Source organism: Microbacterium sp. NPDC060117, from assembly GCF_042729315.1.
Lineage (GTDB): Bacteria > Actinomycetota > Actinomycetes > Actinomycetales > Microbacteriaceae > Microbacterium.
The window spans coordinates 114082-228069 of sequence record NZ_JBHWXR010000001.1; the positions used below are offsets into that span (position 1 = coordinate 114082).

Annotated in this window: 103 protein-coding genes and 1 tRNA gene (2 of these 104 cut by a window edge); 57 read left to right on the forward strand and 47 right to left on the reverse strand. The window is 70.0% G+C overall.

Annotated elements, in window-relative coordinates; all coding sequences use genetic code 11:
- Positions 1–503: the 5' portion of a carbohydrate ABC transporter permease gene (locus ACFWCK_RS00490; RefSeq protein ID WP_233310517.1), read on the reverse strand. The gene continues 358 nt to the left of window position 1, outside the view; the window shows 503 of its 861 coding nt (coding positions 1–503); its start codon is at positions 501–503; the stop codon falls past the left edge of the window.
- On the reverse strand, positions 500–1435 hold the full coding sequence (locus tag ACFWCK_RS00495; protein WP_378804059.1) for a carbohydrate ABC transporter permease: 936 nt from the start codon (positions 1433–1435) through the stop codon (positions 500–502). Before ACFWCK_RS00495 ends, ACFWCK_RS00490 begins: the two co-directional genes overlap by 4 nt.
- 213 nt (positions 1436–1648) lie before the next feature.
- Here ACFWCK_RS00495 and ACFWCK_RS00500 point away from each other — a divergent pair, with 213 nt between their 5' ends.
- Positions 1649–2452, forward strand: coding sequence for an IclR family transcriptional regulator (locus ACFWCK_RS00500; RefSeq protein ID WP_233310515.1), 804 nt, complete (start codon positions 1649–1651; stop codon positions 2450–2452).
- 94 nt (positions 2453–2546) lie between these two features.
- On the forward strand, positions 2547–3707 hold the full coding sequence (locus tag ACFWCK_RS00505; RefSeq protein ID WP_378804061.1) for a mandelate racemase/muconate lactonizing enzyme family protein: 1161 nt from the start codon (positions 2547–2549) through the stop codon (positions 3705–3707).
- Positions 3708–3767: 60 nt separating this feature from the next.
- Here the strand turns inward: ACFWCK_RS00505 and ACFWCK_RS00510 are convergent, their stop codons facing one another.
- Complete coding sequence (locus tag ACFWCK_RS00510) at positions 3768–7784, reverse strand: hypothetical protein (protein ID WP_378804062.1); 4017 nt, start codon at positions 7782–7784, stop codon at positions 3768–3770.
- A 113-nt stretch (positions 7785–7897) separates the two neighbouring features.
- Here ACFWCK_RS00510 and ACFWCK_RS00515 point away from each other — a divergent pair, with 113 nt between their 5' ends.
- Positions 7898–8887, forward strand: a complete 990-nt coding sequence (locus ACFWCK_RS00515) for an acetylxylan esterase (RefSeq protein WP_378804063.1) — start codon at positions 7898–7900, stop codon at positions 8885–8887.
- Between the two features lie 93 nt (positions 8888–8980).
- Here the strand turns inward: ACFWCK_RS00515 and ACFWCK_RS00520 are convergent, their stop codons facing one another.
- Entirely contained in the window at positions 8981–9676 is a 696-nt protein-coding gene (locus ACFWCK_RS00520; RefSeq protein WP_378804064.1) for an ABC transporter ATP-binding protein, read from the reverse strand.
- Between the two features lie 30 nt (positions 9677–9706).
- Complete coding sequence (locus ACFWCK_RS00525; protein ID WP_378804066.1) at positions 9707–11227, reverse strand: ABC transporter permease; 1521 nt, start codon at positions 11225–11227, stop codon at positions 9707–9709.
- Positions 11228–11430: 203 nt separating this feature from the next.
- Between ACFWCK_RS00525 and ACFWCK_RS00530 the strand changes: the two genes are divergently transcribed.
- Complete coding sequence (locus tag ACFWCK_RS00530) at positions 11431–12165, forward strand: response regulator transcription factor (RefSeq protein ID WP_045270808.1); 735 nt, start codon at positions 11431–11433, stop codon at positions 12163–12165.
- Between the two features lie 36 nt (positions 12166–12201).
- Entirely contained in the window at positions 12202–13854 is a 1653-nt protein-coding gene (locus tag ACFWCK_RS00535) for an ATP-binding protein (RefSeq protein ID WP_378804067.1), read from the forward strand.
- Positions 13855–14027: 173 nt separating this feature from the next.
- Here the strand turns inward: ACFWCK_RS00535 and ACFWCK_RS00540 are convergent, their stop codons facing one another.
- The 6 genes from ACFWCK_RS00540 to ACFWCK_RS00565 form a co-directional block, all read right to left on the reverse strand.
- Complete coding sequence (locus ACFWCK_RS00540; protein WP_378804068.1) at positions 14028–15554, reverse strand: ferredoxin--NADP reductase; 1527 nt, start codon at positions 15552–15554, stop codon at positions 14028–14030.
- A complete protein-coding gene (locus tag ACFWCK_RS00545; protein ID WP_378804069.1) occupies positions 15551–16414 on the reverse strand; it encodes an FAD:protein FMN transferase in 864 nt (287 codons plus the stop codon). The genes ACFWCK_RS00540 and ACFWCK_RS00545 overlap by 4 nt, the downstream gene beginning before the upstream one ends.
- 78 nt (positions 16415–16492) lie before the next feature.
- Entirely contained in the window at positions 16493–16975 is a 483-nt protein-coding gene (locus tag ACFWCK_RS00550) for an FMN-binding protein (RefSeq protein ID WP_378804070.1), read from the reverse strand.
- Positions 16976–17130: 155 nt separating this feature from the next.
- Positions 17131–18168 (reverse strand): ribose-phosphate diphosphokinase, encoded by a 1038-nt coding sequence (locus ACFWCK_RS00555; RefSeq protein WP_233310505.1) that lies wholly within the window; start codon positions 18166–18168, stop codon positions 17131–17133.
- A 9-nt stretch (positions 18169–18177) separates the two neighbouring features.
- Positions 18178–19608 (reverse strand): bifunctional UDP-N-acetylglucosamine diphosphorylase/glucosamine-1-phosphate N-acetyltransferase GlmU, encoded by a 1431-nt coding sequence (gene glmU / locus ACFWCK_RS00560; protein ID WP_233310504.1) that lies wholly within the window; start codon positions 19606–19608, stop codon positions 18178–18180.
- 1 nt (position 19609) lies between these two features.
- A tRNA-Gln gene (locus tag ACFWCK_RS00565) sits at positions 19610–19681 on the reverse strand.
- 108 nt (positions 19682–19789) lie between these two features.
- Between ACFWCK_RS00565 and ACFWCK_RS00570 the strand changes: the two genes are divergently transcribed.
- Together ACFWCK_RS00570 and ACFWCK_RS00575 are read left to right on the forward strand one after the other, a co-directional pair.
- Positions 19790–20257 (forward strand): GNAT family N-acetyltransferase, encoded by a 468-nt coding sequence (locus ACFWCK_RS00570; RefSeq protein ID WP_233310503.1) that lies wholly within the window; start codon positions 19790–19792, stop codon positions 20255–20257.
- An 84-nt stretch (positions 20258–20341) separates the two neighbouring features.
- Positions 20342–20851, forward strand: a complete 510-nt coding sequence (locus tag ACFWCK_RS00575; RefSeq protein WP_233310502.1) for a MarR family winged helix-turn-helix transcriptional regulator — start codon at positions 20342–20344, stop codon at positions 20849–20851.
- A 6-nt stretch (positions 20852–20857) separates the two neighbouring features.
- On the opposite strand, the gene ACFWCK_RS00580 is transcribed toward ACFWCK_RS00575, so the two are convergent.
- Both ACFWCK_RS00580 and ACFWCK_RS00585 read right to left on the reverse strand, forming a co-directional pair.
- Entirely contained in the window at positions 20858–21805 is a 948-nt protein-coding gene (locus tag ACFWCK_RS00580; protein WP_378804072.1) for a zinc-binding dehydrogenase, read from the reverse strand.
- Between the two features lie 17 nt (positions 21806–21822).
- Positions 21823–22776: an aldo/keto reductase gene (locus ACFWCK_RS00585; RefSeq protein WP_378804073.1), complete on the reverse strand. Its 954-nt coding sequence runs from the start codon at positions 22774–22776 to the stop codon at positions 21823–21825.
- Between the two features lie 165 nt (positions 22777–22941).
- On the opposite strand from ACFWCK_RS00585, the gene ACFWCK_RS00590 reads away from it, so the two are divergent.
- Both ACFWCK_RS00590 and ACFWCK_RS00595 read left to right on the forward strand, forming a co-directional pair.
- Positions 22942–23883 carry a pseudouridine synthase gene (locus ACFWCK_RS00590; protein WP_378805032.1) on the forward strand — a complete coding sequence of 314 codons (942 nt, stop codon included), beginning with the start codon at positions 22942–22944 and terminating at the stop codon, positions 23881–23883.
- Between the two features lie 175 nt (positions 23884–24058).
- Entirely contained in the window at positions 24059–24370 is a 312-nt protein-coding gene (locus tag ACFWCK_RS00595; protein WP_233310499.1) for a thioredoxin family protein, read from the forward strand.
- Between the two features lie 132 nt (positions 24371–24502).
- Here the strand turns inward: ACFWCK_RS00595 and ACFWCK_RS00600 are convergent, their stop codons facing one another.
- The 8 genes from ACFWCK_RS00600 to ACFWCK_RS00635 all read right to left on the reverse strand — a co-directional run bounded on the left by ACFWCK_RS00600 (position 24503) and on the right by ACFWCK_RS00635 (position 33733).
- Positions 24503–25162 (reverse strand): methionine ABC transporter permease, encoded by a 660-nt coding sequence (locus ACFWCK_RS00600; protein WP_233310498.1) that lies wholly within the window; start codon positions 25160–25162, stop codon positions 24503–24505.
- Positions 25162–26235: a methionine ABC transporter ATP-binding protein gene (locus ACFWCK_RS00605; protein ID WP_233310497.1), complete on the reverse strand. Its 1074-nt coding sequence runs from the start codon at positions 26233–26235 to the stop codon at positions 25162–25164. Before ACFWCK_RS00605 ends, ACFWCK_RS00600 begins: the two co-directional genes overlap by 1 nt.
- Before the next feature lie 120 nt (positions 26236–26355).
- A complete protein-coding gene (locus tag ACFWCK_RS00610; protein ID WP_378804075.1) occupies positions 26356–27267 on the reverse strand; it encodes a MetQ/NlpA family ABC transporter substrate-binding protein in 912 nt (303 codons plus the stop codon).
- Positions 27268–27348: 81 nt separating this feature from the next.
- Entirely contained in the window at positions 27349–28023 is a 675-nt protein-coding gene (locus ACFWCK_RS00615; RefSeq protein WP_378804076.1) for a DedA family protein, read from the reverse strand.
- Positions 28024–28131: 108 nt separating this feature from the next.
- The gene (locus ACFWCK_RS00620; protein WP_378804077.1) at positions 28132–29952 is read right to left on the reverse strand and encodes a Na+/H+ antiporter; all 1821 of its coding nucleotides are present in this window, start codon (positions 29950–29952) and stop codon (positions 28132–28134) included.
- Positions 29953–30162: 210 nt separating this feature from the next.
- The gene (locus ACFWCK_RS00625) at positions 30163–30792 is read right to left on the reverse strand and encodes a TetR/AcrR family transcriptional regulator (RefSeq protein ID WP_233310493.1); all 630 of its coding nucleotides are present in this window, start codon (positions 30790–30792) and stop codon (positions 30163–30165) included.
- 117 nt (positions 30793–30909) lie between these two features.
- Positions 30910–31806, reverse strand: a complete 897-nt coding sequence (locus tag ACFWCK_RS00630) for a sugar kinase (protein WP_378804078.1) — start codon at positions 31804–31806, stop codon at positions 30910–30912.
- 109 nt (positions 31807–31915) lie between these two features.
- Positions 31916–33733 (reverse strand): ABC-F family ATP-binding cassette domain-containing protein, encoded by a 1818-nt coding sequence (locus ACFWCK_RS00635; protein WP_378804079.1) that lies wholly within the window; start codon positions 33731–33733, stop codon positions 31916–31918.
- Positions 33734–33778: 45 nt separating this feature from the next.
- Here ACFWCK_RS00635 and zapE point away from each other — a divergent pair, with 45 nt between their 5' ends.
- On the forward strand, positions 33779–34771 hold the full coding sequence (gene zapE, locus ACFWCK_RS00640) for a cell division protein ZapE (protein ID WP_378804080.1): 993 nt from the start codon (positions 33779–33781) through the stop codon (positions 34769–34771).
- 24 nt (positions 34772–34795) lie between these two features.
- On the opposite strand, the gene ACFWCK_RS00645 is transcribed toward zapE, so the two are convergent.
- Positions 34796–35563: a biotin--[acetyl-CoA-carboxylase] ligase gene (locus ACFWCK_RS00645; protein ID WP_378804081.1), complete on the reverse strand. Its 768-nt coding sequence runs from the start codon at positions 35561–35563 to the stop codon at positions 34796–34798.
- 136 nt (positions 35564–35699) lie between these two features.
- On the opposite strand from ACFWCK_RS00645, the gene ACFWCK_RS00650 reads away from it, so the two are divergent.
- Together ACFWCK_RS00650 and ACFWCK_RS00655 are read left to right on the forward strand one after the other, a co-directional pair.
- The gene (locus ACFWCK_RS00650) at positions 35700–37289 is read left to right on the forward strand and encodes an acyl-CoA carboxylase subunit beta (RefSeq protein WP_233310489.1); all 1590 of its coding nucleotides are present in this window, start codon (positions 35700–35702) and stop codon (positions 37287–37289) included.
- Positions 37286–37510 carry an acyl-CoA carboxylase subunit epsilon gene (locus ACFWCK_RS00655; RefSeq protein ID WP_233310488.1) on the forward strand — a complete coding sequence of 75 codons (225 nt, stop codon included), beginning with the start codon at positions 37286–37288 and terminating at the stop codon, positions 37508–37510. The genes ACFWCK_RS00650 and ACFWCK_RS00655 overlap by 4 nt, the downstream gene beginning before the upstream one ends.
- Before the next feature lie 393 nt (positions 37511–37903).
- On the opposite strand, the gene ACFWCK_RS00660 is transcribed toward ACFWCK_RS00655, so the two are convergent.
- The 4 genes from ACFWCK_RS00660 to ACFWCK_RS00675 form a co-directional block, all read right to left on the reverse strand.
- Positions 37904–38911: a hypothetical protein gene (locus tag ACFWCK_RS00660; RefSeq protein WP_378804082.1), complete on the reverse strand. Its 1008-nt coding sequence runs from the start codon at positions 38909–38911 to the stop codon at positions 37904–37906.
- Positions 38908–40134, reverse strand: coding sequence for a sensor histidine kinase (locus ACFWCK_RS00665; protein WP_378804083.1), 1227 nt, complete (start codon positions 40132–40134; stop codon positions 38908–38910). The genes ACFWCK_RS00660 and ACFWCK_RS00665 overlap by 4 nt, the downstream gene beginning before the upstream one ends.
- Before the next feature lie 59 nt (positions 40135–40193).
- A complete protein-coding gene (locus tag ACFWCK_RS00670) occupies positions 40194–40859 on the reverse strand; it encodes a response regulator transcription factor (protein WP_233310485.1) in 666 nt (221 codons plus the stop codon).
- 69 nt (positions 40860–40928) lie between these two features.
- Positions 40929–42188: a class I SAM-dependent RNA methyltransferase gene (locus tag ACFWCK_RS00675; RefSeq protein ID WP_378804084.1), complete on the reverse strand. Its 1260-nt coding sequence runs from the start codon at positions 42186–42188 to the stop codon at positions 40929–40931.
- A 73-nt stretch (positions 42189–42261) separates the two neighbouring features.
- On the opposite strand from ACFWCK_RS00675, the gene ACFWCK_RS00680 reads away from it, so the two are divergent.
- Together ACFWCK_RS00680 and ACFWCK_RS00685 are read left to right on the forward strand one after the other, a co-directional pair.
- Positions 42262–42921 (forward strand): Maf family protein, encoded by a 660-nt coding sequence (locus ACFWCK_RS00680; protein WP_378804086.1) that lies wholly within the window; start codon positions 42262–42264, stop codon positions 42919–42921.
- A 106-nt stretch (positions 42922–43027) separates the two neighbouring features.
- Positions 43028–44797 (forward strand): biotin carboxylase N-terminal domain-containing protein, encoded by a 1770-nt coding sequence (locus ACFWCK_RS00685; protein ID WP_233310482.1) that lies wholly within the window; start codon positions 43028–43030, stop codon positions 44795–44797.
- Between the two features lie 63 nt (positions 44798–44860).
- Here the strand turns inward: ACFWCK_RS00685 and ACFWCK_RS00690 are convergent, their stop codons facing one another.
- On the reverse strand, positions 44861–46309 hold the full coding sequence (locus ACFWCK_RS00690; protein WP_233310481.1) for an NAD(P)H-quinone dehydrogenase: 1449 nt from the start codon (positions 46307–46309) through the stop codon (positions 44861–44863).
- Positions 46310–46484: 175 nt separating this feature from the next.
- Between ACFWCK_RS00690 and ACFWCK_RS00695 the strand changes: the two genes are divergently transcribed.
- The 6 genes from ACFWCK_RS00695 (at position 46485) to ACFWCK_RS00720 (ending at position 53126) form a co-directional block, all read left to right on the forward strand.
- Entirely contained in the window at positions 46485–47315 is an 831-nt protein-coding gene (locus ACFWCK_RS00695; RefSeq protein WP_233310480.1) for a purine-nucleoside phosphorylase, read from the forward strand.
- Positions 47312–49036 carry a phospho-sugar mutase gene (locus tag ACFWCK_RS00700; protein ID WP_378804087.1) on the forward strand — a complete coding sequence of 575 codons (1725 nt, stop codon included), beginning with the start codon at positions 47312–47314 and terminating at the stop codon, positions 49034–49036. The genes ACFWCK_RS00695 and ACFWCK_RS00700 overlap by 4 nt, the downstream gene beginning before the upstream one ends.
- Positions 49037–49158: 122 nt before the next feature.
- Entirely contained in the window at positions 49159–49746 is a 588-nt protein-coding gene (locus tag ACFWCK_RS00705) for a GNAT family N-acetyltransferase (RefSeq protein WP_378804088.1), read from the forward strand.
- A gap of 136 nt (positions 49747–49882) precedes the next feature.
- Complete coding sequence (locus ACFWCK_RS00710) at positions 49883–51226, forward strand: flavin-containing monooxygenase (RefSeq protein ID WP_378804089.1); 1344 nt, start codon at positions 49883–49885, stop codon at positions 51224–51226.
- A complete protein-coding gene (locus ACFWCK_RS00715; RefSeq protein ID WP_378804090.1) occupies positions 51223–52176 on the forward strand; it encodes a bile acid:sodium symporter family protein in 954 nt (317 codons plus the stop codon). The genes ACFWCK_RS00710 and ACFWCK_RS00715 overlap by 4 nt, the downstream gene beginning before the upstream one ends.
- Positions 52173–53126, forward strand: a complete 954-nt coding sequence (locus tag ACFWCK_RS00720) for an NAD-dependent epimerase/dehydratase family protein (RefSeq protein WP_233310474.1) — start codon at positions 52173–52175, stop codon at positions 53124–53126. The genes ACFWCK_RS00715 and ACFWCK_RS00720 overlap by 4 nt, the downstream gene beginning before the upstream one ends.
- A 21-nt stretch (positions 53127–53147) precedes the next feature.
- On the opposite strand, the gene ACFWCK_RS00725 is transcribed toward ACFWCK_RS00720, so the two are convergent.
- The 13 genes from ACFWCK_RS00725 to ACFWCK_RS00785 all read right to left on the reverse strand — a co-directional run bounded on the left by ACFWCK_RS00725 (position 53148) and on the right by ACFWCK_RS00785 (position 66629).
- Entirely contained in the window at positions 53148–54815 is a 1668-nt protein-coding gene (locus tag ACFWCK_RS00725) for a serine hydrolase (RefSeq protein WP_378804091.1), read from the reverse strand.
- 184 nt (positions 54816–54999) lie between these two features.
- The gene (locus tag ACFWCK_RS00730; RefSeq protein ID WP_233310472.1) at positions 55000–55437 is read right to left on the reverse strand and encodes a VOC family protein; all 438 of its coding nucleotides are present in this window, start codon (positions 55435–55437) and stop codon (positions 55000–55002) included.
- A 39-nt stretch (positions 55438–55476) separates the two neighbouring features.
- Positions 55477–55797, reverse strand: coding sequence for a multidrug efflux SMR transporter (locus ACFWCK_RS00735; RefSeq protein WP_233310471.1), 321 nt, complete (start codon positions 55795–55797; stop codon positions 55477–55479).
- A complete protein-coding gene (locus ACFWCK_RS00740) occupies positions 55794–56207 on the reverse strand; it encodes a DMT family transporter (protein ID WP_378804092.1) in 414 nt (137 codons plus the stop codon). Before ACFWCK_RS00740 ends, ACFWCK_RS00735 begins: the two co-directional genes overlap by 4 nt.
- Positions 56194–57072, reverse strand: a complete 879-nt coding sequence (locus ACFWCK_RS00745; RefSeq protein ID WP_378804094.1) for a carbohydrate kinase family protein — start codon at positions 57070–57072, stop codon at positions 56194–56196. Before ACFWCK_RS00745 ends, ACFWCK_RS00740 begins: the two co-directional genes overlap by 14 nt.
- A complete protein-coding gene (locus tag ACFWCK_RS00750) occupies positions 57065–58180 on the reverse strand; it encodes an adenosine deaminase (protein WP_233310468.1) in 1116 nt (371 codons plus the stop codon). The genes ACFWCK_RS00745 and ACFWCK_RS00750 overlap by 8 nt, the downstream gene beginning before the upstream one ends.
- Before the next feature lie 98 nt (positions 58181–58278).
- On the reverse strand, positions 58279–59571 hold the full coding sequence (locus ACFWCK_RS00755; protein WP_378804095.1) for a thymidine phosphorylase: 1293 nt from the start codon (positions 59569–59571) through the stop codon (positions 58279–58281).
- Positions 59568–59963, reverse strand: a complete 396-nt coding sequence (locus ACFWCK_RS00760; protein WP_233310466.1) for a cytidine deaminase — start codon at positions 59961–59963, stop codon at positions 59568–59570. The genes ACFWCK_RS00755 and ACFWCK_RS00760 overlap by 4 nt, the downstream gene beginning before the upstream one ends.
- 10 nt (positions 59964–59973) lie before the next feature.
- Entirely contained in the window at positions 59974–61260 is a 1287-nt protein-coding gene (locus ACFWCK_RS00765) for an ABC transporter permease (protein WP_378804096.1), read from the reverse strand.
- Positions 61257–62564 (reverse strand): ABC transporter permease, encoded by a 1308-nt coding sequence (locus tag ACFWCK_RS00770; RefSeq protein WP_378804098.1) that lies wholly within the window; start codon positions 62562–62564, stop codon positions 61257–61259. Before ACFWCK_RS00770 ends, ACFWCK_RS00765 begins: the two co-directional genes overlap by 4 nt.
- Positions 62561–64075 (reverse strand): ABC transporter ATP-binding protein, encoded by a 1515-nt coding sequence (locus ACFWCK_RS00775; protein WP_378804099.1) that lies wholly within the window; start codon positions 64073–64075, stop codon positions 62561–62563. The genes ACFWCK_RS00770 and ACFWCK_RS00775 overlap by 4 nt, the downstream gene beginning before the upstream one ends.
- Positions 64076–64189: 114 nt before the next feature.
- Positions 64190–65302 carry a BMP family protein gene (locus ACFWCK_RS00780; protein ID WP_233310463.1) on the reverse strand — a complete coding sequence of 371 codons (1113 nt, stop codon included), beginning with the start codon at positions 65300–65302 and terminating at the stop codon, positions 64190–64192.
- Positions 65303–65513: 211 nt separating this feature from the next.
- Positions 65514–66629, reverse strand: a complete 1116-nt coding sequence (locus ACFWCK_RS00785; protein ID WP_233310462.1) for a mannose-1-phosphate guanylyltransferase — start codon at positions 66627–66629, stop codon at positions 65514–65516.
- Positions 66630–66861: 232 nt separating this feature from the next.
- Here ACFWCK_RS00785 and sdhC point away from each other — a divergent pair, with 232 nt between their 5' ends.
- The 21 genes from sdhC to ACFWCK_RS00890 all read left to right on the forward strand — a co-directional run bounded on the left by sdhC (position 66862) and on the right by ACFWCK_RS00890 (position 89570).
- Entirely contained in the window at positions 66862–67296 is a 435-nt protein-coding gene (gene sdhC / locus ACFWCK_RS00790; protein ID WP_378804100.1) for a succinate dehydrogenase, cytochrome b556 subunit, read from the forward strand.
- Positions 67296–67751 (forward strand): succinate dehydrogenase hydrophobic membrane anchor subunit, encoded by a 456-nt coding sequence (locus tag ACFWCK_RS00795; RefSeq protein ID WP_233310460.1) that lies wholly within the window; start codon positions 67296–67298, stop codon positions 67749–67751. Before sdhC ends, ACFWCK_RS00795 begins: the two co-directional genes overlap by 1 nt.
- 76 nt (positions 67752–67827) lie before the next feature.
- Positions 67828–69654, forward strand: coding sequence for a succinate dehydrogenase flavoprotein subunit (gene sdhA, locus ACFWCK_RS00800; protein WP_378804101.1), 1827 nt, complete (start codon positions 67828–67830; stop codon positions 69652–69654).
- Positions 69654–70427: a succinate dehydrogenase iron-sulfur subunit gene (locus ACFWCK_RS00805; RefSeq protein WP_378804102.1), complete on the forward strand. Its 774-nt coding sequence runs from the start codon at positions 69654–69656 to the stop codon at positions 70425–70427. Before sdhA ends, ACFWCK_RS00805 begins: the two co-directional genes overlap by 1 nt.
- A 155-nt stretch (positions 70428–70582) precedes the next feature.
- Positions 70583–71800: a YihY/virulence factor BrkB family protein gene (locus ACFWCK_RS00810; protein ID WP_233310457.1), complete on the forward strand. Its 1218-nt coding sequence runs from the start codon at positions 70583–70585 to the stop codon at positions 71798–71800.
- 10 nt (positions 71801–71810) lie between these two features.
- Positions 71811–72704, forward strand: a complete 894-nt coding sequence (locus ACFWCK_RS00815) for an exodeoxyribonuclease III (RefSeq protein ID WP_378804103.1) — start codon at positions 71811–71813, stop codon at positions 72702–72704.
- A gap of 69 nt (positions 72705–72773) precedes the next feature.
- On the forward strand, positions 72774–73784 hold the full coding sequence (trpS, locus tag ACFWCK_RS00820) for a tryptophan--tRNA ligase (RefSeq protein ID WP_308192508.1): 1011 nt from the start codon (positions 72774–72776) through the stop codon (positions 73782–73784).
- Positions 73785–73794: 10 nt separating this feature from the next.
- Complete coding sequence (locus ACFWCK_RS00825; RefSeq protein ID WP_378804104.1) at positions 73795–74364, forward strand: GNAT family N-acetyltransferase; 570 nt, start codon at positions 73795–73797, stop codon at positions 74362–74364.
- A 96-nt stretch (positions 74365–74460) separates the two neighbouring features.
- Positions 74461–75336: an Fpg/Nei family DNA glycosylase gene (locus tag ACFWCK_RS00830; RefSeq protein WP_378804105.1), complete on the forward strand. Its 876-nt coding sequence runs from the start codon at positions 74461–74463 to the stop codon at positions 75334–75336.
- Positions 75337–75623: 287 nt separating this feature from the next.
- A complete protein-coding gene (gene ribD / locus ACFWCK_RS00835; RefSeq protein WP_378804106.1) occupies positions 75624–76706 on the forward strand; it encodes a bifunctional diaminohydroxyphosphoribosylaminopyrimidine deaminase/5-amino-6-(5-phosphoribosylamino)uracil reductase RibD in 1083 nt (360 codons plus the stop codon).
- Complete coding sequence (locus ACFWCK_RS00840) at positions 76706–77362, forward strand: riboflavin synthase (protein ID WP_233310452.1); 657 nt, start codon at positions 76706–76708, stop codon at positions 77360–77362. The genes ribD and ACFWCK_RS00840 overlap by 1 nt, the downstream gene beginning before the upstream one ends.
- Positions 77359–78648 (forward strand): GTP cyclohydrolase II, encoded by a 1290-nt coding sequence (gene ribA / locus ACFWCK_RS00845; protein WP_233310451.1) that lies wholly within the window; start codon positions 77359–77361, stop codon positions 78646–78648. The genes ACFWCK_RS00840 and ribA overlap by 4 nt, the downstream gene beginning before the upstream one ends.
- Positions 78645–79118, forward strand: a complete 474-nt coding sequence (gene ribH, locus ACFWCK_RS00850; RefSeq protein WP_378804107.1) for a 6,7-dimethyl-8-ribityllumazine synthase — start codon at positions 78645–78647, stop codon at positions 79116–79118. Before ribA ends, ribH begins: the two co-directional genes overlap by 4 nt.
- A gap of 381 nt (positions 79119–79499) precedes the next feature.
- Positions 79500–80924, forward strand: a complete 1425-nt coding sequence (locus ACFWCK_RS00855) for a DUF222 domain-containing protein (protein WP_378804108.1) — start codon at positions 79500–79502, stop codon at positions 80922–80924.
- 100 nt (positions 80925–81024) lie between these two features.
- Complete coding sequence (locus tag ACFWCK_RS00860) at positions 81025–81381, forward strand: Fe-S protein (protein WP_233310448.1); 357 nt, start codon at positions 81025–81027, stop codon at positions 81379–81381.
- A 151-nt stretch (positions 81382–81532) separates the two neighbouring features.
- Positions 81533–82555 (forward strand): hypothetical protein, encoded by a 1023-nt coding sequence (locus tag ACFWCK_RS00865; protein WP_378804109.1) that lies wholly within the window; start codon positions 81533–81535, stop codon positions 82553–82555.
- A 25-nt stretch (positions 82556–82580) separates the two neighbouring features.
- Positions 82581–83192 carry an RNA polymerase sigma factor gene (locus tag ACFWCK_RS00870; RefSeq protein WP_378804110.1) on the forward strand — a complete coding sequence of 204 codons (612 nt, stop codon included), beginning with the start codon at positions 82581–82583 and terminating at the stop codon, positions 83190–83192.
- A complete protein-coding gene (locus tag ACFWCK_RS00875) occupies positions 83179–84231 on the forward strand; it encodes a hypothetical protein (RefSeq protein WP_378804111.1) in 1053 nt (350 codons plus the stop codon). The genes ACFWCK_RS00870 and ACFWCK_RS00875 overlap by 14 nt, the downstream gene beginning before the upstream one ends.
- Positions 84232–84412: 181 nt before the next feature.
- Positions 84413–85870, forward strand: a complete 1458-nt coding sequence (locus tag ACFWCK_RS00880) for an MFS transporter (protein WP_233312633.1) — start codon at positions 84413–84415, stop codon at positions 85868–85870.
- Positions 85871–86047: 177 nt separating this feature from the next.
- Positions 86048–87598, forward strand: a complete 1551-nt coding sequence (locus ACFWCK_RS00885) for an APC family permease (RefSeq protein WP_378804112.1) — start codon at positions 86048–86050, stop codon at positions 87596–87598.
- A gap of 25 nt (positions 87599–87623) precedes the next feature.
- The gene (locus ACFWCK_RS00890) at positions 87624–89570 is read left to right on the forward strand and encodes a primary-amine oxidase (protein ID WP_378804113.1); all 1947 of its coding nucleotides are present in this window, start codon (positions 87624–87626) and stop codon (positions 89568–89570) included.
- A 123-nt stretch (positions 89571–89693) separates the two neighbouring features.
- Here ACFWCK_RS00890 and ACFWCK_RS00895 read toward each other — a convergent pair whose 3' ends face one another.
- Positions 89694–90617 carry a LysR substrate-binding domain-containing protein gene (locus tag ACFWCK_RS00895; RefSeq protein ID WP_378804114.1) on the reverse strand — a complete coding sequence of 308 codons (924 nt, stop codon included), beginning with the start codon at positions 90615–90617 and terminating at the stop codon, positions 89694–89696.
- Positions 90618–90746: 129 nt separating this feature from the next.
- On the opposite strand from ACFWCK_RS00895, the gene ACFWCK_RS00900 reads away from it, so the two are divergent.
- From ACFWCK_RS00900 to ACFWCK_RS00930, 7 genes are read left to right on the forward strand one after another with little or no spacing between them, the layout of a single operon-like run.
- Positions 90747–92087, forward strand: a complete 1341-nt coding sequence (locus ACFWCK_RS00900) for a flavin-containing monooxygenase (protein WP_378804115.1) — start codon at positions 90747–90749, stop codon at positions 92085–92087.
- Positions 92087–92557, forward strand: coding sequence for a RidA family protein (locus ACFWCK_RS00905; protein ID WP_378804116.1), 471 nt, complete (start codon positions 92087–92089; stop codon positions 92555–92557). The genes ACFWCK_RS00900 and ACFWCK_RS00905 overlap by 1 nt, the downstream gene beginning before the upstream one ends.
- Entirely contained in the window at positions 92554–93225 is a 672-nt protein-coding gene (locus ACFWCK_RS00910; protein ID WP_378804117.1) for a DUF1028 domain-containing protein, read from the forward strand. The genes ACFWCK_RS00905 and ACFWCK_RS00910 overlap by 4 nt, the downstream gene beginning before the upstream one ends.
- Positions 93218–94453 carry a M20 family metallopeptidase gene (locus tag ACFWCK_RS00915; RefSeq protein ID WP_378804118.1) on the forward strand — a complete coding sequence of 412 codons (1236 nt, stop codon included), beginning with the start codon at positions 93218–93220 and terminating at the stop codon, positions 94451–94453. Before ACFWCK_RS00910 ends, ACFWCK_RS00915 begins: the two co-directional genes overlap by 8 nt.
- The gene (locus ACFWCK_RS00920) at positions 94450–95931 is read left to right on the forward strand and encodes an aldehyde dehydrogenase family protein (protein WP_378804119.1); all 1482 of its coding nucleotides are present in this window, start codon (positions 94450–94452) and stop codon (positions 95929–95931) included. Before ACFWCK_RS00915 ends, ACFWCK_RS00920 begins: the two co-directional genes overlap by 4 nt.
- 8 nt (positions 95932–95939) lie before the next feature.
- Positions 95940–96401, forward strand: a complete 462-nt coding sequence (locus tag ACFWCK_RS00925; RefSeq protein WP_378804120.1) for a hypothetical protein — start codon at positions 95940–95942, stop codon at positions 96399–96401.
- A 43-nt stretch (positions 96402–96444) separates the two neighbouring features.
- A complete protein-coding gene (locus tag ACFWCK_RS00930) occupies positions 96445–96648 on the forward strand; it encodes an AsnC family protein (protein WP_233312623.1) in 204 nt (67 codons plus the stop codon).
- An 18-nt stretch (positions 96649–96666) separates the two neighbouring features.
- Here the strand turns inward: ACFWCK_RS00930 and ACFWCK_RS00935 are convergent, their stop codons facing one another.
- The 5 genes from ACFWCK_RS00935 to ACFWCK_RS00955 all read right to left on the reverse strand — a co-directional run bounded on the left by ACFWCK_RS00935 (position 96667) and on the right by ACFWCK_RS00955 (position 101163).
- Complete coding sequence (locus tag ACFWCK_RS00935; protein WP_378804121.1) at positions 96667–97701, reverse strand: S66 peptidase family protein; 1035 nt, start codon at positions 97699–97701, stop codon at positions 96667–96669.
- Between the two features lie 27 nt (positions 97702–97728).
- Positions 97729–98679: a hypothetical protein gene (locus ACFWCK_RS00940; protein ID WP_378804122.1), complete on the reverse strand. Its 951-nt coding sequence runs from the start codon at positions 98677–98679 to the stop codon at positions 97729–97731.
- A gap of 98 nt (positions 98680–98777) precedes the next feature.
- Entirely contained in the window at positions 98778–99227 is a 450-nt protein-coding gene (locus ACFWCK_RS00945; protein ID WP_233312620.1) for a nucleoside deaminase, read from the reverse strand.
- A gap of 41 nt (positions 99228–99268) precedes the next feature.
- Positions 99269–99784: a 2-oxo-4-hydroxy-4-carboxy-5-ureidoimidazoline decarboxylase gene (uraD, locus tag ACFWCK_RS00950; protein WP_378804123.1), complete on the reverse strand. Its 516-nt coding sequence runs from the start codon at positions 99782–99784 to the stop codon at positions 99269–99271.
- Positions 99781–101163, reverse strand: coding sequence for an MFS transporter (locus ACFWCK_RS00955; protein ID WP_378804124.1), 1383 nt, complete (start codon positions 101161–101163; stop codon positions 99781–99783). The genes uraD and ACFWCK_RS00955 overlap by 4 nt, the downstream gene beginning before the upstream one ends.
- 575 nt (positions 101164–101738) lie before the next feature.
- Here ACFWCK_RS00955 and ACFWCK_RS00960 point away from each other — a divergent pair.
- The 9 genes from ACFWCK_RS00960 to ACFWCK_RS01000 all read left to right on the forward strand — a co-directional run bounded on the left by ACFWCK_RS00960 (position 101739) and on the right by ACFWCK_RS01000 (position 112221).
- Complete coding sequence (locus ACFWCK_RS00960) at positions 101739–102983, forward strand: M24 family metallopeptidase (protein WP_378804125.1); 1245 nt, start codon at positions 101739–101741, stop codon at positions 102981–102983.
- 220 nt (positions 102984–103203) lie between these two features.
- Positions 103204–104793, forward strand: a complete 1590-nt coding sequence (locus ACFWCK_RS00965) for an ABC transporter substrate-binding protein (protein WP_378804126.1) — start codon at positions 103204–103206, stop codon at positions 104791–104793.
- Positions 104794–104798: 5 nt separating this feature from the next.
- Positions 104799–105839, forward strand: coding sequence for an ABC transporter permease (locus ACFWCK_RS00970; protein WP_378804127.1), 1041 nt, complete (start codon positions 104799–104801; stop codon positions 105837–105839).
- Positions 105840–105850: 11 nt separating this feature from the next.
- Positions 105851–106723, forward strand: a complete 873-nt coding sequence (locus ACFWCK_RS00975) for an ABC transporter permease (protein WP_233312614.1) — start codon at positions 105851–105853, stop codon at positions 106721–106723.
- Between the two features lie 8 nt (positions 106724–106731).
- Positions 106732–107760, forward strand: a complete 1029-nt coding sequence (locus ACFWCK_RS00980) for an ABC transporter ATP-binding protein (RefSeq protein ID WP_233312613.1) — start codon at positions 106732–106734, stop codon at positions 107758–107760.
- Entirely contained in the window at positions 107757–108581 is an 825-nt protein-coding gene (locus ACFWCK_RS00985; protein ID WP_233312612.1) for an ATP-binding cassette domain-containing protein, read from the forward strand. The genes ACFWCK_RS00980 and ACFWCK_RS00985 overlap by 4 nt, the downstream gene beginning before the upstream one ends.
- Positions 108581–109714 (forward strand): sugar phosphate isomerase/epimerase family protein, encoded by a 1134-nt coding sequence (locus ACFWCK_RS00990; RefSeq protein WP_233312611.1) that lies wholly within the window; start codon positions 108581–108583, stop codon positions 109712–109714. The genes ACFWCK_RS00985 and ACFWCK_RS00990 overlap by 1 nt, the downstream gene beginning before the upstream one ends.
- 105 nt (positions 109715–109819) lie before the next feature.
- Positions 109820–111112: a hypothetical protein gene (locus ACFWCK_RS00995; protein ID WP_378804128.1), complete on the forward strand. Its 1293-nt coding sequence runs from the start codon at positions 109820–109822 to the stop codon at positions 111110–111112.
- Positions 111109–112221 carry a ring-opening amidohydrolase gene (locus ACFWCK_RS01000; RefSeq protein ID WP_378804129.1) on the forward strand — a complete coding sequence of 371 codons (1113 nt, stop codon included), beginning with the start codon at positions 111109–111111 and terminating at the stop codon, positions 112219–112221. Before ACFWCK_RS00995 ends, ACFWCK_RS01000 begins: the two co-directional genes overlap by 4 nt.
- 159 nt (positions 112222–112380) lie before the next feature.
- Here the strand turns inward: ACFWCK_RS01000 and ACFWCK_RS01005 are convergent, their stop codons facing one another.
- Positions 112381–113988: the 3' portion of a phosphoenolpyruvate carboxykinase (GTP) gene (locus ACFWCK_RS01005; protein WP_378804130.1), read on the reverse strand. 261 nt of this gene lie beyond the right edge of the window; 1608 of the gene's 1869 nt are visible here — the last part of the coding sequence; the start codon falls outside the window, past its right edge; the stop codon is at positions 112381–112383.

Genomic DNA, 113988 nt, shown 5'->3' on the forward strand with positions numbered 1-113988 from the left:
TTGAGCAGGAAGACCGTGAGCGGCAGCGTGAACGTCGTGAACGAGATGATCAGGGCCGCGTAGGTGTAGAGCAGGCCCGCCGAGCTCAGCATCAGGTACAGCGAGATGAGCAGCAGCGCGCCGGGGATCAGCTGGCCGATGAGGAACATGAACATGATCGCGTTGCGTCCGCGATAGCGGAACTTCGAGAGCGAGTAGGCCATCAGCCCGCCGACGAGCACGGCGAGCAGTGCGGTTCCGCTCGACACGATCACGCTGTTGCCGAGGTTCTTCAGCAGGGCGTCGTTCTGGAAGAACCCGACGAAGTTCTCGATCGTCGGATCCACGGGGAAGAACGGGCGGTTCTGCGCGAACACGTCCTCCTTCTTCGTGAACGCCGTCGCCGTGAGCCAGTACACCGGCAGCAGGCCGAACAGAGCCAGCAGGATGAGCGCGAGACGCCCGGGGATGGACAGATGAGGGCGGATGATGCCCTCGCCGACGTCGCGATTGCGGCGCATCATTTCTCCAGTCGACGGTTGAGGAGCAGGTATCCGCTCGAGATGATCGCGAGCAGGACGAGCCACAGCGCGCCCATCGCAGAGGCCTTGCCGAGCTCATAGCTGCCGAACGCGAGGTGGTAGAGACTCACGGCGAGGGTCGTGGTCGAATTGCCCGGCCCGCCACCGGTCATGACGAAGATCGTGTCGAAGTTGCCGAAGTTGTAGATGAACTCGAGCACCGTGACGAGCGTGACCGGCCCGGCGATGTGCGGCAGCGAGATGTACCGGAAGCGCTGGGCGCGGGTCGCGCCGTCGATCGTCGCCGCCTCGATCTGCTCGCTGGGCAGGGTTTGGAGCACGGCGAGCGCCACGACCATGATCCAGGGGAAGGAGTGCCAGGTCTTGGCGATGACGACCGCGGCCATCGCTCCCACCGGGTTCCCGAGCATGCTGATCGGCGGCTGACCGAGGATCTCCAGGACGTGGTTCACGACGCCGTAGCTGTCGTTGAAGATCCATGCCCAGAGGAAGGACACGACGACGCCCGGCAGCAGCCAGGGCAGCATCAACGCGCCGCGGAGGATCGTACGGCCGCGCATCCGGGCGTTCAGCAGCATCGCCAGCGCGACGCCGAGGACCAGCGGGAAGACCGTGGAGAGCGAGGCGAAGACGAGCGTGGTGCCGAGCCTCGCCACGAACTCGTCCCAGATCAGTCCGTAGTTGTCGAGGCCGACGAACGTGCGCTCAGGGCGCAGCAGGGATTGGTTGTAGAGGCTGGTGCCGATGCTCGAGACGAGCGGGAAGATCGCGATCACGAGGAACAGCAGGACCGCGGGGAGTGCGATCATGAAACCGAAGGTGCGGTCCTTCGCGCCCAGCGTGGAACGGCGTCCCGAGCGCGGAGCGGGGACCTGCTCGCGGATCTCTGGCCGCTCGAGGGTGGCTTGTGGCATGGCATTCACTTTCCGGGTGGGGAAGGCCCGTGGGCCCCTGCACGCCGTCGTCGCAGTCGTCGGCGATGACGTGCAGTCAGTCAACCACATTGCGGATGCGAAATCCACAAAATGCATAAGGCACCCACATTTGCCTTGCCTGGCGCCAATACTCTCATTAGGATGACTGGCGACGGCTTCGCAGATGCGGCGGCCGCAGGAGGAGGAGTCGCAATGGCATCGGAATCGGTGGGTGGCACGCAGACCGTGGAGCGGGCGATGTCCCTGCTCGCCTGCTTCACCGAGGAGTCGGGTGAACTCCGGGTCTCCGAGCTCTGCACGCTGACCGGGCTCGGACAGTCCACCGTCTCCCGCATGATGTCGGCGCTCGACCGGATGAAGTTCGTCGTCCAGGACAGCCGGACGGGCCTCTACCGGCTCGGGCCGGCGGCCGTCGCCCTCGGCACGATCGCGCTCAACGGCTCGCCGATCTTCCGCGCATCGCGGCAGATCGCGCAGAACCTCGCCCGTCGCATCGAGATCGGTGTGAACGTCGCCGAGCTCAGTGGCTTCACCTTCACCTATCTCTGCAACTTCGAGGGCGCGCTCGCGCCCAAGTCGTTCGCCATGGCAGGACGCACCGGACCGCTGCACGCCACCGGCCTCGGCAAGGCCCTGCTCACCGGCATGACCTCCGAGAAGGTCGACGAATACTTCGAGCACTCCCCCCAGCGCTTCACCCCGCACACGATCGTCGATCGCGACGCCATGCAGGTCGCGCTCGACGAGAGCCGCAGCCGCGGATACGCGACCGAGATCGAGGAGCTCGCCTTCGGACGCGCGTGCATCGCGGCGCCGATCCACAACAGGGCGGGCGAGATCGTCGCCGCGCTCTCGGCGAGCGGCCCCCTCTCCGTGCTCGACCTGCACGCCCCCCACCAGGAGCTCGCCCTGCAGCTCATCGAGGCGGCGGACGAGGTCTCGGTGGCCCTCGGTTACAGTCCCTCCCGCTCGGCGAGCGCCTTCGCAGCGCTCTGATCCCGCTGCCGCGTTCCGATCGCGGCGCCCTGAAGCTCATCGCCGCGGCAGACGCCGTCGGCCTCCTCCGCCACGACTGTCTTCGGAGACCCTTGTGAAGATCACCCGCGTCCAGACGTTCCCCCTCTTCCTGTCGCGAGAGGATGCCGACGACTCCTATGCCGGCGACACGGGCGTGGCTCATCGCGGCTACGTCATCCGACCGCCGTGGCGGAGCCTGTACTCCCCCGGCTACGAGACGCTTCTCGTCAAGATCGAGACGGACGAGGGGCTGGTCGGCTGGGGCGAGGCCCTGGCCCCCGTCGCCCCCGAGGTCGTCGCGGCCGTGGTCGATCACCTGCTCGCCCCGCTCATCCTCGGAGAGGACCCGAGATCCGTGCGGACGCTCTGGCAGCGAATGACCGAGTCGATGCGCGAGCGCGGGCACCTCACCGGGCACCAGGCGGACGCCATGGCGGCGGTCGACATCGCGCTCTGGGACCTCTGGGGACACGCGACGGGCCTGTCCGTCTCCGAGCTCGCGGGTGGCCGTTTCGCGGAGATCCTGCCGACGTATGTCTCCGGGATACGCGGGAATGACGATGCGGAGCGGGTCGACAAGGCGACGGCCTTCGTGGAGGCGGGCGTGCGGCGCATCAAGCTGCATCTCGGCACCGACATCGGCACCGACCTCGCCACTTATGACGCGATCCGCGCCGTGCATCCCGAGCTCGAGCTCGCGCTGGACGCGCACTGGACCTACCGGCTCGGCGAGGCGAAGGCCCTGGGGCGCGAGCTCGATGACCGCAGGGCCTGGTTCTTCGAGGCACCCCTGGCGCCGGAGGACGTCGAGGGCCACCGCGATCTGGCCGCGTCACTGGCCACGCCGATCGCGATCGGCGAGGCGATGCGGAGCCGCTTCGAGTTCACCGACTGGCTCGCCCGCCGGGCTGTCGGCCTGACGCAACCCGACATCGGCCGCACGGGCATCACCGAGGGACTCGCCATCGCCGCGGTCGCCGACGCGTTCCACGCGCAGGTCGCACCCCACCATTCCGCCGCCTTCGGCATCGCCATGGCCGCGGGAGTGCACGTCGCGGCGAGCGCCACCTCGCTGCTCGCCTTCGAGTACCAGCCGTTCACGCTGCCCGTGGCCAACCTCATCCTGAGCACCCCACTCGAGGTGCGACCCGACGGAGGATTCATCGTCCCCACCGGCCCCGGACTCGGCGTCACGGTGGACGAGGCGGCCGTCGCACAGTTCGTCCGGCGCTGATCGCACAGCGCCCGCAAGAGGGGGTGGACCGGAGCCGTGCTCCGGTCCACCCCCTCTTCGTCAGTCGCCGACCCGCACGAACTGCGCGGCGCTCACCCGGTGGATGCTCGTGTTGCGGACTTCGAGCCGCACGACGCCGGGAGCGCCCGCGTCGTACCGGAATGTGCCCAGCGCCCGCCAGGCAGCCGCCCCCTGGGTCTGGTCCACGATCACCTCGCTGCTGCCGCCCTGGTGCTCGACGACGTAGGCCGCGGACGTGGTGGTCGTCGGATTCGTCGGGTACCACACCGAGACGCGGTAGAGACCCGGCTGAGGAAGGTCCGCCTTCCAGGTCACCGTGCTGCCGACGGAGCCGGAGTCGCTGTACCGCGTGCGCGTCCCGTTCCAGCCGGAGAGACCGCTCGGATACCACTGCCCGGTCTCCAGGTATCCGGGCCAGGGAGACTGCGTGTGCACGATCACGCCTTCGTCGGCCATTCGCACCAGGACGCCGCGGCGCAGGCTCTGATCCAGCCTCGCCTCGAACCGGGTGCTCGATCCCGGAGCGATGCCCGCCCCTGCCGTCACGGTCCAGGTGTGCGTCAGGTCCGAGCGTGGCGGCACCACGACGGCCGCGTCCCGCTGATCGATGGTCCAGCCGGTCGCGCCGTAGAGGGCGAGCGTGCCCTGGAGCGGGGTGACTCCGGTGTTGATGACCAGAGCGGTCAGCTTCACCGTGGCCCCGGGACCAGCGGCGACGTCGGTGTCGGTCGCGAGGGAGACGAGGCGACGGCGATCGATCACCTCGATCGACGCGGGCCTCAACGTGACAGGCGTCGCCCCCGGCGCCGACAGGGATCCGGCGACCTGGACCTCTCCGAGCGGGGCGGACGCCCCGATCACGACGGCGGCCTCCACCCGGACCGTCGCGTGCGCCGGAGCCGTGATCGTCGGCACCGTGCCGTCCGGCTGCCACCCGCCCGGCAGGGTCAGCGCGACGCTGCCGGCGATCGGCTGCGCCGTCCCGTTGCGCACCTCGATGATCAGCGGGACCCTGTCGCCGGCCGTGCCCGTGGCCTGGGCCACCACGTCGCCGGAGACGCCGGCTCCGGAGCCCGCGCCGCCGAGCCGAGCCGGCAGGCGCAGCGTGACCTCGTCGGTGGTGGATCCGCCGGCCGAGACCGTATAGGCGAACGCCTTCGAGGGATCGTCCACGGGGATCGTCCACTCGTAGGGATACTCCTTGGCGGGAGCCTGCTGGGAGGCCTGCCCGCCGATCCGGTAGGAGAGTGTCGCCTGCTGCTCCGTGTCGATCTGCACGTACGCGTCGTACCCCTGCCCGCCGGGACGCACCAGGAGCATCCCGCGGACCAGTCCATAATCTGTCGCCGGATCGGCATCGACCTCGCGGAAGCTGTCCGGACCGTGGTCGACGATGTCGTCGAACGGCAGCTCCGGCCGCGCCACCGCCACGTCCCGGACGACCAGGGCGAGCAGTCCATGCCCTGGCACGGTGACCGCGATCCGGCCGTCGACCGCCGTCTGGGAGGAGCGGGTGCCGTCCGCCGCGACCACCTCGACCGTGGGCGCGGCGGTGCGCGGCAGTCCCGTCAACTCACCGGCGAGGTCGACGACAGCCTGCTGGGCATCGGACGCGGAGTTCGTCAGGCTGATGTAGAGCGCGCCGTTGCCGACGCCGGCGATCCAGTTGATCAGCGGGTTGTCCAGCGCGATCAAGCCCGCCGGGAAGTAGGGCCACACCCCGGTCTCGCCGAAGAACGAGCCGGGCGCATGCCCGTACGCGAAGAACTTGAAGTAGGCGAAATCTGCCTCGAACACGTGCGGGAATTCGATGCTTCCGGAGCTGCGGTAGAAGCTCTCACTGATCAGATAGTCCATGGCCAGGCCGAGCTGCGCCGGGGCGTGGTGGAAGTAGTACCCGGTGATCCCGACGGGGCCGCTCGTGGCGAAGTCCGGTTTCATCTGCGCGACCTGGAACTGCCGGCCGTAGTAGCCGGGATACGTCGTGAACCTGCCGATCACCATGTTGTGCGCGACGTCGGCGAGCAGCGCGTCGCCGGTGTGGTGGGCGAGCCGCAGCAGTGCTCCGGCCCAGCACGGGTTGAACACATACCCGCCGCCGGGATCGGTCACGGCGCTCACCCCGAGCTTGAACGAGGAGAGCGCTTCGAAGGTGAGACCGGAGGGCGAGACGTACCAGGCCGGGACGGTCTCGGTCGCGACGCCCGTGACGGGGTACGGCGGCAGCGATGAGCGGGACTCCCAGTCGTACTGCTGCGTGATCACGTGGTCCACGGGGACCGTGACCGTCTGATCCGGAACGGGTCGCACGGCGGTCTGGGTGATGAACCGCTGCACCTCGCGGTGCGCTCCCTCCAGGAAGACCGCCTCACCCGTGACCTCGAACAGTTCGAGCAGGTCGACCCAGTACTTGGAGAAGCTGTAGGCGAAGCCGCCGGGCGGCTGGCCGTTGCCGCGGTAGGGCGTGAGGATCTGCTCCTGCACGTAGCGGTGGCCGATCAGACTCGCCTCCGCCAGGTACGCCGGATCTCCGGTGGCCCGGTAGGTCGCGAGCGGAACGGCGAAGGGGGCGCGGCTCTGCCCGACGACGCCGGACTTCGTGGCCTGCACCGCGAGCCGCTGGATCCCGGCGTTGCGCCCATGGGTGAGCTGGTAGAGGGCCGTCAGGTTCACCGCGTCGGTGGGGATGCGGCCGAGCCGGTACTGCGTCTTGTCGTTGTAGACCGGACTGCCGATCATGGGCGTGTGCCCGATCCCCTTGCGCGACAGCTGGTACTCGATCAGCGGGCGGGCTCGCCGGTCGTACAGGGTGCCGCCGGTCTTGCCGGTGAGATAGTGCGCGGAGAGCACCACCCCGCTCGCGGCCGTGCGGACCGCATCCTCGTTCTCCACGTCGACGAAGCCCTTGGCGCGGTTCCACCAGCCGGAGAAGGACGGGATGTAGTCCACCGAGTCGTCCCCGGCGGGCTCGACGGCGATCAGCTCGGCCATCGCGTGCACGGCGTCGGTCAACGATCGCTCGTAGACGTTGCGCCGATACGCCGTCAGCCCGTATTCGCCGCGACACAGCTGGGAGTACGCGGCGTACAGAGTGTCCGCCTGCGCGGCCACCCCGAACGCGAAACCGCGCTCCTCCCCCACAGCCATCGCGGTGCGCAGGCCCGGCTGCGGCGAGTACATGCACGGGACCAGGTCGAGGCTGTCATTGCGCAGGCTCATGCCGTACGGCTGGCGGTCCGACATGAGCTGCCGCTCGTGCACGAACTCCGCGACCTCGGAAGGCAGGTAGACACCGGACGTGACGGGGACGCCGCTCACGGCGTACTGGGCGAGCGCCATCGGGGCGAAGAGCTCCCAGGCTCCGAGCGGGGCGGACCCGTCGAGGACGGAGAGCGCGTGCTGGTACGTCCCGCAGAGCACTTCGTCGAGATCGTCGAGCGATCGGGCATCCTGACTCTGATAGCCGACGATGTAGTCCCCGGCATTCTTCGCCGTCAGCACATGGTGGGCCTCCGGGTTGTCGCCCTCGAGACGCCAGCGCACCACGAGCTCGACGTCGTCGGTGCTGGTGCGCAGCTCGATCGCCTGCGAGCCGAGGACCTGGAACGAGGTGAAGCCGAGCCAGCTCGGCGCCAGCGGCCCGTAGAGCTCCGGCGCGCTGCCGGAGGGCAGCGAGCCCTTCAGCACCACCCATTGCTCGTCGAAGCGGTGCGCCGCGTCCGTCACGGCGAGCCATCCGCCGTCGTGCGCGACCTCGAGATCGCGCACGATCGTCGCCCCTCCGTCCCACGTGGCCTGGAAGAACGTCATCCGGTGGTTCGTGCCGACCAGCTGCGCGACCTGCGTCATCGCCAGGTTCGGCTTGTCCAGCCGGCGCAGCGCATCCGCGTAGGCGCCGGTCGCGGTGGGGAGCTCGGTGGCCGCGGCCGAGCCTCCGGCGGTCTGTGCGCCGAGGACCGGCGGGAGCACGCCCGCGATCACCAGCATGCGCAGCACGGATCGCCGACTCCACTGCAGGGAGCCCTCGTCATCTCTCGCATTCTTCCTTGCAATCATGATGCATATATTGCAATCCGTATGCGATGATGTCAATGGATCCTCCTGCAGGCGGCCGAACGCTGTCTGCGCGGCAGGATCGAGGAGGCGCGGAACCGGTGAGGAGTCAGTCGTTGTCCAACGGAACACCCGAAGAACTGACCGAGTACTCGCTCGGAGCACTGCTCGTACCCCCGCCGCATCTCCCCGAGCCGGACGACTTCGACCGGTTCTGGCAGTCGACCTTCGAGGAGTTCGGCACCGGCTCGGTCGCGTGGCGGACCGTTCGTGATCTGCAGGCCACGCCGACCCATCGTCTGACGGAGATCCGCTTCGAATCCTCCGCGGACGAGCAGGCCGCCGCGTTCGTCATGGTGCCGCACACGATGACCGCCATCCGGCGCGGGCTCGTGATCGGGCACGGCTATGGCGGACGCACAGGTCCCGATGCCGAGCGCGTGCCCGCGGACACGGTCGCGGTCTTCCCCTGCGCACCGGGAACCGGCCCGGATGCGCCGAGCCGCTTCCCGGCGCTCCCCGCGGAGCACGTGCTGGCAGGCATCGCCCACAGGGACAGCTACTCGCTCCGTTTCGCCGCCGCGGACATCTGGCGTGCGGCGACGGTGCTGCTGGACATCGCCGCGGACGCCGCGGACGCCCTCGATTTCAGCGGCAGCAGCTTCGGCGGCGGGATCGGTGCGATGGCGCTCCCCTGGGACGCGCGCTTCCGCCGTGCGGCGCTGGACGTGCCCAGCTTCGGAGCGCACGCGATCAGGCTCACCCGGCACTGCACCGGGAGTGGAGAGGCCGTCCGGACGCATCTGCGCACGCACCCCGAGGCACGTTCCACGCTCGACTACCACGACGCGGCGACCGCGGCACGACGCCTTCGCATACCGGTGCACGTCGGCGCCGCGGTGCTCGACCCCGCAGTCGATCCGCGCGGACAGTTCGCGGTCTACCACGCGCTCGCCGAGCCGCGGCGGCTGTCGGTGCGGGCCAACGGTCACATCGACGGCCCGGAGGGCCGGCTCGCGGACGCCCTGGCCCTGCAGGCGGCGATCGACTTCCTGGCACTGCCCGCCGACCGACTGCGGGACGGGGTGAACGCCGCGCCTGCCTGAGCCCCGTGATGCGCAGCTCGCTCCCACCGACGCGTCGTCCTCGTCAGCGTGCCCTCCGGGACGCGCTGACGAGGACGACTCGCAGAGGGAAGGTCACACCTCGGTCAGGCGACCGTTCTTGAGGCGCAGGCGGCGGTGCGCGCGTTGGGCGACCGCCGAGTCGTGCGTGACCACGATGAGGGTCAGCCCGTCCGCGCAGAGCGACTCGAGCAGCACGAGGATCTCATCGCGCATCTCCTCGTCGAGGTTCCCGGTCGGCTCGTCGGCGAGCAGCACACGCGGCTTCTTCACGATCGCGCGGGCGATCGCGACGCGCTGCTGCTGACCTCCGCTGAGCTCGCCGGGCAGGTGATCGCCACGGTCTGCCAGGCCGACGTGGGCAAGCGCCTCGTCCACGCGGGTGCGCCGCTCCTCGGCCGGGATCTTGAGCGGCACGAGCGCCATCGCCACGTTCTGGATCGCCGTGAGCGTGGGGATGAGGTTGAAGCCCTGGAACACGAACCCGATCTCTTCGCCGCGCAGCCGGCCGAGCTCCCGGTTCGAGGCGGTGGACAGCTCGGTGCCACCCAGCACGAGCGACCCGCCGGAGGGGCGATCCAGTGCGCCGAGCAGTTGCAGCAGGGTGGACTTCCCCCCGCCCGTGGGGCCCTGAATGGTGACGAACTCCCCTGCCCGGATCTCGGCAGTCGCGCCGGCCAGCGCCGTGACCTTCCGGCCCTTCGTCTGGTAAGTGCGCGTGACGTCGGTCAGCCGGTACAGCGCCGGCGGCTCGGTCTCGATGATGCTCATGTTGTCGTCTCTCCTGGTAGGGGTGCGGGGTCAGGCTGCGGAACGCAGTGCTTCGGCGGGGCTCAAGCGGGCCGCCCGCCATCCGCCGATGGCACCGGCGACGAGGCCGCCGAGGATCGCGAGGCCCACGGCCGCGACGAGGATCGTCACGCTGAGCGGAGCGTGCAGCACGACCGCCTGCGCGGACTCGCCGAGGCCGCGGAAGGCTCCCCCGCCTCCCCCGCCCTGGAACGCGCCGCCCGCAACTCCGGCGCCGGCTTGTCCGCCTCCCGCACCGCCGCCGCGCGCGAACCCGGAGGCCGATGCACCCGAGATCGTGGGCTGGACGAGATTCACGACGAGGATCCCGACGAGACCGAGCGCGAGTCCCGCCGCGCCCCCGATGAGCCCCTGCACGAGCGACTCGCCGGCCACCTGGCGGACGATCCGCCCGTTGGACCAGCCGATGGCCTTGAGCGTGCCGAACTCGCGGGTGCGCCGGGCGACGCCGGACAGCGTGAACAGTACGGCGAGGAGTACGGCGACCGCGAGCACGATGATGGAGAGCCACGTGCCGAGGCCCTCGATCATGCCGGCGGCGCTCGCGAGGGATCCGGAGACGGTGGAGGCGAGATCCGCCTGCGAGCTCACGGTCGCGGTCGGAAGCGCCTTGGCGAGCGCGGTCTGCACGGACGCGATGTCGGAGGCCGACGCCGCCTTCACGTAGACCGTCGACACCACGTCACCCGTGCCCGCGATCTTCTGGGCGGTGTCGAGCGGCAGGTACACGTTCGCCGCGGTGTCGGCGGAGTCCGACGACGAGGCCACGATCCCGACGATCTTCACCGTGGACCCGCCCACGTCGATCGTGCCACCCACGCTCAGGCTCTTCGAGGTGGCGTACGTGCCGTCCACCACGGCGACCAGCTGACCCGCATCGGCGGCGGCGAGCGCGCGCCCCGACGAGACCTTCACCGATGAGAGCGGGCCCACGCTCGTCCCCGCGGAGGGGTCGACGCCCAGCACCGAGAACGAGTTGAGCCCGAAGTTGCCGCCGCCGAATCGCGGGCGCTCGCCCGTTCCCTGGCCTTCGCCCGCACCGGACTGGCCGGTGCCGGACTGGCCGGTGCCGCCCTGCTGCGTCCCCTGCTGGGCGATCTGCCCGTCGAACGTGATGTTGGTCAGGCTGAGCGCGCCCGTCGCGGCAGCGACGCTCGCCGTGCCCGAGATGGTCTTCACGCCCGCCGCATCGATCGTCCCGCGGGCTGGGGAGGCGCGCAGCACGGACGTCTTCAGGGTCGTGCTGCCGTCGCTGCCGGCGGCCCCGCCACCCGCACCGAAGTCGAAGCGCTGCCCGGTGTCGCTGCCGCGCTGGGCCGGTGCGCCGGTCACGGTGAGGTCGGTGCCCACGCCGTACACGCGGGCGAGCGCCTGAGTCTGCGCGTCGCGCACTCCCGCCGCCAGCGCGTTGACGACGATCACCAGGGCGATCGCTATCGCGAGGCCCACGGCGACGATCACCGTCTGCTTCTTCCGCCCGGCCAGTTCCCGGCGCAGATACGTCCCGTACATGCTTCTCCTTCGGTCACGCTCGTGCTGGTGACGCTAGGAGCCGGGTCTGGGGCGCGATGATGGTGCGGCTATGCGCGCGCTAAGCACGCTGGACGCCCGGGGCGGCGCGACTCGGCCGTCGCGGCCGGGTCACGGCTCGACCCGACGGCGGCGCATTCAAAAGCTCATAGACCGTTCATAGGAAATTGAGGAGAATAGATCCCATGAACGATCACGCCACTGAGCTGCGCCGCCCCGATGGCTCTCCCCTGCGGATCCTCGCGGTCGACGACGAGCCGATGCTCACCGACCTCCTCGCCATGGCCCTGCGGATGGAGGGTTGGGAGGTGCGCACCGCCGGATCAGGACTCGAAGCGCTCCAGGTCGCCCGCGACTTCGGGCCCGACGCGCTGGTCCTCGACGTCATGATGCCCGATCTGGACGGGCTCGGCGTCCTCAAGCGCCTGCGCGAGCAGGGCAACATGGTGCCCGTCGTGTTCCTCACCGCCAAGGACGCGGTGAGCGACCGGATCGCGGGCCTCACTGCCGGCGGCGACGACTACGTCACCAAGCCGTTCAGCCTCGAGGAGGTCGTCGCACGGCTGCGCGCCGTGATCCGCCGATCCGGCGGCGCCACCACGGACGCGAGCGACTCGATCCTGCAGGTCGGCGACCTCACCCTCAACGAGGACAGCCATGAGGTGGTCCGCGCCGGCGACGAGATCGAGCTGACCGCCACCGAGTTCGAGCTGCTGCGCTTCCTCATGCGCAACGAGCGCCGTGTGCTCTCCAAGGCCCAGATCCTCGATCGCGTGTGGAGCTACGACTTCGGCGGTCGCTCCAGCGTCGTCGAGCTGTACATCTCCTACCTGCGCAAGAAGCTGGACGCGGGGCGCGAGGTGGCGCTGATCCACACCGTGCGCGGGGTCGGCTACATGATCAAGGCGCCGCAGCAGTAAGACGACCGCACCGAGCACGAAGAAGGCTTGCCCACGATGAATCCGTTCCGCACCCGCCCCAGGGGACCGCTGTCCCTGCAGACGCGGCTGATGGCGGCGGTCACCGGATTCGTCTCGCTCATCCTCGTCGTGATCGCGATCGCGACGAGCGTGGTGCTCGGCAACGTGCTCAACGGGCGACTGCAGGACGAACTGGCCGCGACCGCGAAGGGCGTCGGCGGCATCGCCCGGCAGCCGGCCGTGATCGGCCATTTCGTGCCGAACGCGTCCGACCTCGTGGTCGGGCCGACCGGCGTCCCCAACGGCACGCTCGTGATCGTGGTCTCGCAGACGGGGGCCGCGACTGGCACCGTGGTCACGTCCGATCGGGTCGCGCAGGACCTCACCGCCCTGCAGATCCATCAGGTCGTCACCGCACTCTCTGAGGGACGGTACGCGGAAGATCTCTCGCAGCTCGGCGACTATCAGTTCGTGCATCAGCCCGTGCCGCAAACGGGCCCGACCCAGTTCGAGGTGATCACGGGCCTTCCCCGTGCCTCAACGGAGGCCCAGATCACGACGCTGTTCTCCATGATCGCGCTCACCACGATCGGCGGGCTGATCCTGCTCGCGCTGTCCACGGCGATCACGATCCGGGTCGCTCTGCGTCCGCTCCGCGAGGTCGCGGCGACCGCGAACAGGGTCGCCAACCTGCCGCTGGACCGTGGAGACGTGTCGATCACGGAACGCGTGCCGGCCGCCGAGGCCGATCCGCGCACCGAGACCGGACTCGTCGGATCCGCGCTGAACACCCTGCTCGATCACGTCGACGCCTCGCTCGCGGTGCGGCAGCGCAACGAGGAGCGGATGCGGCAGTTCGTCGCCGACGCGAGCCACGAGCTGCGCACGCCGCTGTCCTCGATCCGCGGATACTCGGAGCTGTCGCTGCGCGCGCTGTCGAAGTCGGATGCCCCGGAGGATGCGGCCACGGCCTCCGCGCACACCGCCCTGGAGCGCATCCAGGCGCAGTCGCTGCGGATGACCAGCCTCGTCGAGGACCTGCTGCTGCTCGCCCGTCTCGAGGAGGGCAGGGAGCTCTCGCTCTCCACCGTCGACCTGTCCCGGCTCGCGATCGAGGGCGTCGAGGATGCCCGCCCCACCGCGCCGGACCACGACTGGGCGATCGACGTGCCCGAGGAGCCCGTCGAACTCATCGGCGACACCGGACGGCTGCAACAGGTCGTCACGAACCTGCTCGCGAACGCGCGCACGCACACTCCCGCCGGAACGCAGATCACGATCGAGGTGGCGGAGGAGGGGCACGAGGCCGTCCTGCGGGTGTGCGATGACGGACCCGGCATCGACCCCGCCGTGCGGGACGAGCTGTTCAGCCGCTTCGCCCGCGGTGATCGCTCCCGCAACCGGGCGACCGGCGGATCCGGCCTGGGCTTGTCGATCACGAAGGCGATCGTGGACGGCCACGGCGGCACGATCTCCGTGCAGAGCGAACCCGGCGCGACGCTGTTCACGGTCCGCCTGCCGAGGGTGCCGCACCCGCAGACGGGCAGCACTCCGTCGGGCACGAAGCCGAGCGGCACGCCGTCGACGGGCCCGGCGCCCTCGACGCCCTCCGGATCCGCCGGCAGCTCCCCCGATGGCGACTCCGGCCGCGGCGGGCACGAGATGACCCGCACGCTCGGCGGGCACTGAGACCGCACCGACGGCGCGACTCCGCACATCCCACCGCGTTTCGTCTCGCTCCGCCTGCGGCGGTGCTCGCTCAACGACCCCGAGAGGGACGCGAGAGCCACAAGACGGGGTCGTCGAGAGAGGACGCTCGCAGCGCGACCGAGACGAAACCCGGTGCCCCGGCGGATCCGACGTCAGTAGCCCGCGAACGCGTCGGTAGTGACCCCGCGGGCGCCGCGCAGTGCCGGTGCGAGGTCGGCGATCAGCCGCGGCGGGCCCGACACAAAGGCATGACGACGCGCCAGATCCGGCACCAGGGTCCGCAGCAGCGTCGCGTCCAGCCGTGTACCCCCGGCCCACTCCACGCCCGACGGCAGGGCGCCGGGACGATCGGGGGTGACCACCACGATCCGCGCGCCGGATCCGCCGAGCTCGTGCAGGTACGCGCACTCCTCGGCCGAGGAGGCGACGAGCACGAGGACGGCGTCCGGCCGTTCGCGCGCGCCGAGCTGCGACACGAACGGCGTCACGCCGATGCCGGCGGCGATCAGCAGCACCGGCGCATCCCCGGCGGGCAGCACGAAATCGCCCCACACGCCGGTCGCGGTGAGCGTGTCGTCGGGCTGGACGGCGCCCAGGGCGCGCTTGAAGGTCGAGCCGCGCTCGGCCTCGCGATACGCGACGCGCACGAACGGCAGCTCGGCGGGCGTGGAGACGATGCTGAACTCCCGGCGCGTGCCCCGGCTGTCGGGGCGACGGTGCGGCAGCTGCAGCTCGAGGTACTGCCCCGGTGCGAACCGGAAGGGGCGTCGCGCCCGGAACGTCAGCTCCTGCACGGTCGGCGTCAGCGCACGGCGGCGCACGAGCGAGAGCCGGATCCCGGCGCGGGCGACGAGCACGGCCGCGAGGAGGTTGCCGACCAGCAGCGCCCTCTCCTGACCGAGCGTGATGATCCCGAGGCTGATCGGCCAGCCGGCGAGCGCTCCCACGACCGTCGCGACGAGCAGCTGCTGCCACCGTCGCGACGGCAGAGTCAGCGGCTCGGAGAGCATGAACGCGCCCAGGAACAGCACCGGCGACTGCAGAAGGACCGACGTCACCAGCGCTCCGGGCTCGATCGCGAGCCCCGCCGCCGCGGACTGCACGCAGAACCGAAGGATCGAGACCACGGCGTACGCGACGACGAAAAGCAGCACGACCCGGATCCGCTCGGTGCGCCACAGCACGAGCAGGCCGAGCACGATCACGGGGATCGCCATCGCCGGAGTGCCGACCCACCAGGCAGAGAAGCCGAGGCCGGTGATCGTGAGCACGGTCGCGCCGACCGCCGCCGGGTTGAACAGGTGCCGCCCCCGCCACACCAGCAGATACTTGGAGGCCGCCGCGATCACGCCCGCCAGCGCGATGCCGCCGACCTGGTCGGGGTTCGCACCCGGCTGCACGACGAACAGCAGGATGAGCGCCGTGATCAGCGACGACTCGATACGACGCGGCGCATGCAGCAGTGTCTGGGCGACGGCATCGGTGCAGAGCGTCGCGATCATCAGCAGCGCCAGCGTGGCGAGGATGTCGAGCGGCGTGGAGGAGATCGCGCCGACCGCCGACAGGATCACGGCGACCGCGGCCAGCACGAGCAGCGCGTACAGGGTGAGCCGGTACATCGACAGCCGCCCGAGCTGCGCGAGCACACGCTGCCGTGCGCCGATCAGCGTCGCGATCATGCGAACACCTCCATCCGATTCCCCGCCGACCATTCGACCGCGCCGTGCGTGGTCATCCGCACCCATTCCACACCGAACCGTGCGGCGAAGGCGGGACCCCCGTCGAAGAACAGCGCCGTGGCGGCCGCATCCGCGACCATCGCCTCGGCAGCGATCGCCCAGGTCGAAGCGTACGTGCGCACCGGTTCTCCGGTTCGCGCATCCAGCACGTGGTGCAACCCGCCGCGCTCTCCCGGCCATGCGCGCCTGTTCACGGCCGACCCGCAGAGCGCCACGTCCGCGACCACGGCGACGCCGATCGCGCTCGTCGTGTCGAACGGATGCTCCAGCCCGACTCGGACCGGAGCCCCGCTCACGCGCAGGTCGCCGCCGGCGTCGACCAGGCGCTCGGCATGCCCCAGGGAACCGAGCAGGTCGTGCACGACATCGACCAGGCGACCCTTGCCGATCGCACCCACATCGATGAGCGCGGGCGCGTGCAGCGCGAGGGCGCCGTCGTCCCAGGCGAGCTGCTCGGCCCAGTCGGCGGGTGCCGGACTCGCACCCCGATCGCGGAACGAGTACCGGGCGTCGTAGCCGCGCGCGGACAGGCTGTCGCCGACGAGCGGCTGCACGGCGCCGTCGGTCGCGAGCGAGAGCTCCCGGTACAGGTCGAGCATCGCCGCCGCGTCCGGTGGCGCCGGCACCTCCTGCGGCTCCTCGCTGAGGGCCGTCACGAGCGAGTCCGCGCGGAACCGGGACCAGGTGTGGTCGAAGTCGTCGATCGTCTCGCGCACGGCGTCGCGCGCCCCGTCCGCAAGAGGGCCGATCGTGCCGATCTCCCAGATCGTCCCGATCGCCTCGAATCGCCAGATGTCCATCAGCGCGCGTCTGGACTGCGCAACGGTCGGCCCGGGGCCGGGCACGCGCAGACCACGAGCCCGGGGAGGGTTCGCACCCTAGCCCTTGGCTTCGGTGCGGATGGTGGCCAGCGCCTGGTTGAACCCCTTGCTGGTCAGCGACGAACCGGAGACCCGGCTGACGGAGATGTCGTCGAGCTTCTTGCCGACGACCTGCGCGGAGATCCCGCCGATGAACTGCGACTGGTAGTGTTTCGTCTCCGCCGCCTGCGGGTCACCGGTGACATCGACCTTCGTGACCGTGTCGCCGACGACCGTGACGGAGACCGTGATCTTCTCCACCGTCTCCGGGGTCTGATACGAGCCGTCGGCGGTGTACGTGCCGTCCTTGTAGGTGGAGCCGGAATCGTTGGAGGAAGCGGTGCTCGTCGCGGACGGCGCAGCACTCGTGCTCGCCGAGGGCGCGGGTGCATCCGTCGTGGTCTCGGCGGAGGACGACTCGGCCGCGCATCCCGCGAGCAGCATCGTTCCTGCGATGCCGATGAGAGCGGATCCTTGACGTACCGAGGGCGAGAGCTTCATGGTTCCAGCTTCCGAGACCCTCCTGTGCGTCACCTTTGAGATGACGCAGCGCGTCGTGAAGCAGATCCCGTGCAGGACGACACGGCACCGGAGACGCCGAGAGGCCGCCCGGTCAGAACCGGCCGGCCTCTCGGGCGCTGTCGGGCGGACGCGTCTCAGGCGGCGCCGTCGAACATGCTCGTGACGGATCCGTCCTCGAACACCTGACGGATCGCGGTCGCGAGCAGTGGGGCGATCGGGAGGATGCGCAGGCCCGGGAACCGTCGCGAGGCCGACAGCGGGATCGTGTCGGTCACGACGACCTCGTCGATCGCGGAGTCCTGCAGGCGCTCGCTGGCCGGATCCGAGAAGATCGCGTGGGTCGCCGCCACGATGACCTTGCGGGCGCCATTGGCCTTGAGCGCCTGGGCGGCCTTCACGATCGTGCCGCCCGTGTCGATCATGTCGTCGACGAGGAGGCAGGTGCGTCCGTCCACGGTGCCGACGATCTCGTGCACCGAGACCTGGTTGGCGACCTTGGGATCGCGGCGCTTGTGGATGATCGCGAGCGGAGCGTCGAGGCTGTCGGACCAGGTGTCCGCGACCCGCACGCGGCCCATGTCCGGGGAGACGATCGTGAGGGTCTCGCGATCCTCCGCGGTGAGCGTCTCCTCGAAGTGGTGCAGCAGCACGGGCTTCGCGAAGAGGTGGTCGACGGGGCCGTCGAAGAAACCCTGGATCTGTGCGGCGTGCAGGTCGACGCTCATCACGCGGTCGGCACCGGCCACCTTGAGCATGTCGGCGACGAGGCGGGCCGAGATCGGCTCGCGGCCGCGGCCCTTCTTGTCCTGGCGCGCGTACGGATAGTACGGGGCGACGACGGTGATGCGCTTGGCCGACGCGCGCTTGGCGGCGTCGAGCATGATGAGCGTCTCCATGAGCCACTCGTTGATCGGCTCACCGAAGGACTGGATGATGAACAGGTCGCAGCCGCGGATCGACACCTCGAAGCGCGCGTAGAGCTCGCCGGATGCGAACGTGCGGTGCTCGACCGGCGCGATCTCGGTGCCGAGCGCTGCGGCGACCGCCGAGACCAGCTCGGGATGCGAGCGACCTCCGGCGACGACGAGCCGCTTCTTCGTCTTGGCGACGAGGCCCGGTGCGATGTCGTTCTCGCGATCCAGCTCGACCGTCGTGTTCTTCTTGCGCCCCATCGGACCCGCCTATTCCGCCGAATCGGCTCGCGCCGCGGCATCTGCCGCGGCCGTGCCTGCTCTGTTCTTCTCGACCCACCCCTCGACGTTGCGCTGGGGTGCGACGCTCATCGCGAGGGCACCGGCGGGGACGTCCTTGCGGACGACGGCACCGGCGCCGGTCTTCGCGCCGGCACCCAGCCTAACGGGCGCGACGAGCACCGTGTGCGACCCGGTGTGCACCTCGTCCCCGATCTCGGTGTGGTGCTTGTTCACATCGTCGTAGTTCGCCGTGATCGTCGACGCTCCGAGGTTCACGCCGCGGCCGACGGTGGCATCGCCGACGTAGGACAGATGCGGCACCTTGGAGTCGTCGCCGATCTGGGCGTTCTTGGTCTCGACGTAGGCCCCGATCTTGCCGTCCGCGCCGAGCGTGGTGCCCGCCCGCAGGTAGGAGAACGGGCCGACGGTCGCGCGGGCGCCGATCACGGCGAGCGTCGCCTCGGAGCGACGCACCGTCGCGTCCTCGCCGACCTCGGTGCTGACGAGCGTCGTGTCCGGGCCGATGATCGCGCCGCTCGCGACCGTGCTGGCCCGCAGGACGTGCGTGTTCGGGAGGATCGTGACGTCGGGCGCGAGCGTGACGTCGTCGTCGATCCAGGTCGTCGCCGGATCCTGGATCGTGACGCCCTCGCGCTGCCAGCGGCGCACGATCCGGTCGTTCAGGGTGCGCGCGGCGTCGGCGAGCTGGACGCGGTCGTTGATGCCGAAGGTCGCGGCGGTGTCCGCGGCGATCTCGACGGCGACCTTCTCATCGTGCTCGCGCAGCAGTCCGATCACCGTGGTCAGGTACATCTCGCCCTGCGCGTTGTCGGTGGTGACGTTCGCCAGCTCGGCGCGGAGCAGATCCGCCCGGAACACGTACACGCCGGCGTTGATCTCGCGCGTGGCCTTCTCCGCCTCGTCCGCATCCTTCTGCTCGACGATGCGGGCGACGTCCCCGGCGGCGTCGCGGATGATGCGTCCGTAGCCGTTCGGGTCGTCGACGATCGCGCTCAGCACGGTCGCCGCGGCTGCCGCGGCGCGATGCCCGTCGATGAGGGCCTGCAGCGTCTCGGCCTCGAGCAGCGGAACGTCGCCGGAGAGCACGAGCACGTCGCCGTCGAAGCCGGCGGGCAGCGCGTCGAGGGCGACCTGCACGGCGCGCCCGGTGCCGGGGATCTCGTCCTGATCGACGATGACCGCCTCGGGGTGCTCCGCGGCCAGCGCCGCGACCACCAGATCGCGCTCGTGGCGCACGACCACCTCGACCGTGGCCGCCCCCAGACGGGAGGCGGTGGCCAGCACATGGCCGACCAGGGTGCGCCCGGCGATCGGATGCAGCACCTTCGGAAGGCGCGACTTCATGCGCGTGCCCTGACCTGCGGCGAGGACGACGATGGCGAGTGAGTTCTGCGTCATGCTCCGCCGCCAGGATTCGAACCTGGACCCCGCAGCTCCAAAGGCTGGGGTGCTGCCGTTACACCACGGCGGACCGCGGTCGCCGTGCGTCCGCTCCTCAATTCTGCCATGCGTCGTCTGCGTGACCGGGCCGGAACCCGGCGGCAACATCCTCGCAACGTCGTTGCGCGAGGCTGACGTCATGACGATCCGCATCGCCCGCGTGCAGACCACGACGCCCGATCTCGAGGTCTTCCTGAGCGACCATCTCCACGACATGCAGGCGACCGCGCCGCCGGAGAGCCGGCATGCCCTGGACATCTCGCGCCTGCTCTCGCCCCGCGTGCGCCTCTTCACCGCGACGGTGGACGGCGCGCTCGTCGGCACCGGGGCGCTCGCCGAGCTCGAGCCCGGTCACGAGGAGTTGAAGTCGATGCGCACCGCGCCCCGGATGCGCGGTCGCGGAGTGGGTTCCGTGATGCTGACCGCGCTGCTCGGCGATGCGCGCGACCGCGGCATCGGGCGAGTCTCCCTGGAGACCGGTTCGAGCGACTTCTTCTGGGCCGCGCACCGGCTGTACGCCAAGGCCGGTTTCGACGAGTGCGAGCCGTTCGGGTCGTACGTCGAGGATCCGCACAGCCTCTTCCTCACGGTGCGGCTGGAGACGTGATCCGCTCCGCCCGCCGGAACCCGGCCATGATCGACCGATCGCCGCAGCGACGGCGCCCGCCCGATCCGCCGGGATAATGGACGGATGAGCATCGGCGATCCATCCACGGGCGACGAGGTCGACCGGATCGTCGCGGCGTGGAACACGCAGCGGCCGGACCTGGACTTCTCGCCCCTCGAAGTGCTCTCACGCGTGGATCGGCTGTCCCGGCTGTTGGACCGCGCGCGCCGCGACGTGTTCCGCCGCAGCGACCTCGAGCCGTGGGAGTGGGACGTCCTGTCCGCCCTGCGGCGTGCGGGCGCCCCGTTCCAGCTCAGCCCCAAGCAGCTGCTGCAGCAGACCCTCGTCTCCAGCGGCACGATGACGAACCGCATCGACCGTCTCGTGGGCCGCCGCCTGGTGCGCCGCGAGGCGGATCCCGGTGACGGCCGCAGCGTGCTGGTCACGCTCACGGACGACGGCAGAGTGCGCGTGGATGCCGCGATCACGCGCCTGGTGGACGCGGAGGCGACGCTGCTCTCGGCGCTGTCCCGCAGCGATCGCGAACGCCTCGCTGCCCTCCTGCGCAAGCTCAGCCTGAGCTTCGACGCCTGACCGCGATCAGTCCTGAGGCTCGACGAGAACCACGACCTTGCCGGTGACGCGCCCGGTCTCGACGCGCTCCTGGGCCGCGGCGAGATCGCCCAGATCGTATGCCGAGTCCAGGTGCACCGTGATCCTGCTTGCATCCGCGAGCGCTGCGATCTCGGCCAGCTGCGCGCCGTTCGCCGCCACCAGGATCCGCCGGATCGGTGCCGCTCCCCAGTCGCCGAGCTCGGCCTCCTGCTCCGCGGAGTACCCCGTGATCGTGACGACTGCGGTGCCCTCACGGATCGCGCCGCGGGGCGGGAGCCCATCGGAGACCGTGACGATGACGGCGTCCACGGGGGCGATCGCCGCGAGCGCATCCCCATCGCGGTAGTCGATCACCTCGACGGCGCCCCAGGAGGCGACGAGCGGCTGCTTCTCCGGGCTCGCGGTCGCGATGACGTGCGCGCCGCGCGCCGCGGCGAGCTGCACGGCGAGGTGACCGACACCGCCCGCCCCACCGAGCACGAGAACGCGTGCGTCGCTGTCCGCGCCGACACCGGCCGCGTCGAGCGCCTGCCGGGCGGTCAGCGCGGCGAGCGGCGCCGCGCCCGCCTGGGCGACGCTCCACGCCCGAGGGGCCGCCGCCACGTCTGCGACGGGCACGGCGACGAGATCGGCGAGCGTATGGGCGGCATCGGGGAACCGGGCCAGAGCGAACACGGCGGCGCCCTCGCGCCATCCGGTCACATCGGGGCCGACGCCGACGACCGTGCCCGCGACGTCCCAACCGGGTCGGTCGGAGTACCGGATCGACCCGAAGTCGTGCCCCGCCGCCCGGATCTTCACATCCACCGGATTGAGCCCGACCGCCGCCACCCTGACCAGGATCTCGCCCGTGCCGGGCGTCGGCGCATCGGTCTCGACGAGGGAGATGACCTCCGACGCGGCTCCGGGAGCGGCGTATCTCGCTGCGCGCATGGTGATCGCCTGCGCCGTCAGACCTGCGCCGGGGTCCACTCGGAGACGCTGCGGAGACGCTCGACCTCGTCGGCGGCGAGTTCGAGCCGCCCGCCGACGAGCAGATCCTCCACCTGCTCCGCCGTGCGCGCGCTGGCGATCGGAGCGACCACGGCGGGCTGGGCGCGCAGCCATGCGAGCGCGGTCGCCGCGATCGAGGCGCCGTGCGCGCCGCCGATCTCCTCGAGCGCGTCGATGATGCGCAGGCCGTGTTCCGTCGCGTACTTCGCCGCACCGGAGGCGCGCGGCGAGGACTGCCCGGTCGCGTCCGTCGAACGGTACTTGCCCGTGAGGAACCCGCTCGCGAGCGCGTAGTACGGGATGAGGCTCAGTCCGAACTCGGTCGCAACCGGAACGATCGTCTCCTCGACCTCGTTGCGGTGCACGAGGTTGTAGTGCGGCTGCACCGCCACCGGCAGGGCGACGCCGGTGGAGCGGGCGATCTCGATCCAGGCGCGGATCCGATCCGCCGAGTAGTTGGACACTGCGATGTTGCGGACCAGCCCGTCCTCCACGAGCTGCCCGAAGGCGGCCACGGTCTCCTCGAGGGGCACGGTCTCGTCGTCGAAGTGCGCGTAGTACAGGTCGATCGCGTCCACCCCGAGGCGGTCGAGCGACGCCTCCGCCGCCCGCCGGACGTTCGCGGCCGACAGCCCGCGGAACTGCGGGTGCTGGCTCACCTTCGTCGCGACCACGAGGCCTTCCGGCCGCCGCGAGGCGAGCCACTCGCCGATGATCGTCTCGCTCTCGCCACCGCTGTTGCCCTCCACCCACGCGCTGTATCCGTCAGCAGTGTCGATGAAGTCGCCCCCGCCCGCCACGAACGCGTCGAGCACGGCGAACGACGCGTCGCGATCGGCGGTCCAGCCGAACACGTTGCCGCCGAGGGAGAGCGGGAAGACGGACAGGTCACTGGATCCGATGCGAGTCATGTTCGACGCAACCGCTCGGCCGCGAAGACTATTTCCGTGTGACGCCCGATGACCCGAGCATGCCCTCGAGCCGGATCCGCAAGCCGTTCGGGTTGCCGCCCGGCCACGAGCCGGATCCGCCGTTCGTCGATGACTCCCGTGCGAACTAGGCTGGGCCGAATGGCGATGCGCTCTCCCCTGCCCGTGCGCGACGGCGTCGGCGCGACCCGCCTGCGCCTCCCCTCCGAGGGGCCGTGGCCCACGGTCGGCGCCTTCATGGCCGAGCGCTTCTTCCACCTCGACCCCGAGCGACTGCTGGGCCGGTTCGACCGCGGAGAGATCGTCGCGATCGACGGATCCGCGCTCACGCGGGAGACCCCGCTCGGCCTGCACGACTTCGTCTGGTACTACCGGGAGCCTGCGGTGGAGAAGCACATCCCCTTCGATGTGGAGATCCTGCATCAGGACGAGGACCTGGTCGTGGTCGACAAGCCGCACTTCCTGCCGACCACCCCCGGCGGCAAGTATCTGCAGAATTCCGCACTGGTGCGGCTGCGCAACGCGCTGGGGAACCCGGACCTCACCCCGATCCACCGTCTCGACCGCGCCACGGCGGGCGTGCTGATGTTCTCGGCGCGGCCCGTCACGCGCGGCGCGTACCAGCTGCTGTTCGAGAACCGCCGGGTCGAGAAGGTCTACGAGGCGGTCTCCCTGCTGCCCGAGTCGTGGGATCCGCGGGCACCGGCCCTCGGTGGATCCGCGTTCCCGCTCGTACACCGCAACCACATCGAGAAGCTGCGCGGACACGTCTGCGTGCAGGTGGATCCGGATCGCGAACCGAATGCGGAGACCCTCGTGGAACTGCTCGGTTTCGACGACCGCGTGCTGCACACCCTGCTGCGCCCGCACTCGGGACGCATGCACCAGTTGCGCGTCCATCTCGCCGAGCTCGGCGCGGGGATCCTGCACGACGCGTTCTACCCCGAGCTGCTGCCCGAGCAGCCGGACGACTTCGACCGCCCGCTGCAGCTGCTCGCTCGCGAACTGCGCTTCACGGATCCGCTGACCGGCACGCCCCGCGAGTTCCGCACCCGACGCACGCTGCAGGACGCTCCGGCCCGGGAGTGACCGCCCCGGCGGCAGCCGCGGCTCCGGCCTCCCCCGTCCCTCCACCTCCGTTTTGGGGCGCGATCCTGCCGTTCGGGGCGCCCCGCGCCGGGAAATCCTTGCAGACCGCGCCCCAAAACGACAGAACCCGCCCCGAACCGGTCCTCAGCCGCGCGGATCGGGAGATGATCGTCCCATGCGGATCGAGATCCTGACCATCGACGGCTGCCCGAACGGGCCCGCCGCGGAGCGCGCCGTGCGCCAAGCGCTCTCCGAGCTGGGACTCGAGACGGAACCCGCGGTCCGCGTGATCCGCACCCCCGCCGAGGCCGCCGCGACCGCCTTCTCCGGTTCGCCGACCGTGCTCGTCGACGGCGTGGACGCGGTGCCGGGATCCGCGCCGATCCAGGATCTGGCCTGCCGGGTGTACCGCACGGCGGACGGCCCCTCGGGTCACCCCACCGCGGAGATGCTCGTCCCGGCCCTGCGCGCGGCGCTCGGATCCTGACCCGCGCGCCCGCCTCCACCTCCGGTTCGGGGCGCGATCACACCGTTCGGGGCGCGTCCTGACCGGAATATCGGGTGTGCCGCGCCCCAAAACGACAGAACACGCCCCAAACAGGGCCGCCGCCCGACCGGTTCAGCGCCGCATGATCCGGCGGGCGAGCCAGGTGCCGAAGGTCTGCACGAGGTGCACGAACACCACGATGAGGATGATCGCGGCCCACATCACCACCGGCTCGAACTGCCGGAAGCCGTAGACCTGGGCGAACGCGCCGAGTCCGCCGCCACCGACCAGACCCGCCATCGCGGTCATGTCGATGAGGGCCACCACGATGAACGTGTAGCCGAGGATCAGCGGCCCGAGCGCCTCGGGCATCGCGACCGTGAGCAGGATCCGCCACGGCCCGGCTCCCATCGAGCGGGCCGCCTCGATCACTCCGGGCGACACCGAGACGAGGTGCTGCTCGACGATGCGCCCGATCGCGAACGACGCGGCGACGCCGATCGCGAACGCGCCGGCGTTGATGCCGATGCCCGTGCCGATGACGATCCGCGTGAACGGCTGCAGCACCGCGATGAAGATCACGAACGGGATCGGGCGGATGAAGTTCACCAGGAACGAGATCAGGATGCTGACCGGACGGTTCGGCAGCAGACCACCGGGACGGGTGACATACAGGCCGATGCCGATGATCGTGCCGATCACGCCCGCCATGGCGAGCGCGAACGTGGTCATGTACAGCGTCTCGAGAGCCGCCTGCCAGAAGTCCGGGAGCAGTTCGATGAGCCGATCCATCAGCGCACCCCGCCTTCGTCCGATGCCGTGCCCGCCGGGGCATCTGATCCGATCTCGGTCACGGTCGCGTGCAGGCGGATCTTCTCCAGCGCCGTGTCGATCCCGTCATCCGCCCCGCGGATCGCGAGCGTGAGGTGCCCGAAGGCGCGTCCGCGGATGTCGTTGATACCGCCGTAGACGAGCTCGAACCCGAGACCCGCCGCAGCCAGATCGAGGAACACCTGCGCCTGCGAGGAGTCGCCGTCGCGGAACGAGAAGGTGACGAGGCGACCGTCGTGGCGCGCCTGCAGCGAAGCCTGCTCGGCCGGCGACGGGACGCCCTTGATGACGGTGCCGACGAAGCGCTGCGACGCCGGGTTCTGCGGGTTCGAGAAGACCTCGAACACGTCACCCTGCTCGACGACGCGTCCGCCCTCCATGACCGCGACCTTGGTGGCCAGCGTCTGGATCACGTCCATCTCGTGCGTGATGACGACGATCGTGACGCCCTGCTCCCGGTTCACCCGGGCGAGCAGCTCGAGCACCTCGTGCGTGGTCTGCGGATCCAGCGCGCTGGTCGCCTCATCGGCGAGCAGGATCGCGGGACGGGTGGCCAGCGCACGCGCGATGCCGACGCGCTGCTTCTGGCCGCCGGACAGCTGCTCGGGGAACGCCTTCGCCTTGTCCGAGAGCCCGACGAACGCGAGCAGCTCCGTCACCCGCGCCTCGATGTCGGCCTTCGCCCAGCCTGCGAGCTTGAGCGGATAGGCGATGTTGGCCCTGACCGTCTTGGCGGAGAACAGGTTGAACTGCTGGAAGATCATCCCGATGCCGCCGCGCACCCGGCGCAGCTCCCGCTCGGAGAGCGTCGTGATGTCCACGCCGTCGACGATCAGATGACCGCTCGTGGTCGGCTCGAGCGCGTTGATCAGCCGCACCAGGGTCGACTTGCCGGCGCCGGAATAGCCGATGATGCCGAACACGTCGCCCTGGGCGATCTCGAGGGTCACGTCGTCGACGGCGACGACGGGCGCACCGTCCCGTGCGGTGGCCGGGTAGGTCTTGGTGACGCCTTGCAGGCTCACGATCGGCATGGATTCTCCGGTTTCGGTTCTGCGTCCTGGGTTCTCGCGACGCGGAACCGGGCGACGCGGTTCCGCGTCGCCCGGTTCTCTCGCACGCGGCGGGTTCACCTCCGCCGCATGTGAGTGAGGTCAGCCCTTGTGGGTCTTGACGTCGCCCTCGACCTTGGTGAGGGTCTTCTGCAGCTCGGCCGCGTCGACCTTGAGGGGCACCCCGGTGTCGCCGGAGGCCTTGGCGAGGCCCGCCTGCACGGCCCTGTCGGTCTGGAAGATCTCGACGAGCTTCTTGTAGGTGGCGTTGTCCTTCTCCTTGGCCGGAGCCGCGAAGATGTTCACGTACGGCAGCGCGTTGGGATCCTTGGGGTCGTCCTGCGCAATCGCGTCCTTGAACGTGAGACCGGCGTCCTTGACGAAATCGTTGTTGATGATCGCGGCGGCCACGTCCGGCAGCGACGTCGGGATCAGCGCCGCCTCGAGTGCGGTGACCTTGACCTTCGACTTCGCGGTGTCGACGTCAGCGAGGTCGGAGAAGATCGAGCCGCCGCTCTTGAGCGTGATGAGGCCGGCCGACTGCAGCACGAGCAGACCGCGCGCCTGGTTGGACGCGTCATCGGGAACCGCGACGGTCTCGCCGGCGGGGATGTCCTTCACGCTCTTGTACTTCTTCGAGTACAGGCCGAGCGGGTAGATCGCGGTGGATCCGACCGGCTGCAGGTCCTTGCCCGACTTCACGTTGTACTGCGCGAGGTAGACGATGTGCTGGAACTGGTTGAGGTCGATCTCGCCCTCGGTCAGCGCGGGGTTCGGCTGTTCGTAGGAGCCGAAGTCCACGAGCTCGACGGTGATGCCCTCCTTCTTGGCAGCGTCGACGAACGCGGGCCACTGCGGGTCGCTCTTGCCGACGACGCCGACCTTGACGGTCTTGCCGGCTTCCGCGGTGGGGTCGGATGCGGCACCGGATGCGGACGAGCAGCCGACGAGGGAGATGACGAGCGCAGCGGCCGCGGTGGCGGCGGCGAGCACGGTGGTGAGCTTGCGGGACATGGCTGTGAGTTCCTCTCTTGGGGGACTCGACCACGCTACGAGCGACGGCGAAGGCGATCCGAATCGACTCGTCACACGGCGTCACAGCTCGGCGCGGGCGCCCGCGCCGACAAGGTCGCGTTCGCCGCCGCCCTTCGGAGCCCTCAGCACGGCGCGCCGCGCGCGACCGCGGCGGACGAGACGGGATCCGAGATCGATCAGCACCCCGATCACGATCGACATGACGACGCCGACCACGGCCGCGAGCAGCGGCGAGTGCCCGAGCCATGCCGAGGCGACGGACGCGATCAGCGCGCTGAGCGCGACCCAGCCGACGGCCGCGATGAGCGACAGCGGCAGGAAACGGCGATACGGCAGCCGGGTCGCTCCTGCGGTCATGTTCACCGCGACGCGCCCGACCGGGATGTACCGCGCGACGAGCAGGTACATCGCCGGACGCCGGGCGAGGCTCTCCCCCGCCCATTCCAGCGCCGAGCGCACACGGTGGCGCCGCATCCACGCCCACCGTTCCGTACCCAGTCGACGACCGATCGCGTAGGCCGCGCTGTCGCCGGCGGCCGCGCCCGCACCCGCCGCGAGCAGGATCAGGACCGCCGTCGGAGTGGCGGCGGGCCCCGTCGCGAAGGCCAGCGACAGAGCGCCGACGACCACCGTCTCGCTCGGCACGGGCGGGAAGAATCCGTCCAGGAAGCAGAACAGCAGAATCAGCAGCGGCGCCCACGGCGTGAGGAGGAACGAGCTCAGGAGGTCGGCCATGCCCTCACGGTAGGTCGCGACCGGATCCGATCGCGTCCTTCTGCGGAGTGATCCTCGTCGCCTGTCGTACTACCGGAGTACGAGACGGCCGACGAGCAGCACGTCCCGTCAGTCGAACTCCTCGAGCCCCTGCAGACGGAGCTGCTCGAGGTCGAGCCGCGCGGAGATCCGTCTCACGACGAGGTCGTCGACCGTCCCGGAACGGCGCAGACCCAGCAGCACCTCCCGTTTGCGATCCAGCAGCGCCAGCTTGAGTCGCATGAACTCGTCGTGGCGGACCAGCGGCGAGCGCTGCATCAGGTCGACGTCCTCGGACGTCGCGATCATCTGCAGCGTCGCACCCTCGATGAGCGTGCGGCGCGGCGCGGATCCGCCGACCGGACCCGGATCAGCGGCGTCGATCGGCTCGCCGCCGATGCCGTCGGACCCGATGTCGTCGGACCCGCCCGCCACCTCTTCCGGCTCCGTCCCCGCGGCGAGCGGGTCGGGCTGGCCGAGCATCTCATCCAGCGCCTTGACCTCGGCGTCCACGAGGGCCTGCTCCCGGGCGAGGGTGCGCGCGTTCGTGTACTCGAGCATCTGGTAGCCCTCGAACCGGATCCGGTCGCGCACCTCGTCGCTGACCTCGTGTCGCACCGCGAGGTCGTCCAGCGCGGAGAGCGCCGCGCCCGAGATCGTGCGTTCGGCGAGCTCGTACTCCTCCACCTCGCCCTGATCGGCCGGGATGCGCGCCCACCGCACGATCGCCGTCAGCAGAGTGCCCTGCACCAGCAGGCTCAGCAGGATGACACCGGCCGTCACGAACACGATCTCGTCGCGGCCGTCCAGCTCTCCCCCGGCGACGGCGCCCGCAGGCACCGACAGCGCGATCGCGAGCGACACCGCTCCGCGCATGCCCGCGAACGTGCTCAGCACGCGCGAGCGCGCCCGGACGCCACGGGGCGGGCGCGGCCCGGTGCGCTGGTAGAACGGCACGCTGAGCAGCTGGAACAGATAGCGCACGACCAGCAGAGCGACCCAGACCACGAGCGTGACGAGGACAAGGCGCCCGATCGCGCCGGCCGAGATCTGGTGCACGACGTACTGCACCTCGAGCCCGATGAGGACGAACAGCGCGCCGTTGAGCAGGAACACCCCGAACGGCCACGCGGACTCGGCCTGCCGCCGCGACTGCGCCGTGGTCACGGTCGGCGACACGTACGCGATGATCACCCCGGCGACGACCACGGCGAGGACCCCGGAGGCGCCGATCAGCTCCGCCAGAAGGAACGCGACGAACGGGATCAGCAGCAGCGTGGTGTTGATCACGATCGTGGATCCGATCGCTCGCAGCAGGAAGTACCCGAGCGCCGCGACCGCCACACCGGCTGCGATGCCTCCGACGTAGGACACGATGACCGACCACGTCACGCTGAGCGGCGTGATGTGCCCGCCGACCGCGAGCGAGATCCCGATCGCGTACAGGACGAGGGCCGTGCCGTCGTTGGTGAGGCTCTCCGCTTTGAGCTTCATGAACATCCGCCGCGGCAGCAGCCGACCGAGCGCCGCGACCGCGGTGGCGTCGGGCGGCGCGACCGCCGCGCCCAGGATCAGCGCGGTCTCCCAGGGCAGCCCGAACAGCAGGCCGATCCCCGCGACGGCGAAGGCGGAGGCCACGACGAGCAGCGTGCTCATGGGCAGGATGTAGCGGAAATCGCGCCGGATCGCGCGCAGCGACGTGGTCAGGCTCTCCCAGAACAGCATGACCGGCAGGAACAGCAGCAGCACGGTCTCCGGCGGCAGCTGGATCTCACGCAGCGCCGGGACGAAACCCAGCGCGAGGCCGAGGATGACGAGCACGAGCGGCATCGCGAGCCGCAGCCGCGGTGCGAGCAGGGCGCCCGTGAGGATCGTGAGCCCCAGCAGGACGGTGACTTCGAGACCTTCCATGTGCGGTCTCCTCTCGTCTCGCGTGCGGACCGCGAGTGCCGTCCGCCCAGAGCACAGCACCGCGTAGGACCACGGTATTCCCGGGTGGGAGTCCGTCGCCATCGATGTCCCCACATCCATGACGACGGACTGCGTCCCCCGGCGAATAGACGATCGTCTACACCCCCGTCAGCGAGCGTAACACGGGCGGACGCCCGATCCGCAGCCGGCTCAGAAGCCGAGCCTCCGGAGCACGTCCAGGACGATCCCCTCCGCATCCGGCACGCCGATGCCGACGAGCGCTGCCTGCATGAAGATGAGCTCTTGACGAGGCCCGAATGTCTGGTCGAAGCGACGGGACGAGAGGAAGCCGGTCAGCACGACGAGGAGGAATTGCACGGCGTCGTCGACGGACATGACGAGGGCGTACCCCTCCTCTTCGACGGCAGCGCTCAAGGGTGCGCGGAGCATGTCCGCGACCAGCCGACGGAATGGCGCGACGCGCACGACGTCGATGGCGGGATCCTGCACCAGCAGAAGCGACGCGGAGATCAGCGGGTCGTCACGTGCGGCGGCGGCGATCCCGCCGATCGCGAGGATGCAGGCCCTGATCGGGCTTCCCGGGAACCCCTCTCCTGCCATGCGGAGGATGTCGGGAGACCGTTCCGCAGCCGCCGCGACGATGGCGTCGACGATCGAATCCTTGGTCGGGAAATGTCTGCTGAATGCGCCCTTGGTGAGTCCGATGCGCTCCGCCGTCCGAGACAGCGAGGCCCCGGAGTAACCGCGGTCGACGATCTCCTCGGCGGCTGCCGCGAGGAGCTTCATCCGCGTCGCGTCCGGCGCGGCTCCCGGTGTCATGCCCTCAGACTACTGAGCGTCGAGCGCCGGGCAACGGGGCCGGCGATCCCACGTCGCGGGCAGCTGCTGCGCCGCACACGCGGGTCCCTCGCCGCAGAGGGCCCGAACCGGTCGCCGTCAGGCGCGAACCGGCGCACTGTCGCTCGTCGACTGGAGCACCAGATGCGCCCGCTCATGCCCGCTCCGCAGACACTCCTGCACGTTCCATCCGCGCAGCAGGCCGGCGAGGTAGCCCCCGGCGAAGGCATCGCCGGCTCCGACGGGCTCCACCACGTCGGTCGGGATCGCTGGCACGAAGGCGGGACCGTTCGCGGAGAACTCGGTGGCGCCGACGTCTCCGTCCTTCACGATCAGTCGCGTCGGCGCGGGGAGCAGCGCACGCACGTCGTCCGCCGACGGGCGCCCCCAGAGCGTCTCCGCCTCGTCGCGTCCTACGAACACGATGTCGGCGCGATTCGCGAGATCGCGAAGAATCGGGGCCGCATCCTCGACCGACCACAATCCGGCACGGTGATTCACATCGAAGCTGAGCAGCGCGCCACTCGCGGCGACGCGCTCGAACACCGACTCGATCATCGCGGCGCAGTCGTCCGAGAGCGCGGGAGTGATCCCCGAGAGATGCACGACCTGCGCCTGCTCCAGCGGGATCCGCGCGACGGCGTCCGGCGTCATGCGCGAAGCGGCGGAACCCGCGCGGTAGTAGCTGACCCCGCGACCCGGGTCCTTGAAGAAGACGCCCGTGGGCGCCGCCGCATCGAACGACACCCAGCGGGTGTCGACGCCCTGCGCCGCGATCTCCTGGTGCACACGACGTCCGAGCACGTCGTCGCCGAGCGCGCTCACCCAGGCAGCTCCGCCACCGAGCGCCGCCACGTGCCCGGCCACGTTGGACTCGGCGCCCGCCGCCCGGAGCCGGATGCTCTCCGCGTCGAGGAGGGACTCCGCCCTGCTCGGAGCCACCATCGCCATGCTCTCGCCGATCGCGATCAGCGCAGGAACGTCTTCAGATGCCATTCGGGCATTCTCTCCCATTGCTCCAGAGTGCGCAACAGTCGTTGCATCATATGCAACGAGCGTGCGAAAAGCACTCCCCATAGGGGTCGCTCGACGCGGTCCTCGGCGCTCAGCCCAGCTGCTCGGTGAGCTCGAACCAGCGCAGCTCGAGCTCTTCGACCTCGGCCTCCTGCGCCGAGATCTCCTTCATCCTGTCGCCGAGGCCCGCGTAGTCGGACTGGTCGTGGTCGGCGAGGGCGTGCCTGGCCTGGTCGATCTGCACCGCGAGCTTCTGCATGCGGCGTTCGAGCGCCGTCAGCTCCTTCTCCGCCGCGCGGCGATCGGCGCCGCTCAGAGCCGACTCGGCCGCCGGCGCGGACGCGGATCCTGCGTTCGCCTGGTTCGGGTGGTTCTGCTCGAGCGCCCGCAGCCGCAGGTACTCGTCCACCCCGCCCGGGAGGTGGCGCAGACGCCGGTCCAGGATCGCGTACTGCTGGTCGGTCACGCGCTCCAGGAAGTAGCGGTCGTGGCTCACCACGAGCAGCGTGCCCGGCCACGAGTCGAGGAGATCCTCGATCGCCGCCAGCATGTCCGTGTCCATGTCGTTCGTGGGCTCGTCGAGGATCATCACGTTGGGCTGATCCAGCAGGACGAGCAGCAGCTGCAGGCGGCGCTGCTGGCCGCCGGAGAGATCCTTCACCGGGGTCGAGAGCTGTGCCGAGGAGAAGCCGAGGCGCTCCAGCAGCTGCCCGGGCGTCAGCTCGGCTGCCTTGGATCCGGTTCCGAACGTGTAGGTCGTGCGCAGGCGGCCGATCACGACACGCACGGGCTCATCCCACACATCCTGCAACTCGTCGAGACGCTGGGTGAGCGTGCGCACCTGCACGGTCTTGCCGTGCTTGACCCGGCCGCTCGTGGGCGACAGGGTGCCCGCCACAAGGCCGAGCAGGGTCGACTTGCCCGCGCCGTTGACGCCGAGGATCCCGGTCCGCTCCCCCGGTGCGATCCGCCACTCCACGTCGCGCAGCACCTCGCGCTCCGGTGCGGACCCGGAGGCGGGGAAGGTCACGCCGGCGTCGATGAGATCCACCACGTCCTTGCCGAGGCGCGAGACGGCGAGCGACTGCAGGCCGATCCGGTCGCGGATCTCCGGCACGTCGGAGATGAGCTCGTTCGCCGCGTCGATCCGGAACTTGGGCTTCGAGGTGCGGGCTGGGGCACCGCGGCGCAGCCAGGCGAGCTCCTTGCGGGCGAGGTTCTGCCGCTTCGCCTCGCTCGCCGCCGCCATCCGGTCGCGCTCGACGCGCTGCAGGATGTAGGCGGCGTATCCGCCCTCGAAGGGCTCGACGATCCGGTCGTGCACCTCCCAGGTCTCGGTGCACACCTCGTCCAGGAACCAGCGGTCGTGCGTGACGACCATGAGCGCGCCCTGGCTCGCCGGCCAGCGCTTCTTCAGGTGCTCCGCGAGCCAGCCGATCGCCTCGACGTCGAGGTGGTTGGTGGGCTCGTCGAGCGCGATGATGTCCCAATCGCCGGCGAGGAGTGTGGCCAGCGCCACCCGACGACGCTGGCCGCCGGAGAGATCCGCGACCGAGGCGTTCCAGTCCAGGTCGCTGACGAGACCGTCGATCACGTCGCGGACCTTCGGATCGCCGGCCCACTCGTGCTCCGGGGTGTCGCCCACGATCGCCCCGCCGACGGTGAGCGCGTCGTCGAGCACGTCGGCCTGGTCGAGCACCCCGATCGTGGTGCCGCCGCGCACGGTCACGCGCCCCGCGTCGGGATCCAGGCGGCCCGCGAGCATCGCGAGCAGGCTGGACTTGCCGTCGCCGTTGCGGCCGACGATGCCGATCCGGTCCCCTTCCTCGATGCCGAGGGTGACGGAGTCGAAGACGATCCGGGTGGGGAACTCGAGATGGAGGCCTTCGGCCCCGAGGAGATGTGCCATGTCGGATCCAGGGTAGTCGGGCCCGCCCCTCGCTACGCTCGGAGGATGACCGCGCTCCCCCATGCTGTGCAGGACGGAGCCCATCCCCTGACGGCCCGCGGCAGGGATGTCGGGAGGCACCTGCCCACCGAGATCCTGCTCGATGCCGCGCAGATCGAGGCCGCGGCGGCGCTCGCGGCGCCGCACCGCCACGGCGCCTACCTCTGGGGCGGCGTCGGACGCGGAAAGTCGCTGCTCGCCGAGGCGTACTTCGCCGCGCTGCCCACACGGCGGAAGCGCCGGGTGCATTTCCACGACTTCTTCCTCGAGCTCCAGGGCGCTCTCGGAGCGCGGCGGGTGCCGCTCGACCGCGCGTTGAACCGCCTCATCGGTGGATCCAGGGCGATCCTGTTCGATGAGTTCCATGTGCACGACGTGGCCGACGCCGTCTATCTCACGGCGACGCTGCGACACCTCGTCGAGCGGAACGTGCTGCTGATCGCGACCTCGAACGATGCCCCGGACGATCTCATGCCCGGCCTGTGGCATGAGCATTTCGTCCCCGCGATCCGGATCATCGAGCAGCACCTCGACGTCATCGAGGTCGCGGACGGCGCCGACTACCGGGGCATCGTGCCGGAGATGCGCGCCACCGCCGGCTTCTCGGCGGGGTCCTGGGCCCTCGCCCCCGCCCGCGAACCTGCTCGGGCGATCGGCGTGACGACCGAGAGCGGCATCGGCCTCACGGTACGCGAGTGGTCGACTGAGCGGATCACCGCGACCTTCGACGACCTCTGCGGTGCGCCGCTCGGCACGCCCCAGTACCTCTGGCTCGCCGATCGGACCCGCGCACTGCTGCTCCTCGACGTCCCGGATCTGCGTACGGTGCACCGCGAGGCGCTGCTCCGGTTCTGCCATCTGATCGACGTGCTCTACGACCGCGACATCCGGCTCGAGGTGCGCTCGACGGCATCTCCGGTCCGCCCGCTGGACACGGCGGTGCCGGCACGGTCGCTGGAGCGTGCGCTCAGCCGCATCTCCGCGCTGCGGCGTGCGTGACCCGTTCGTCCCGTCGCAGCGCCGTCAGACCAGCCGAAGGTGCACGATGTCGCCGGCCGCGATCCGGTGCTCGGCGCCCGCCGCGTCGATGATCAGGCAGCCGTCCTCGCCGAGTCCCGTCGCCTCCCCGACCAGGTCGGCCCCACCGGGAAGCATCACCCGCACGGTGCGGCCGAGCGTGACGCAGCGCGCGGAGACCGCGTCGCGCAACCCGCTCGCGACCGCGGAGCCGTGATCCGCGAGCCCGTCGATCCACCCGTCCAGCCGGGCCAGGTACCCGGCGACGAGCAGGTCCAGATCGGCCTGCACGCCCTCCACCGCGAACGAGGTCGCCGTGTCGACCGGGAGCTGCTCCTGCGTCATCGTCGTGTTCACGCCCGACCCGACGATCACCGCATCGGATCCGATCGCCTCGGCGAGAATGCCGCAGATCTTGCACTCCCCCACCAGCACGTCGTTGGGCCACTTCACTCCCACGACCCGCTCGGGCAGCTGCGCCGCGATCGCGTCCGCCATGGCGAGCCCCGCCGCCAGCGGGATCCACCCCCGCTCGGCCATCGGGATCGCGGGCACGCGCAGCAGCACCGACAAGGCCAGCGCCGATCCGGGTGGCGTCGTCCACACACGGTCGAGGCGCCCCCGCCCGGCGATCTGATCCTCGGTGAGGATCGCGGACAGGTGCGGCCAGCCGGCTTCGTCGTCGGCATGCGCGCGCAGATCGGCGTTCGTGGATCCGGTGGACGCGACGATCTCGAGGCGGGCGGCGGCCGCCCCGCTGTGCGGGAAGCTCATCCGGTCACCCTATCCGCGTGACCGGATGAAGCACATCGGCGACCGGTGACCCTGAGAGGGTCCGTACAGAGGATCCCGCCGTGCTGTTGTGCCCCTCATCCAACGGACGCGGAACCCCCGGCGCTAATGTGGAACCGTGACGGACACGCCTGACCTCTACACGACCGCCGGCAAGATCGCCGACCTCCGCGCCCGCTACGACGAGGCCGTCGTCGCGGCCGAGGCGAAGGCGAAGGAGAAGCAGCACGCCAAGGGCAAGATGACCGCCCGGGAGCGCATCGAGCTGCTGGTCGATCCGGGAAGCTTCGTCGAGTTCGACGAATACGTGCGGCACCGCACGACCGCGTTCGGCATGGACAAGAACCGGCCCTACGGAGATTCCGTGGTCACCGGCGTCGGGACCATCAACGGGCGCACCGTCGCGGTGTACTCCCAGGACTTCACCACCTTCGGCGGTTCGCTCGGCGAGGTGTCCGGAGACAAGATCATCAAGATCATGGAGTTCGCGCTGCGCAGCGGCGTGCCCATCATCGGCATCCTCGACTCGGGCGGCGCGCGCATCCAGGAAGGCGTCCTCGCGCTCAGCAAGTACGGCGAGATCTTCCGGGCCAACACCCGCTCCTCCGGTGTGATCCCGCAGATCTCGATCATCATGGGCCCGGCCGCCGGCGGCGCCGTGTACGGTCCCGCGCTGACCGACTTCGTGATCATGGTCGACAAGACCAGCCAGATGTTCGTGACCGGCCCCGACGTCATCAAGACCGTGACCGGCGAGGACGTCGGCATGGAGGAGCTCGGCGGCGCCTACACGCATAACACCCGCTCCGGTGTCGCGCACTATCTCGCCGAGGACGAGGACGACGCGATCGACTACGCGCGCACGCTGCTCGGCTTCCTGCCCGACAACAACATGGCCGAGCTGCCGACCTACGAGAGCGGCTTCGAGTTCGAGACGACCGATGCGGACCGCACGCTCAACACGCTGATCCCCGACTCCGCGAACCAGCCCTACGACATCCACACCGTCATCGAGCACGTGGTGGACGGCGGCGAGTTCCTCGAGGTGCAGCCGCTGTTCGCCCCGAACATCGTGATCGGCTTCGGCCGCGTGGAGGGCCGCTCGGTCGGCATCATCGCGAACCAGCCGTCGCAGATGGCCGGCACCCTGAACATCGAGGCCGGCGAGAAGGCCAGCCGTTTCGTGCGCTTCTGCGACGCGTTCTCGATCCCGATCGTCACCCTCGTCGACGTGCCAGGCTACCTCCCGGGCACCGACCAGGAGTGGACCGGCGTGATCCGACGCGGCGCCAAGCTCATCTACGCGTATGCCGAGGCCACCGTGCCCCTCGTCACCGTGATCCTGCGCAAGGCCTACGGCGGCGCCTACATCGTGATGGGCTCCAAGCAGCTCGGTGCCGACGTGAACCTCGCGTGGCCCACGGCCGAGATCGCGGTCATGGGCGGCCAGGGTGCCGTGAACATCCTCTACCGCGGCGAGATCAAGCGCGCCGAGGAAGCCGGCGAGGATGTGGCCGCCGTGCGCACCCGCCTGGCCAACGAGTACACCTACAACGTCACCAGCCCGTTCCTCGCCGCCGAACGCGGCGAGATCGACGGCGTCATCGAGCCGGCCAACACGCGCGTCTCGATCGCCAAGGCGCTGCGGGCACTGCGCGGCAAGCGCGCCGAGCTGCCCCCGAAGAAGCACGGGAACATCCCGCTGTGAGCGCGGAGGACGCCGCAGACGCGGTCGAGATCCAGGTGCTGCGCGGTTCCGCCACCGAGGAGGAGCTCGCCGCTCTCATCGCCGTGCTGTCCGAGGCGTTCGTCGCCGAGGAGGCCGATGCCGTGGCCGCTCAGAAGCCGGTCTCGGTCTGGGGGCGCAATCAGCGCGCGCTGCGCGCCCCGCTAAGACGAGACGTCCCCTGGGGCCGTTTCTCGGGCTGAGGTCGCCGCTGATTCGCGGTGCCCGTCGGGGCTCCGTGACGGGATTTTCACCTCCGTCCGGATTTGTCCCCCAAAATACCTACAGACATCCCCCTTGCAACCCGGAAGACTCTTTCTTGCAACGCTTCGCGTTCGACCGGATCTCTGCCACAGGGTAGGCAGACGATCTCCGGTCTCTGCGGGCAGTTTTCGGGTAACTGTTCCGCACCTGGCGAGGGGCGGGCGGCTTCGCCGCCCCTCGCCCTTTCTTCTTCTTGCCGTTGAAGAGGCAGCCTCCGCAGCCGGAGTGCGACAGAACGTCGCTTTGCGAGAGCAGCGCGTTCCCTCGACAGCGCCAGGGCGCTCGGCCTCGCGTCGACTCCGGGGATCGCTGTTCCTCCGTCCCCGCGGGCCTCAGCTCTCCCGCGTGCGCGGGATCTCGTGCCACAGCTCGACCGAGTCCTCGTCGGAGGACTCCCCTGCGGCCGAGCGTCCCACCACGGTGACGGCGATCCGTGCATCCCGAGGGGCGCGGATGATCAGCCGCGCCGAGGAGGAGTCCGCCAGCACATCCGCCAGCTCCTCGCGGATCCGGCCCTTGGTGTGCTCGTCGAGGCCGTCAAGCCCGCCGTCGTCGAACACGGTGACAGCGGCGCCCCGTGCCCGCGCCGTCTCGATGGCCGCGCGGGCGCGCTCGTTGAGCAGCTCGCCGCCGCGGATCTCGTCCCGCAGACGCCCCTCCGACAGGTGCGCCTCCTGCCGCTCCTCGACCGACAGATCGCCCCGGGTCGCGATCACCCGGGTCAGGATGGGACCGGCGACCGCCAGGGCGTACTGGACGCGCTCACGGCGCTCGCGCTGACGGACGATCTGCGTCGCCTGCCAGGCTGACGCGGCCTGCTGTATGCCCGCCAGGCGGTCGGTGTCGCGCACGGCGCGCCGCCAGAACGCGACCAGCAGCTGGGCGATGACCATCCACACCGTGGATCCGACCAGGCCCAGCCCCAGGGAGTCGAGGAAGCCGATCCACGCGGTCGAGGCGACGGTCAGCAGCAGCAGCACCAGCCAGCCGGCGAGGGGGCGGCGGCGCACGATGCAGACCACGCCGATCAGCCCGACCCCGCCGATGTACCAGGTCGCGTAGGGCGCGCGCAGCGTGCTCACGTCCAGACCGAAGTTGCTCAGCTGCGGGATCGCCGCCGTCGCGAGCAGCGCCAGAGCCGCCGCCCAGCGCGGCATGCGCACGGTCTCGCTCGCCCCGACGACCGCGATGACGGCGAACACGGCGAGATAGATCGCCACGGCGAGCAGCACCAGCAGCGGGCGCGACGGCATCACGGTCCACGCCAGCGCTCGCGCGGCGAAGTAACAGGCGAACACGAGCGCCAGCCCGGTCGCGACGATGCGGACGGTCAGCCTCATGTCCGTGACCAGCCCAGTGTGACGACCGTGCCATGCCGGTCGGAGTCGATCGTGGCGATGCCGCCGACCGCGGCCATCCTGGCCAGGATCGACCCGCGGATCCCGAGCCGGTCCGCACTGACCTGCGTCGGGTCGAACCCGCTCCCGGTGTCGCTGACCTTCACGGTGAGGCCGGTGTCGCCGTGGCCCTCGACCACGACGGCGAGTCCGCGTGCGGAGGCGTGCGACACCGCGTTGCCGATCGCCTGCCGCGCGGCGAGTGCCATCGCCCGCGCGACGCGGTCGGGCACGGCGCCGTGCCCGAACTGCTCGACCCCGATCGTGAGTCCCATCTGCGTCACCGCATGGCGCAGATCCTCCGCGAGCAGTTCGACCTCGACCGGCTCGTCGCTTCCCTCCTGCGCCGGAGCCTCTGCGTTCGCGAGCCGGGTGAGGGCTTCACGGGCCATGTCCATGGCGAGGGCTTTCTCGCGCTCGGTCCCCGCACGTTCGGCGGCGATGAGGGCCGCGAGCACGCTGTCGTGCATGAGCGCCGCGACCGCGACGCGTTCGTGCTCGACCGCCTCGGCGGAGGCGGCCTCGGTGTACAGCGCGACCGCACGCCCGCGCGCGTCGTCGACGCCAGTCGCGACCGAGCGGAACATCCAGCCCAAAGCGACCAGCACCAGCCCGAGGATCAGCGTGAACGACACGTCGAACGCCGTAGCGACCCAGAACGCCGGCGCGAAGCCTCCTTGCGCGAGACGGACGGTCCCGTAGATGAACGGACCGACGAGCGCCCACGCGACCTGCACGCGGAGCGGGAACGCGACGACCGCCGCGACGCCGGCCACATTGACGAGGAAGAAGATCCACGGCTGATCCGACGGCACGACGTTCTTGTGAGTCGCCACGAACGGCCACAGCAGGAGATCGACGATGTACGCGACGAAGAAGATCCCTGCGGTCAGACGCACACCTCGACCGAGTATGCAGCACACCAGCATGGCGCCCCAGGGCACGAACACGAGCGCCATCATCAGGATGTGCGGGACGTCGACGATCTGCAGAGTGACGACGGCGTTCACCAGCGCCTGGGCACCGAGCGCGAGGGCGCCCACACCGACGACGATCGCTATGATGCGTTCGATCCGCCGTCCGGCGAATCGCTCGAGCTCCTGCCCGACCTCCCCGGGCGTCGGGATCTTCTCCCACGCCTCCCGGAGGCCCTGATCCGCCGACACGCGCTCAGCCCCTCGGCTGCGGCGTCGACGCCGCGCTCACCGGGGCGGGTCCACCCTGTTCAGGCGACACCCTGCGGATCCTCCTGGGCACCCTCCACGATGCCGTCCTCCATCGCGCGCCGCAGCAGGTCGACCTTGGTGGGTGCCGGGCGCCCGACCTCCACGTACTTGACGCGGATGCGGGTGATGTTCTCCTTGGCCGTCGAATAGGCCACGCCCAGGCGCTCGGCCACGACCTTCAGCGGCAGTCCCGTCGCATACAGGCGGAGCACCTCGCGTTCGCGGGTGGACAGCTGCGCATCCGCGAACGCGGTGTCGCCGTCGACCGCGTTCGCCCACTCGACGTTGTTCAGCGCCTCACCGCGCGCGACCGTGCGCACGGCGGCGATCACGTCGTCCAGCGGGGAGGACTTGCTGATCACGCCGGCGGCCCCCGCGGCGAGCGCTTCGCGCACCGACACCGGGCGGTCGGCCACACTGTGGATGACCACGCTGGAACCGTCGGCGACGAGACGGGTGACGTTCTCTGTCACGGTCGTGCCGTCGCCGAGGGTGAGATCGAGCACCACGACATCGGCAGGGGCCACGCCCGCACGGCTTCGCGTGTCGAGGTACTCGGCCACGCCTGCGCCTGCGAAGACGACGTCGAAGGCCGCCCGCTCGAGCGCGGCGGCGAGTCCCAGACGAACGGACTCGTGGTCGTCGATCAGGGCTACGCTGCTCACGGTCTCACCCTATCCCGTGGCCCGGCGAGTGACGCTCCCGTGGCCGGCGCGATGAGACCGCGCGGCGCGTCACCGCGTCAGCAGCGCCACGGTCTCCAGGTGGTGGGAGTGCGGGAACAGGTCGAAGGCGCGCAGAGCGCGGGGCTCGAACCCGAGACCGCGGAACGTGGCGAGGTCCCGGGCGAGCGCGACCGGGTCGCAGGCGACGTAGGCGATCGCCACCGGGTCCAGCGCTGCGACGTCCTCCACGACGGCGCGACCGGCGCCGGAGCGGGGCGGATCCAGGATCACGACGCCGCCGCCGACGCCCTGCGGCCCCGCATCGCTGGCGCGCAGGAACCGGTCCACGCGCGCCGTGACCGCATGAACGCCGAGGTCGCGCAGGTTCGCGGCCGCGTGCCGGGTCGCGCGAGGAGCGGATTCGACGGTGGTGATCCGGTGCGCGCCGAGTCGTGCCAGGGTGGCCGAGAACAGGCCGACGCCGCCGTACAGGTCGAGATGAGCCACGTCGGGGTCGACATGTCCGTCGAGCAGCTCGGCCACGGCACCGTCGAGGAGCGGCGCGGCAGCCGGATGGATCTGCCAGAAGCCGTCGGCGTCGAGCGTGAAGGACCGCTCGCCCACCCGCTCGACGATCGTCTCCGGCGCCGGGCGCCTCGGTCCGCGCCGCCCCCGGCCGCCGTGCGCGACCCGCTCGGCCTCGGTGCGCAGCACGCGGCGCACCTCGCCGTCAGCGGGCTCGACGAGCTCGATCCGGCCTTCGGGCAGCCCGCTCAGATCGCGTGCCGCGGCGTCGATCGCGGGTCGGGCGAGCACGTGCTCGGCGACGGGCACCACCCGGTGGCTGCGCGCGGCGAACGGACCGATCCGCCCCTGGTCGTCGACATGCAGCGTGACGCGCGTGCGCCAGTTCTCGTCGGCTCCGGTGGCGACGACCTCGGGGGCCGCGATCCCTCCACCGGCGAACCTGTCCAGCGCCTCCTGCAGCACCTGTCGCTTCAGCACCCGCTGATGCGTGATCGCGATGTGTCCGAGATCCGCACCGCCGGGGCGCTGCTCGGGAGCTCGCGCGACATCCGCCTCCGGCCACACATGCGGGCGCCGGTGCTCGGACGGCTCGAGCACCTCGACCGTCTCGGCGCGCCAGAACGAGCGCGAGTCGGCGGCGTCGGTCGGCTCGGCCAGCCGCGCGCGCACCCTTTCGCCGGGGATCGCGTCCGAGACGAACACCACGCGCCCCTCGTGCCGGGCGATGAAGACGCCGCCGTGTGCGATGGCGGTCACGTCGAGGTCGAGAAGAGCGCCCTCGGACGCGTGGGAATCGGTCACCCCTCGATCATCCCAGACCTCGGCGCCCGGCCCGCCGCGGGATCCGAATCCGTCGCACCACTAGCGTGGTCACATGCGCGTCTGTCTCGCCTCCACCTCGCCCGCCCGGCTCGCGCTCCTGCGGCAGAGCGGCATCGAGCCCCTCTGCCTGAGCCCGGATGTCGATGAGGACGCGGTCGCCGCGGCGGAGGCAGAACGGCTCGGCCGACCGCTCGCACCCGAAGAGGTGGTGCTGCTGCTGGGACGGGCGAAGGCCGCGGAGGTCGCGAGCCGGATCCACGAGGTGCACCCCGATTTCGAGGGCATCGTGATCGGTGGGGACTCCATGTTCGAGCTCGACGGGGAGGTGCACGGCAAGCCGCACACGCCCGAGCGCGCGCTCGCACGCTGGCACGCCATGCGCGGCCGCACCGGGGTGCTGCACTCCGGGCACAGCGTCGTCCTGGTGCACCCCGGCGCGCCGGCAGAGGAGGCGTACGCGGTGGCGGAGGCCGCGGTCACCTTCGCCGCCGACATCGACGACGCCGAGCTCGAGCGGTACGTCGCCACCGGCGAGCCGCTGCTCGTGGCGGGCGCCTTCACCGTCGACAGCCTGGGCGGCGCCTTCATCGAGCGGGTCGAGGGTGATCCGTCCACGGTCGTCGGGATGTCGCTGTCGACGCTGCGCCATCTCACCGGACGGCTCGGGATCCGCTGGACCGACCTGTGGAACGCCGTCCCGTCCGCGTCCTGACCCCGCTCTCGGCAGAGCCGCTTCGTAGGATCCGAGACGCGTTCTGTGCCGATTCTTGTCGAGAGTCGTCAAAAATATCGGCCGCGCTGTCGATAGGCTGACATTCATGCCTGACATCGCCAAGGTGCTCGTCGCCAACCGCGGCGAGATCGCCGTCCGCATCATCCGCGCCGCGCGCGACTCCGGTCTCTCCTCCGTCGCCGTCTACGCGGATCAGGACCGTGACGCCATGCACACCCGGCTCGCCGACGAGGCCTATGCCCTCGACGGCTCCACGAGCGCCGAGACCTACCTGCAGATCGACAAGATCCTGTCGGTGGCCCGCCGCGCCGGTGCCGACGCGGTGCACCCCGGCTACGGATTCCTCGCCGAGAACGCCGAGTTCGCCCGCGCCGTGATCGGCGCAGGCATGGTGTGGATCGGCCCCTCCCCCGAGGCGATCGAGGCTCTGGGCGACAAGGTCACCGCGCGCCACGTGGCCGAGAAGGTGGGCGCTCCGCTCGCCCCCGGCACTCCCGGCCCCGTCGAGACGGCCGCCGAGGTGGTCGCGTTCGCCGAGCAGGTGGGGCTGCCCATCGCGATCAAGGCCGCCTACGGAGGCGGCGGGCGCGGCCTCAAGGTCGCCCGCGAGCTCGACGAGGTCGCCGAGCTGTTCGAGTCCGCGACCCGCGAGGCCGTCGCCGCCTTCGGCCGCGGCGAGTGCTTCGTGGAGAAGTACCTCGACAAGCCGCGTCACGTCGAGACCCAGTGCCTCGCGGACGCCGCGGGCAACGTCGTCGTCATCTCGACGCGTGACTGCTCGCTGCAGCGCCGCCACCAGAAGCTCGTCGAGGAGGCGCCCGCGCCCTTCCTCACGGATGAGCAGAACGCCCTGCTGTACTCGGCGTCCAAGGCCATCCTCAAGGAGGTCGGCTACGTCGGCGCAGGCACGTGCGAGTTCCTCATCGGCGCCGACGGCACGGTGTCGTTCCTCGAGGTGAACACCCGCCTCCAGGTCGAGCACCCCGTCTCCGAGGAGGTCACCGGCATCGACCTCGTCCGCGAGCAGTTCCGCATCGCCGCCGGCGGCACCATCGACTACGACGACCCTGCCCCCCAGGGCCACTCGATCGAGTTCCGGATCAACGGCGAGGACCCCGGCCGGGGCTTCCTGCCGCAGCCGGGCCCCGTGCACGTGTTCAAGACGTTCGGCGGCCCCGGCATCCGCCTCGACTCCGGCGTCACCGCGGGCGACGTCGTCTCCGGCGCGTTCGACTCCCTGCTGGCGAAGATCATCGTGACCGGCAAGGACCGCGCCGAGGCGCTGGAGCGCTCGCGCCGCGCGCTCGACGAGTTCGAGGTCTCCGGCCTGCCGACCGTGCTGCCGTTCCACCGCAAGGTCGTGAACGACCCCGCCTTCACGGCGGAGGACGGGACGTTCGGCGTGTACACGCGCTGGATCGAGACCGAGTTCGTCAACGATATCCCCGCCTGGGACGGCGAGCTCGAGGCCGCGGGCGAGCCGAAGGGCCGCCACACGGTCGTCGTCGAGGTCGCCGGCAAGCGCCTCGAAGTCAGCCTGCCCGATCGCGTCGCCGCCTCGGTGGTCGGCACCGGCGGGCGCCCCGCGGCGGTGCCGCCGTCGCGGCGCAGCCACGCCAAGACCGTGAACGCCGGCGCATCCGGCGACGCCGTGAAGTCGCCGATGCAGGCCACCGTCGTCAAGGTCGCCGTCGAGGAGGGCCAGCAGGTCGTCAAGGGCGACCTGGTGGTCGTGCTCGAGGCGATGAAGATGGAGCAGCCGCTGCAGGCGCACAAGGACGGCGTCATCGGCAACATCAACGCCGACGCCGGCGCGACGGTGTCCGCCGGGCACCAGCTCCTCACGATCAGCTGAGCGGATCCGCAGAACGAAGAAGCGGCGCTCCCCCGGAGGGGGCGCCGCTTCTTCGCGTCCGGCTCACTTCGCGATGTACACCTGGTGCATCGCGCGCGTGGCATCGGTGATGCTGCTCGTGATCGACGGGTACGCCGCGAACACGCGCGAGACCTGGTCGACGTTGAGGCGCCGCTCGACGGCGATGGCGAGCGGGTAGATCAGCTCGGAGGCCCGCGGGGCGACGATCACGGCGCCGATGACCGTACCGGATCCCTTGCGCGCGATGATCTTCACGAAGCCGTCGCGGATCCCCTGCATCTTGGCGCGCGGGTTCGCGGCGAGCGGCAGCTTGTACGCGATGCCGTCCGCGACGCCGTCCTCGATGTCCTTCTCGCTGAAGCCGATCGTGGCGATCTCCGGAGCGGTGAAGATGTTCGCCGTGATCTTGAGCTTCTCGAGCGGGATCACGATATCGCCGAGGGCGTGGAACACCGCCGTGCGGCCCTGCATCGAGGCGACCGAGGCGAGCGGGAAGAAGTTGGTGCAGTCGCCGACGGCGTAGATGTTGGAGACCGAGGTGCGCGCCACCCGGTTGACCCGGATGTGGCCCGACTCGGTGAGCTCCACGCCGACGTCCTCCAGGCCGATGCCGGCGGTGTTCGGAATGGATCCGACGGCCATCAGGCAGTGGCTGCCGTCGACGGTGCGCCCGTCCGACAGCGTCACGGTGACGCCGTTCGCGGTGCGCTCGACCTTGTCCGCGCGGGACTTGGACAGCACCTGCATGCCGCCGCGCTTGAAGACCTTCTCGAGCACGTGCGCGGCGTCCTGGTCCTCGCCCGGCAGCACCTGGTCGCGACTGGAGATCAGCGTGACCTTCGCGCCCAGGTTCATGTAGGCCGATGCGAACTCGGCGCCGGTGACGCCCGACCCGACCACGATGAGGTGCTCGGGCAGCGTCTTCATGTCGTACAGCTGGGTCCAGGTGAGGATCCGCTCGCCGTCCGGTTTGGCGGAGTCGAGCTCGCGCGGGGCGGCGCCCACGGCGACGATGAGGGTGTCGGCCTCGACGCGGTCGAACTCCGTGCCGTCCACCGAGGTGGACACGACGATCGCGTTCGGACCGTCCAGGCGGCCGTGGCCGGAGAGGATCGTCACGCCCGCGTCGAGCAGCGTCGTGCGCATGTCCTCGGACTGCTGCCCGGCCAGCGCCATCAGCCGCTTGTTCACCGCGGCGAGGTTGATGGCGACCTGCGGCTTGAGAGGCTTGCCCTCCGCGCCCTTCGCATAGAACTGCACCCCCAGGTCGCTGGCCTCGCTGATCGCGACAGCGGCATCGGCTGTGGCGATCAGGCTCTTGGAGGGCACCACGTCGGTGAGTACGGCGGATCCACCCACGCCGACCCTTTCGACGAGCGTCACCTCCGCGCCGAGCTGTGCCGCGGCGAGCGCCGCCTCGTAACCGCCGGGACCGCCACCGAGCACGGCGACACGCTGAGAGCGCTCGAACATCAAGGTCATGGGATCCATTCTTCCGCATCCGCCGCGCGGCCGGGATCAGCCGGCCCGCCCGCGGGGAAGCGTTCGGTCCCTGTTCGCCGCTCGTTCCGCATCATCGGCGCGGTCGCGAGCACCGGGGAGGGCGACGGACGCTCTTCCGCGCTCGCCTCGCCCGCCCAGGGCGCGGGGCCGTATCCTCGTTCTCATGGCTGACTGGAACCACCCCCTCGACGACCCGAGTGCCGACCCCTTCGCGATCGCCGCAGAGGCCGCCTCCGACATCCACCGGCTCACGGGAGTCGAGCGCCACGACATCGCCGTCACGCTCGGATCCGGCTGGGGCAAGGCCGCCGAGCTGATCGGCGAGACGGTCGCGACCATCCCCGCCACCGAGGTCACGGGCTTCTCCAAGCCCGCGCTCGAGGGGCACGTCGGCACGCTCCGCAGCATCGTCACCCCCGGCGGCAAGAACGTGCTCGTCATCGGCGCCCGCACGCACTACTACGAGGGCCATGGCGTGCGCCGGGTCGTGCACAGCGTGCGCACCGCCGCCGCCACGGGGGCGAAGACCATGGTGCTCACGAACGGCGCCGGCGGGATCCGCGAGACCTGGAAGCCGGGGCAGCCGGTGCTGATCAGCGACCACCTCAACCTCACGGCGGACTCGCCGCTCGAGGGCGCGACCTTCATCGACCTCACCGACCTGTACAGCGCGCGGCTGCGCGACCTCGCCCGCACGATCGACCCGAGCCTCGACGAAGGCGTCTACACGCAGTTCCGCGGTCCGCACTACGAGACCCCGGCCGAGGTGCAGATGGCGAAGACCATCGGCGGTCACATCGTCGGCATGTCCACCGCCCTCGAGGCGATCGCCGCGCGACAGGCCGGCATGGAGATCCTCGGCTTCTCGCTCATCACGAATCTCGCCGCGGGGATCCAGAAGACCCCGCTCAGCCACGCGGAGGTGATCGAGGCGGGCCGTGAGGCCGAGCCCGTCATCTCGGATCTGCTGGCCCGCGTGATCGGGGCGCTGTGAGCGGGCAGGAGGCGGCGCTGCTCACGCAGGCGCGCGCCTGGTTGCGGCAGGATCCGGATCCGGAGACCCGCGACGAGCTCGCCGGGCTCATCACGCGCGCCGGATCCGGTGATGAGGCGGCCCTCGCCGACCTCGCCGATCGCTTCTCGGCGCGTCTCGCCTTCGGCACCGCAGGCCTCCGCGGCGAGCTCGCCGCAGGCTCGAACCGGATGAACCGCGTGCTCGTGGCGCAGGCCGCCGCCGGCTTCGCGGCCTATCTGCAGGAGAAGGCGCCCGACTCCACGCCGGCGGCCTCCAGCGCAGCGGCCGGGTCGGCACCGACCGTCGTCATCGGCTATGACGGCCGCAAGAACTCACGCGTCTTCGCGAAGGACTCGGCGGAGATCTTCGCCGGCGCGGGGCTGCGGGCCATCCTGCTGCCCCGTCTCCTGCCGACCCCGGTGCTCGCATTCGCCGTGCGCCACCTCGGTGCCGATGCCGGCGTCATGGTGACCGCGAGCCACAACCCGCCCAACGACAACGGCTACAAGGTCTACCTCGGCGGCGCGGATCAGGGCTCGCAGATCGTCTCCCCGGCCGACGCCGAGATCGCCGCGCACATCCAGCAGGTGGCCGATCGCGGCGACGCCCTGGCCATCCCGCGCTCGGCGACCTACGAGACCGCCGGCGAGGACATCGTCGACGCCTACGTGGCCGCCACCGCCGCCGTCGCTCCCGCCCCGGTCGGCACGGCGGGGCTGCGCTGGGTCTACACCGCGATGCACGGGGTGGGCTGGGAGACCTTCTCCCGCATCATCGGCGAGGCCGGCTATCCGGCACCGTGGACCGTGAGCGAGCAGCGCGACCCCGACCCCACCTTCCGCACCGTCTCCTTCCCGAATCCGGAGGAGCCCGGCGCCATGGACCTCGCCTTCGCGAAGGCGCGCACGCTGGGCGCCGAGCTCGTGATCGCCAACGACCCCGACGCCGACCGGCTGGCCGTCGGCATCCCCGACTCGGCTGCCGAGGGCGGCTGGCGCCGGCTCACCGGCAACGAGGTCGGGCTGCTGCTGGGCTGGCGCGCAGCGCGCGCGGCCACGGCAGAGGGACCGGCTGCTCCGGGCACATCGCTGGCGTGCTCGCTCGTGTCCTCCCCGGCGCTCGGCGCGGTGGCGGAGCGCTACGGGCTGGACTTCCACGAGACGCTCACCGGGTTCAAGTGGATCTCCCGCGCTCCCGGCATCGCATTCGGCTACGAGGAGGCCCTGGGCTACCTCGTGAACCCCGGGACGGTGCGCGACAAGGACGGCATCTCCGCCGCCGTGGCGCTGCTCGGCCTCGCCGCGGAGGCGCGCGGACGCGAGGCGACGCTCGCCGATCTGCTGGAGGAGGTGGCCGCCGAGGTGGGCCACTTCGCGAGCGGGCAGGTGTCGATCCGCGTCGACGACATCGCTGTGATCGGCCGGATCATGGCGGCGCTGCGCCAGGATCCGCCTGCCGCGTTCGGCGAGACCGCGATCACGGCGGTGGAGGACCTCCTCACGGCCGCCGAGGGCGCCCCCGCCGGCGACGTGCTGCGCTACCGCCTCGCCGACGGCTCCCGCGTGATCGTGCGCCCGAGCGGCACCGAGCCCAAGCTCAAGGTGTACATCGACGCGCGGGCGGAATCGGGCGAGACCGCCCGCGCCGCCGTTGCGGCGCTGGACTCCGCGATCCGGGAGTTGCTGGCCCGACTCGGCTGAGTCGGACCGCGGCGTTTGGGGCGTTCGGACCGAGATCCCACCCGAGGGATCCCGCTCCGGGCGCCCCTCCCCGAGCCGGGGGCCGTGTCGGGACGGCGCTCCGCCCCGGATACCCTCGATCCATGGACTTCCTCGCCGCCGTCACCCTCGAGAACGACTTCGTGCGGCTGGAGCCGCTCACCCCGGAGCACGCCGAGGATCTCGCCGCCGCGACCGCGGGGCTCGAGGACCGCTGGTACACCTCGGTCCCGTCCGCCGAAGGCGTGCCCGCGGAGATCGCCCGACGCCGAGCCCTGGCCGCGGAGGGTGCGATGAACCCGTTCGCGATCGTGCGCCTCGACACGGGGCGCGCGGTCGGGATGACGACGTTCTGCGATATCGAGCAGGCGAACCGCACTGTCGAGATCGGCTACACGTGGCTGTCGCCCGAGGTCCACGGCACGGCCGTGAATCCGTCCGCCAAGCGCCTGCTGCTGGGTCACGCCTTCGAGGCGTGCGAGGCGATCCGGGTGCAGTTCTGCACGCACTTTCACAACCGGCAGTCCCGCGCCGCGATCGAGCGGCTCGGGGCGAAGCTGGACGGCATCCTGCGCAATCACCGCATCGGGGCCGACGGCGCCTTCCGTGACACCGTCGTGTACTCGATCCTCCCCCACGAGTGGCCCGCGGTCCGCAACGGCCTGGACGCGCGGCTCGACCGTCGACGCTGAGCATCGGCGCCGACCGGCACGCCGCGCCGCGGAACCGCCGCGATGTGCACCGCTGCTCTCGCCCGCGCTCTCAGCGCACCGATAGGATCGGGGCACTGCGCGCGGAGATCCCGGCCCGCGCACGGATGAGGAGAGCATGACGACGAAGTCATATGCCGTGATCGGCGCCGGCCCCTCCGGACTCGCCGTCATGCGCGCACTGCAGAAGGCGGGCGTCGACGCCACGGGCTACGAGGCCTCCCACGGTGTCGGCGGGCTCTGGGACATCACCAACCCGCGCAGCACGATGTACTCCTCCGCACACCTCATCTCCTCGCGCACCACGACGGAGTTCACCGAGTTCCCGATGGACAGCGACGTCGACTATCCCGGCCATCGCGTGCTCAAGCGCTACTTCGACGACTATGCGGATGCGTTCGGGCTGCGCGAGCGCTTCCGGTTCGACACCAGGGTGGATCGTCTCGAGCGCGATGGGGACGGGTGGATCCTGCACGCCACGGCGCGGGGCGACGACGGCCGCGAAGAGGGCTTCGTCCGGCGCCACGACGGCGTGATCCTGGCGAACGGCACGCTCGCCGAACCGAACGTCCCGGCGTTCCCCGGAGAGTTCGCGGGCGAGATCATGCACACCAGCGCCTACAAGGATCCCGCGCAGCTCGCCGGCCGTCGGGTGCTGGTGATCGGAGCCGGCAACTCCGGCTGCGACATCGCGGTGGACGCCGTGCACCACGCCGCCAGCATCGACATGAGCGTACGCCGGGGCTACTACTTCGTGCCGCGCTACCTCTTCGGCCGCCCCAGCGACACCCTCAACCAGGGCCGGCCACTGCCCGCGCGGATCAAGCAGGCGATCGACTCCCGGGTGCTGCGGGCGTTCACGGGCGACCCGGTGCGCTTCGGCTTCCCCCGACCCGACTACCGCATCTACGAGTCGCACCCGATCGTGAACACCCTCGTGTTGAACCACCTCGGCCAAGGCGACCTGCGCATCCGCGCCGACATCGATCGCTTCGACGGCCGTACCGTGCGCTTCCGCGACGGCTCGAGCGGCGACTACGACCTCATCCTGCTCGCGACCGGGTACGCGCTGGACTACCCGTTCGTCGACCGGGAGCATCTGAACTGGACGGGTGCCTCGCCGCGGCTGTTCCTGAACGTCTTCCCGCCGTCGTTCAACGGCCTGTACATGATGGGCATGATCGAGGCCAGCGGCATCGGCTGGCAGGGCCGCTACGAGCAGGCCGAGCTGATCGCCGCCTACCTCGCCGCGGAGACGGCGGATCCGGCTCGCGCCGCCGCGTTCCGGGCGCGGGTCGCGACGGGCTCCTGGCCGGACCTCACCGGCGGGTACCGCTATCTCGGGCTCGCACGCATGTCGTACTACGTCAACAAGGACGCGTACCGACGGGCGGTGCGCACCGAGAAGGCCGCCCTGGCCGAGGTCCCGGCGCCGACCGGATCCGGGAGGGCGAGGACATGAACGTCGACGACGTGGCGGTGCACTTCGCCCCCGGCATGCTGACGATCCTCAACGTCGTGCTCGGCCTGATCATGCTCGGGATCGCGCTGGACACCTCCCCCAAGGACTTCCGGGTCGTGCTGACGCACCCCAAGCCCTTCATCGTGGCGATCCTGGCGCAGCTGCTCGTGCTGCCGGCCGTGACGTTCGGCCTGACCCTGGTCCTGCCGGTGACGCCGTCGATGGCGCTGGGCATGATCCTCGTCGCCTGCTGCCCGCCCGGCAACATCTCGCAGGTGCTCACGCACCGCTCTGGCGGCAATACGGCCCTTTCCGTCTCGATGACCGCGGTCGGCAACCTGCTCTACATCGTGGCGATGCCGTTGAGCATCGCGTTCTGGGGCTCGGTGCATCCCACCGCGCGCCTCCTGCTGCACCAGGTCGCGCTGAACCCGTGGCAGATGCTGCTCGAGGTCGTGCTGATCATCGGCCTGCCGTTCGCTCTCGGGCTGCTGCTGCGTGCGCGCCTGCCGCGGCTCGCCTCGCGCGTGCAGCCGTTCGTGCGCTGGTTCAGCCTGCTGGCGCTGGTGGGCTTCATCGTCGGGGCGCTCGCGGGCAACGGGGCGGTGTTCCTCAGCGTGATCGGATCCGTGCTGCTCGTGGTCGCAATCCATGACGCGGTCTCGCTCGCGATCGGCTACGGCACGGCTGTGCTGGGCGGGCTCGGCACCCGTGAGCGCAAGGCCATGACCTTCGAGGTGGGGATCCGCAACGCGGGTCTCGGACTCGGACTGGTGTTCACGTTCTTCGGCGGTCTCGGCGGCATGGCCGTCGTCGCCGGCTGGTGGGGCGTGTGGGACATCGTCGCAGGTCTCGGTGTCGCTACGCTCTGGGGCATGCACACCACGCGCCGCACCGGATCGCGCACGGGCGACGCCTCCCGGCGAGCCATCCCGGCAGGAGAACGATGAGACGCGTCATGGTCACCGGCGGCGCCGGCTTCCTCGGCACCAGAGTCACCCGTCTCCTCTCCGACCACCCCGATGTCGACGTCGTCATCTGCGGCGACCTCCGCGAGTCCGAGGTGCCCGGCGTCGTCTCGGTCTCGGTGGACGTGACGGATCCGCTCGGACTGCCCGAGCTGCTGCGCCGGCATCGCGTGGACACGGTCGTGCACCTGGCGGCGATCGTCAATCCGGGCCGCGATGTGCAGGGCGAGTTCCGCGTCGACGTGCAGGGATCGTCCAACGTGCTGGCCGCGTGCGTGGAGTCCGGCGTGCGGCGCCTCGTGGTCTCGAGCTCGGGAGCCGCCTACGGGTATCACGCCGACAATCCGGCGTGGATCGACGAGACCGACGCGCTGCGCGGCAACGACGAGTTCCCCTACTCGCGGCACAAGCGCATGGTCGAGGAGATGCTCGCCGCCGCTCGCACCACCCATCCGGCCCTGGAGCAGGTGATCTTCCGGATCGGCACGATCCTGGGCCCCACCGTGCGCAACCAGATCACGGCGCTGTGGGATGCGAAGCGGATCCTGCACATCGCAGGATCCGACTCCCCCTTCGTGTTCGTGTGGGTGGACGACGTCGCCGCGGCGATGGTGCGCGCGGCCCTCGGCGAGGGCCCCGCCGGCATCTACAACGTGGCCGGCGACGGGGCGCTGACCGTACCGCAGATCGCTCGGCGGCTGCACAAGCCGCTGCTGACGATCCCGGCACCGCTGCTGACGATCGCCCTCGCCATCGGCAGCGCCCTGCGTCTGACCGAGCACGGTCCGGAGAAGATCCGCTTCCTGCGCTACCGGCCGGTGCTGCGCAACGATCGCCTGAAGGACGACTTCGGCTACACGCCGCGGCTCACGTCGGCGGAGGCGTTCGAGGAGTATCTGCGCACGCACCCGGACGTCGTGGCGAACGGCTGACCGTCACGTCGCCGGCGCCGCTCATCCGGTCTTGGTGAACACTCCGAGGCCGGACGGCTGCGGCACCTGCGCGAACTTGTTGAAGTACGCCAGTGTCACGCCGTGCACAGCGCTGCCCGCACGGGTGAACACGGCCGAGGAAAGGGATCCCGGAGGCGCCCCCTCTCCCGTCGGAGCGAACGACAGCGTATCGCCGTCCCACGGGTCGATGTCGAACGTGTAACCGCCGGTGGGACCCATCGCCCCGTGCAGCGTGCCGCCGGAGGACGTGATCGTGAGGGTGCCGAGGTACGGGCTCGTGTAGGTGCCGACGTAGTCGGAATCAGGGCCCTGCGGCTTGGCACCGGCCGGCGGCTTCTCGCCGGCCAGGTCGCCGACGGGAGCGTTGTAGTGCGCGAAGACGCCGCCGTAGGCCTTCACCCAGTCCCGGGTCTGCGCGCCGTAGAGCACATCGTCGAGGAACTGCTGGTTCACCGCCTCCGGCACGCCGATGGGCGCCCCGTTGGTGAGCACGACGATGCCCAGGTCGAGATCCGGGACCATCGCCTCGGCGGTGGCCGTACCGAGTTCGAACCCGCCGGAGTGGCTCAGCACGACTCGTCCGCCGGCGCCCGATCCGACGTTGCTGCCGAAACCGTAGTGCCCGGGCCGCTGGTCGAGCGCGCTGTTGCGCGAGCTCACGATCTGCGCCGAGAACGCCTGTGTGAGCGGCGCAGGGTCGATGAAGTCCTTGCCCGCGAGCTTGCCGTCGGCGAGCACCACCGCCATCCATTTGACCACGTCCCCTGCCGTCGACGCCACGCCGCCGGCCGGTGCCTCCGCGTCGGGGTCGCGATCGAACAGCGGCTCGAAGTCGTCCGCCCCGATCCGCGTGTGCTGCACGGCCCGGTCGCGCGTGGCGAGGAACTCGGCGTGCGAGGAGGTGGTGGAGGTCATCCCGAGCGGGTCGAACAGCAGCTCCTTCGCCGTCTGCTCCCAGGTCTCGTGCCGCGCGGCGGCGACGGCCACCGCGCCGGTGGTGAGTCCGAAGTTCGAGTACTGGTACGTCGTGCGGAAGGGCGCGAGCGGGATCTGGTTCAGGTGAGCCAGGATGTACGCGCGGTCGAAGCCGAGATCCTCGAGTTCGTCGCCGCCGCCGGTCGGGATGCCGGTGCGGTGCGCGAAGGCGTCGCCGATCGTCGCATTCGCCGTGACATACGGATCGTTGAAGGTCATCGACGGCATCAGGTCCTTGATCGGAGTGTCCCAGGTGATGCTCGGATCCTCGGTCATCGCCCGCGCGACGATCGTGCTCGAGATCGGCTTCGACATCGACGCGATCATGAACAGGGTGTTGACGTCGACCGGTGCTCCGGTGCGCTTGTCGCGCACTCCGAACGCCCCCTCGTACACGGTCTTCCCCTTCGAGACCACGGCGACCGTGGCGCCGGGGACGCCGGTGCGTTTGAGCGCGTCGGCGACGTGCGCCGGGAGCTTCTTCAACGCGGCGGCGACAGCGGTCGCGCGGTCGGTGTACAGCGGAATCACGTCCTGGTTCGGCGCCGCCCCGGTCTGCACGTGCACTGGCTTCACGCCCTGCGTCGGCGCCGAGCAACCCGCCACGGTGCCGACCATCAGCAGTGCCGCCGAGGCGGCGATCAGCGGCGACCGCAGGCGCGCCGCACCGCTCCTCTTCCTTGCGGGCCCCATCTCGCTCCTCTTCTCGCGGCCCCCCCTCGGTGAGGCTAGCGAGCGCGGAACCCGCGGGGCAAGGTGTGACGGTGCGCCGAGACCGATTCGTGCCCGTCGACCACCGCGGCGGCGTTCGACGACTCCGCACGCATCCCGTCTCCGGACGTCGCATCCGCCGGATCCCGTCTCCGCCGTCGGCGCGTCAGGCCCGCTGCAGCTCCTGCGCGAACATCACCAGGATGCCGCTGGGTCCGCGGAGGTAGGTGAGCTTGTACACGTCCTGGTAGTTCGCGACGCCCCGCAGAGGGAAGCAGCCGTGCCGGGCGGCGATCGCCAGCGACTCGTCGATGTCGTCGACGGCGAACGCGATGCGGTGCATGCCGATCTCGTTCGGGAGCGTCGGCGCGGTCTCGATGGCGTCGGGGTGGATGTACTCGAACAGCTCGACGCGCCCGTGTCCGTCCGGCGTCTGCAGCACGGCGATCCTCGCGTGATTGCCATCGAGCCCGACGGCCGTGTCCGTCCACTCCCCCGACACGGTGTCGCGGCCCAGCACGGTGAGCCCGAGATCGGTGAAGAACGAGATGGTCGCTTCGAGGTCCTGGACGGCGATGCCGACGTTGTCCATGCGGATGGCCATACTCCGCACTCTACGCCGCGCGAGTCACCCGCCCCGGCATCAGTGCGAGCCGGCCTCGACCAGGATCACCCCGCCGACGATCACGGCGAGACCGATCGCGGTCATGACCGAGATGCGATCGCGGAACAGCACGCGCCCCAGCACCGCCGTGGCGGCGACGCCGAGTGCCGCCCAGACCGCGTACGCGATGCCGACCGGCATGCCCAGCGCCAGCACCGCGCCCAGCAGCACGTAGGAGGCCAGGTAGCCCAGGACGATGGCCGGGATATGGCGACGGCGGCGGAAGCCCTCGGAGGCGCGCAGGCTCAGGGTGGCGGTCACTTCGGAGGCGATCGCGCCGAGCAGCAGCAGCCAGGTCATGAGGCGTCTCCCGACGCACCGCGGGCGTGCCGGGTGCCCAGTTCGGCGAGCAGCACGCCGGCGATGATCACGCCGAGGCCGACGAGGGAGAGCGGGCTCAGGGTCTCGGCGAACAGCGCGGCGGCCGCGAGCGCGGTGAGCGCCACGCCGATCGCGGACCAGATGCCGTAGGCGACGCCCACCGGCATGCCGCGGGTGAGCACGATCCCGAGCAGCCAGAACGACCCGCCGTACCCGAGCACGACCACGCACAGCCACCACCAGGATCCGCCCGTCGACACCGCTCGCAGGCTGAGCGTCGCACTGACCTCCAGCACGATCGCGAGCAGCAGGGGCGGCCAGGCGCTGGGCCGGTGACGACCGCCGGCCCCGGCATCAGGGGCCCGGCCCGCCGGGTCAGGCGAGGACATCGTCGAGCAGCGGATGCAGATGCCGGGAGCGCAGTGTCAGCGCGGCCGTCGCCGCGCCGGCCGACAGGGCGTCGCGCACCGCACGGCCCGCCAGCGTCGCGTCGAGCACGCCCGCGAAGAACGCGTCGCCGGCGCCGTTGGTGTCCACGACGTCGACCGGCACCGCCGCCACATGATGCAGCACGCCCTCGCCGTCGACCGCGATCGCGCCGTCGGCTCCGAGCGTGCAGACCGCGAGGGAGACGCCTGCATCGATACGGTCGCGCAGGAAGCCCTCGGGATCCGGCAACCGGTCGGCGTTACAGAAGACGGCGTCGGCAGCCTCGAGGAACGGCCGGTGGAACTCCGCGGCGCCGTCGTAGTCATGCAGGTCGACCCAGATCGGCGCACCGGCCGCCTGCGCCTCGTCGACCGCGGCGAGCCCCTCGGCGGAGAGATCGAGCACGATCGCGGCGGCACCGGCGAGCGCGGGCTCGTCGCCGGCGAGCGCCTCCCACCCGGGCGTGAGCTCCGGCGACGAGAGGAACACCGATACTCGCTCGCCGGCAGCCGTCATGAGGTTCAGATGACGCTCGGAGACGGTGCCCTCGCGCAGACCATGCAACGGCACCCCGGCTCTGACCAGTGCGTCCCGGATCCGCAGTCCCGCCGCGTCGCGACCGACCCGTGCCCGCAGGGACACGGCCCGCCCGAGACCGTGCAGGCTCAGCGCCTTGCCGGCGCTCGTCCCGCCGACCGTCTGCCAATCCGCCTCCGCGAACTGCATGTGCGGCGTCGGCTCGGGCAGGCGATCCAGCAGCACGATGGTGTTCCACGACACCGCCCCGACGACGGCGACCCGCCCCGCGTCGGGGGCTTCACTCATCGAAGCCCTCGGCGATCAGCTCGACGAGCTCCTCCCGCTCCTCGACGGGGAGGAACGCGCCCGCGGCGGCGTTGAACTGGAACGACTCGAGGTCCTCGAGGTCGTAGCCGAACGCGTCCACGAGCAGCGCCATCTCGCGCGTCAGCGATGTCGCGCTCATCGTGCGGTTGTCCACGTTCACGGTCACCGCGAAACCCAGCTGGTAGAGCAGGTCGAACGGGTGGTCGGCGAACTCGGTCCCCCACGCGGCGATCGCGCCGGTCTGCAGGTTCGACGACGGCGAGAGCTCGAGCGGGATCTCCCGATCGCGCACCCAGCGCGCCAGATCGCCGAAACGGACCTGCACCTCCTCGCCGTCGCGGTTCACGATCTCCAGATCCTCCGCGATGCGCACGCCATGACCGAGCCGGAGTGCACGGCCGTCGACCAGGGCGGAGCGGATCGAGTCCGGACCCGCCGCCTCACCGGCGTGCACCGTGGTCGGGAACATCTGCCCGGCCAGGTACTCGAACGTCTCGCGATAGCGCGAGGACGGGTAGCCCGCCTCGGGCCCCGCCGTGTCGAAGCCGACCACGCCGCGATCGCGGTTGGCGACCGCGAGCTCGGCGATCTCGCGCACGCGGTCCGTCTGCCTCATGGCGGAGAGCAACTGCCCGACCCGGATGCTCTTGCCGTGGCTCTCCGCGGCGTCCTCCGCCTCGTCGATGCCGTCCTGCACTGCGTCGACCGCCTGCTGCAGGCTGAGCCCGCCCGTGAGGTGCAACTCGGGCGCCCATCGCACCTCGCCGTACACGACGCCGTCGCGCACCAGGTCTTCGACGAACTCCCGCGAGATGCGGCGCAGGTTCTCCGCGCTCTGCATGACGGAGAGCGACACGTCGAAGGTCTTCAGATAGTCGACCAGGGATCCGGCCGACGCCTGGGTGCGGAACCACATCGCGAGCCCGGTCGGGTCGGTGTGCGGCAGCTCGATCCCGGCCGCATCGGCGAGCTCGATGATCGTGGCGGGACGAACCCCGCCGTCGAGGTGATCATGCAGGGAGACCTTGGGAAGACTCCGGAGGGACAGGCCCTCGACCTCCAGGTCGCCGTTCGCGTCGATGGGCATGACAGATCCTTCCTCAGCGGTCGATCGATGGGAATCGTCAGGGATGTTCCGAGAGGAACCGGACAGGGCGCCGCGCGCACACCGCGCCCGGAATCAGCCTAGGCGGTGATGCGCTCGCGCACGAGGGGCGCGCGCTCGGTCTGCGCGGCACCGATCTCCCATGCTCCGTCCACCGCGTCCAGAGCACGGTCGAACCGCGCCGCGTCGTCGGCGGACAGCGTGAACACCGGATCCCCGGCACGCACGGCATCACCGGGCTTCACGTGCAGGTCGATGCCCGCGGCGAACACCACCGCGTCCTCGGCGCGAGCGCGGCCCGCCCCCAGTCGCCAGGCGCCGATGCCGAAGGGCAGCGCGTCCATGCGCGTCACGAACCCGTCCGATGGCGCCGTCACGGTGTGCGTCTCCCGGGCGGCCGGCAGTGCTGCGTCCGGATCGCCGTCCTGCGCTCGGATCATCGCCTTCCACGAGTCCATCGCACGTCCGTCATCCAGCGCCCTCTCCACGTCGGCGTCGGGCTGACCGCTCAGCGCCAGCATCTCGCGGGCGAGGGCGAGGGTGAGCTCGCGCACGTCGGCGGGTCCGCCGCCGGCGAGCACCTCGACCGACTCGCGCACCTCGTTCGCATTGCCGATCGCCAGGCCCAGCGGCACGTTCATGTCGGTCAGCAGCGCGGTCGTCTGAACACCGGAATCGGTGCCGAGCGCCACCATGGTGCGCGCGAGTTCGCGCGCGCGGTCGATGTCCTGCATGAAGGCTCCGGAACCGAACTTGACGTCCAGCACCAGCGCGTCGGTGCCCTCGGCGATCTTCTTGGACATGATGCTCGACGCGATCAGCGGGATCGCCTCGACGGTGCCGGTGACGTCGCGCAGGGCGTAGAGCTTCTTGTCCGCCGGGGCGAGACCGGATCCGGCCGCGCAGATCACGGCGCCGACGTCGCCCTGCAGCTGCGCGAACATCTCCTCGTTGCTGAGCGCGGCGCGCCAGCCGGGGATCGACTCGAGCTTGTCGAGCGTGCCGCCGGTGTGGCCGAGGCCGCGGCCGCTGAGCTGCGGAACGGCCACGCCGAAGCTGGCCACGAGCGGCGCCAGCGGCAGCGTGATCTTGTCGCCCACGCCGCCGGTGGAGTGCTTGTCGACGGTCCTCTTGCCGAGGGCCCCGAAGCTCATGCGCTCCCCCGAGGCGATCATGGCGTCGGTGAGCACGCGGATCTCGTCGCGCTCCATGCCGCGCTGGAAGATCGCCATCGCAAAGGAGGCCATCTGCGGATCCGTGACATAGCCGCGCGTGTAGGCGTCGACCATCCATCGCAGCGCGGGCTCGGGAACGGTCCCGCCGTCGCGCTTGGCGCGGATCACGTCGACGGCATCAAAGGGCTCAACACTCAACGGACGTTCTCCAGATCTCTCGGCCCGAACGCGTCGGGCAGCACTTCGTCGATGGTCCTGATGCCGGACACGGTCTCCAACAGCATCCCCGGCGCGGAGTGCTCGTACAGCAGCTGCCGACAGCGACCGCAGGGCATGATCGTGTCGCCCTCGCCGTTCACGCAGAGGAAGGCGATGAGCCGCCCGCCGCCGGACATGAACAGATCACCCACCATCGCGCATTCCGCGCACAGGGTGACGCCGTAGGAGGCGTTCTCGACATTGCAGCCCGAGACGATCCTGCCGTCGTCCACGAGTGCGGCGGCGCCCACCCGGTAGTGCGAGTACGGCGCGTAGGCCTTCCGCTGGGCGTCGTCGGCGACGCGGCGCAGCTCGTCCCAGTCGATGTCCATGAACGCCCTCCTAGGACTTGATGTACGGCTTGCCGTCTGCCGCCGGCGCCTTGATCTGACCGACGAAGCCGACCACGGCCAGGATCGTCACCACGTACGGCAGCATCAGCATGAACTCGCCGGGGATCGGCGTGCGCAGCACAGCGAGCAGATTCTGCAGGTTGGTCGCGAAGCCGAACAGCAGCGCGGCGAGGGCCGCGCGCACCGGATCCCAGCGCCCGAAGATCACCGCGGCCAGCGCGATGAAGCCGAGCCCGGCGGTCATGTCCTTGGTGAACTGCGGCACCGAGACCAGCGTGAAGTAGGCGCCGCCGATGCCCGCGATCGCACCGGCGAGCTGCAGGTTCCAGAAACGCGTCGGGTTGACCTTGATGCCGACGGTGTCCGCGGCGTGGGGGTGCTCGCCGACCGCGCGCACACGCAGCCCCCAGCGCGTGCGGTACATCGCCCAGGCGACGAGCGCGACGACAACGTACATCAGATAGACGAGGAAGGTCTGGTTGAACAGGGCGGGGCCGATCACCGGGATGTCACCGAGGATCGGGATCTTGATGAGCGAGAACCGGGTGGGGCTGTTCAGCGTCTGGGCGTTCGGCGCGAGCACGCCCTGGTACAGGAAGCCGGTCAGGCCGGAGGCGAACACGTTCAGCACCACGCCGACGATCACCTGGTCGACGAGGTACTTGATCGCGAACGCGCCCAGCACGAGCGAGATCAGGATGCCGCCCAGCATGGCGCCGATGAGGCCCACGAACGGGTTGTGCGTGAGGGAGCCGAGGATCGTCGCCGTGAACGCGCCGAGCAGGAACTGCCCCTCGATCGCGACGTTGACGACACCGGCGCGCTCGCCGATCACACCCGCGAGAGCACCGAAGACGAGCGGCACCGCGAGCGAGATGGATCCGCCGAGCAGTCCGGTGAGGGTGATCGCGCCCGCCGCACCCGCGCCCGCCCAGGTGAGGAACGCCGTCATCGCGAGCACCGCGTACACGATCGGCACCCACAGCGGGACCTTCCGGTACTGCAGCGCGGCGATCAGAGCCAGCACGCCGAGCCCGACCGCGATCACCCAGGTGATCCAGAGCACCGGACCCGCTGGCACCGCGATGTCGCCGAGGCGGATCACCGCGCTCGCCTCGGACAGACGGAACGTGGTGGTCCCGTAGCGGGGGACGAGCAGGAACAGCAGCCCCAGCAGCGCCACGATCGCGAGCAGCGTGATCGGGACCTTCAGAGAGCGCACCTTGACGACGGTCGGTGCGTCGAGCACAGGTGCCGAGGTGAGGGAGGTGCTCATGCGGCCGCCGCCTTCGTGTCGGAGGAATCGGTGGTCTTCGACGCCCGGCGCGCGATCCGCGCCTTGGAGCGCTGCGAGCGCTCGGAATCGTCCTTGGGCAGGAAGAAGATGGTGCGGATCAGCGGGGGCGCCGCGATGAACAGCACGATGAGCGACTGCACCACGAGCACGATATCGACGGGGATGGACTGGAGCGCCTGCATCGGGAACGAACCCGCCTTCAGCGCGCCGAACAGCAGGCCCGCCCAGAACGTGCCCCATGCGCGGCTGCGGCCGAGCAGGGCGACGGTGATGGCCGTGAACCCGATGCCCGCGTCGATGCCGCCGTCGAAGCCGCTCGTGATCGTGCTCTGGATCTGGAACATGCCGGCCAGACCCGCGAGACCGCCGGAGAACAGCATCGCGTAGATGTAGATGCGCGGAACGCTGATGCCTGCAGCACGGGCCGCGTTGGGGTTCTCCCCCACGGCGCGCATGCGGAAGCCGAGACCGGAGCGCTCGACGAGCCACCACACGAACAGCGTGGCGAGGATGACGATCGGGAAGCCCCAGTCGATCAGGTCGAGCCCGGGGAGCTTGGGCAGCACCGCGCTCGGCGGCGTGGGCCGGGTGATCGGCTGGATCTGGCCGGGGCGCTGCAGCAGCTGCGGGACCTGCACCATCCACGTCACGAAGTAGAACGCGACGTAGTTGAGCATGATCGTGAGGATGACCTCGTGCGCGCCGGTGCGGGCCTTGAGCAGGCCCACGAGCCCGCCCCAGAGCGCGCCGGCCGCGACGCCGACGATCAGGGTGAGCGGGATCTGGATGATCGCCGGCAGGTTCAGCTGGAAGGTGACCAGCGCCGCCGCCGCACAGGCGATGAGCATCTGGCCGCGGGCGCCGATGTTGAACAGGCCGACGCGGAAGGCGACCGCGATGCCGAGGCCCGCCGCGATGAGCGGCGCGGCGAAGCCGATCGTGTTGCCGAGCGGCTTCACGGCCGACCAGAAGTCCGATGCTCCGAAGTCGATGATCGATCCGTTGAACAACGCGGAGTACGCGCCGATCACCGCGCTCCAGGCGGCGCCCAGCGTGTCCGCGGGGCGCGCGAAGAAGTACCCGGATGCGGTCTGCACGTCGGGATTGGTGACGGCGATCAGGACGCCGCCGACGATCAGCGCGAGCAGGATCGCGAGCACCGTGGTCACCGCGCTGCCCCGCAGGATCTCCCGGAGGACCCGGTTCGAGACCGGGATCTCCTGGATGTTGCGCGTCATCGGCGGCTCGGGCGCGGGCGCCTGAGGTTCGGTCGCGGTGCTCATGCGGCTGCCTCCGTCGGGTTCTCGCCGGCCATCATCAGGCCGAGCACGTCGCGCGGGGTGTCCCCCGGCACGATGCCGACGATGCGGCCGCGGTACATGACCGCGATGCGGTCGGCGAGGGCGGTGACCTCGTCCAGCTCGGTCGACACCACGATCACGGGGATGCCCGAGTCGCGGGTGGCGACGATGCGCTTGTGGATGAATTCGATGGATCCGACGTCCACGCCGCGGGTCGGCTGCGATGCGAGCAGCAGCTTGAGCTCGCGGTTGAGCTCGCGGGCGATCACGACCTTCTGCTGGTTGCCGCCGGAGAGGGAGCCGGCCGCCTGGCCCGGCCCCTGCGTGCGGATGTCGAACTCGGAGATCCGGGCCTTCGCGAAGGTGTCGAGCACGCCGCGCAGGATTGTTCCGAAGCGGGTGAACTTCGGGTCGTCCGAGCGGTCGAGGATGAGGTTCTCCGCGACGGAGAAGGCGCCCACGAGACCGTCCTCGTTGCGGTCCTCCGGGACGAAACCGACACCGGCGTCGAGCACCTGGTGCACGTTGCGGCCGATCAGCTCGACCCCGTTCAGCGAGATGGATCCGGTCGAGCGCGAGCCGAGCCCCATGATCGCCTCGGCCAGCTCGGTCTGTCCGTTGCCCTGCACGCCGGCGATCGCGAGCACCTCGCCCGGGCGCACCTCGAAGTCGATGTCGTCGACGACCACGACCCCGTCCGGGGCGATCACGCGCAGATCCTTCACGCGCAGACCGCCCTCGCCGATCTTCGGCGGATCCTTGTGCACCGTGAGTTCGACGGCGCGTCCTACCATCATCGAGGCGAGCTCCGTGTTGGAGGACTTGGGATCAGCCTCCCCCACCACCTTCCCGAGCCGGATCACGGTGATCTTGTCGGCGATCGCTCGGACTTCGCGGAGCTTGTGCGTGATGAACACGATCGCCGTGCCCTCGTCGCGCAGCTGCTTCATGATCTCCATGAGCTCGTCGGTCTCCTGCGGCGTGAGCACCGCGGTCGGCTCGTCGAACACGAGCACCTTCGCGTCGCGGCTCAGCGCCTTGATGATCTCGACGCGCTGCTGCACACCGACCGGCAAGTCGCCCACGATCGCGTCGGGATCCACCTCGAACCCGAACCGCGAGGCGACCTCGCGCACGTGATCACGGGCCGCCGCGATGTCCAGCACGCCGAGCGCCTTGGACTGCTCGTGCCCGAGCATGACGTTCTCTGCGACGGTGAACACCGGGATGAGCATGAAGTGCTGGTGCACCATGCCGATGCCGGCCGCCATCGCATCGCCGGGGCCGCGGAAGTGCTGCGGCACGCCGTCGAGCAGGATCTCGCCCTCGTCGGCCTGATACAGGCCGTAGAGGACGTTCATCAGGGTCGACTTGCCGGCCCCGTTCTCGCCCAGCAGGGCGTGGATCTCGCCGGGTTCGACGACCACGTCGATGTGATCGTTGGCGACCAGGGATCCGAAGCGCTTGGTGATGCCGCGGAGCTCGAGCTTCATAACTGTGACCCTATCCGGGAAGGGGGGACTCAAGAAGAGCGCGGGGCGCCGGATCCCGCCATCGGAGCCTTGCGGCTGCGACGGCGGGATCGGAGCGCCCCGCGTCAGAGGGGACTACTTCGGGGAGGCGGCCGATTCGACCTTGATGTCGCCCTTGATGATCTTGTCCTGCAGCGCCTTCAGCTCGTCCGTCAGCCCCTTCGGGAGCTTCGACTCGAAGTCGTGGAACGAGGACAGGCCGACGCCGTTGTTCTGGAGCGTGCCGACGTACGGGGTCGGGTCGAAGCTGCCCTTGGCGGCGTCGAGGACCGTGGTGTTGACCGCGTCATCGATGCGCTTCATGACCGAGACCAGGATCTGGTCGGCGACCGACGGGTCGGCCACGGCGAGGTCGGAGTCGACGCCGAGCATGACCGTCTTCTTGCCGCTGTCCTTGATCGCGGCGCTGGCCGAGAGGTAGATCGGACCGCCGACCGGGAAGATCACGTCGACGCCCTGACCCAGGATCGAGTTCGCGGTCTGCTTGGCGGTGTCGTTCGCAGCGAAGGCGCCGGTGAACGAGCCGTCCTGCGCGGCCTTGTCCCAGCCGACCGAGGCGACGTTTCCGCCCTTGTCCTCGTCGTACTTCTTGACGCCGTCGACGAAGCCGTCCATGAAGATCGTCACCGGCGGAATCTTCATTCCGCCGAAGGTGCCGACCTTGTTGGCGCCCTCCTGCGCCGACCATGCCGCCGCGGCGTAGCCGCCGAGGTACGCAGCCTGGGCGGTGTCGAAGAGGATCGGCTTGATGTTCGGCGCGTCCGGCTTGCCGTCGTTGTTGGTGTCGGCCAGCGAGTCGATGATGCCGAAGTTGATCTTCGGGTTCGCCTGCGCGGCGGTGGAGATCGCGGCGTCGAGCTTGAAGCCGACGCCGATGATCATGGTGCACTTGCCGGAGATCAGCGAGTCGATGTTGCTCTTGTAGTCGTTGTCCGACTTCGACTCGACCTCGAGGGCCTTCACGCCGAGGGTCTTGGCCGCCTTGTCCATGCCGATCTTGGCCGACTCGTTGAAGGACTTGTCGTTGAAGCCGCCGCTGTCGGAGACGAGGCAGGGCTTGAAGTTCGCGTCGGCCGGCTTGGCACCGCCGCTCGAGCTCGCCGGAGCAGGAGCGGATCCGCAACCTGCGAGGGCGACGATGACACCGGCGGCGATGGTCGCGCCGATCAGCTTCTTGGTGATGGTCACACGGGCCTCCAGAAAACGAGCCCGCGGCCATCGCGGGTCACTTGAAAGTTACCGACTATGACGAAGATCGGGCATCCTCGTCCGTGTCGCTGGAGTCAATGGTTACAAACATGAGATCACATGCGCTCGTCCATGCTCATATGAGCAGAGCACCCCAGCCATCCCCGCTTTCGTGCAGGAGCGTGCGCATCTGCGGATGATCGCGGAGGCCTCAGAGCACGTCGCCGCGCCCGGTGAGCTTGAGCGACTCCACCACGCCCTTCACCCGCTGCGCGTGCTCGATGGTCGTCACGAGCAGCGCGTCCGGAGTGTCCACCACGACGATGTCCTGCACGCCGACCAGGCTGATCACCCGCGACGTCTGGCTGACCAGGATCCCGCTCGCCGCGTCCGACAGCACCCGCGCGGACGGACCGAGCACGGCGAGGTCGTTCTTGCGCCCGTTCAGGATGAGCTTCGTGAGCGACGCGAAGTCTCCCACGTCGTCCCAGTCGAAGTGACCCGGCACCACCGCGAGCCGGCCGCGCTCCGCCGCCGGTTCGGCGACCGCATAGTCGATGGCGATCTTCGGCAGCGCGGGCCACACCCGGTCCACCACGGGTCCGCGGCGCTCTCTGTCGTCCCAGGCCTCGGCGAGCTCCATGAGACCGGCATGGAGGGCCGGCTGGTGCAGCTCGATCTCCGCCAGCAGCACGTCGGCGCGGGTGATGAACATGCCGGCGTTCCACAGATAACTGCGATCAGCGACGTACGCCCGGGCGGTGGCGAGGTCCGGCTTCTCGACGAACCGCTCGACGAGGGCGGCCTCGCGCGCACCCTCGACCACGAGCTCGCCGCCCTGTTTGATGTAGCCGAAACCGACCGCTGGCTCGGTCGGGGTGATCCCGATCGTGACGATGTACCCCTGTCGGGCGACCTCGACCGCGTCGCGCACCGCGAACTCGAACACCCGGGTACCGCGGATGACGTGATCGGCGCTGAACGAGCCGATGATCACGTCAGGGTCGCGTCGGTGCAGGATCGCCGCGGCGAGCCCGATCGCCGCAGCGGACTCGCGCGGCTCGGACTCCAGGAACACGTTCTTGTCGCCGATGCCCGGAAGCTGCGCCTCGACCGCGGCACGGTGCGCGCGCCCGGTCACCACGGCGATCCGGTCGGGACCGGTCAGCGGCTCCAGGCGGTCCCAGGTGTCGCGCAGCAGCGACTGGCCGGATCCGGTCAGGTCGTGCAGGAACTTCGGCGCGTCTGCGCGGGACAGCGGCCACAGCCGGCTCCCGATGCCTCCGGCGGGGATGACGGCGTAGAAGTCAGGGATCGGCTCGCGCATGGGATCCAGCGTAGCGATGGCGCCGTCGAGGCCCCCGGAACATGCCCACGGCGACATGCAAGCGGCCCGCCATCGCGACGCGCACGATCGCATCCGTGCATGGTTCCGATCGCAGAACCGCATGATCGCTAAGGGTCGCCTTCGTCGCTCCCAGCCATCTGACAGGAATAGGATGAGGGGGATCGGACGCCTGCGCGCCGCGATCCTTCGCTATCGATCAGGGAGGACGACTGTGTCCGCAAGCACTCGCTTGACACCTTCGATTGCGGAAACCACGTCCAAGACGCCGCGCGGCACCCTCTACCGGGGTCGCGAAGGCATGTGGTCGTGGGTTCTGCATCGCATCACCGGAATCGCCATCTTCTTCTTCCTCCTGGTGCACGTGCTCGACACGTCGCTCATCCGGGTCTCGCCGGAGGCGTACAACGCGGTCCTCGGGACGTACAAGAACCCGATCATGGGGCTCGGCGAGACGGTGCTCGTCGCCGCCATCGTGTTCCACGCGCTGAACGGGCTGCGGATCATCCTCATCGACGTGTGGTCGAAGGGCGCGCAGTACCAGAAGCAGATGTTCTGGATCGTGATCGGCCTCTGGCTCGTGCTGCTGGCCGGCTTCGTGCCGCGCCACCTGATCAATGTGTTCTCTCACGTGGGAGGTGCGAGCTGATGGCCGCGGACGTCTTCACCACGCAGCACATGGCGGCCCCGCGCCGCAACAAGGGCGTCAACCTCGAGAAGTGGGGTTGGATCTACATGCGCGTGTCGGGCGTCGTGCTCGTCGTGCTGATCTTCGGCCACCTCTTCGTCAATCTCATGCTCGGCGAGGGCATCCACGCGCTGGACTTCGCCTTCGTCTCGGGCAAGTACGCCACACCGTTCTGGCAGTGGTGGGACGTGCTGATGCTGTGGCTCGCCCTCATCCACGGCGCCAACGGCATGCGCACCGTCGTGAACGACTACGTCGGCCACGCGGGCGTCCGCAAGACGCTGCTGGTCGTGCTCGGCCTCGCCGCCGCGCTGCTCATCGTGCTCGGCACCCTCGTCGTGTTCACGTTCGACCCCTGCAACGGCGTGTTCGAGAGCGGCGCCATGTGGGACACCTGCAAGGCACTAGGCACCTAGCCCGCGATCGGCGACCACCGACGAGACAAGCTCCCCCGCGGCAGCGACGACAAAGCTCAGAGAATAGGCAGAACCAGTGACCACTGAGACCCAGGATTCCGTCGTCAAGAACGGCGTGCACCACCATCAGTTCGACATCGTGATCGTCGGCGCCGGCGGCGCCGGCATGCGCGCGGCGATCGAGGCCGGCCCCGGCGCCAAGACCGCGGTGATCTCGAAGCTCTACCCCACCCGCTCCCACACGGGCGCGGCGCAGGGCGGCATGGCCGCGGCGCTCGCGAACGTCGAGGAGGACAGCTGGGAGTGGCACACCTTCGACACCGTCAAGGGCGGCGACTACCTCGTCGACCAGGACGCGGCCGAGATCCTCGCCAAGGAGGCCATCGACGCGGTCATCGACCTCGAGAACATGGGCCTGCCGTTCAACCGCACGCCCGAGGGCAAGATCGACCAGCGCCGCTTCGGCGGTCACACGGCCGAGCACGGCAAGACCCCCGTGCGCCGCGCCTGCTACGCCGCGGACCGCACCGGCCACATGATCCTGCAGACGCTGTTCCAGAACTGCGTGAAGCTCGGCATCAACTTCTTCAACGAGTTCTACGTGCTCGACCTCATCACGGTGAAGGACGAGGCCGGCAAGACCGGCATCGCCGGCGTGGTCGCGTACGACCTCTCCACCGGCGAGCTGCACGTGTTCCACGCGAAGGCCGTGATCTTCGCGACCGGCGGCTTCGGCAAGATCTTCAAGACCACCTCGAACGCGCACACCCTGACCGGAGACGGCGTCGGGATCGTGTGGCGCAAGGGCCTGCCGCTGGAGGACCTGGAGTTCTTCCAGTTCCACCCGACCGGCCTGGCAGGTCTCGGGATCCTTCTCACCGAGGGTGCGCGCGGTGAGGGCGCGATCCTGCGCAACGCCTCGGGCGAGCGCTTCATGGAGCGCTACGCCCCCACGATCAAGGACCTCGCACCCCGCGACATCGTCGCCCGGTGCATGGTGCAGGAGGTCGCGGAGGGCCGCGGCGCCGGACCGCACAAGGACTACGTGCTGCTGGACTGCACGCACCTCGGTGCCGAGGTCCTGGAGACCAAGCTCCCCGACATCACCGAGTTCGCGCGCACCTACCTCGGTGTCGACCCGGTCGTCGAGCCCGTCCCGGTGATGCCGACCGCGCATTACGCCATGGGCGGCATCCCGACCAACAACAACGGCGAGGTGCTCGCCGACAACGACACGATCGTCCCCGGCCTGTACGCGGCCGGAGAGTGCGCCTGCGTGTCGGTGCACGGCGCCAACCGCCTCGGCACCAACTCGCTGCTGGACATCAACGTGTTCGGCAAGCGCAGTGGTCGCAATGCCGTCGAGTACGTCAAGACGGCCGACTTCCTGCCCCTCCCCGAGGCGCCCGAGACCGCGGTCAAGGAGATGCTCGAGGGCCTGCGCAACAATGCCGGAACCGAGCGCATCGCGGTGCTCCGCAAGAAGCTCCAGGAGGAGATGGACAAGGGCGCGCAGGTGTTCCGCACGCACGAGTCCCTGCAGCACGTGCTCGGAGTGATCGCCGAGCTCCGTGAGCGCTACAAGAACGTGCATGTCGACGACAAGGGCAACCGGTTCAACACCGACCTGCTGGAGGCCGTCGAGCTCGGCTTCCTCCTCGACATCGCCGAGGTCGTCGTCTACGCCGCGCAGAACCGCGAGGAGAGCCGCGGCGGCCACATGCGCGACGACTTCCCGAAGCGCGACGACGAGAAGTACATGCAGCACACGATGGCCTACCTGACCGGCGATCCGCACTCGTCGACGCCGAGCGACCACATCAAGCTCGACTGGAAGCCGGTCGTGTTCACGAAGAACGAGCAGGGCGAGTTGAACTACCCGCCGATGGAGAGGAAGTACTGATGTCCGCCGCCGTCGCCCAGGAAGTCGCCGCAGAGGCCGTCGTCGAAGACACCGGCGTGCAGTCCTTCCTCGTCACGTTCAACATCCGCCGCTTCGACCCCGAGGTGGACAGCGAGCCGCACTGGGTCGACTACGACGTGGAGCTGTACTCCACGGACCGCGTGCTCGACGCGCTGCACAAGATCAAGTGGGAGGTCGACGGATCCCTCACGTTCCGCCGCTCCTGCGCGCACGGCATCTGCGGATCCGACGCGATGCGCATCAACGGCCGCAACCGGCTCGCCTGCAAGACGCTGATCAAGGACCTGGACATCTCCAAGCCGATCTACGTCGAGGCGATCAAGGGCCTGCCGCTGGAGAAGGATCTCGTCGTCGACATGGATCCGTTCTTCGCCGCGTACCGCGAGGTGAAGCCGTTCCTGCTCGCGACCAGCGAACCGGAGAAGGGCAAGGAGCGCGTGCAGACGATCGCCGACCGCGCGATCTTCGACGACACCACCAAGTGCATCCTGTGCGCCGCGTGCACCTCGTCGTGCCCCGTGTTCTGGACCGACGGTCAGTACTTCGGTCCGGCCGCCATCGTGAACGCGCACCGCTTCATCTTCGACTCCCGCGACGACGCCGCCGATGTGCGCCTGGACATCCTCAATGACAAGGAGGGCGTGTGGCGCTGCCGCACGACCTTCAACTGCACCGAGGCATGCCCCCGCGGCATCGAGGTCACCAAGGCGATCGCCGAGGTCAAGCAGGCGGTCCTGCGCGGCCGCCCCTGAGCCCGCATTCCCTTCCACGACGGCCGCCCGCATCCGCGAGGCGGCCGTCGTCGTGTCGGCGGACGCATCCATGCCTTCGGGGAGCGATGTTCGTCGCCGAAACCCTCGAGCGGGAGCAGACATCGCTCCGTGAACGCAGTCGATAGGGTGAGAGCGTGGTGGATTCCGGGCCCGATCTGCGCGCGCGTCTCGAAGCGCCGATCGGCCGAGCCGCCGAGATCACCCGGCGCACGATGCGCGCCTTCCCGATCCGGGTGTGGCGGCACTTCCTGCAGAACAACGGCTTCCTGCTGGCCGCCAGTCTGAGCTATCAGTCGCTGTTCACGATGTTCGCGGTGCTGTACACCGCGTTCGCGATCGTGGGACTCTGGCTCGGCGCCAGCGATGAGGCCATCGCGCGCATGATCGATCTGATCAACGGCGCGATCCCTCACCTCATCAGCGAGAACGGCCTCGCCACCCCTGACGCGGTCGCCGACATCGCCACCGAGAACGCGAGCGTGCTGCTCGCGACCGGTGGGGCAGCCCTGATCGTCGCGCTGTGGACCGCGATCGGATTCGTCACCTTCGCCCGCCGGGCGGTGCGCGACATCTTCGGGCTGCCGTTCGACCGACGCAACTACGTGCTGCTGAAGGCGCGAGACCTGGTCGCGGCACTGCTGTTCGGCCTGGCCCAGGTGCTCGCGGCCGCGCTCGGCGTGATCGGTACCGGCGCGCTGAGGCGGATCCTGCAGCTCCTCGGCGCGGGCGATGCGTCGATATGGGTGAACGTGGTCAGCCAGGCGGGTTCGCTGCTGCTGTCCTTCGGCGTGAACGCCGCGGCACTCGCGATGCTGGTGCGCTTCCTCACCGGAACCAGGCTGCCGTGGCGCACGATCTGGCCGGGCGCGATCCTGGGCGGTGCGGCGCTGGCGGTGCTGCAGGCCGGCGCCGGGCTCCTCTTCCTCTACTCCCCCACGAACCCGCTGCTGGCCACGTTCTCAGTCATCGTCGGCTTCCTGCTGTGGTTCCGCCTCGTCGCCATCGTGATCCTCGTCGCCGCCGCCTGGATCGCGGTGTCCGCATCGGACCGTGATCAGGCGCTGGTGCCGGAGGACGAGTTCGCGCTCCGCGTCGCGGAGCTGGCGGATGCGCAGGCCGACGCCGCGATCCGCGTGCGCGAGGCGACAGCGGTGCTGCACGCCGCCCCGTGGTACCGGCGCCGGGGCGCTGCCCGCGCGCTGCAGGACGCTGAGGACGATCTGGCGCTCGCCACCCGCCGTCACGCCGAGGCCGAGGCGGAGCGCGCCGCGAACGCGGAGACCCTGGTGGTACGGCGCCTGCGCGCGCTCACCGCAACCGGACCGGAACCCGATGTCGGGGGCGCTCGTTAGGCTGGGGACCATGCCCCACCTGCGTATCGCCACGGTCAACGTCAACGGGATCCGCGCCGCGGTCCGCAACGGAATGCATGGCTGGCTCGACGACGCCGGTGTCGATGTGCTCACGCTGCAGGAGGTGCGTGCTCAGGACGAGCATCTGGAGCAGGCGTTCCCGGGCTGGTCCATCCTGCATGACGAGGCGACAGCGAAGGGCCGCGCCGGCGTCGCCGTGCTCAGCCGGGTCCCGGCGACCGCATCGCGCACCGCTCTCGGACCGGACGAGTTCGACTCGAAGGGACGCTGGCTCGAGGCCGACTTCGACCTCGACGGCACTCCGCTCACCGTGGTGAGCGCCTACGTGCACAGCGGCGAGGCGGACACCCCCAAGCAGGATGAGAAGTGGAAGTTCCTCGACGCGATGACCACGCGCATGGGCGAGCTCGGCGCCGACGGCGCGCTTGCGCTGGTCACGGGCGATCTCAACGTCGGGCATCGGCCGCTCGACATCCTGAACTGGAAGGGCAACGTCAAGAAGTCCGGCTATCTCGCGCGTGAGAGGGCCTACTTCGACCGCTTTCTCGGCGCCGCGGGTGAGCCCGTCATCGGCCAGGAGGGCATCGGCCGGGGGATGGTCGGGCAGCTCAGCGACACCCGCCCGTACGCGGCGGAGGGCGACGGCAGGGGTCTCGGCTGGGTCGATGTGGGACGCGTGGCGGCCGGCGAGGTCGCCGGCCCGTACACCTGGTGGACGATGCGCGGCCAGGCCTTCGACAACGACTCCGGCTGGCGCATCGACTACCACCTCGCGACCGCATCGCTCGCGGAACGCGCGACGAACTACCGCGTCGCCCGCGCCGCCACATACGCGGAGCGCTGGAGCGACCACACCCCGGTGATCGTCGACTACACCTACTGAGGCGTCGCGGGGCCGTCGGGCGCCGGATACGCGGTCGGGCGCTCCGGCCCGTCCCCATAGGATTGGTCTGTGACGAAGCCCCGCCTCTACTCAGGAATGCAGCCCTCCGCCGACTCCCTCCAGGCCGGCAACTACATCGGGGCGCTGCTGCAGTGGCGGGATCTGCAGAACTCCTACGACGCGTTCTTCTCCGTCGTCGACCTGCACGCGATCACCGTGGCGCAGGATCCGGCCGAGCTGCGCGAGAAGACCCGTCGCACCGCCGCGCAGTACATCGCGGCCGGCATCGAGCCCTCGCAGTCCACGCTGTACGTGCAGTCGCACGTGCGCGCGCATGCGGAGCTCGCCTGGATCCTCAGCACCATCACCGGCTTCGGCGAGGCCGGCCGGATGACGCAGTTCAAGGACAAGTCCTCCCGCTTCGGTGCGGACGCCACCTCGGTCGGTCTGTTCACCTACCCGGTGCTGATGGCCGCCGACATCCTGCTGTACCAGACCGACGTCGTCCCGGTCGGCGACGACCAGAAGCAGCACGTGGAGCTCACCCGCGACCTCGCGGAACGGTTCAACGCACGGTTCGGCGAGACGTTCGTCGTGCCGATCCCGGTGATCCAGAAGGACACGGCGCGCATCTACGACCTGCAGAACCCGACGTCGAAGATGTCGAAGTCCGCCGAGACGGATGCCGGCGTGCTCTGGCTGCTGGACGACCCGGCGAAGTCGGCGAAGAAGATCATGCGCGCCGTGACGGACAACGAGGGATCCGTCCGGTACGACCGCGAGAACAAGCCCGGCGTGTCCAACCTGCTGACGATCTACGCGGCCCTCACCGGTCGCCAGATCGCGGCGATCGAGGACGAGTACGCGGGCCGCGGCTATGGAGACTTCAAGAAGGGTCTCGCCGAGGTCGTCGTGAACGAGTTCGGCCCGGTGCGCGACCGCGCGAACGAGCTGCTCGCCGATCCGGCGGAGCTGGACCGGATCCTCGCCGCCAACGCCGCCCGTGCCGACGAGGTCGCCGACCGGACCCTTGCCGAGGTGTATGACAAGGTCGGCCTGCTCCGACGTATCGCGCTCTAGGGTCGACGAGATGCGACCCGCGCTTCTCCGCACGGAGCGACTGGTCCTCCGCGCGCCGGCGCCCGCCGACGCGGACGCGATCACGGCGGCGTGCCAGGATCCGGAGATCCCGCGCTGGACGACGGTTCCGAGCCCCTATGCGCGTGAGGATGCGGAGGACTTCATCCGGCTCACCGGCGAGTGGTGGGAGGACGGATCCGAGACCGTGTGGGTGATGTTCGCCGGCGACGTCCTGGTCGGCGCGATCGGGCTGCACCACATCGCCGAGCACCGGACCGGTGGGGACGCCGAGCTCGGGTACTGGATCGCCGCTCCGGCTCGCGGTCACGGTTATCTCACCGAGGCGGCCCGTGCCGTGATCGAATGGGGCTTCACCGAACTCGGCCTCGCGCGCCTCACCTGGCGTGCCGTGGTGGGCAACGTCCCGTCCGCACGGAGCGCTCGTGCCCTCGGCTTCCGGTTCGAGGGCACGCAGCGTCAGTTCCTGACCAGCCCCCGCGGGCGCGACGACGGCTGGATCGCGGGGCTACTGCGCGCGGACGACCGCACTCCGGTCGCCTGGCCGATCGACCTCGGCTGACACCCGCCCTCCCTCGACGGGCAGGTGCACGGCCACCGCGCGCCCTGTCTCGCGCGCGCTGCCCCGGATGTCGCACGCGGGTGGCAGGATGAAGCCATGCCGGAGATGCCTGAGGTGCAGGGGCTGGTCGACTTCCTGGCCGGACGAGCGGTCGGGCTCACCATCACGCGCGCGTCGGTGTCGGCGATCGCGGCGCTCAAGACGTTCGATCCCCCGGTGACGGCCCTGGCGGGGAGTAGCGTGACCGCGTCGACCAGGCACGGCAAGTTCCTGGATCTGACGTTGAAGAGCACCGCCGAGCCGCAGCTGCATCTCGTGTTCCATCTCGCGAAGGCCGGATGGCTGCGCTGGTACGACGCCCTGCCCACCACGCTGATCCGCCCCGGCAAGTCGCCGATCGCCCTGCGGATCGCGTTCGATGACGGCAGCGGCTTCGACCTCACCGAGGCCGGCACCAAGAAGTCCCTCGCGGTGTACGTCGTCCGCGATCCGACCGACGTGCCGGGCGTCGCGCGTCTGGGGCCGGATCCTCTCGACCCGTCGTTCACGCGCGATGTGTTCGCGGCGCTGCTCGACGGCCGGCGCACCCAGATCAAGGGTCTGCTGCGCGACCAGGCGGTGATCGGCGGCATCGGCAACGCGTACTCCGATGAGATCCTGCACACGGCGCGGATGTCGCCGTACGCACCCGCAGGCGGCCTCGACGAGGACGAGGTCACCGGGCTGTACGACGCGATGCAGTCGACGCTGCGCGAAGCGGTCGCGGAGGCGAGCGGCAAGCCCCCGGCCGACCTGAAGGACGCGAAACGACGGGGGATGCAGGTGCACGCCCGCCGGGGCCAACCCTGCCCGGTGTGCGGGGACACGGTGCGCAGTGTGTTCTTCGCCGACCGCTCGCTGGAGTACTGCCCCACCTGCCAGACCGGCGGCAAGGTGCTCGCCGACCGCCGGCTGTCGCGGCTGCTGAAGTGACCCCCTCCGCGACATGGAGCGTCACAGATGCATCCGCCGGAATGAAACCGGCATCCGCGCGTTGACTAAGCTGAGAGCAATACAACGTGCTCCGGGGTCGGTGAGAATCCGAACCGGCGGTGACAGTCCGCGAACCGAGGATCCGACAGGGATCCGAGGCCGATCCGGTGGGATTCCGGGACCGACGGTGATGCGAGCGAAGGTTCGCGAGTCCGGATGAGAGGCAGCACGCACGATCGACGTGCGCCCCGACCCCCGGTGATCCGGACCAGGATGAGGAAGGCGACATGACGGCGACAGCGGTGGAGCGGGCGGCGATGACGCACGCACTCGACATCGCGCGCCGCGGTCCCCGCGGGTTGAACCCGCAGGTCGGCGCCATGATCCTCTCCCCCTCCGGAGACGTGCTGGCCGAGGGCTGGCACCGGGGCGCCGGCACTCCGCACGCCGAGGTCGACGCCCTCTCCAAGCTCACGACCGCCGAGCTGAGCGGCGCCACCGCCGTGGTGACGCTCGAGCCGTGCAACCACACGGGCCGCACCGGACCGTGCGCCCAGGCCCTCATCGACGCCGGCGTGGCCCGCGTGGTGTACGCCCTCGACGACCCGGGCGCGCGATCCGGCGGGGGCGCGGAGCGCATGCGCGCCGTCGGCCTCGACGTCGTCGCCGGTGAGCAGGCCGATGCCGCGGAGGCTCTGATCCGGGACTGGCTCACGGTGCAGCGCCTCGGTCGGCCGCACGTGACGGTGAAGTGGGCGCAGAGCCTGGACGGCCGCGCCGCAGCGGCGGACGGATCCAGCCAGTGGATCACCGGCCCCGCCGCCCGCGCCGACGTGCACCGCCGCCGCGCCGCGGCCGACGCGATCGTCGTCGGCACCGGCACCGTGCTGGCCGACGATCCCGCCCTCACCGCCCGCGACGGGGAGGACCTGCTCCCCCACCAGCCCGTCCCCGTGGTGATCGGCGCCAGAGAGACCCCCGCGGAGGCCGCGGTGCGCCGCCACCCGCACGCGCCGCTGTTCTACCCCGGGCACGACCTCGCCGCGATCCTCGCGGATCTTCGCGACCGCGGCATCCAGCGCGTGTTCGTCGAAGGCGGCCCGACCCTCGCCAGTGCATTCCTCGCCGGCGGGCTGATGGACGAAGTCCTCGCGTACGTGGCCCCCGTGCTGCTCGGCGGGCCGAAGCTCGCCCTCGGCGACATCGGCGTCGACACGATCGGTCGGGCACAGCGCCTGGTCGTGGACCAGTGGCTGCCGCTCGGCCCGGATCTGCTGGCGATCGGCCGCCCTGCCGGCACCGCCGACGATACGGCTGCGCTCGCCCTCCCCGCAGACGAATACCCCTCCCGGAACGAAGGAGCAGTCTGATGTTCACCGGAATCATCGAGGAGATCGGCGAGATCACCGCGATCACCCCCGCCGGCGACGGCTGGCGCCTCACCGTGCGCGCACCGAAGGCAGCGTCCGACGCGGTGCACGGCGAGTCCATCGCGGTCAGCGGCGTGTGCCTGACGGTCGTCGGCTCGACCGCTGACACGTTCGACACCGACGTCATGAAGCAGACGCTCGACGTCGCCGCGATCGGAGGCGCGAAGATCGGCACACGGGTGAACATCGAGAAGGCGATGCCGGTCGGTGCGCGTCTGGGCGGTCACATCGTTCAGGGCCACGTCGACGGCGTCGGCGAGGTGCTCGAAGTGCGCCCCGGAGCGCAGTGGAGCGTGCTGCGCATCTCCCTGCCGCACGACCTCGCCCCGCTCGTCGTGGACAAGGGATCCATCTCGGTCGACGGCACCTCGCTCACCGTCAGCGACGTGAGCGAGCCCGCCGCCCCGGCTCCGTGGTTCGAGGTGTCCCTGATCCCCGAGACGCTCGTCGCGACCACGCTCGGATCCCGCGCCGCGGGCGACCGGGTGAACCTGGAGACCGACATCCTCGCCCGGCACGTCGAGCGACTGCTCGCGTTCCGTGCCGCAGACACCGGCGCCGACCGCGCCGCCACACCGGAAGGAGGCTCACGATGAGCCTTTCCACGATCGCCGAGGCGCTGGACTCGCTCCGCGCCGGCCGCCCCGTTCTCGTCGCGGACGACGAGAACCGCGAGAACGAGGGCGACGTCATCCTGTCCGCCGAGCTCGCGACCCCCGAGTGGGTCGCGTGGACCGTGCGCTGGACCTCCGGGTACCTGTGCGCGCCCATGCCCGCCGACATCGCCGACGCGCTGAACCTGCCGCCGATGGTCGAGGCCAACGAAGACGCCCGCAGCACGGCGTACACGATCAGCGTCGACGCTGCCTCCGGCGTCACCACGGGCATCAGCGCCGCCGATCGCGCCCGCACCCTGAACGTGCTGGCGGACGCGGCCGCCACCCCGACCGACCTCATCCGCCCCGGGCACGTGCTGCCCCTGCGTGCGGTCGACGGCGGCGTGCGCCAGCGCGGCGGGCACACCGAGGCCGCTGTCGAGCTCATGCGCCTGGCAGGTCTGCGTCCGGTCGGCGCGATCGCAGAGGTCGTCGCCGAGGATGGCAGCATGATGCGTCTGCCGGGCCTGATGGAGCTCGGCGAGCGCGACGGGATCCCGGTGATCACCATCGAGCAGCTGATCGCGCACCTCAACGAGACGGACCCCCGGGACGAGGCCGACTGCGTCGCGAACAACACCCGCCGCCGGGTGAGCCTGCGCGCCGATGCCACGGTGCCCACCACGCACGGCGTGTTCCGCTTCCTCGCCTACAAGGACCGCGTCACCGGCACCGACCACATCGCGGTCGTCTCGGGCGAGCCCACGGAGACGGCGCTGGTGCGGGTGCACTCCGAGTGCCTGACCGGCGAGGCCTTCGGATCCCTCAAGTGCGAGTGCGGGCCCCAGCTGGAGGCAGCCCTCGACGCGATCGAGCAGGACGGCGGCATCGTCATCTACATGCGCGGTCACGAGGGGCGCGGCATCGGCCTGATCAACAAGCTGCGCGCCTACGCCCTGCAGGAGGAGGGCCTCGACACCGTCGACGCCAACCTCGCCCTCGGTCTTCCGGCCGATGCACGCGACTATGCGGCGGCGGCCGGGATCCTGACCGACCTCGGCGTGAAGAAGGTGCGCCTTCTGACGAACAACACCGACAAGGTCGCGCAGCTGCGCGAGCTCGGGCTGGATGTCATCGAGCAGGTCCCCCTGATCGTCGGCGTCGGGCCCAACAACCACCAGTATCTTGAGACCAAGCGCGACCGCATGGGCCACATCATCGGCGAGTCCGATCTCGCCGCCGCCCTGGCCGCGAACGGCGCGGAGAACGGAAGGAACGACGTATGAGCGGCGCAGGAGCACCGGAGACCGGCGGAATCGACGCGAGCGGTCTGAACGTGGTGATCGTCGCCGGCACCTGGCACGAGATGATCACGGACGGCCTCATCGCAGGTGCGCAGCGTGTGCTCGAGGAGACCGGGGCGAACCACCGTCTGGTGCGGGTCCCCGGATCCTTCGAGCTCGCGGTGGCCGCTCAGGCCGCCTTCGCGGGCGGTGCGGACGCGGTGGTCGCGCTCGGCGTGATCATCCGCGGCGGCACCCCGCACTTCGAGTACGTCTCCGCGGCCACCACGGACGGCCTCACCCGGGTCGCACTCGACGCCGGCAAACCCGTCGGATTCGGCGTTCTCACCCTGGACGACGAGAAGCAGGGGCTCGACCGCGCCGGCCTCGAAGGCTCCAAGGAGGACAAGGGCGCCGAGGCGGCCGACGCCGCCCTGCGCACCGCTCAGGTGATCCGGTCGCTGCGCGGCTGAGCCGTCGGTCCTGAGCGCGCTCTTGAGCGATCCAGCGCCCCTCATCTCGTCGCTGGGCTCCTCCAAGGGCCAGCAGCTCAGAGACCAGCATTGGATCGGTCCCTGAGCGAGCGCAGCGAGACCAAGGGCGAAGCGCTTCGGGCACGACGATATCGATCGGTGCGGTGATGTGCGGCACGATCTGTGCCGTGCGGGCCTCCAGACTGCCGTCGTCTGCACGACGTGTTGACGTGCAGTGCCGCGGGCTCAGCACAGGCCCCTGTGCTCAGCCGGCTGCTCTCGCGGGACAAGTCCGGGTCGTGACCATACCGTGACATTTCTCGCCTCTGATCTGGTCATTTTCGAGTCCGGAATGTCGGTAGCCCCGAGTTGAATGAGGGTATGGCGAACGTGACCGGCACGGTGGCGGATCCCGGGGCGGACCCGGTGGATCCGGCCGTCGTGCTCGCCGCGCTGGCGTCGATGCTGGAGGACACCGAAGCGTCGATCGTGCGACTGCAGGCGGTGCGGGAAGCGCAGTTCGCGGTCGCGCAGCGGTTCGCTGAGGGTCTGGCAGCCGACGCGGGATCCGGGCGGGGCGAGTCGGTCGATCTCGCCGCGCGCAGCGTCGCGGCGGAGCTGGCGGGGGTGCTGCGCATGTCCGATCGGGTCGTGCAGGGCCGGATGGCCCGGGCGGCGGAGCTGATGACCCGGTACCCGGTCACGATGCAGGCGTTCACGGACGCGCGATTCAGGGCCGCCCATGTCCGGCTCATCCAAGACGCGGGGGCGCGTCTCGATGACGAAGTGCGGGCCGAGTTCGAACAGGCGGCGGTCGCCGCGTGCGAGGGCGAGACCCCGCACCGGGCCAAGCGGGTCGTGGAACGCCTCGCCGAGCGACTCGCGCCGCGGTCGCTCACAGAACGGCACAAGGACGCGCAAGAACAGCGTCGGGTGTGGCGGGAAGACCTCGGCGATGGTCAGAAGGCCTTGGGGTTGATCCATTCCGCCGCGGTGATCGACGGGATCTACGACCGCCTCACCCAGCAGGCCCGGATGATCAAGACCACGAATGCGGCGGTCGCGAAAGACGCCGCCGCGGGACTCACCCCGGACCCGGAGAGTCTCGGCGATCCGACGGACGACCGCACCATCGACCAGCTTCGCGCGGACCTGTGCGCCGACACTCTCCTCACCGGTGCGCCGTCCGGGCACGACACGGTCGCGGGGTTGCTGTCCGCGATCCAGGCGCGGGTCGAAGTCACCGTCCCGGCATTCACGGCCATGGCCGCAGACACCGGCACCAGCGGCGGATCCGGTTCACCGACAGGCGCGAGCCCTGCATTCGGTGTCCGCACCGAACAGCCCGGGGAACTCGCCGGCGGACAACCCATCGACACGCACACCGCCCGGATCCTCGCCGGTGATGCGGTCGCGTGGGAACGGGTCCTCACCCACCCGATCACCGGAGCGATCCTCGCGGTCGACCGCTACCGCCCCAACGCGGATCTGCGTCGCCTGTTGCATGCGAGGGATTCTCGATGCAGGTTCTTCACCTGCGGGCTCCCGCCGATCACGCAGGATCTCGACCACACGATAGACGCCGCGTTCGGCGGAGCCACCGAAGAGGGCAACCTCGGCGGGCTGTGTCGCCGACATCATGTGTTGAAGCATCAGACCGCCTGGACCGTGAAACAACGCGGCGCCGGGATCCTCGAATGGACGAGCCCGGCCGGAGCGACCTACATCGACCAGCCACCCGCACCCGTCACCTTCACCACCGACGAACCCGACCCACCACCCGCCCGAGAACCAGCGCCGTTCTGACCCCTGCGCCACTCCTCCCCACGCGCAGGGCCCACCGCCCACGCTCACGCTGAGGCGCGCCTACCTGGCGCGGGAACGCGCCCGGGCCTAGCCTGAGGGCATGGAAACCCTGCGCCACATCGTGCTGTTCATCCACCTGCTCGGCTTCGCGACGCTTTTCGGCGCCTGGGCCGTGCAGGCCTTCGGCGGCAAGAAGCAGATGACCAGCCTGATGAATACCGGCCTCGCGATCGCCGGTGTCGCGGGCCTGGTCCTCGCCGCACCGTGGGGCCTGCCCGACGGCGTGAGCATGAACTACGCGAAGATCGGCACCAAGCTCGTCATCCTGCTGATCATCGGCGCGCTGATCGGCATCGGCTCCGCACGGCAGAAGCGCGGCGCCGCGGTTCCGCCGGTGATGTTCTGGGGCGTCGGCGTGCTGACCGCGGTGAACGCGGGCATCGCCGCGATCTGGTGATGCGCGCCTGAGCGCACTTCGACGAAGAACGCGGGATCCGGTCTTCCGGTCCCGCGTTCGTCGTGTTCCCCGAAACCCGGATGTCAGGATCCGGGCCGCAGCGCAACCTCTACGGTGAGAGTCGAGAACGGCTCGGGAAGAGAGGCTCCGCATGACCCGCACCGCGACGAAGCACCACCGCCGCACGTTCACCGTCCTCGCCCTCGCCGCCCTGATCGCGCCGATCGCGGGGTGCGCGACGCCGCCCGCGAGCGCAATCGGCCAGAAGCCCGCGAGCACGGCGGGAGTGGTATCCGATCTGCCGGAGAAGGACATCACGCGCTGGGTGATGCCGTTGGACGAGTATTCCGCCGCATCGCTCGTGCGCCTCGTGAACTACGCGGAGAACCGGCGCATGGAGACCTGCCTGAGCAAGGACGGTTTCTCCTGGCCGATCCCGGTCGAGCCCACGGACGATGCCAGCTATCTCGCCTTCCCGAAGAACATGTCGGCGTTCCCCGAGCTCACTGTCGAGATCGCGAGGCAGTACGGCTACACCGCGAATTACATGCCGGGCCCTGAGCCGGACCCGCGGAGCTTCGAGCGACTCAATCGGATCGGAGCATCCACGCCCGGGCTCGACACCACGCTACTGGCTTGCCGCGACGAGAGCCGCAAGACGTTCGACGGCCTAAAGGCCGGCGACATTTTCAACACGACCGGCATGTGGATGTACGAGGAGACAGAGAAGGTCCCTCAAGATCTGGTCGTGAAGAAGGCGGCCGCGACGTGGAAGCGGTGCATCACGGCAGCGGGCTACGACGTCTCGATCTCTGCGCCCGTCGGCGATGAGGGCGAGCAGATGCCGACGCAGAAGCTCGGCATCGAGCTCGGATTCTATGCACCTCCGCCGACCAAGTTCCCCACGGGCGGCGGCACCTACGGCGACACCGAGGTCGACCCCGACACCGCCGGCCCACGCAAGTCGACGCCGGCGGAGATCGAGCTCGCGGTCGCCGATGCGACCTGCCGCGACTCCAGCGGATGGACGAAGGCGTACTACGACGCCCAGTGGAACGCCGAGTTCAGGGTCGTACTGAAGCACGCCGACCAGTTGAAGAAGATGAAGGCCGACATCGAGTCGCTCACGGCTCAGGCCCGGCAGATCATCGCCGACAACCCGCCGTTGCACTGATCCGGCACCGACGGGAACCCCGATCATGCACGCGAATCCTCCCGGCGCCCCACCTCCGGGCATTCCGGCAGACACGCGCAGAGCAGCCTTCGAGGCGCTCTTCGCCGAGCACCACACGGCGGTGCTGCGCTACGTCGAACGACGCGTCGACGACCGCGAGCACGCCAGGGAGCTGGCGATGGACTGTTTCGAGATCGCGTGGCGGCGGTTCGACGAGCGCGAGCCGTACCGGCGCCCCTGGCTGTTGCAGACCGCGCGCAACCTCGTCGGCGACGCCTACCGCAAGCGCGACCGGGAGCGCGAAGGGCTGCGGGACCTGGCCACCAGCGCCCGGCAGAACGACGACGCCGCGCACGTCGAACTGCGTCATGCTCTCTCGCTGTTGCGCCATGCCGACCGCGAGGTGATCGAACTGCACTACTGGGACGGCCTGAGCGCCGACGAGATCGCCGAGGTCGTGGGCTGCCGCACCGCTGCCGCCTGGAAACGGCTGAGCCGGGCGCGCACCGCCCTGCGCCTGCTGCTGCAGGAGCCTGCGGCCGATGCTCCACCCCGTCCGGATCCGGATCCCGGATCCGACAGAAATCCATCCGCACCGACGCCCAGGAAAGGGGTGATGACGTATGCCGCTGACTGATGATCTTCTCGACACGCTGATCCGTGAGGCGGATCCGGCGACGACGCCGAGCGACCGCGAGCCGACCGCCGCGGACTGGGCGCGCCTGCACCGGATGCTGGACGAGGCGGCCGCGCCGTCTCGCGCGGGCGCCACCGGCCGACGGTCCATCGGGGACCGCGTCGCCGCCCTGCGCCGGCGCTCCCGCACGTCCCGGCCTCTCCGGATCGCGCTGCGCGCCGCCTGGGCGGCACCAGCACTCGCCGCCGTCGTCACGATCGGGCTCACCCTGGGCCCGCTGACCGCCGCGCCCGCCTACGCGATCACGCCGCCGGCGCTCGTGGCCCAGCCGATCGCGCAGACGGCTGACGAGGTGCTGGCCACCTCGATCGCCGCGCTGCAGACGACCCCGCCTCGAGCCGCGACCCGCGACGCCCTGGTCGTGCGCTGGGCCCTGCGCGACGACGGCAAGGCGGATCCGGTGATCGTGCCGGAGTGGCAGGAATGGGTGTGGGATGCGGACGGCACCGGCCATCTCGAATCGCGGACCGGCGCGCCCTACTCCGTCACCAAGGACGGCACGATCGTCCCCCCCGCCGGCAAGGCGCCGAAGGAGGGCTCGGCTCTGCCGGGCACCGGGCACCGCAGTTCGAACCTCTTCTTCGCAGAGCCGCCGTCCGACGCGGCGGGGCTGCGGGCCTACATCGAGGAACGGGTCGGGCTGAGCGGGAGCGCCGATGCGCTTGCGATCTGGGGGGTCGTGAGCTCGATCCGCGACAGCTGGGCGTTGAACCCGGCGCAGCAGGCCGCGGCGCTGCAGCTGATCCGTGAAGCCGGCGACGTGAGCGCGCTCGGGACCGTGACCGACCGACTCGGCAGAGCCGGCATCGCGCTCAAGGTCACCTCCTCGGCACGGCCGCAGTTCACAGCGACGCTGGTCCTGAGCGCCACGACGCACGAGATCATCGCCGCCGACACCATCTACGCGGGCGGATCCGCGATGAAGCTGAACGTCGCGGCGGGATCGGTGATCGAGTACAAGGCCTGGCTGTCGCGCTGAAGAAGGCGGACTCGGATCCGGTCGAACGGGTAACGACCGGATCCGAGTCGTGCCGGCGTCACACTCCGCGGCGCGCGCGTGTCCACCTGTGGATCGGCTGAACGCCGGGCGTAGACTCCCCCGTGCTCGTCGCACGGCTGGGGACCGGCGAGCGCCATCGATGTACCGACCGGAGGACAGCATGAGCACCGCCACGACCGCACCCGCGAACCCCAGATCGCGGGTGATCCTCGCCAGCCTCATCGGCACGACGATCGAGTTCTACGACTTCTACGTCTACGCGACCGCAGCGGTGCTCGTCTTCCCGATCCTGTTCTTCCCGACCGGCAACGACACGACCGCCCTGCTCGCCTCCTTCGGCGTGTTCGGCGCCGCCATGATCGCGCGCCCGATCGGCGCCATGGTGTTCGGCCACTTCGGCGATCGGTACGGCCGCAAGGCCACTCTCGTCGCCTCGCTGCTCACGATGGGCATCGCCACCTTCCTCATCGGCCTGCTGCCGACGTTCCAGCAGATCAACTGGTGGGCCGCGCTGCTGCTGCTGATCCTGCGCCTGGCGCAGGGCTTCGCGCTGGGCGGCGAGTGGTCCGGGGCCGCCCTGGTCGCCACCGAGAACGCCCCCGAGGGGAAGCGCGCCTGGTACGGGTCGTTCCCGCAGTTGGGCGCCCCGCTCGGCTTCATCATCGCGAACGGCCTGTTCCTCATCATCAACGCGTTGCTGCCGCACGCGTCCGATCCGTCGCTGAAGTCGGAGGCGTTCCTCAGCTGGGGCTGGCGCGTACCGTTCCTGTTCTCGGCCGTGATGGTGATCATCGGCCTGTGGGTGCGACTCAAGCTCGTCGAGTCGGAGACCTTCAAGCGCGCCGAGGACACGGGCACGATCCGCAAACTGCCGCTCGCCACGGTGTTCCGCCATCATGGGAAGCATCTCGTCCTCGGCACCTTCGTGATGCTCGCCACGTACGTGCTGTTCTACCTGATGACGAACTTCACCCTGTCGTTCGGCACCAAGCCGTGGTCGGTCGAGATCGCGTCCGCCGCCGCGCAGAAGGCCGCAGAGGCGAAGGGTGCCGCCTTCGACCAGACCGCGTTCGCCGCGCAGTTCTACCCCGGGCAGGGCTTCGGCTACACCGACTTCGTGGTGATGCAGATCATCGGCGTGGTGTTCTTCGGCGTCTTCACCCTGCTGTCCGGCCCCTGGGCGGATCGGATCGGCCGACGCAAGCTCCTGATCTGGACCACAGTCGCGATCATCCTGTTCGGCTTCACGTTCCCGCTGTTCCTCGGCCAGCACGCCGGGGAGCCGTTCGCCGTGGTGCTGACCCAGTCCTTCCTGATCCTCGGCTTCCTGCTCATGGGCACGACCTTCGGCCCCATGGGCGCGTTGCTGCCGGAGCTGTTCCCCACCAATGTGCGCTACACGGGATCCGCGGTCGCGTACAACGTGTCGTCGATCCTCGGCGCCGCCGTCGCACCGCTCATCGCGGTGTGGTTGTGGCAGCTGGCCGACGGATCCCCCGTGTTCGTCGGCATCTACCTGTCCGTGATGGCCGTGCTCACTCTGATCGCGCTGATCCTGATCCCGGAGACCAAGGATCACGCCTACGAAGACGATCTGGGCGTGCCCACCCTGCCCTGATCCGGTTCTCGCCGACGCGCGGCGCTGCATCATTTCAATTGATGCAGCGCCGCGTATCTGTGTATTGGCGTGATTCGACTTCGCGAGGTTGACTGAGACCACTACCCGAGAAGGCCCCGGTGCACCCCGCGATCGGAGCCGCGAACATCAGCCTGGTTCGGACAGAGGAGTCCCCCGATGAGCGTTGAGATCGCCACATCCGCCATACGCACCGAGAACTTCCGCAAGACGCTGGGCCGACTCGACATCATCTTCCTGTCGGTCGCGGCCATCATCTCGATCGACACGGTCGCCCAGATCGCCGCGGGGGGCGGAGCGCAGGCGTTCACCTGGACGCTCGTGATCGGCGCCACCTTCCTGCTCCCCTACGCCTTCGTGGTGTCGGAACTGGGCAGCGCGTTCCATGAGGAGGGCGGGCCGTTCGTCTGGGTCCGCCTCGCATTCGGCAAGCTCGCCGCCTCGATCGCCACGATGTTCTACTGGATCACCAACCCCCTGTGGATGGGGGGATCCCTGGTCTTCATCTCGGCGGCCACCTGGGACGCCTACATCTCACCGCTGCCCTCGGGCAGCGTCGGCGACTACGTCTTCAAGATCGCCTTCATCTGGCTGGCGATCCTCGTCGCGATCATCGGGCTGCGCTACGGCAAGATCGTCGTCGCCGCCGGCGGCATCGCGAAGGTCGCGCTCCTGGCGATCTTCGTCGTCACGGTCGTCATCTACGCCATCCAGAACGGCGTGCACGGCTACGCGGCCGGCGAGTTCTCGCCCACGCTCGGCGGCTTCCTCGCCGTGACGCCGGTGATCCTGTTCGCGGTCGTGGGATTCGAGGCCCCCAACGGCGCGGCCGAGGAGATGCGCGACCCGCAGAAGGACGTGCCGAAGGCGGTCGCATCCTCGGGGCTGATCTCGATCCTGTGCTATCTGGTGCCGATCTTCGCGATCCTCGCCGTACTGCCCGCCGACAAGGTGCAGGGCGCCACCGGCCTGCTGGACGCCTTCAAGGAGGTGTTCCGCGTCTACGGCCCCGCGGCGGGGCCGCTGATGTGGATCGCGGCGATCGTCTTCGTGTTCGTCGTTCTGACTCAGGCGAGCGCGTGGATGATCGCGTCCGATCGGGTGCAGGCGGCCGCCGGCGCCGATGGAGCGTTCTTCCGCTACTTCGGGAAGTTCTCCCCGCGTCTCGGCACCCCCGTGCGGATGAACATGCTCTCCGGGATCGTCGCCACCGTGTTCTGCATCGCCGCAACCGTGCTGCTCAGCGGCAGCGCCGCGGCCGCATTCACGGTGGTGCTGACGGTGGCGATCTCCACACTGCTGCTGTCGTACCTCGTGATCTTCCCGACCGTCATCGCGCTGCGCAGGAAGCACCCCGACGTCCCGCGCCCGTTCCGCGTGCCGGGCGGCACCGCGGGGCTGTGGATCTGCACGGTCGTCATCTACGCCTGGGTCGTGCTGGGATCCTGGGTCGCCGTCTTCCCCGGGACGCTGGAGGGCCTCTTCGGCGTCGCCTACGACTTCCACGACGTGTGGGGGGTCGACCGGCTCACCTTCGAGGGCTTCACCATCAGCACCCTCGTCGTGATCGCCCTGCTCGCGCTCGTGGGCTACCTCTACGAACGCCGCCGCCCCGGATACTCGCCGGAGGATCCGGAGTCCCCGTCGGCGCTCGAGGTCGACGCGCTCGCCGCCCACGAGAACCGCCCCGCCGCCACTCGCATCCCGTGACCCCGGTCCGCCAGAAGGAGACATCGTGACCAATCCCGACACCGCGACGAGCGTCGCCACCCACCCACTGGATCCGCTCAGCGCCGACGAGATCACCGCCGCGCGCGATCACCTGATCGCCGAGGGCCGCCTCGGCGACACCGTGCGGGTCGCCTACCTCTCGCTCAAGGAGCCGGCCAAAGCCGTGCTCCGTGCCGGCGGAACGATCCCGCGCGAGGCCCGCACGATCCTGCTCGATACCGCGACGGGCGCGACCGCCGACCTGCTGATCGACCTCGGCGCCGGCACCACTGTCTCCGCCGTCGACGTCGACCCGGCCCTGAGCGGTCAGGCTCCCGTGCTGATCGAGGAGTTCGAGGCGATCGAGGGGATCCTCAAGGCCGACGAGGGCTGGCAGGCGGCGCTCGCCTCACGGGGGCTCACGCCGGACGGCGTGCGCGTCGCGCCGCTGAGCGCGGGCATCTTCGACTACGAGGGCGAGGAGGGCCGGCGGCTGCTGCGCGGCCTCGCCTTCGTTCAACGCGACCCGCACGACTACGCCTGGGGCCACCCGGTGGACCAGTTGGTCGCGTTCGTCGACATGATCGAGCGCAAGGTCGTGCGGATCATCGACGACGGCCCCGGCGACGACCCGTTGACGAACGGCAACTTCGAGAGCCCCGAGCTCACGGGACCGCTGCGCGAGGACCTCAAGCCGCTGCACATCGTGCAGCCCGAGGGGCCGAGCTTCACCCTCGACGGCAATGTGCTGCGCTGGCAGAAGTGGGACCTGCACGTCGGCTTCGACGCCCGCGAGGGCCTGATCCTCGGCCAGATCGGCTTCGACGACCACGGTGTCCGCCGCTCGATCGTCGAACGCGCCTCCATCGCCGAGATGGTGGTGCCCTACGGGGATCCCGCTCCCTACCGTTCGTGGCAGAACTACTTCGACACCGGCGAGTATCTCGTCGGCCGCGACGCGAACTCCCTCGAGCTCGGATGCGACTGCCTCGGCGAGATCACCTACCTGTCCCCCGTCGTCGCGGACGACTTCGGCAACCCGCGCGAGATCTCGCAGGGCATCTGCATCCATGAGGAGGACTTCGGACTGCTCTGGAAGCACACGGACGAGTGGGCGCAGCACCGTTCCTCGCGTCGTCAGCGCCGCCTCGTGGTGAGCTTCTTCACGACCGTCGGCAACTACGACTACGGCTTCTACTGGTACTTCTACCTGGACGGCACGATCCAGTTCGAGGCCAAGGCGACCGGCATCGTCTTCACCGCCCGCTACCCGGGCGACGGCTACCCCTACGCCTCGCAGATCGCGCCCGGACTCGCCGCCCCGTTCCACCAGCACCTGTTCTGCGCGCGCCTCGACATGGCCGTCGACGGAGAGAGCAATGCCGTGCACGAGCTCGATCTGAAGCGCGTCCCGCAGGGCGAGGGCAACCCGCACGGCAACGCGTTCAGCCGCTCCCGCCGCGTGCTCGGACGCGAGTCCGAGGGCCGTCGCCGGGCGGACGGCTCGCTCGGCCGGGTGTGGGAGGTCGTCAACACCGAGAAGCGCAACCACGTCGGCGAGCCGGTCGCGTACACGCTGTTCCCCGAGGGCCAGCCGACTCTCGCTGCGGCCGACGGATCCTCGATCAGCAGACGCGCGGCGTTCGCGACCGAGCACCTGTGGGTCACCCGGTACGCCGAGGGCGAGCGCTACCCGGCCGGCGACTTCGTGAATCAGAGCGTCGGATCCCCCGGCCTCCCGGAGTTCCAGAAGGCGGATCGCGGGATCGACGGCGAGGACATCGTGCTCTGGCACAGCTTCGGCCTGACGCACTTCCCGCGCACCGAGGACTGGCCGATCATGCCCGTCGACTACACCGGCTTCACGCTCAAGCCGACCGGCTTCTTCGACCAGAACCCGGCGCTCGACGTTCCGCCGTCCCCGCGCGGCCACGCCTGCACACACTGCGCCGACGGCGAGTGCCGCTGCTGACGGGATCCACGGACTCCCGGGACGGTGCGGTCGGGGGATTCGCACCGGCCCGGGCTTGACAGGCGGTCGCTCCAGCCGTTGAGCGGGCGAAGTCTCGTTCTCGGCGGCGGCGGGGCAACGGCCTCAGTGTGCGTCCGTGCCGAACAGCTCGCGGGCCAAGGCCGCCACGGCGCGGGTGCGGGCGGTCGGCCGCACGCGCGACACACGGGCGAAGCACACGTCGAGCGCCGGCGCCTCACCCGCGATCCGCAGCGCCCTCAGCTCCCCGCCGTCGTACGTGAGCGGCGCGACCGGGACCTGGTTCAAGATCGAGTAGCCGTGTCCGCGGGCGACCAGCGAGCGCACGGTCTCATAGCTGTGCGAGCTGTACCGCACCCGCGGGTCGATCCCGGCGCGCTCCAGCATCCCGAGGAAGTACTCGCGCGAGTGCGGCAGGTCGAGCAGCACGAGCTCGGAATCCGCGAGCTGGGACAGCGCGACCTCGTCGCGGTCCGCGAGCGGATGATCCGCCGCGAGGATCACATGCGGCGGCGCCGGGAACAGCGGATCGAACGCGAGATCGTGCACCCGGCCGAAGTCGTAGACGATCCCGCCCTCGACCGCGCCCGACAGCAGCAGATCCGTCGTGCCCTCCATGTCGGCCTCGATGATCTCGATCCGCAGGTCCGGATGCTCCTGCTCGACACGGGAGATCAGCCGCGGCAGCACGAACGGCGCGAGCGTGACGAAACAGGCCAGCCGCAACGTGCCGCGCACCTGATGGTGGTGCCCGCGGACGGTGTCGCTCATCTCCTCGACCTGGGCGAGCACCGACTGCGCATCGTGCAGCAGCTGCTCACCCGCCTCCGTGAGCGCGAGGCCCTTGCTGCGCTGTCGCACGAACAGCTGCACGCCGAGGGAACGCTCGAGCTGTGCGATCGCGGTCGAGACCGCGGACTGCGCGACGTGCAGGTCGATCGACGCCACGGTCATCGAGCGATGCGTCGCAGCGGTGACGAAGTACCTCAGCTGGACGAGGGTCATGTCGGCGCTCTGCAGTCGGGCCATGTCCGAAATGGTATCAACAGATCAGATGCAGGACTTCGGATCTGTGAAGTGTACAGATGCATGGATCCTCGGAAGCATGAAGGAGAAGCAGGATCCGAGCAGCAGAGGAACGGCGCAGTGGAGGAACGGATGTCGCACGAAGACGTGGAGGTGCTGGTCGTCGGCGCCGGCCAGGCGGGCATCGCGATGAGCGAGCACCTGAGCCGGGCGGGGATCGCGCATCTCGTCGTGGAACGGGACCGGATCGCCGAGCGCTGGCGCTCCTGGCGCTGGGACTCGCTGGTCGCCAACGGCCCGGCCTGGCACGACCGGTTCCCCGGCCTGGAGTTCGACCTGGATCCGGACGCCTTCGCCGGCAAGGAGCAGGTCGCCGACTATCTCGTCGCCTACGCCCATGCCTTCCACGCTCCGATCCGCACCGGCGTCGAGGTGCGGTCCGTGCGCCGGCACGTGAACCGCCCGGGCTTCCGCGTCGACACGAACGCGGGCACGATCGATGCCCGTTACGTCGTCGCCGCAACCGGGCCGTTCCAGCGTCCGATCATCCCGGCCGTCGTGCCGCAGGACGCGGGGATCCACCAGATCCACTCGAACCAGTACCGCAACCCCGCACAGCTGCCGGAGGGGGCGGTGCTCGTCGTCGGCGCCGGCTCCTCGGGCGTGCAGATCGCGGACGAGCTGCGTCGCTCCGGCCGCGAGGTGTATCTCGCGGTGGGACCGCACGATCGTCCGCCGCGCCGCTACCGCAGCCGCGACTTCTGCTGGTGGCTCGGCGTGCTCGGCAAGTGGGACATGGCCGCTCCCCCGGTGGGCGCGGAGCACGTCACGATCGCCGTGAGCGGCGCGCACGGCGGGCACACCGTCGACTTCCGCGCGCTGGCCGCGACCGGGGTCACCCTGCTCGGCCGCGCCGGCGCGTACGAGGACGGCGTGCTCGCGATCGCACCCGACCTGCGCGCCAACCTCGCCGCAGGTGACGCGAACTACCTGTCCGTGCTCGACGAGGCCGACGCCTACGTGCTGCGCAACGGGCTGGATCTGCCCGAGGAGCCCGAGGCGCACCTGATCGGCCCGGATCCGGACAGCCTCACGCACCCGATCCTCTCGCTCGACCTGCCGGGCGCCGGCATCACCTCGATCGTGTGGGCGACCGGTTTCGCGCTGGACTACTCATGGCTGCAGATCGACCCTGACGCGTTCGACGAGCACGGCCGTCCGCGGCACCAGCGCGGCGTCTCGGCGGAACCGGGGATCTACTTCCTCGGGCTGCCCTGGCAGTCGCGCCGCGGATCCAGTTTCCTCTGGGGCGTCTGGCACGACGCGCGCTACATCGCCGACCAGATCGGCATCCAGCGCGGGTACGCGGCCTACCCCGGCCCGGTCGACACCGTGGTCGACACCCCCGAACCCGCCCAGGCCGACGGCACCCGCCCCCTCGCCGTCGAGCTCGCACAGACAGGAGTCGCATGATGCCCACGCACACCCGCATCCGCCCGTTCAACACCAAGGTCACCTACCCCGAGCAGAACCTCGACAACGACCTCTGCCAGGCGGTCGTCGCCGGCGGCGTGGTGTACCTGCGCGGCCAGATCGGCCAGGATCTGGACACCCGCGAATCCGTCGGCATCGGCGACGTCGAGGCCCAGGCCGAGAAGGCGATGGCGAACATCGCGATGCTGCTGGAGGAGGCCGGATCCTCGCTCGACGACATCGTCAAGGTCGTCGTCTACATCATCGACCCGCGCTATCGCGAGACCGTCTACCGCGTGATGGGCCGTTGGCTCAAGGGCGTCTTCCCGGTGTCGACCGGCCTCGTGGTGAGCGCGCTGGCCCGCCCGGAGTGGCTCGTCGAGATCGACGCGACGGCCGTAATCAGCACCCCGGCCGACCGCGCGGCGAGCACCGACCGCACCGCCGCCGACGACGAGGCCGCCCGATGACGTTCTCGATCGTCGCTCTCGACGAGACCGGAGCCTTCGGATCCGCGATCTCGTCGTCCTCGCCCGCGGTCGCCGCGCGCTGCGTGCATCTGGCCGACGGCGTCGGCGCGGTGAACTCGCAGAACATCACGGATCCGCGCCTCGGGCCGATCCTGCTCACCGCTCTGCGCGACGGAGCCTCGGCCGCTGAGGCCCTCGACACCGTGATCGCCGAGACCCCGCACATCGCCTTCCGCCAGCTGCTGGTCCTCGATGCGCAGGGCCGCTCGGCCGTGTACTCGGGCGAGCGCGCGCTCGGCAACGTCGGCGCCGCCACCGGCGCGGGGGTCGCCGCGGGCGGCAACATGCTCGCCTCGACGGACATCCCGCAGCTCATGGTCGACGCGTTCGCCGCCGCCGAAGGCGAGCTCGAGCGGCGCCTGCTCGCGGCCATGCACGCCGCCGTCGCCGCGGGCGGCGAGGAGGGCCCGGTGCACTCGGCCGGGCTCTCGGTCGTGCACGACGCCGGCTGGCGCGTCACGGATCTGCGCGTGGACTGGACCGAGGGCGACCCGATCGCCGAGCTCGGCGAGCTGCTCGAGGTCTGGCTGCCGCAGCGCGATGCCTACATCACGCGCGGGATGGACCCGTCCGCCGCCCCGAGCTACGGGGTGCCCGGCGATGAGTGACGCCGCCGCCCACCCCGAGGCCCCCGTGGCCGGGTCGCCCGCCGACGTCGCCGCGCTCAAGGCCGCCGCGGACGCGAGCGTCGCCGCGGCCGCCGCGGACCTGATCCGCCTCTCCGAGACGCTGCACGCGAACCCGGAGACGGCCTGGCAGGAGCACCGCGCCGCCGCCTGGGTCGGCGAGGCTCTGGCCGCCGCCGGTTTCCGCGTCACCCCGGCGTATCTGGGTCTGGGGACCGCCCTGCTCGCCGAGACCGGATCCGGGCCGACCGTCATCGGGATCATGGCCGAGTACGACGCGCTGCCCGGGCTCGGGCACGCGTGCGGCCACAACCTCATCGCGGCGAGCGCGGTCGGCGCCGGGCTCGCCCTCGCCCCGCTCGTCGACGAGCTCGGGCTCACCGTGCGCGTCTATGGCACCCCTGCGGAAGAGGGCGGCGGGGGCAAGATCGAGCTGATCGAGGCCGGCGCCTTCCGCGACCTGGACCTGGCGATGATGGTGCACCCCGCGCCGGTCGACGTCGCCGAGGCCCGGCCGTTCGCGGTCTCGCACAGCCACGTCGCCTACGACGGGGTGTCCGCGCACGCCGCCGCCTACCCGGATCAGGGCGTCAACGCGAACGATGCGTTCCTCGTCGCGCAGGTCGCGATCGGGCTGCTCCGACAGCAGCTGCCCGCCGACACCCGGGTGCACGGCGTGCAGACCGTCGGCGGCCACGCCCCGAACGCGATCCCCGACCGCACCGAGGGCCGCTGGTACGTCCGCGCGAACTCGCTCGCCGAGCTCGAGATCCTCGAGGAACGTGTGAACCGCTGCTTCGAGGCGGGCGCGCTCGCCTCGGGCGCGACCCTGAGCATCACGCCCGAGAGCAAGCCGTACTCCGAGTTCCGCACCGACGAGCGCGCCCTCGCCTTCTATCGAGCCAACGCGCTCGCACGCGGGCGCGTGTTCGCAGACGCCGAGGTCGCCGGACGCATGAACCGGGCGTCGACCGACATGGGCAACGTGTCCCAGCTCGTTCCCGCGATCCACCCCTACATCGGGGTCGACTCACTGCCGTACGGCAACCACCAGAAGGAGTTCGCCGCCGCGTGCGTCGGCCCCGTCGCGGAGAAGGCCCTGCTCGACGCGGCGGTCCTCATGGCGTGGACGGCGATCGACGTCGTCGCCGCGAACCCCCGGGCCGCGGACGCGGCGCAGTCCACGAAGATCAAGGAGACGGCCGCATGACCACCATCGACTGGACCGCACGCAGCCGCGCGCTCGCGATCGACGGCCGTGCCGTGATCGACGGACGCCGCGTCGACGCGTCGGACGCTGCGACGATCGCGGTGCAGAGCCCCGGATCACTCGCGCACCTCGCCGATCTCGCCGCCGGCACAGCGGACGACGTCGACCGCGCGGTCGCGATCGCCCGGCGCGCGTTCGAGGAGGGCTCGTGGAGCCGGCGCAGCGCCGCCGACCGCGGCCGGGCGCTGATCCGCCTCGCCGACCTGATCATGGCGAACCTCGAGGAGCTCGCCCTCCTCGAGACCCTCGACTCGGGCAAGCCGATCGCGCAGACCCTGACCGTCGACGTGCCCGGCACCGCCGAGACGTTCCGCTGGTACGGCGAGCTCGCCGACAAGCGGTTCGACGAGATCCCGGCCACTCCACCCGGCTCGACCGCGCTCGTCCAGCGCGTGCCGCTCGGCGTCGTCGGCGCGATCACGCCGTGGAACTACCCTCTCGAGATCGCCGCGTGGAAGCTCGCACCGGCGCTCGCGAGCGGAAACAGCGTCGTTCACAAGCCCGCGACCGAGACCTCGCTGACCGCACTGCGGCTCGCGGATCTGGCGCTCGAGGCGGGGATCCCCGCGGGCGTGCTCAATGTCGTGCCGGGGCGCGGATCCGTCGTCGGCGAGCGCATCGCGCTGCACCCGGACATCGATGTGCTCGCCTTCACCGGCTCGACGGCCGTCGCCAAGCGCCTCATGGTGAGCGCCGGATCGTCGAACATGAAGCGGGTCGCGCTCGAGGCCGGCGGGAAGAGCTCGAACCTGGTGTTCGCCGATGCCGACCTCGAGACCGCCGCCGCGAAGGCCGCCTTCGGGGCCTTCTACAACCAGGGACAGGTGTGCTCGGCGAACTCGCGGATCCTGGTGCAGCGGTCGGTGCATGACGAGTTCGTGGCACTGCTCGCAGCCGCCGCAGAGGGCTACGCTCCGAGCGACCCGCTCGCGGGCAGCGACGGCAACGGCAGCCTGATCAGCCGCGCGCACGCCGACGAGGTGTCTGCCGCCATCGCCCGGGCCGCCACGGACGGCGACCTGGTCGCGGGAGGCGATCGTGTCACGATCACCGGGTCCGACGCGTACCTGAGCCCCGCGATCGTCACCGGCCTCGGCGCCGACCACGATCTCCACCACATCGAGGTGTTCGGCCCTCTGGTCGCGGTGCTCGGCTTCGAGGACGAGAACGAGGCCGTCCGGCTCGCCAACGACACCGAGTACGGACTGGCGGCTTCACTGTGGACGACCGACTTCGGTCGGGCGCACCGGGTCGCCGAGCGTCTGGTCGCCGGGACCGTGTCGGTCAACACGGTCGATGCGCTGGGCCTCACGACGCCGTTCGGCGGGTTCCGGCAGTCGGGCTTCGGCCGAGACCTGTCGCGGCACGCGCTGGACAACTACACCGACTGGAAGACGACCTGGTTCCAGCACGGCTGAGGACGACGATGACCGCTCTCACAACGCATACCCCGCAGACCCGGCAGGCCCCGGCCTGGATCGTGGCCCGGTGGGTCGCTTTCCCCGTCACCGCGGGCTGCGTCGCGGTGCACCTCGCCCTGCTGCTGGGGAGCCCCTCCGCGCTCGCGGCCCTGATGGCGATCCTCGCGGCGCTGTGCCTGTTCTGTCTGACACCGCGATCCCGGCCCCTGCCGCCGAGCGCGTGGGGCATGGCGATGGCGATGGCGACAGCGATGATGCTGCTGCACATCGGGTCTGCGGGCGGGATGGTCGGGCACGCGCACGGCCGGCCCGCCGGTGTCGTTCCGATCGACGGCCTCCATGGCTTCGCGCTCCTGCTCAACGGGATCGAGCTCGTGCTGCTGATGGCCGTCGTGGTGGCGATCGGCGTGCTGCGCCGCCGCCGCACGTCCGCTCGCAGCGGAACGCGATCCGTCAACATGAATTGACAGACTTCCTCGTGTCAACCAGCATTGACGCGAGGAGGTCTTCATGCTGAGAACCGCGAAGGATCTGGATCCGCAGGGCGAGCCGCTCGCCGAGCTGCACCGGCTGGTGGCCGCGCGGCGCGACATCGCCCGCGCCGAGGAGGTGCAGGTGCGCCGCGCCCGTGCCGCCGGTTACTCCTGGCAGGCGATCGCCAGCGCACTGGGCACCACACGGCAGGCGGCGCACCGCCGATTCGGCAAGCGCTAGGCGTGCCGATGCGAGCCCTCAGGCGTAGTCGGCCGTGATGACCCGCTGTGCGCCGTCGAGCACCATCCGGCCGCCGTACGGCACGAGCCACTGCGGCCGCGTGTGCCCGAACGGCACGCCGAAACAGACGACCGCCGAAGGGTTGTAGCGGGCGATCTGCGCCAGAACCGCGTGACGCTGCGCCTCGCGCAGGACGGGGCGGATCTCGTGATGCGGCACGTTCTCGTGCGTGCTCACGGGCGGTCGGGCGACCACCACACCGACGACACGCTCGAGCAGCCCGCGTTGCCCGTACGCCCGCAGCTGCTCGGCGATCGCGTCGGCCGGCGTCAGTCGCTCGCTCGCCTCCAGGAGCAGGATCACGCCCTCCAGCTCCTCCGCGGACGGGAACCGGTCGGCGAGGGCGAGCTGGGAGAGCACCTCGAGGCAACCGCCCCAGGTGCGTCCGCTGACTCGACGCGCGGGCCCCGACCACACCCACGGCTGGGTGGGCTTGCGCACGCCGTACTGCACCAGGGCGGCCGGGTCCTGCCATCGCACACCGAAATCCTCCGATTCCCCCGGCTCGGTGAGCTCGAGCTCGCCACCGTCCAGCAGTGCGGCCCAGAGCGACCGTGCGTGGATCTCGTCGACGGCGGGCCCGGGGCCGAGGTGCACCTGGGTCGACCCGCCATGGAACCCCGCGATGCCGTTGCGCCACAGCCAGTTCAGGATGTTCGTGTTGTCGCTGTAGCCGAGGAACGGCTTCGGATCCGCCTGTGCGAGGTTTGCGTCCAGGTGCGGGATGACCAGGATCTGGTCATCGCCGCCGATCGTCGACAGGATCGCACGGATCGAGGGATCCGCGAACGCCGCGTTCACGTCCGCGGCACGAGCCTGGGGGGACGCACCGAAGAGACGGGTGGTCGGGTACTCGACCGGGACGAGCTCGGTCAGCTCGGTGAGCCGGCGCATCGCCTGCTCATGCACCGCGAGTGACGCGGCCGGGGCGGCGAACCCCGGGGAGAGGACCGCGACGCGGTCGCCGGGCCGGGCCTTGGGCGGAAGGAGCATCGCTTCAGCCTAGAGCGCGGCTCCCGATCAGAGGACGTCGTCGCCCGCCCAGCGCAGCACGCGCAGCGCGCGCAAGGTGACCCAGCGGCTCGGGAACCCCTCCCGTTCGCCGTCCAGGTCGAACGGAGTCGGCCCCTCGTGCGTGTTCTCCAGTCGCCACAAGCCAGTCGCGCCGCGCTGAGAACGCAACAGCTCGATCGCGTCGGCGCAGCGCGGATCGCCCTCGGGGCGCGCGCGGCGCAAGTAGTCCAGGCCGCGCAGCACGTCGTAGTACCAGCGCACCGGGTACGAGGCCATCGTGAAGCGCGGGTCGATGACCGCCCCCGTGCTGCGTCGCAGGAACAGCCGGCGTGCCAGCAGATACTCCTCCGCGGCCAGCCGCGCGGTCCGTGACACCTCGGTGCCGCCGGTCACCTGCTCCCAGGCGAGGAGCCCCTCGAGCACGCAGATCGTGGAGTGCAGCGACGAGGTCGTGGCGCCGTACTCCGCCCAGCAGTTCCACCCGCCGTCCGCCAACTGCCCGGCGAGGAGCGTCTGCACCACTCGATCGGCCGGCTCTCCGAAGTACGCGGCGTTCGAGAGCACCACCCCGTTGACACACGGCTCGGTCTCGCCGTGGAAGTACGGCGGGGCACCTTCCTGATCCCAGCGCACCCGCTCGCGCACCCGCGCCACCGCCTGCCGCACTCGTCCGTCCGCGGGATCGGCACCGAAGTCGACGAGCTGCTGCAGGCTGAAGTGCGTCGCGGTCCACGCGTCGTACATCGGACGGCTCTCGTCGACCCAGCCGGGCCGGTACACCCCGCCGTCCCACAGCCCGTCCTCGGCCTGCAGCGCGAGGAGCCGGGCACCCCACCCCTCGACGACCACGCGGGCGCGCTCCGCCGCGACCTCCTCCGGGGTCGCATCCGTCAGGTCGCGGCAGACCTGCCAGCGGATCGCGGGATCGGAGTCCATCAGATACTCGATGACGTCCATGCCGCGACGTTACCGCGCTGCGCCGACGTCCGTCATCGGGGCGAAGAAGAGGGCCGGATCGGGGCGATGCCCGGTCCGGCCCTCCGATGCCGCCGCTGTCAGGAGGCTGCGGCGATCCCCGAGTAGTACGCGGCCGCCTCGTCTCCGAGCAGCCCGCGCTCGACGACGACGTCGCCCTCACATCCGAGCAGCTCGAGCAGGTTCTCGACGCTGTAGCGTCCCGACGGTTCGATCCCCGGCACCGACTGCACCGCGATCACGAGGTGCCGGATCCCGGCGTTCAGGATCGCTCCCGCGCACATCGCGCAGGGCTCGAAGCTCGTGATCAGGGTCGACCCCGACAGGTCGAGACCCCACGCGGCCGTGGCGGCCCGCACCGCAGCGAGCTCGGCGTGCGCGGTGACGTCCTGCGTGCTCTCCACCTGGTTCCGCGCCACGATCGCACCGCGCGGACCCGCGATCACGGAGCCGTACGGGTGGTCGCCGGCCGCCTCGGCGACGCGAGCCTGATCGAGGGCGGTGCGCATGTGCGCGGTGTGATCGGTCATCTCGTTCTCCTTCTCGGGTTCGGGTTCGGTCACGGGTCGCCTCAGCCGGCGACGGCGCGGTCGAGCCGGCCCCGAGAGATCAGCGCGATCTGATCGAGTGCCGCCCGCAGCTCCGCCTCGGTGTCGGCGCCGATCCGCCGTTCGAACTCGGCGAGGATCGAGGCTTTGGTGTGGCCGCGCACGGCGATCACGAAGGGGAACCCGTGCCGGTCCTGATAGGTGCGGTTGAGCTCGCCGATGCGCGCGAACTCCTCTGGGCTGAGGGCGTCGAGTCCTGCGCTGGCCTGCTCCCCCACGGATTCCGTGGTCATCTCGCCGGCCTGCGCCTCCTTGCCCGCGAGGGCCGGGTGGGCGTTGAGGAAGTCGAGCACGGTCTGCCTGTCGGCGGCCTCGACGACGGCGAACATCGCACGATGCAGCTCGGGCACGCCGGCGAAGGGACGCGAACCCCACGCTCCCCGGGCGACCCAGGGCGAGTTCTCGAAGACCGGACCGAGCACGGCGACGAAGGCGTCCTCATCGAGGGCGTTGATCTCGTCCAGGGTCATGGCGCTCATGCCTGCACCTCCACGACGTTCACCTCTGCCGCATCGGCGGCGTCGCGGGTCGACACCGGGACAGTGGTCGTCTTCGCAGTCTCGCGGAACTTGGGCACCAGCGCCAGGATGAGGATCGTGGCGAGGATCTCCACCCCGGCGACGATGAAGAGTCCGGGAGCGAGGCTCCCGGTCTGATCCTTCAGCGAGCCGAGCATCGTCGGGGCGAAGAAGCCCGCGAGGTTCGCGATCGAGTTGATCAGCGCCACGCCGCCCGCGGCTGCCGCGCCGATCAGGAAGCGGTTCGGCATCTGCCAGAACACCGGGATGGCGGACATCGTCCCGATGAGCGCCAGCGCCAGGCATGCGATCGCGCCGATCGGGCTCACCGGGATCAGCAGAGCCGCACCCGCCAGTCCCAGTGCGCCGAGGGCGGCCGAGATCGATGTCTGGATGCGGGACTCCCCGGTGCGGTCGGAGATGAAGCCCGCGGAGATCATGCCGGCGGCGCCGAGGAGGTTGATGCCGGCCATGATCCAGCCCACCGCGAGCGGGTCCGTGACACCGACGTTCGCGACGAGCGTCGGACCGTAGAACGTGAGCGAGGAGTTCGCGGCGATGATGCAGAAGAAGATCAGGATGAACAGCCAGATCGTCTTGCCCTTGAGGGCGCCGAGCATGCTGTGCTGCTTGTGCTCGGCGTGCTCCTCGTTGTCGAGCTCGCTCTGCACGAAGGCGCGCTCTGCGGCCGTCAGCCACTTCGCGTGGTGCGGACGATCCGTCAGGTAGAACAGGGTCACGATGCCGAGGATGATCGACGGGATGCCTTCGATGATGAAGACCCACTGCCACTCGGCGAGGCCCCACACGCCTCCCATGCTGGTCATGATCCAGCCGGCGATCGGACCGCCGATGACGCCGGCGAACGCGGATGCCGACATGAACATGCCGAAAGCCTTGGCCCGGCGGTTGGCCGGGAACCAGTACGTCAGGTACAGGATGATGCCCGGATAGAAGCCGGCCTCGAAGACGCCGAGCAGGAAGCGCAGGACGTAGAAGAGCTCGGGCGTGGTCGCGAACATCATCAGGATGCTCACGGCGCCCCAGCCGAGGGTGATGCGCATGATCGTCTTCTTGGCGCCGATCTTCTGCAGCAGCAGGTTGCTGGGCACCTCGAACAGGAAGTAGCCGATGAAGAAGATCCCGGCGCCGAGGCCGTAGATCGCCTCGCTCCAGCCCAGATCGTCGAGCATGCGCAGCTTGACGAAGCCGATGTTGACCCGGTCGATCCAGGCGACGATCCAGAGCAGCATCAGGAACGGGACGATCCGGAAGAACACCTTCCGGTAGACGCTCTCTGCCGACACGACGGTCACCGTCGCCGGCTGGGATGAGGACATGGAAATCTCCCTTGATTTCTCCGGCCGCGACAACGCGGGCCAGGCTGTGGAGCGAGCGGCCGGGCCACCCACTGACTTTCACGATCCGAGAAACAATTTCCAACAGATCGGGTGCCGGACCGATCCTATGCACACGCTGACAATCAGGTCAAGCATTTGGTACACCACTTCGATGTTTGGTGTACCGATTTGGGGGCGCCACGGGGGCGTCGACGGGTAGATCGGCCCGAGCCTGCGGAATCAGGTCTTGCGAATGCCGGAGTTTTGGTACACCATTTCGGTATTCTATTTTTCCGGGGATCGAAACCGTCACACAGATACCGCATCGTGAAAGTATGATCTCCTCTTGCGGAATACCCGACCGCAGATCTACAGTGAGTTCACTCCCGCCCGAGGGGGTCTTGAACCAAGAACGATTGGCTCTGAACCATGGCTGCTTCAGACGCCCGAGTGCCGAAGGCGAGTTCGGCACTCCGGGGCACAGGAACCGCACCGTCGCGGCTCCGCGTCCCCGTACGGTTCGCTGGAAACGACCGCCGCCCACTTCTGTCCTACTCACCCCTGGACCGGCTGTCATGAGCCTGGTGGAGGCCGCGGTCGCCCCGCGGGAGCGTTTCACCGCCACCGTCCCGGTCCCGGTACTGGAACAGCGCATCGAACGCGTCCGGGCAGCGATGATCGCAGCGGATCTCAACGCCCTCGTCGTCTTCGGCAGCCCGCGCATGCTCGGCTCGCGGACGAAGACCGCCGGATACATCCAGTTCCTCGCCGGATACGCGGCCAAACCCACGCCGTCGACCGTGGTCGTGACCGCATCCGGTGCGGCCGCGGTGCTGGCCTTCGGCGTGCACGAGCACCGCGAGTTCTCCCGGCGCTCCGCCTGGCTGGGTCAGATCGTGCAGGCCGGCGAGCAGCGCCTGCACCCCGAGGCCGCAGCCCGGGTGCTCTCCGAAGCCGGGATCGGCGGCGGAGCGCGGATCGGCGTGATCGGAATCGACGAGCTGAGCCACCCCGCGCACCAGGAGCTGGCGGAGCGTTTCCGCGACTTCCGGATCATCGCAGCAGAGGGCGTGCTCGATCGCCTGCGCCTCACGCGCGCACCCGAGGAGATCGAGATGCTCCGCACCTCGGCACGCATCTCGGACGCCATGGTCGCGGCGGCATTCGCCGAGTCGACCCGGCCCGGCGCTTCGGGCCCCTCGGTCATGGCGGAGGCCGAGCACGTCGGCCGCCTGCTCGGCGCCGATTCGGCGAACTGCTGGCTGTCGATCGGCGAGGAACCGCCGACCACCTACTTCGAGTTCATGGAACTCCCCGCACGGATCACCGACGGTGATCGCGTGCAGCTGGGCACGACCACCTCCTACGAGGGCTACTTCGGTCAGTGCCTGCGCATGGGCGTCCGCGGACGGCCGAGCGCAGAGCTCGCCGCCTACGCCGACATCCTCATCCAGATCCAGGACGCGGCCCTGCAGGCCATGCGCCCCGGCGAGCCGCTGCACCGCGTCATCGACGTCATCGAGGACCAGTACGCGGCGCACGCCCCCTTCACCCGGGAAACGGATCCGTTCCGCTTCCAGAGCTGTCACGGACTCGGCCTCACCTATGTCGAGCCCGGGATGGCGCGGGATCTCAACCCCTTGCGGGACAGGTCCCTCGATGACTCCGGCGTCCGGATCGAGAAGGGAATGGTCATCGAAGTGCATCCCAACTTCACCGTTCCCGGTCTCGGCTGCATCGTCGCCGGCGACATGGCCCTCGTCACCGATGACGGGGCCGAATGGATCACCGAGTCGCCCCGAGGAATCTGGGAACTCTGATCCGCACACCCGCGGCTGACCGCATCGAAGCGCACAGCCCCCACCCCGGATCCAGATCCGGCTCGCATAACTCAACATCAGACACCGGAGCACTCCACAAGAGCCATCGCACGGCTGCCCCTCACCCTCAAGGGTCTTCTGTGCGGTGATGCCCGAACCCCGAGCAGGGCGCCAGCCCGCGCCCTGAGAAATCACCCTTTTCTCATCCAGGAGTCACTCCATGTCATCTCAGCACCGCAGCCGCCGGATCATCCTCGGCGCCGCACTTCTCGCTCTCCCGCTCGTCGCCACCTCCCTCGCCGCCTGCACCGCGGGCGGATCCTCCGGTGGTGCCGGCGGCGGTAGCAGCACCGCCGCATCGACGTCCGTCGTCGTCGGCTTCAAGCACGAGTTCAACACCATGGATCCGCTGCGCGCCGACTACGCGCAGACCAACATGGTGGACAACATCGTCTACGAGCCGCTGATCAAGTTCGATGCCGCCCAGGACAACAAGATGGTCGGCGCCCTCGCCAGCGACTTCAAGGTCGCGGGAGACGCGAAATCGATCGCCTTCACCCTGCGGGACGGCGTCACGTTCCATGACGGCACTCCTCTCACCGCGAAGGACGTGCAGTACAGCTTCGACCGCTACATCCGGCTCGGACAGGGCGTCGCGTCCCTGCTGCAGGGCTACGACTCGACGACCGTGGTCGACAAGTCGCACGTCGTGATCAACCTGAAGTCGCCGAACGCGTTCTTCATCAACGGACTCGCGAACATCTACATCATGGAGGCCGACCTGGTCTCCAAGAACGCCGGCGCGGACGACGCTCAGGGCTGGCTGCAGGCGCACGAGGCCGGAACGGGCCCGTTCGAGGGCACCGGCGCATCGTCCGCCGACGGCACCACCGTGAAGAGGTTCGACAAGTACTGGGGATTCGACGACAAGCGGCCCACCCAGATGGTGTTCCGCCGGATCGATGAGAGCGCGACCAACCGCGACGAGCTCAAGGCCGGCAACATCGACGTCTCCTTCGGCCTGTCCGCGATCGACGCGACCGCGCTGAAGGGCCAGAGCGGGGTCTCCGTGAAGTTCGTGCCGACGTCGGGCCAGACCCAGCTGTGGTTCAACACCTCGACCGGCCCCACCGCCGACCCGAAGATCCGCGAGGGCCTCAAGCTGGCGTTCGACTACTCCGGCGGCTTCCAGAAGATCCTCAACGGCGAGGGTGCGATCTCCAGCGGCATCCTGTCGCCGGCGTTCACCTGCCGTGCCGACGCCAAGCCCTCCGCACAGGACAAGGCGAAGGCCAAGGAGCTGCTCTCCGGTCTCGGCTCGACCGCGCTCGATCTGCGCTACCAGTCGGTCGACTCCACGCAGACCCAGATCGCGACCCTGTTCCAGTCGAACCTGAAGGACCTGGGCGTGACGGTGAACCTGGTGCCGATCGCCTTCCCCGACTACCTCAAGACGCTCGCGGATCCGGCGACGATCCCGGGCCTCACGCTGATCAACGACTACATCCTGACGCCGGACCCCGGCGCCGGCCTGGACAAGCTGTACAACTCGGCCAACATCGGAGGCACCAACAAGGGTGCGTACAGCAACCCGAAGGTCGATGACCTGCTGAACAAGGCCCGCACGACCGCCGATGCCGGCGCCCGCTGCGACCTCTACAAGCAGGTGCAGACCACTGTGGCCGACGACTCGGTGCAGGCGAACCTCTTCCAGGTCGCGTTCCCGGTCGGCTACCGCAGCGACCTCAAGGGGATCGACTTCTCCTGGTCCGCGACGCCGATCTCGTTCTTCACCCTTCGGGTCGGGTGAGAGCCATGGCCAACAGCAATCCGGCGCGGCAGACCACGGTCTTCCTGCTGCGCAAAGCCCTCTCCTCCGTCATCACCCTCATCGGCCTGAGCGCGTTCGTCTTCCTGATGGTCAAGCTCATCCCGGGCGATGAGGCCCGCGTGGCGGCCGGCGAGAACGCCAGTCCCGAGCAGGTCGCGGCGGTCAGCAAGGCCCTGGGCCTGGATCAGCCGTTCCTCGTGCAGTTGATGACGTTCTTCGGACGGCTCGTGCGCGGCGACCTCGGCACCTCGATCACGACCCACGTGTCGGTCACGCAGGGCATCGGACAGGTGCTCCCGCAGACCATCGAGCTGGTGCTGCTGGCGGTGATCATCGTCGTCACCTGCGTGACGCCGCTGGCCACCCTCTCGGCGCTGCGACGCGACGGAGCGGCTGACTTCACGATCAAGACGCTCGTGATCGTCTGCGCCGGCCTGCCGACGTTCTGGCTCGCACTGCTGCTGCAGTACCTGCTGGGCACCAAGCTGCAGCTGGTCCCGATCTCCGGCCGCCTGTCTCGCGGATTCGACATCCCGACGCGGACGGGGTCGGTGATCATCGACTCGCTGCTGGCCGGCAATCCCCTGGCCGCCTGGGACGGCGTGCAGCACCTGATCCTCCCGGCCATCGTCCTGGCTCTGCCGTTCGCCGCGCAGCTGTACCGCATCATGCGCGCCGAGCTCATCCAGGTCCTGGCCCGCGAGCACCTCACGGTCGCGCGCGCCAAGGGGATCCCGCAGCGCCAGCTCGTCTGGCGACACGTCCTGCCGAACGCCATCGGTCCCTCGATGACTCTCGTCGGGATCCAGTTCGGCGCCATGGTCGGCGCCGCCGTCCTCGTGGAGTCCGTGTTCGGCCTGGTGGGAGTCGGCTCCTACCTGACCAATGCGGTCGCCCAGAAGGACACCTTCGCCGTGCTCGGCGGGGTGCTGGTGATCGGCGTCCTGGTGGTCGTCTGCAACTACATCGTCGACGTCCTCCAGCTCATCCGAGACCCGCGTCTGCGGGCCGGGCAGCTGGGTTAGGAGCGGAAATCATGAGCAACACTCTCGCAATGATCGCGCCCATGCGGCGCCGTACCGTCCGCTCCATCACCGGCATCTCCGGGATGCAGATCATCATCCCCATCGTGGTGGTCCTGCTGCTGCTCCTGGCGATCGTCGGGCCGCTGATCGCGCCGTACGACGCGGTCTACCGGTCGGACATCCTGAACGCGTTGCAGGCGCCCAGCGCCGCGCACTGGTTCGGCACGGACGAGCAGGGCCGCGACGTGTTCTGGCGCATCATCGCCGGCGCGCAGTCGTCGCTGCTGAGCTCGGTGATCATCGTCACCGGCTTCTCCGTCATCGGCATCCTGGTCGCCACCCTCGCCACCCTCGGCGGCAAGTGGGCCGACGAAGTGCTGATGCGGGTCGTCGACGCCGCCCTGGCGTTCCCGCCGATCATCTTCGCCCTCGGTGTCGCCGCGGCGCTCGGTCCGAGCCTCAACTCGGCCGTCATCGCGATGATCCTCACCGGATGGCCCGTGACGGCGCGCGTGCTGCGCGGCGTCATGAAGGAGACGATGGCTCAGCCGTTCGTGGAGAACGCCCGCGTGCTGGGCGTCTCCCGCACGAGGCTCATGCTGCACCACGTGATCCCGAACTCGCTCGACGTGCTCGTGGTCAAGTGGGCCGGTGACATCGGCAACACGATCCTGATCCTCGGAGGCCTGTCCTTCGTCGGCGTCGGCGCACAGCCGCCGAGCGCCGAGTGGGGCGCGATGGTCACCAGCGCGAAGGGCATCATCGCCACCGCGCCGTGGGCCGCGTTCGCTCCGGGTCTCGCGATCGCCATCACCGCCGTGGCTTTCGGTCTGCTCGGCGACATCCTCCAGGTCCGCTTCAACCCCGCCCTTCGCAGAAGGTGAGCACGGCAATGAACACTCTCACGAACGCCCGCAACGGGCGGACCGGCGCGATGCCGGCGACCACTCCGCTCCTGTCGGTGCGGAACCTCACGATCGACGCCGGCCCCAAGGACGAGCCGATCCGGCTGGTCGAGGACTTCAGCCTCGAGATGCGCCCGGGCGACCGGGTGGCGCTCGTGGGCGAGTCCGGATCCGGTAAGTCGGTCACCGCTCGCTCGATCATGCGACTCGACGCCGACTTCCGGCTCTCCGGTTCGGTGGAGTTCCAGGGGCAGGACCTGCTGAAGCTCAGCGACAAGCAGATGGTCGGTGTCCGCGGACACCGGATCGGCATGGTCTTCCAGGATCCGATGGGCGCGCTCAACCCCCTCATGACGATCGGGGAGCAGGTGATGGAGCCCCTGCGGATCGCGGGAGTCTCCCGCGCCGAGGCGGAGAAGCGCGCGAAGGCGGTGCTCGAGGAGCTCGGCGTGGTGAACGCCGAGGCCCGGATGAGGGCCTACCCGCACGAGTTCTCCGGCGGCATGCGGCAGCGCGTCGTCCTCGCGATGGCCCTCATCTCGGATCCGTCCCTGATCATCGCGGACGAACCCACCACGGCCCTGGACGTGCGCGTGCAGGAGCAGGTGCTCACGCTCATGGACAAGGTGTCCAAGGAGCGCGGTCTCGCCGTGCTGCTGATCACGCACGACCTCGGCACCGTTGCCGGATTCACCGATCGCGTCGCGGTGATGTACTCCGGCCGCAAGGTGGACGAGGGCGCCGTCGACACGCTGTTCGCGCACCCCGCGCACCCCTACACGCAGGGTCTGCTGCAGGCTGTGCCGCGCATCGATCAGACGGTCCCCCGCCTGCTCACCATCGCGGGCGCCCCGCCGCACCCGGCGAGCCGCCCCACGGGCTGCGCCTTCAACCCGCGCTGCCCCAAGGCGTTCGACCTGTGCACGCGGGAGGTGCCGGAACTGCGGCCCGCCCCCGACGGCGGCGTCGTCGCCTGCCACCTCTACCCGGCCGCAGGAGAGGAGACGGCAGCATGAGCCTCCTGGAGCTGCGCGACGTGAACAAGGTGTTCCACGCGCTCGGACGCGAACCCGTCCACGCCCTGCGCGACGTCGACCTGACGGTCGAGGAGGGCACGATCACCGGGCTGGTGGGCGAATCGGGATCCGGCAAGACCACCATCATCAAGAGCATCATGGGCCTGGAGAAGCCCACGAGCGGCACGATCACCTACGACGGGATCAACATCCCCGAGGCGAAAGGCGCGACCCTGAAGAGGATCCGCCGTGAGGTGCAGTTCGTGTTCCAGGACCCGACGTCGAGCCTGAACCCGCGGATGACCGTGGAGAAGCTCGTCGGCGAGGGACTGCTCGTGCACGATCTCGAACCGGACCGCAAGCGGCGGCGCGCGCGCGTCGCCGAGCTGCTCATGCAGGTCGGCCTCAGCGATCGCGACCTCGACCGCTACCCGCGCTCGTTCTCGGGCGGGCAGCGGCAGCGCATCGCGATCGCGCGGGCGCTGGCCGTGGGACCGAAGCTGCTCATCTGCGACGAGCCCGTCTCGGCGCTGGACGTGTCGGTGCAGGCCCAGGTCCTCAACCTGCTGCAGGACATGCAGGAGGATCTCGGCTTCACGGTGCTGTTCATCGCGCACGACCTCGCGGTGGTCCGGCAGATCTGCTCGCAGGTCGCGGTGATCCAGCTCGGCCAGATCGTCGAGGACGGTCCCGCCGGCACCGTGCTCGCGCACCCGTCGCATCCCTACACGAAGGCGCTGCTCGCCGCCGTGCCGAACCCCAACCCGACCATCGCCCGGCAACGGGCGCTGGAACGGCTCCTTGAGGAGAAGGTGGCGTGATGTCCGAGACGACGACATCGGCCCACCGGATCCGGGTGGGCGTCGACGGCAAGAAGATCCCGGAGGCCGCCAGGCGCGGGCCGCTCGCCACGATCGGCCACGCGCACGAGCTGGGCATGGACGGCCTGTTCTTCCGCAGCGTGCTGGACATGAGTCCGACCCTGGATCCCGGCGTGCTGCGCGAGCTCCGGCAGCGCGCCGACGAGCTCGACCTCTACCTGGAGACGGGCCTCGGCAAGGTGAATCCGTACGCGAACCCGGAGGCCCCGGAGCTTCGAGCCATCGGAGACGGCGACATCCTGCGCGGGTTCCGGCGGATGATGGAGGCCAGTGCCGCCATCGGCTGCCGCGAGCTGTGGGTGGCCACGGCCAACTTCAAGGGGACCTATTTCGGTCGGCTCGCCTACGACCGGTTCCGCACGGACGCGGACTGGGCGGACCAGCTGGCCGCGACGGAGAAGTTCCTGAAGCGGCTCGCGCCCATCGCCCGTGATCTCGGGATCCACATGAATCTGGAGACCCACGAGGAGGTCACCAGCTTCGAGCTGGTGCGCCTCGTGGAGGCCGTGGGCCCCGACACGACGGGCATCGTCTTCGACACCTCCAACGTGCTGCAGCGCATGGAGCATCCGGTGTTCTCGGCACGACGCGTGGCGCCGTACGTCCGTCAGACGCACCTCAAGGACGCCTACGTGGCTCACGAGGAGGGCGGCCTCGCGCACCAGCTGCGGCCGTACGGCACCGGACTCGTGGACTTCGCAGGACTGCTGCCGATCATCGTCGCGGCGAACCCGCGGATGAACGTGACGATCGAGCCGCCGCAGCCCTATGCGGACAAGGCACCGGCTCAGCGCCCCCGGGTGATCGAGGCGTTCGACCCCGAGTTCCTGGCCGGGCACCCCGACCTGGGGGTCGAGGAGCTCGCCGCCTACCTCGACATGGTGCACGCGTACGAGCAGCGCATCCAGTCCGGCGAGGTGCCGGACTGGCGCCGGTATCTGGCGCAGCCCTACGAGTACGACGAGGCGGTCGACACGATCAGGACCGGGGCGCGTATGGCCCGCTCCATCATCGCCGACGCCGGCTACCCGCTGCACTCCCCGGTCGCGCAGACCGCAGGCGCAGGGCGCTGACACCGGCGCGACCCCGCACCGGTCCGGTGCCGCATCACCTCGATGCGCACCGGACCGGTCACCGCCGAGCACGAACGACGAACGACGAACGACGAAGGACGCGACATGATCAATCCCCACCACGAGTACCGGGTCGAGGGGAGCCACTGGGTCAGCCCTGTCAACTTCGAGGACGAGGTCACCCGCGACTTCGACTTCCCCCGGCCCCTGGGCCTCATCGACAGCACCCTGCGCAAGACCAACTACACGGCCGGCACGCGCACCACGATCGACGGCTACCTGCGGATCGCCCAGGCCCTCGAAGACATCGGCATCCGCGACGAGAGCCTCAACCTCGACTGGTGGGGCGACGACGAGCCCAACGCCCGCGAGCTCGAGCTTGTCCGCGAGATCCTCGCCGGCGGCTTCGGCTTCACCTGCAACGTGTACGCCGACACCCTGCTCGGCAATGGCGAGGGCACCCCGAAGCTCGATCCCTGCTCGACGGTCGACCTGCTCCTCGAACTCGGTGCGACCGTCATCGGCCCCGGGATCGTCGAGGCCTCCTCCCCGGAGGCCGAGGCACGGCAGTTCGCGCAGCTGGCCGAGGTCACCGAGTACGCCGCCTCCAACGGACTGGCCTGGACCGTCACACTCGCCCAGGCGGGTCGCCGCGACTTCGACGCCATGATGCGCGCGGCGAACGAGGCCGTCGCTCTCGGCGCCCGGCGGATCGACCTGATGGACTCCACCAGCAGCCTCGGCCCCGAGGCGATGCGCGTGTTCATCCGCCGCTTCCGCTCGCGTCTGACCACCGCCGTGCCGCTGACGATGCATGTCCACGACGACTTCGGGCTCGGCACCGCCGCCGCGATCGCCGCGGCGGCCGCGGGCGCCGGCCCCGACGTGTCGGTGAACGGCGTCTCCTACCGGTGCGGCTTCCCGCCGCTGGAGGAGGTGGCCACGAGCCTCGAGGTGCTCTACGGCGTCGACACCGGCATCAGGCTCGATCGGCTGCAGGCGCTGTCGGACCTGGTCTACGAGGAGACCGGGATCCCCAACCCGGCCCTCAAGCCGGTCACCGGCCGGTACGCCTTCCTGAAGAGCACGACCGCCGACGTCCTCAGCTCGCTGCGCGACGGCGTACGGACGTTCCCGCCGATCTCCGGCTGCGTGCACGCCGACGTCGTCGGCGCGGACGTCCGCTGGGTGTGGGACCGGCTCAGCACTCGGGCCATGGTGCGCCAGCTGGCCGCGAACCTCGGGCTGGAGGTCGACGATGACGCTGTGGAGACCGCGTACCGGGCGCTCAACGACGCGATCGACGAGATCGTGGAGTACCCGCGCTGGCTCACCCCCGAGCAGGCGGAGGCTGTGCTGCGGGAGGCGGTGCGCACCGGCGCACCGAGCCGCACATGACCGCGCAGGCCGTCGACGCGTTCCGTGTGCCCATGGGCGGCCTGCGGGACGTGTCGGGGCTCGTCGAGCTCGTGGCGGAAGGGCGTCTGAACCCCGACCACATCGTCGCCGTCACCGGCAAGACCGGCGGCTGGGGCGACACGTACGACACGAGCAGGGTCGATGCGGATCACGCCGTGCGGCGCTTCCTGCTCGATCACGGCACCCACCCCGCTCCCGCGGTCGAGGCGCTGCCGATGGCGTTCAGCGCCGGTGTCGGCACGATCATGACCCCGCATCTGGTCGTCTACACGCGCACCGCGGCGGAGCCCGCCGCGGACGGACTGCCGCGGCTCGCGATCGGGAGTGCCGCCTCGACCACGATCCTCCCGGAGTGGATCGGCCGGGCCGCGCACGTGAACGCCAACGCCGATGCGGTGCGCGCCGCCGCGGACGATGCGGGGATGGCACCTGCCGACATCGAGTTCGTGATCGGCAAGTCCTACTACCCCCCGCTCGAGGACATCGCCGCCGCACGCTCGGCGGACGAAGCGCTGCCCGAGCCGGATCCGCAGGGCGTCTTCGGGTTCTCCAGCGGCAGCATCGCGCAGGCCGTGCGCATCGTCGTCGACGGCGCCCCGTTGCCGGACGAGGCGGCGATCGGCACCGATCCGGCGCTGTTCAGCGACAAGGTCGCGGTGTCGTCGAACGTCTGGGAGGACGTGGGCGGTGCCGGCCCGCGGACGCACCTCGTCGCGCTCGGCAACCGCCGGGGCGCCGGAGGCCGGCTGCGCGTCGGGCGCGCCGTCATCGCGGACCTGCTCGACATCGGCGCGGTCACCCGAGCCGTGCGCGACGCCGGCCTCGCCGTCGGCGACGGCCCGCTGCCGCCCGAGGTACGCTCGCGCATCATCGCGACCTACGTGAAATACCAGGAGCCGGTCGACGGTCGCATCCGCGGGCGGCGGCTGGTGACCGACGACCCCGTGTACGTCAAGAACCTGAAGACCGTGGTCGCCAGCGCGTTCTCCGCGATGCTGCAGGACAACATGATCTGGATCTCCGCGGGCGGCGTCCAGCAGGGACCTCCGGGCGGAGGGACCCTCGCCATCGTCCTCGACGTGAGCTGACCGTCGGCACCGATGAGAACGCGGCGGCAGGATGCCGGAGACCACTCAGCCATGGGTCTGTCTCCGACATCCCGCCGCCGCGGGTCTTGGTGGATCCGGCCCCTCTCCCCCGCCGGCGCAGTGGCCGAGGGACCGGATCACGTCTGTGCGAAGCGCCGCTCAGGCGCTCGCGAGGCGGTAGCGCAACGAGGCGAGCTCGGTGGTGAGCGCCGCCGGGAGGCGGTCGCCGAACGTCGCGAAGAACTCCTCGGTCGAGTCGGCCTCGCGGGTCCACGACGCGGTGTCGACGCTGAACAGCTCGGCGAGATCCTCATCGGTGACATCCGCACCCTCGAGGTTGAGATCCTCGATCTTCGGCAGGCGGCCGATCGGGCTGTCCACGGCGCCGACCTCGCCCTCGATGCGACGGATGATCCAGTCGATCACGCGGGCGTTGTCGCCGAACCCGGGCCACAGGAAGCGGCCGTCCGAACCACGGCGGAACCAGTTCACCTGGAAGATGCGCGGCGCCTTGTCGAAACGGACAGCGCGGCCCATCTTCAGCCAGTGCGCGAAGTAGTCGCCCATGTTGTAGCCGCAGAAAGGCAGCATCGCGAACGGGTCGCGGCGCAGCTCGCCGAGGGTGCCCTCCGCTGCGGCCGTGCGCTCGGATGAGATGGTCGCCCCCAGGAACACCCCGTGGCTCCAGTCCGTCGCCTCGACGACCAGCGGAACGTTCGTGGCGCGGCGGCCGCCGAAGAGGATCACGTCGAGAGGCACGCCCTCGGGGTCCTCCCAGTCCTCCGCGATCTGCGGGCACTGCGCCGCCGACACGGTGAAGCGCGAGTTCGGGTGCGCGGCGGGACGACCGGAATCCGGAGTCCACGCGTTGCCCTCCCAGTCGATGAGGTTCGCGGGGGCCTCGTCGGTCAGACCCTCCCACCACACATCGCCGTCGGGGCGCAGCGCCACGTTCGTGAAGATCGTGTTGCCCCACAGCGTCTCGACCGCGGTGACGTTGGTCGACTCGCCGGTGCCCGGTGCGACGCCGAAGAAGCCCGCCTCGGGGTTGATCGCACGCATGCGGCCATCGGCGCCGGGGCGGATCCAGGTGATGTCGTCGCCGAGCGTCTCGACCTTCCAGCCGGGGATCGTCGGGCGCAGCATCGCGAGGTTGGTCTTGCCGCACGCCGACGGGAACGCGGCGGCCACGTGGTAGGCCTTGCCCTCGGGCGAGATCACGCGGATAAGCAGCATGTGCTCGGCCATCCAGCCCTCGTCGCGGGCGAGCACCGAGGCGATGCGCAGCGCGAAGCACTTCTTCGCGAGGATCGCGTTGCCGCCGTAGCCGGAACCGAAGGAGTACACCTCGAGCGTGTCCGGGAAGTGCACGATCCACTTCTCGTCGTTGCACGGCCACGTGGTGTCGGCTTCGCCCTCGGCGAGCGGGGCGCCGACGGAGTGCACGGTGCGCACCCACTGGGTGCCCTCCGCGATCTGACGGACGACGGCGGTGCCGACGCGGGTCATGATGCCGATCGACGCGACGGCGTAGGCGCTGTCGGTGATCTGCACGCCGATCTGCGAGATCGGTCCGCCGACCGGGCCCATCGAGAACGGCACGACGTACATCGTGCGTCCACGCATCGAGCCCTCGAAGATCTCGTTCATCTTCGCGTGCATCTCCGCCGGGTCCGCCCAGTTGTTCGTCGGGCCGGCGTCGATCTCCTTCTCGGAGGCGATGAAGGTGCGCCCCTCGGTGCGGGCGACGTCGCTGGGGTGCGAGCG

Excerpts from the sequence above, each read along its gene's own strand:
- ribA (WP_233310451.1), top strand. The coding sequence starts at position 77,359 with ATGAGCCTTTCCACGATCGCCGAGGCGCTGGACTCGCTCCGCGCCGGC.
- glmU (WP_233310504.1), bottom strand. The coding sequence starts at position 19,608 with ATGACGCAGAACTCACTCGCCATCGTCGTCCTCGCCGCAGGTCAGGGC.
- ACFWCK_RS00900 (WP_378804115.1), top strand. The coding sequence starts at position 90,747 with ATGTCGCACGAAGACGTGGAGGTGCTGGTCGTCGGCGCCGGCCAGGCG.
- ACFWCK_RS00760 (WP_233310466.1), bottom strand. The coding sequence starts at position 59,963 with ATGGACATCGACTGGGACGAGCTGCGCCGCGTCGCCGACGACGCCCAG.
- ACFWCK_RS00910 (WP_378804117.1), top strand. The coding sequence starts at position 92,554 with ATGACGTTCTCGATCGTCGCTCTCGACGAGACCGGAGCCTTCGGATCC.
- ACFWCK_RS00660 (WP_378804082.1), bottom strand. The coding sequence starts at position 38,911 with ATGAGGCTGACCGTCCGCATCGTCGCGACCGGGCTGGCGCTCGTGTTC.
- ACFWCK_RS00775 (WP_378804099.1), bottom strand. The coding sequence starts at position 64,075 with ATGAAGCTCGAGCTCCGCGGCATCACCAAGCGCTTCGGATCCCTGGTC.
- ACFWCK_RS00985 (WP_233312612.1), top strand. The coding sequence starts at position 107,757 with ATGAGCCTCCTGGAGCTGCGCGACGTGAACAAGGTGTTCCACGCGCTC.
- ribD (WP_378804106.1), top strand. The coding sequence starts at position 75,624 with ATGACGGCGACAGCGGTGGAGCGGGCGGCGATGACGCACGCACTCGAC.
- ACFWCK_RS00740 (WP_378804092.1), bottom strand. The coding sequence starts at position 56,207 with ATGTCCTCGCCTGACCCGGCGGGCCGGGCCCCTGATGCCGGGGCCGGC.
- ACFWCK_RS00915 (WP_378804118.1), top strand. The coding sequence starts at position 93,218 with ATGAGTGACGCCGCCGCCCACCCCGAGGCCCCCGTGGCCGGGTCGCCC.
- ACFWCK_RS00875 (WP_378804111.1), top strand. The coding sequence starts at position 83,179 with ATGCCGCTGACTGATGATCTTCTCGACACGCTGATCCGTGAGGCGGAT.
- ACFWCK_RS00975 (WP_233312614.1), top strand. The coding sequence starts at position 105,851 with ATGAGCAACACTCTCGCAATGATCGCGCCCATGCGGCGCCGTACCGTC.
- ACFWCK_RS00635 (WP_378804079.1), bottom strand. The coding sequence starts at position 33,733 with ATGGCACATCTCCTCGGGGCCGAAGGCCTCCATCTCGAGTTCCCCACC.
- ACFWCK_RS00970 (WP_378804127.1), top strand. The coding sequence starts at position 104,799 with ATGGCCAACAGCAATCCGGCGCGGCAGACCACGGTCTTCCTGCTGCGC.
- ACFWCK_RS00525 (WP_378804066.1), bottom strand. The coding sequence starts at position 11,227 with ATGTACGGGACGTATCTGCGCCGGGAACTGGCCGGGCGGAAGAAGCAG.
- ACFWCK_RS00625 (WP_233310493.1), bottom strand. The coding sequence starts at position 30,792 with ATGACACCGGGAGCCGCGCCGGACGCGACGCGGATGAAGCTCCTCGCG.
- ACFWCK_RS00830 (WP_378804105.1), top strand. The coding sequence starts at position 74,461 with ATGCCGGAGATGCCTGAGGTGCAGGGGCTGGTCGACTTCCTGGCCGGA.
- ACFWCK_RS00725 (WP_378804091.1), bottom strand. The coding sequence starts at position 54,815 with ATGGGGCCCGCAAGGAAGAGGAGCGGTGCGGCGCGCCTGCGGTCGCCG.
- ACFWCK_RS00530 (WP_045270808.1), top strand. The coding sequence starts at position 11,431 with ATGAACGATCACGCCACTGAGCTGCGCCGCCCCGATGGCTCTCCCCTG.
- ACFWCK_RS01000 (WP_378804129.1), top strand. The coding sequence starts at position 111,109 with ATGACCGCGCAGGCCGTCGACGCGTTCCGTGTGCCCATGGGCGGCCTG.
- ACFWCK_RS00980 (WP_233312613.1), top strand. The coding sequence starts at position 106,732 with ATGAACACTCTCACGAACGCCCGCAACGGGCGGACCGGCGCGATGCCG.
- ACFWCK_RS00995 (WP_378804128.1), top strand. The coding sequence starts at position 109,820 with ATGATCAATCCCCACCACGAGTACCGGGTCGAGGGGAGCCACTGGGTC.
- ACFWCK_RS00605 (WP_233310497.1), bottom strand. The coding sequence starts at position 26,235 with ATGCCGATCGTGAGCCTGCAAGGCGTCACCAAGACCTACCCGGCCACC.
- ACFWCK_RS00885 (WP_378804112.1), top strand. The coding sequence starts at position 86,048 with ATGAGCGTTGAGATCGCCACATCCGCCATACGCACCGAGAACTTCCGC.
- ACFWCK_RS00805 (WP_378804102.1), top strand. The coding sequence starts at position 69,654 with ATGTCCGCCGCCGTCGCCCAGGAAGTCGCCGCAGAGGCCGTCGTCGAA.
- ACFWCK_RS00935 (WP_378804121.1), bottom strand. The coding sequence starts at position 97,701 with ATGCTCCTTCCGCCCAAGGCCCGGCCCGGCGACCGCGTCGCGGTCCTC.
- ACFWCK_RS00590 (WP_378805032.1), top strand. The coding sequence starts at position 22,942 with ATGCGCTCTCCCCTGCCCGTGCGCGACGGCGTCGGCGCGACCCGCCTG.
- ACFWCK_RS00600 (WP_233310498.1), bottom strand. The coding sequence starts at position 25,162 with ATGGATCGGCTCATCGAACTGCTCCCGGACTTCTGGCAGGCGGCTCTC.
- ACFWCK_RS00895 (WP_378804114.1), bottom strand. The coding sequence starts at position 90,617 with ATGGCCCGACTGCAGAGCGCCGACATGACCCTCGTCCAGCTGAGGTAC.
- ACFWCK_RS00610 (WP_378804075.1), bottom strand. The coding sequence starts at position 27,267 with ATGTCCCGCAAGCTCACCACCGTGCTCGCCGCCGCCACCGCGGCCGCT.
- ACFWCK_RS00945 (WP_233312620.1), bottom strand. The coding sequence starts at position 99,227 with ATGACCGATCACACCGCGCACATGCGCACCGCCCTCGATCAGGCTCGC.
- ACFWCK_RS00720 (WP_233310474.1), top strand. The coding sequence starts at position 52,173 with ATGAGACGCGTCATGGTCACCGGCGGCGCCGGCTTCCTCGGCACCAGA.
- ACFWCK_RS00825 (WP_378804104.1), top strand. The coding sequence starts at position 73,795 with ATGCGACCCGCGCTTCTCCGCACGGAGCGACTGGTCCTCCGCGCGCCG.
- ACFWCK_RS00645 (WP_378804081.1), bottom strand. The coding sequence starts at position 35,563 with ATGAGCTTCCCGCACAGCGGGGCGGCCGCCGCCCGCCTCGAGATCGTC.
- ACFWCK_RS00925 (WP_378804120.1), top strand. The coding sequence starts at position 95,940 with ATGACCGCTCTCACAACGCATACCCCGCAGACCCGGCAGGCCCCGGCC.
- ACFWCK_RS00555 (WP_233310505.1), bottom strand. The coding sequence starts at position 18,168 with ATGGGGCGCAAGAAGAACACGACGGTCGAGCTGGATCGCGAGAACGAC.
- ACFWCK_RS00865 (WP_378804109.1), top strand. The coding sequence starts at position 81,533 with ATGACCCGCACCGCGACGAAGCACCACCGCCGCACGTTCACCGTCCTC.
- ACFWCK_RS00715 (WP_378804090.1), top strand. The coding sequence starts at position 51,223 with ATGAACGTCGACGACGTGGCGGTGCACTTCGCCCCCGGCATGCTGACG.
- ACFWCK_RS00545 (WP_378804069.1), bottom strand. The coding sequence starts at position 16,414 with ATGGACATCTGGCGATTCGAGGCGATCGGGACGATCTGGGAGATCGGC.
- ACFWCK_RS00920 (WP_378804119.1), top strand. The coding sequence starts at position 94,450 with ATGACCACCATCGACTGGACCGCACGCAGCCGCGCGCTCGCGATCGAC.
- ACFWCK_RS00500 (WP_233310515.1), top strand. The coding sequence starts at position 1,649 with ATGGCATCGGAATCGGTGGGTGGCACGCAGACCGTGGAGCGGGCGATG.
- ACFWCK_RS00990 (WP_233312611.1), top strand. The coding sequence starts at position 108,581 with ATGTCCGAGACGACGACATCGGCCCACCGGATCCGGGTGGGCGTCGAC.
- ACFWCK_RS00960 (WP_378804125.1), top strand. The coding sequence starts at position 101,739 with ATGAGCCTGGTGGAGGCCGCGGTCGCCCCGCGGGAGCGTTTCACCGCC.
- ACFWCK_RS00745 (WP_378804094.1), bottom strand. The coding sequence starts at position 57,072 with ATGAGTGAAGCCCCCGACGCGGGGCGGGTCGCCGTCGTCGGGGCGGTG.
- ACFWCK_RS00855 (WP_378804108.1), top strand. The coding sequence starts at position 79,500 with ATGGCGAACGTGACCGGCACGGTGGCGGATCCCGGGGCGGACCCGGTG.
- ACFWCK_RS00595 (WP_233310499.1), top strand. The coding sequence starts at position 24,059 with ATGCGGATCGAGATCCTGACCATCGACGGCTGCCCGAACGGGCCCGCC.
- ACFWCK_RS00690 (WP_233310481.1), bottom strand. The coding sequence starts at position 46,309 with ATGGATCCCATGACCTTGATGTTCGAGCGCTCTCAGCGTGTCGCCGTG.
- ACFWCK_RS00965 (WP_378804126.1), top strand. The coding sequence starts at position 103,204 with ATGTCATCTCAGCACCGCAGCCGCCGGATCATCCTCGGCGCCGCACTT.
- ACFWCK_RS00795 (WP_233310460.1), top strand. The coding sequence starts at position 67,296 with ATGGCCGCGGACGTCTTCACCACGCAGCACATGGCGGCCCCGCGCCGC.
- ACFWCK_RS00580 (WP_378804072.1), bottom strand. The coding sequence starts at position 21,805 with ATGCGCGCAGCGAGATACGCCGCTCCCGGAGCCGCGTCGGAGGTCATC.
- ACFWCK_RS00730 (WP_233310472.1), bottom strand. The coding sequence starts at position 55,437 with ATGGCCATCCGCATGGACAACGTCGGCATCGCCGTCCAGGACCTCGAA.
- ACFWCK_RS00770 (WP_378804098.1), bottom strand. The coding sequence starts at position 62,564 with ATGAGCACCGCGACCGAACCTCAGGCGCCCGCGCCCGAGCCGCCGATG.
- ACFWCK_RS00815 (WP_378804103.1), top strand. The coding sequence starts at position 71,811 with ATGCCCCACCTGCGTATCGCCACGGTCAACGTCAACGGGATCCGCGCC.
- ACFWCK_RS00870 (WP_378804110.1), top strand. The coding sequence starts at position 82,581 with ATGCACGCGAATCCTCCCGGCGCCCCACCTCCGGGCATTCCGGCAGAC.
- uraD (WP_378804123.1), bottom strand. The coding sequence starts at position 99,784 with ATGAGCGCCATGACCCTGGACGAGATCAACGCCCTCGATGAGGACGCC.
- ACFWCK_RS00955 (WP_378804124.1), bottom strand. The coding sequence starts at position 101,163 with ATGTCCTCATCCCAGCCGGCGACGGTGACCGTCGTGTCGGCAGAGAGC.
- ACFWCK_RS00940 (WP_378804122.1), bottom strand. The coding sequence starts at position 98,679 with ATGGACGTCATCGAGTATCTGATGGACTCCGATCCCGCGATCCGCTGG.
- ACFWCK_RS00705 (WP_378804088.1), top strand. The coding sequence starts at position 49,159 with ATGGACTTCCTCGCCGCCGTCACCCTCGAGAACGACTTCGTGCGGCTG.
- ACFWCK_RS00750 (WP_233310468.1), bottom strand. The coding sequence starts at position 58,180 with ATGCCCATCGACGCGAACGGCGACCTGGAGGTCGAGGGCCTGTCCCTC.
- ACFWCK_RS00905 (WP_378804116.1), top strand. The coding sequence starts at position 92,087 with ATGCCCACGCACACCCGCATCCGCCCGTTCAACACCAAGGTCACCTAC.
- ACFWCK_RS00540 (WP_378804068.1), bottom strand. The coding sequence starts at position 15,554 with ATGATCGCGACGCTGATCGGCGCACGGCAGCGTGTGCTCGCGCAGCTC.
- ACFWCK_RS00765 (WP_378804096.1), bottom strand. The coding sequence starts at position 61,260 with ATGAGCACCTCCCTCACCTCGGCACCTGTGCTCGACGCACCGACCGTC.
- ACFWCK_RS00495 (WP_378804059.1), bottom strand. The coding sequence starts at position 1,435 with ATGCCACAAGCCACCCTCGAGCGGCCAGAGATCCGCGAGCAGGTCCCC.
- ACFWCK_RS00685 (WP_233310482.1), top strand. The coding sequence starts at position 43,028 with ATGCCTGACATCGCCAAGGTGCTCGTCGCCAACCGCGGCGAGATCGCC.
- ACFWCK_RS00520 (WP_378804064.1), bottom strand. The coding sequence starts at position 9,676 with ATGAGCATCATCGAGACCGAGCCGCCGGCGCTGTACCGGCTGACCGAC.
- ACFWCK_RS00575 (WP_233310502.1), top strand. The coding sequence starts at position 20,342 with ATGAGCATCGGCGATCCATCCACGGGCGACGAGGTCGACCGGATCGTC.
- ACFWCK_RS00585 (WP_378804073.1), bottom strand. The coding sequence starts at position 22,776 with ATGACTCGCATCGGATCCAGTGACCTGTCCGTCTTCCCGCTCTCCCTC.
- ACFWCK_RS00880 (WP_233312633.1), top strand. The coding sequence starts at position 84,413 with ATGAGCACCGCCACGACCGCACCCGCGAACCCCAGATCGCGGGTGATC.
- ribH (WP_378804107.1), top strand. The coding sequence starts at position 78,645 with ATGAGCGGCGCAGGAGCACCGGAGACCGGCGGAATCGACGCGAGCGGT.
- ACFWCK_RS00930 (WP_233312623.1), top strand. The coding sequence starts at position 96,445 with ATGCTGAGAACCGCGAAGGATCTGGATCCGCAGGGCGAGCCGCTCGCC.
- ACFWCK_RS00510 (WP_378804062.1), bottom strand. The coding sequence starts at position 7,784 with ATGATTGCAAGGAAGAATGCGAGAGATGACGAGGGCTCCCTGCAGTGG.
- ACFWCK_RS00680 (WP_378804086.1), top strand. The coding sequence starts at position 42,262 with ATGCGCGTCTGTCTCGCCTCCACCTCGCCCGCCCGGCTCGCGCTCCTG.
- ACFWCK_RS00710 (WP_378804089.1), top strand. The coding sequence starts at position 49,883 with ATGACGACGAAGTCATATGCCGTGATCGGCGCCGGCCCCTCCGGACTC.
- ACFWCK_RS00620 (WP_378804077.1), bottom strand. The coding sequence starts at position 29,952 with ATGGAAGGTCTCGAAGTCACCGTCCTGCTGGGGCTCACGATCCTCACG.
- ACFWCK_RS00615 (WP_378804076.1), bottom strand. The coding sequence starts at position 28,023 with ATGGCCGACCTCCTGAGCTCGTTCCTCCTCACGCCGTGGGCGCCGCTG.
- ACFWCK_RS00840 (WP_233310452.1), top strand. The coding sequence starts at position 76,706 with ATGTTCACCGGAATCATCGAGGAGATCGGCGAGATCACCGCGATCACC.
- ACFWCK_RS00735 (WP_233310471.1), bottom strand. The coding sequence starts at position 55,797 with ATGACCTGGCTGCTGCTGCTCGGCGCGATCGCCTCCGAAGTGACCGCC.
- ACFWCK_RS00550 (WP_378804070.1), bottom strand. The coding sequence starts at position 16,975 with ATGAAGCTCTCGCCCTCGGTACGTCAAGGATCCGCTCTCATCGGCATC.
- ACFWCK_RS00860 (WP_233310448.1), top strand. The coding sequence starts at position 81,025 with ATGGAAACCCTGCGCCACATCGTGCTGTTCATCCACCTGCTCGGCTTC.
- ACFWCK_RS00785 (WP_233310462.1), bottom strand. The coding sequence starts at position 66,629 with ATGCGCGAGCCGATCCCTGACTTCTACGCCGTCATCCCCGCCGGAGGC.
- zapE (WP_378804080.1), top strand. The coding sequence starts at position 33,779 with ATGACCGCGCTCCCCCATGCTGTGCAGGACGGAGCCCATCCCCTGACG.
- ACFWCK_RS00630 (WP_378804078.1), bottom strand. The coding sequence starts at position 31,806 with ATGGCATCTGAAGACGTTCCTGCGCTGATCGCGATCGGCGAGAGCATG.
- ACFWCK_RS00570 (WP_233310503.1), top strand. The coding sequence starts at position 19,790 with ATGACGATCCGCATCGCCCGCGTGCAGACCACGACGCCCGATCTCGAG.
- ACFWCK_RS00695 (WP_233310480.1), top strand. The coding sequence starts at position 46,485 with ATGGCTGACTGGAACCACCCCCTCGACGACCCGAGTGCCGACCCCTTC.
- ACFWCK_RS00535 (WP_378804067.1), top strand. The coding sequence starts at position 12,202 with ATGAATCCGTTCCGCACCCGCCCCAGGGGACCGCTGTCCCTGCAGACG.